Source organism: Brevibacterium sp. S22 (assembly GCF_004745485.1).
In the GTDB taxonomy this organism is placed as follows: Bacteria; Actinomycetota; Actinomycetes; order Actinomycetales; family Brevibacteriaceae; genus Brevibacterium.
The window spans coordinates 230,687-346,029 of sequence record NZ_RHFG01000002.1; the positions used below are offsets into that span (position 1 = coordinate 230,687).

At 66.1% G+C, this 115,343-nt stretch carries 99 protein-coding genes and 1 tRNA gene (2 of these 100 running past the window's edge); 46 read left to right on the top strand and 54 right to left on the bottom strand.

Features of this window, described 5'->3' with window-relative positions; genetic code table 11:
• Positions 1-326 carry the 3' portion of a family 1 encapsulin nanocompartment shell protein gene (locus EB835_RS03380; RefSeq protein WP_135808052.1) on the top strand. The gene continues 496 nt to the left of window position 1, outside the view, so the window shows 326 of its 822 coding nt (coding positions 497-822); its start codon lies off the left edge, out of view; the stop codon is at positions 324-326.
• Positions 327-526: 200 nt separating this feature from the next.
• Positions 527-1,462 carry a hypothetical protein gene (locus tag EB835_RS03385; RefSeq protein WP_240688525.1) on the top strand — a complete coding sequence of 312 codons (936 nt, stop codon included), beginning with the start codon at positions 527-529 and terminating at the stop codon, positions 1,460-1,462.
• A gap of 261 nt (positions 1,463-1,723) precedes the next feature.
• On the opposite strand, the gene EB835_RS03390 is transcribed toward EB835_RS03385, so the two are convergent.
• The 5 genes from EB835_RS03390 to EB835_RS03410 form a co-directional block, all read right to left on the bottom strand.
• The gene (locus tag EB835_RS03390) at positions 1,724-2,365 is read right to left on the bottom strand and encodes a TetR/AcrR family transcriptional regulator (protein WP_135808053.1); all 642 of its coding nucleotides are present in this window, start codon (positions 2,363-2,365) and stop codon (positions 1,724-1,726) included.
• Entirely contained in the window at positions 2,355-4,049 is a 1,695-nt protein-coding gene (locus tag EB835_RS03395) for an AMP-binding protein (RefSeq protein ID WP_135808054.1), read from the bottom strand. Before EB835_RS03395 ends, EB835_RS03390 begins: the two co-directional genes overlap by 11 nt.
• Positions 4,050-4,172: 123 nt before the next feature.
• Positions 4,173-4,937 carry an SDR family NAD(P)-dependent oxidoreductase gene (locus tag EB835_RS03400; protein WP_135808055.1) on the bottom strand — a complete coding sequence of 255 codons (765 nt, stop codon included), beginning with the start codon at positions 4,935-4,937 and terminating at the stop codon, positions 4,173-4,175.
• A 75-nt stretch (positions 4,938-5,012) separates the two neighbouring features.
• Positions 5,013-6,158: an acyl-CoA dehydrogenase family protein gene (locus EB835_RS03405; RefSeq protein ID WP_135808056.1), complete on the bottom strand. Its 1,146-nt coding sequence runs from the start codon at positions 6,156-6,158 to the stop codon at positions 5,013-5,015.
• A 27-nt stretch (positions 6,159-6,185) separates the two neighbouring features.
• On the bottom strand, positions 6,186-7,019 hold the full coding sequence (locus EB835_RS03410) for an enoyl-CoA hydratase-related protein (RefSeq protein WP_205749857.1): 834 nt from the start codon (positions 7,017-7,019) through the stop codon (positions 6,186-6,188).
• Positions 7,020-7,234: 215 nt separating this feature from the next.
• Here EB835_RS03410 and EB835_RS03415 point away from each other — a divergent pair, with 215 nt between their 5' ends.
• Positions 7,235-7,966: a hypothetical protein gene (locus EB835_RS03415; protein ID WP_240688526.1), complete on the top strand. Its 732-nt coding sequence runs from the start codon at positions 7,235-7,237 to the stop codon at positions 7,964-7,966.
• Positions 7,967-8,174: 208 nt separating this feature from the next.
• On the opposite strand, the gene EB835_RS03420 is transcribed toward EB835_RS03415, so the two are convergent.
• The gene (locus tag EB835_RS03420; protein WP_240688527.1) at positions 8,175-11,522 is read right to left on the bottom strand and encodes a S41 family peptidase; all 3,348 of its coding nucleotides are present in this window, start codon (positions 11,520-11,522) and stop codon (positions 8,175-8,177) included.
• Between the two features lie 87 nt (positions 11,523-11,609).
• Here EB835_RS03420 and argS point away from each other — a divergent pair, with 87 nt between their 5' ends.
• Both argS and EB835_RS03430 read left to right on the top strand, forming a co-directional pair.
• On the top strand, positions 11,610-13,349 hold the full coding sequence (gene argS, locus EB835_RS03425; protein WP_135808059.1) for an arginine--tRNA ligase: 1,740 nt from the start codon (positions 11,610-11,612) through the stop codon (positions 13,347-13,349).
• A gap of 29 nt (positions 13,350-13,378) precedes the next feature.
• Complete coding sequence (locus tag EB835_RS03430; RefSeq protein ID WP_135808060.1) at positions 13,379-14,629, top strand: MFS transporter; 1,251 nt, start codon at positions 13,379-13,381, stop codon at positions 14,627-14,629.
• 107 nt (positions 14,630-14,736) lie between these two features.
• Here the strand turns inward: EB835_RS03430 and EB835_RS03435 are convergent, their stop codons facing one another.
• Positions 14,737-15,477: a hypothetical protein gene (locus EB835_RS03435; protein ID WP_240688528.1), complete on the bottom strand. Its 741-nt coding sequence runs from the start codon at positions 15,475-15,477 to the stop codon at positions 14,737-14,739.
• Between the two features lie 176 nt (positions 15,478-15,653).
• Here EB835_RS03435 and EB835_RS03440 point away from each other — a divergent pair, with 176 nt between their 5' ends.
• Positions 15,654-16,196, top strand: a complete 543-nt coding sequence (locus EB835_RS03440; RefSeq protein ID WP_135808061.1) for a peptidylprolyl isomerase — start codon at positions 15,654-15,656, stop codon at positions 16,194-16,196.
• Between the two features lie 38 nt (positions 16,197-16,234).
• The gene (locus tag EB835_RS03445) at positions 16,235-16,936 is read left to right on the top strand and encodes a rhomboid family intramembrane serine protease (protein ID WP_135808062.1); all 702 of its coding nucleotides are present in this window, start codon (positions 16,235-16,237) and stop codon (positions 16,934-16,936) included.
• Positions 16,937-17,448: 512 nt separating this feature from the next.
• Here the strand turns inward: EB835_RS03445 and EB835_RS03450 are convergent.
• On the bottom strand, positions 17,449-18,153 hold the full coding sequence (locus tag EB835_RS03450) for a cell division protein CrgA (RefSeq protein WP_135808063.1): 705 nt from the start codon (positions 18,151-18,153) through the stop codon (positions 17,449-17,451).
• 306 nt (positions 18,154-18,459) lie between these two features.
• Here EB835_RS03450 and EB835_RS03455 point away from each other — a divergent pair, with 306 nt between their 5' ends.
• The 4 genes from EB835_RS03455 to EB835_RS03465 all read left to right on the top strand — a co-directional run bounded on the left by EB835_RS03455 (position 18,460) and on the right by EB835_RS03465 (position 20,948).
• Entirely contained in the window at positions 18,460-19,464 is a 1,005-nt protein-coding gene (locus EB835_RS03455; RefSeq protein WP_135808064.1) for a class E sortase, read from the top strand.
• Between the two features lies 1 nt (position 19,465).
• Entirely contained in the window at positions 19,466-19,636 is a 171-nt protein-coding gene (locus tag EB835_RS20240) for a hypothetical protein (protein ID WP_168216622.1), read from the top strand.
• Positions 19,633-20,277 (top strand): anthranilate synthase component II, encoded by a 645-nt coding sequence (locus EB835_RS03460; protein ID WP_135808065.1) that lies wholly within the window; start codon positions 19,633-19,635, stop codon positions 20,275-20,277. Before EB835_RS20240 ends, EB835_RS03460 begins: the two co-directional genes overlap by 4 nt.
• A 158-nt stretch (positions 20,278-20,435) precedes the next feature.
• Entirely contained in the window at positions 20,436-20,948 is a 513-nt protein-coding gene (locus EB835_RS03465; protein ID WP_135808066.1) for a GyrI-like domain-containing protein, read from the top strand.
• Between the two features lie 71 nt (positions 20,949-21,019).
• Here EB835_RS03465 and pknB read toward each other — a convergent pair whose 3' ends face one another.
• From pknB to EB835_RS03500, 7 genes are all read right to left on the bottom strand, one after another.
• Complete coding sequence (gene pknB / locus EB835_RS03470) at positions 21,020-22,900, bottom strand: Stk1 family PASTA domain-containing Ser/Thr kinase (protein WP_135808067.1); 1,881 nt, start codon at positions 22,898-22,900, stop codon at positions 21,020-21,022.
• A 162-nt stretch (positions 22,901-23,062) separates the two neighbouring features.
• Positions 23,063-24,859, bottom strand: coding sequence for a protein kinase domain-containing protein (locus tag EB835_RS03475; RefSeq protein WP_135808068.1), 1,797 nt, complete (start codon positions 24,857-24,859; stop codon positions 23,063-23,065).
• Positions 24,856-26,325 (bottom strand): peptidoglycan D,D-transpeptidase FtsI family protein, encoded by a 1,470-nt coding sequence (locus tag EB835_RS03480; protein WP_135808069.1) that lies wholly within the window; start codon positions 26,323-26,325, stop codon positions 24,856-24,858. The genes EB835_RS03475 and EB835_RS03480 overlap by 4 nt, the downstream gene beginning before the upstream one ends.
• A complete protein-coding gene (locus tag EB835_RS03485; protein ID WP_135808070.1) occupies positions 26,322-27,959 on the bottom strand; it encodes an FtsW/RodA/SpoVE family cell cycle protein in 1,638 nt (545 codons plus the stop codon). Before EB835_RS03485 ends, EB835_RS03480 begins: the two co-directional genes overlap by 4 nt.
• Positions 27,959-29,383 carry a PP2C family protein-serine/threonine phosphatase gene (locus EB835_RS03490; RefSeq protein ID WP_135808071.1) on the bottom strand — a complete coding sequence of 475 codons (1,425 nt, stop codon included), beginning with the start codon at positions 29,381-29,383 and terminating at the stop codon, positions 27,959-27,961. Before EB835_RS03490 ends, EB835_RS03485 begins: the two co-directional genes overlap by 1 nt.
• Entirely contained in the window at positions 29,380-29,889 is a 510-nt protein-coding gene (locus EB835_RS03495) for an FHA domain-containing protein FhaB/FipA (protein WP_135808072.1), read from the bottom strand. The genes EB835_RS03490 and EB835_RS03495 overlap by 4 nt, the downstream gene beginning before the upstream one ends.
• Positions 29,886-30,752, bottom strand: a complete 867-nt coding sequence (locus EB835_RS03500; RefSeq protein ID WP_135808073.1) for a DUF3662 and FHA domain-containing protein — start codon at positions 30,750-30,752, stop codon at positions 29,886-29,888. The genes EB835_RS03495 and EB835_RS03500 overlap by 4 nt, the downstream gene beginning before the upstream one ends.
• 454 nt (positions 30,753-31,206) lie before the next feature.
• Between EB835_RS03500 and EB835_RS03505 the strand changes: the two genes are divergently transcribed.
• Positions 31,207-31,290, top strand: a tRNA-Leu gene (locus EB835_RS03505).
• Between the two features lie 198 nt (positions 31,291-31,488).
• On the opposite strand, the gene EB835_RS03510 is transcribed toward EB835_RS03505, so the two are convergent.
• The 12 genes from EB835_RS03510 to EB835_RS03565 form a co-directional block, all read right to left on the bottom strand.
• A complete protein-coding gene (locus EB835_RS03510) occupies positions 31,489-32,739 on the bottom strand; it encodes a hydroxymethylglutaryl-CoA synthase family protein (RefSeq protein WP_135808074.1) in 1,251 nt (416 codons plus the stop codon).
• A complete protein-coding gene (locus tag EB835_RS03515; protein WP_135808075.1) occupies positions 32,736-33,839 on the bottom strand; it encodes a hydroxymethylglutaryl-CoA reductase in 1,104 nt (367 codons plus the stop codon). Before EB835_RS03515 ends, EB835_RS03510 begins: the two co-directional genes overlap by 4 nt.
• Complete coding sequence (gene fni, locus EB835_RS03520) at positions 33,836-34,978, bottom strand: type 2 isopentenyl-diphosphate Delta-isomerase (RefSeq protein WP_135808076.1); 1,143 nt, start codon at positions 34,976-34,978, stop codon at positions 33,836-33,838. Before fni ends, EB835_RS03515 begins: the two co-directional genes overlap by 4 nt.
• Positions 34,968-36,059, bottom strand: coding sequence for a phosphomevalonate kinase (locus tag EB835_RS03525; protein WP_135808077.1), 1,092 nt, complete (start codon positions 36,057-36,059; stop codon positions 34,968-34,970). Before EB835_RS03525 ends, fni begins: the two co-directional genes overlap by 11 nt.
• On the bottom strand, positions 36,056-37,090 hold the full coding sequence (gene mvaD, locus EB835_RS03530) for a diphosphomevalonate decarboxylase (RefSeq protein WP_135808078.1): 1,035 nt from the start codon (positions 37,088-37,090) through the stop codon (positions 36,056-36,058). The genes EB835_RS03525 and mvaD overlap by 4 nt, the downstream gene beginning before the upstream one ends.
• On the bottom strand, positions 37,087-38,058 hold the full coding sequence (gene mvk / locus EB835_RS03535) for a mevalonate kinase (protein ID WP_168216623.1): 972 nt from the start codon (positions 38,056-38,058) through the stop codon (positions 37,087-37,089). Before mvk ends, mvaD begins: the two co-directional genes overlap by 4 nt.
• A gap of 104 nt (positions 38,059-38,162) precedes the next feature.
• Positions 38,163-40,007, bottom strand: coding sequence for an ABC transporter ATP-binding protein (locus EB835_RS03540; protein WP_135808080.1), 1,845 nt, complete (start codon positions 40,005-40,007; stop codon positions 38,163-38,165).
• Positions 40,004-42,679 (bottom strand): ABC transporter ATP-binding protein/permease, encoded by a 2,676-nt coding sequence (locus EB835_RS03545; protein ID WP_168216624.1) that lies wholly within the window; start codon positions 42,677-42,679, stop codon positions 40,004-40,006. The genes EB835_RS03540 and EB835_RS03545 overlap by 4 nt, the downstream gene beginning before the upstream one ends.
• Positions 42,679-43,452, bottom strand: a complete 774-nt coding sequence (locus EB835_RS03550) for a TetR/AcrR family transcriptional regulator (RefSeq protein WP_205749858.1) — start codon at positions 43,450-43,452, stop codon at positions 42,679-42,681. Before EB835_RS03550 ends, EB835_RS03545 begins: the two co-directional genes overlap by 1 nt.
• A 108-nt stretch (positions 43,453-43,560) precedes the next feature.
• The gene (locus EB835_RS03555) at positions 43,561-44,796 is read right to left on the bottom strand and encodes an RNA polymerase sigma factor (protein ID WP_135808081.1); all 1,236 of its coding nucleotides are present in this window, start codon (positions 44,794-44,796) and stop codon (positions 43,561-43,563) included.
• A gap of 64 nt (positions 44,797-44,860) precedes the next feature.
• A complete protein-coding gene (locus tag EB835_RS03560; RefSeq protein ID WP_135808082.1) occupies positions 44,861-45,241 on the bottom strand; it encodes a YciI family protein in 381 nt (126 codons plus the stop codon).
• A gap of 122 nt (positions 45,242-45,363) precedes the next feature.
• A complete protein-coding gene (locus EB835_RS03565; protein WP_135808083.1) occupies positions 45,364-45,954 on the bottom strand; it encodes a TetR/AcrR family transcriptional regulator in 591 nt (196 codons plus the stop codon).
• Positions 45,955-46,127: 173 nt separating this feature from the next.
• Between EB835_RS03565 and EB835_RS03570 the strand changes: the two genes are divergently transcribed.
• Complete coding sequence (locus EB835_RS03570; protein ID WP_135808084.1) at positions 46,128-47,459, top strand: MFS transporter; 1,332 nt, start codon at positions 46,128-46,130, stop codon at positions 47,457-47,459.
• Here EB835_RS03570 and EB835_RS03575 read toward each other — a convergent pair.
• Positions 47,441-48,814, bottom strand: coding sequence for an FAD-binding oxidoreductase (locus tag EB835_RS03575; RefSeq protein ID WP_135808085.1), 1,374 nt, complete (start codon positions 48,812-48,814; stop codon positions 47,441-47,443). The genes EB835_RS03570 and EB835_RS03575 overlap by 19 nt on opposite strands.
• Before the next feature lie 179 nt (positions 48,815-48,993).
• Between EB835_RS03575 and EB835_RS03580 the strand changes: the two genes are divergently transcribed.
• Both EB835_RS03580 and EB835_RS03585 read left to right on the top strand, forming a co-directional pair.
• The gene (locus tag EB835_RS03580) at positions 48,994-50,772 is read left to right on the top strand and encodes a bifunctional 3'-5' exonuclease/DNA polymerase (protein WP_135808086.1); all 1,779 of its coding nucleotides are present in this window, start codon (positions 48,994-48,996) and stop codon (positions 50,770-50,772) included.
• A 99-nt stretch (positions 50,773-50,871) separates the two neighbouring features.
• Complete coding sequence (locus EB835_RS03585) at positions 50,872-51,948, top strand: NAD(P)-dependent alcohol dehydrogenase (RefSeq protein ID WP_135808087.1); 1,077 nt, start codon at positions 50,872-50,874, stop codon at positions 51,946-51,948.
• 40 nt (positions 51,949-51,988) lie between these two features.
• Here the strand turns inward: EB835_RS03585 and EB835_RS03590 are convergent, their stop codons facing one another.
• Entirely contained in the window at positions 51,989-52,441 is a 453-nt protein-coding gene (locus tag EB835_RS03590; protein WP_135808088.1) for an anthrone oxygenase family protein, read from the bottom strand.
• 119 nt (positions 52,442-52,560) lie between these two features.
• Here EB835_RS03590 and EB835_RS03595 point away from each other — a divergent pair, with 119 nt between their 5' ends.
• The 3 genes from EB835_RS03595 (at position 52,561) to EB835_RS03605 (ending at position 54,241) form a co-directional block, all read left to right on the top strand.
• The gene (locus EB835_RS03595) at positions 52,561-53,118 is read left to right on the top strand and encodes a TetR/AcrR family transcriptional regulator (protein ID WP_135808089.1); all 558 of its coding nucleotides are present in this window, start codon (positions 52,561-52,563) and stop codon (positions 53,116-53,118) included.
• A 79-nt stretch (positions 53,119-53,197) separates the two neighbouring features.
• Positions 53,198-53,665, top strand: coding sequence for a VanZ family protein (locus EB835_RS03600; RefSeq protein ID WP_240688529.1), 468 nt, complete (start codon positions 53,198-53,200; stop codon positions 53,663-53,665).
• Between the two features lie 102 nt (positions 53,666-53,767).
• Positions 53,768-54,241 carry a VanZ family protein gene (locus tag EB835_RS03605; protein ID WP_135808090.1) on the top strand — a complete coding sequence of 158 codons (474 nt, stop codon included), beginning with the start codon at positions 53,768-53,770 and terminating at the stop codon, positions 54,239-54,241.
• Between the two features lie 24 nt (positions 54,242-54,265).
• Here the strand turns inward: EB835_RS03605 and EB835_RS03610 are convergent, their stop codons facing one another.
• The 4 genes from EB835_RS03610 to EB835_RS03625 form a co-directional block, all read right to left on the bottom strand.
• Positions 54,266-54,697, bottom strand: coding sequence for a YdeI/OmpD-associated family protein (locus tag EB835_RS03610; protein WP_135808091.1), 432 nt, complete (start codon positions 54,695-54,697; stop codon positions 54,266-54,268).
• Between the two features lie 45 nt (positions 54,698-54,742).
• Positions 54,743-55,741, bottom strand: coding sequence for a methyltransferase family protein (locus EB835_RS03615; RefSeq protein ID WP_135808092.1), 999 nt, complete (start codon positions 55,739-55,741; stop codon positions 54,743-54,745).
• Positions 55,738-56,442 carry a PhzF family phenazine biosynthesis protein gene (locus tag EB835_RS03620; protein WP_135808093.1) on the bottom strand — a complete coding sequence of 235 codons (705 nt, stop codon included), beginning with the start codon at positions 56,440-56,442 and terminating at the stop codon, positions 55,738-55,740. The genes EB835_RS03615 and EB835_RS03620 overlap by 4 nt, the downstream gene beginning before the upstream one ends.
• Before the next feature lie 116 nt (positions 56,443-56,558).
• Complete coding sequence (locus EB835_RS03625; RefSeq protein ID WP_135808094.1) at positions 56,559-57,746, bottom strand: ROK family transcriptional regulator; 1,188 nt, start codon at positions 57,744-57,746, stop codon at positions 56,559-56,561.
• Positions 57,747-57,841: 95 nt separating this feature from the next.
• Between EB835_RS03625 and EB835_RS03630 the strand changes: the two genes are divergently transcribed.
• From EB835_RS03630 to EB835_RS03675, 10 genes are all read left to right on the top strand, one after another.
• Positions 57,842-58,942 carry a Gfo/Idh/MocA family protein gene (locus tag EB835_RS03630; RefSeq protein WP_135808095.1) on the top strand — a complete coding sequence of 367 codons (1,101 nt, stop codon included), beginning with the start codon at positions 57,842-57,844 and terminating at the stop codon, positions 58,940-58,942.
• Positions 58,943-58,961: 19 nt separating this feature from the next.
• Positions 58,962-60,476, top strand: a complete 1,515-nt coding sequence (locus EB835_RS03635; RefSeq protein WP_135808096.1) for a sugar ABC transporter ATP-binding protein — start codon at positions 58,962-58,964, stop codon at positions 60,474-60,476.
• Positions 60,477-60,481: 5 nt separating this feature from the next.
• A complete protein-coding gene (locus tag EB835_RS03640; RefSeq protein ID WP_135808097.1) occupies positions 60,482-61,546 on the top strand; it encodes an ABC transporter permease in 1,065 nt (354 codons plus the stop codon).
• Between the two features lie 86 nt (positions 61,547-61,632).
• Positions 61,633-62,712: an ABC transporter permease gene (locus EB835_RS03645; protein ID WP_135808206.1), complete on the top strand. Its 1,080-nt coding sequence runs from the start codon at positions 61,633-61,635 to the stop codon at positions 62,710-62,712.
• A 16-nt stretch (positions 62,713-62,728) separates the two neighbouring features.
• Positions 62,729-63,946: a substrate-binding domain-containing protein gene (locus tag EB835_RS03650; RefSeq protein WP_135808098.1), complete on the top strand. Its 1,218-nt coding sequence runs from the start codon at positions 62,729-62,731 to the stop codon at positions 63,944-63,946.
• A 106-nt stretch (positions 63,947-64,052) separates the two neighbouring features.
• Entirely contained in the window at positions 64,053-64,958 is a 906-nt protein-coding gene (locus EB835_RS03655; protein ID WP_135808207.1) for a sugar phosphate isomerase/epimerase family protein, read from the top strand.
• Positions 64,955-65,968: a sugar phosphate isomerase/epimerase family protein gene (locus EB835_RS03660; RefSeq protein ID WP_135808099.1), complete on the top strand. Its 1,014-nt coding sequence runs from the start codon at positions 64,955-64,957 to the stop codon at positions 65,966-65,968. The genes EB835_RS03655 and EB835_RS03660 overlap by 4 nt, the downstream gene beginning before the upstream one ends.
• A gap of 243 nt (positions 65,969-66,211) precedes the next feature.
• A complete protein-coding gene (locus EB835_RS03665) occupies positions 66,212-66,961 on the top strand; it encodes a M50 family metallopeptidase (protein WP_135808100.1) in 750 nt (249 codons plus the stop codon).
• A gap of 221 nt (positions 66,962-67,182) precedes the next feature.
• Positions 67,183-67,860, top strand: coding sequence for an HAD family hydrolase (locus EB835_RS03670; protein WP_135808101.1), 678 nt, complete (start codon positions 67,183-67,185; stop codon positions 67,858-67,860).
• A 258-nt stretch (positions 67,861-68,118) separates the two neighbouring features.
• Positions 68,119-70,614, top strand: coding sequence for an HNH endonuclease signature motif containing protein (locus tag EB835_RS03675; RefSeq protein WP_135808102.1), 2,496 nt, complete (start codon positions 68,119-68,121; stop codon positions 70,612-70,614).
• Positions 70,615-70,685: 71 nt separating this feature from the next.
• On the opposite strand, the gene EB835_RS03680 is transcribed toward EB835_RS03675, so the two are convergent.
• The gene (locus tag EB835_RS03680; RefSeq protein ID WP_135808103.1) at positions 70,686-72,296 is read right to left on the bottom strand and encodes a nucleobase:cation symporter-2 family protein; all 1,611 of its coding nucleotides are present in this window, start codon (positions 72,294-72,296) and stop codon (positions 70,686-70,688) included.
• Positions 72,297-72,748: 452 nt separating this feature from the next.
• On the opposite strand from EB835_RS03680, the gene EB835_RS03685 reads away from it, so the two are divergent.
• Entirely contained in the window at positions 72,749-74,266 is a 1,518-nt protein-coding gene (locus EB835_RS03685; protein WP_135808104.1) for an 8-oxoguanine deaminase, read from the top strand.
• A gap of 179 nt (positions 74,267-74,445) precedes the next feature.
• Here EB835_RS03685 and EB835_RS03690 read toward each other — a convergent pair whose 3' ends face one another.
• Positions 74,446-74,931, bottom strand: coding sequence for a hypothetical protein (locus EB835_RS03690; RefSeq protein WP_135808105.1), 486 nt, complete (start codon positions 74,929-74,931; stop codon positions 74,446-74,448).
• 145 nt (positions 74,932-75,076) lie between these two features.
• Between EB835_RS03690 and EB835_RS03695 the strand changes: the two genes are divergently transcribed.
• Complete coding sequence (locus EB835_RS03695; protein WP_135808106.1) at positions 75,077-75,523, top strand: DUF2871 domain-containing protein; 447 nt, start codon at positions 75,077-75,079, stop codon at positions 75,521-75,523.
• 127 nt (positions 75,524-75,650) lie between these two features.
• Here EB835_RS03695 and EB835_RS03700 read toward each other — a convergent pair whose 3' ends face one another.
• Positions 75,651-76,490 (bottom strand): MerR family transcriptional regulator, encoded by an 840-nt coding sequence (locus tag EB835_RS03700; RefSeq protein WP_135808107.1) that lies wholly within the window; start codon positions 76,488-76,490, stop codon positions 75,651-75,653.
• 101 nt (positions 76,491-76,591) lie between these two features.
• Here EB835_RS03700 and EB835_RS03705 point away from each other — a divergent pair, with 101 nt between their 5' ends.
• Positions 76,592-77,320: a type 1 glutamine amidotransferase gene (locus tag EB835_RS03705; RefSeq protein ID WP_135808108.1), complete on the top strand. Its 729-nt coding sequence runs from the start codon at positions 76,592-76,594 to the stop codon at positions 77,318-77,320.
• A gap of 163 nt (positions 77,321-77,483) precedes the next feature.
• Here the strand turns inward: EB835_RS03705 and EB835_RS03710 are convergent, their stop codons facing one another.
• The 4 genes from EB835_RS03710 to EB835_RS03725 form a co-directional block, all read right to left on the bottom strand.
• Positions 77,484-78,344: a hypothetical protein gene (locus tag EB835_RS03710; RefSeq protein ID WP_135808109.1), complete on the bottom strand. Its 861-nt coding sequence runs from the start codon at positions 78,342-78,344 to the stop codon at positions 77,484-77,486.
• Positions 78,341-78,955: a DUF6114 domain-containing protein gene (locus tag EB835_RS20400; protein WP_205749859.1), complete on the bottom strand. Its 615-nt coding sequence runs from the start codon at positions 78,953-78,955 to the stop codon at positions 78,341-78,343. Before EB835_RS20400 ends, EB835_RS03710 begins: the two co-directional genes overlap by 4 nt.
• Positions 78,955-79,569, bottom strand: a complete 615-nt coding sequence (locus tag EB835_RS03720; protein WP_135808110.1) for a DUF6230 family protein — start codon at positions 79,567-79,569, stop codon at positions 78,955-78,957. The genes EB835_RS20400 and EB835_RS03720 overlap by 1 nt, the downstream gene beginning before the upstream one ends.
• Before the next feature lie 339 nt (positions 79,570-79,908).
• On the bottom strand, positions 79,909-80,826 hold the full coding sequence (locus EB835_RS03725; protein ID WP_135808111.1) for a LysR family transcriptional regulator: 918 nt from the start codon (positions 80,824-80,826) through the stop codon (positions 79,909-79,911).
• 121 nt (positions 80,827-80,947) lie between these two features.
• On the opposite strand from EB835_RS03725, the gene EB835_RS03730 reads away from it, so the two are divergent.
• Positions 80,948-82,225 (top strand): M20 family metallo-hydrolase, encoded by a 1,278-nt coding sequence (locus tag EB835_RS03730; protein ID WP_135808112.1) that lies wholly within the window; start codon positions 80,948-80,950, stop codon positions 82,223-82,225.
• Positions 82,226-82,266: 41 nt separating this feature from the next.
• On the opposite strand, the gene EB835_RS03735 is transcribed toward EB835_RS03730, so the two are convergent.
• From EB835_RS03735 to EB835_RS03755, 5 genes are all read right to left on the bottom strand, one after another.
• A complete protein-coding gene (locus tag EB835_RS03735) occupies positions 82,267-83,811 on the bottom strand; it encodes an AbgT family transporter (protein WP_135808113.1) in 1,545 nt (514 codons plus the stop codon).
• A gap of 221 nt (positions 83,812-84,032) precedes the next feature.
• On the bottom strand, positions 84,033-84,845 hold the full coding sequence (locus tag EB835_RS03740) for a creatininase family protein (protein WP_135808114.1): 813 nt from the start codon (positions 84,843-84,845) through the stop codon (positions 84,033-84,035).
• A complete protein-coding gene (locus tag EB835_RS03745) occupies positions 84,842-85,537 on the bottom strand; it encodes a FadR/GntR family transcriptional regulator (protein ID WP_135808115.1) in 696 nt (231 codons plus the stop codon). Before EB835_RS03745 ends, EB835_RS03740 begins: the two co-directional genes overlap by 4 nt.
• A gap of 97 nt (positions 85,538-85,634) precedes the next feature.
• On the bottom strand, positions 85,635-86,747 hold the full coding sequence (locus EB835_RS03750) for a PHB depolymerase family esterase (RefSeq protein ID WP_135808116.1): 1,113 nt from the start codon (positions 86,745-86,747) through the stop codon (positions 85,635-85,637).
• 178 nt (positions 86,748-86,925) lie between these two features.
• Positions 86,926-87,585: a GntR family transcriptional regulator gene (locus EB835_RS03755; RefSeq protein ID WP_135808117.1), complete on the bottom strand. Its 660-nt coding sequence runs from the start codon at positions 87,583-87,585 to the stop codon at positions 86,926-86,928.
• A 280-nt stretch (positions 87,586-87,865) separates the two neighbouring features.
• Here EB835_RS03755 and EB835_RS03760 point away from each other — a divergent pair, with 280 nt between their 5' ends.
• Positions 87,866-88,882, top strand: a complete 1,017-nt coding sequence (locus tag EB835_RS03760; protein ID WP_135808118.1) for a 1-aminocyclopropane-1-carboxylate deaminase — start codon at positions 87,866-87,868, stop codon at positions 88,880-88,882.
• 310 nt (positions 88,883-89,192) lie between these two features.
• Positions 89,193-90,587: an NAD-dependent succinate-semialdehyde dehydrogenase gene (locus tag EB835_RS03765; RefSeq protein ID WP_135808119.1), complete on the top strand. Its 1,395-nt coding sequence runs from the start codon at positions 89,193-89,195 to the stop codon at positions 90,585-90,587.
• Positions 90,588-90,730: 143 nt separating this feature from the next.
• Here EB835_RS03765 and EB835_RS03770 read toward each other — a convergent pair whose 3' ends face one another.
• From EB835_RS03770 to EB835_RS03785, 4 genes are read right to left on the bottom strand one after another with little or no spacing between them, the layout of a single operon-like run.
• Positions 90,731-91,402 carry a ribonuclease FAU-1 family protein gene (locus EB835_RS03770; protein ID WP_135808120.1) on the bottom strand — a complete coding sequence of 224 codons (672 nt, stop codon included), beginning with the start codon at positions 91,400-91,402 and terminating at the stop codon, positions 90,731-90,733.
• 4 nt (positions 91,403-91,406) lie between these two features.
• On the bottom strand, positions 91,407-91,856 hold the full coding sequence (locus EB835_RS03775; RefSeq protein ID WP_135808121.1) for a helix-turn-helix domain-containing protein: 450 nt from the start codon (positions 91,854-91,856) through the stop codon (positions 91,407-91,409).
• The gene (locus EB835_RS03780; RefSeq protein ID WP_135808122.1) at positions 91,853-92,194 is read right to left on the bottom strand and encodes a DUF6204 family protein; all 342 of its coding nucleotides are present in this window, start codon (positions 92,192-92,194) and stop codon (positions 91,853-91,855) included. Before EB835_RS03780 ends, EB835_RS03775 begins: the two co-directional genes overlap by 4 nt.
• A complete protein-coding gene (locus tag EB835_RS03785) occupies positions 92,191-92,799 on the bottom strand; it encodes a TetR/AcrR family transcriptional regulator (RefSeq protein WP_168216625.1) in 609 nt (202 codons plus the stop codon). The genes EB835_RS03780 and EB835_RS03785 overlap by 4 nt, the downstream gene beginning before the upstream one ends.
• 145 nt (positions 92,800-92,944) lie before the next feature.
• Here EB835_RS03785 and EB835_RS03790 point away from each other — a divergent pair, with 145 nt between their 5' ends.
• From EB835_RS03790 to EB835_RS03805, 4 genes are all read left to right on the top strand, one after another.
• The gene (locus tag EB835_RS03790; protein WP_135808124.1) at positions 92,945-94,525 is read left to right on the top strand and encodes a class I adenylate-forming enzyme family protein; all 1,581 of its coding nucleotides are present in this window, start codon (positions 92,945-92,947) and stop codon (positions 94,523-94,525) included.
• Positions 94,522-95,808, top strand: a complete 1,287-nt coding sequence (locus EB835_RS03795) for a beta-ketoacyl-[acyl-carrier-protein] synthase family protein (protein ID WP_135808125.1) — start codon at positions 94,522-94,524, stop codon at positions 95,806-95,808. Before EB835_RS03790 ends, EB835_RS03795 begins: the two co-directional genes overlap by 4 nt.
• A 141-nt stretch (positions 95,809-95,949) precedes the next feature.
• Positions 95,950-97,155, top strand: a complete 1,206-nt coding sequence (locus EB835_RS03800) for an acyl-CoA dehydrogenase family protein (protein ID WP_135808126.1) — start codon at positions 95,950-95,952, stop codon at positions 97,153-97,155.
• A 325-nt stretch (positions 97,156-97,480) separates the two neighbouring features.
• Complete coding sequence (locus EB835_RS03805) at positions 97,481-99,331, top strand: ABC-F family ATP-binding cassette domain-containing protein (RefSeq protein WP_135808127.1); 1,851 nt, start codon at positions 97,481-97,483, stop codon at positions 99,329-99,331.
• Between the two features lie 133 nt (positions 99,332-99,464).
• On the opposite strand, the gene EB835_RS03810 is transcribed toward EB835_RS03805, so the two are convergent.
• From EB835_RS03810 to EB835_RS03825, 4 genes are all read right to left on the bottom strand, one after another.
• Positions 99,465-100,934, bottom strand: a complete 1,470-nt coding sequence (locus tag EB835_RS03810; protein ID WP_135808128.1) for a dihydrolipoamide acetyltransferase family protein — start codon at positions 100,932-100,934, stop codon at positions 99,465-99,467.
• Complete coding sequence (locus tag EB835_RS03815) at positions 100,934-101,896, bottom strand: alpha-ketoacid dehydrogenase subunit beta (RefSeq protein WP_240688535.1); 963 nt, start codon at positions 101,894-101,896, stop codon at positions 100,934-100,936. Before EB835_RS03815 ends, EB835_RS03810 begins: the two co-directional genes overlap by 1 nt.
• A gap of 125 nt (positions 101,897-102,021) precedes the next feature.
• Positions 102,022-103,128 carry a pyruvate dehydrogenase (acetyl-transferring) E1 component subunit alpha gene (pdhA, locus tag EB835_RS03820; protein ID WP_135808130.1) on the bottom strand — a complete coding sequence of 369 codons (1,107 nt, stop codon included), beginning with the start codon at positions 103,126-103,128 and terminating at the stop codon, positions 102,022-102,024.
• Positions 103,129-103,304: 176 nt separating this feature from the next.
• A complete protein-coding gene (locus tag EB835_RS03825) occupies positions 103,305-103,820 on the bottom strand; it encodes a YqeB family protein (RefSeq protein ID WP_135808131.1) in 516 nt (171 codons plus the stop codon).
• Positions 103,821-103,931: 111 nt separating this feature from the next.
• Between EB835_RS03825 and EB835_RS03830 the strand changes: the two genes are divergently transcribed.
• From EB835_RS03830 to EB835_RS03845, 4 genes are all read left to right on the top strand, one after another.
• Positions 103,932-104,627: a TetR/AcrR family transcriptional regulator gene (locus EB835_RS03830; protein WP_240688530.1), complete on the top strand. Its 696-nt coding sequence runs from the start codon at positions 103,932-103,934 to the stop codon at positions 104,625-104,627.
• Positions 104,628-104,677: 50 nt separating this feature from the next.
• Positions 104,678-106,627, top strand: a complete 1,950-nt coding sequence (locus EB835_RS03835; protein WP_135808132.1) for a hypothetical protein — start codon at positions 104,678-104,680, stop codon at positions 106,625-106,627.
• 168 nt (positions 106,628-106,795) lie between these two features.
• The gene (locus EB835_RS03840; RefSeq protein WP_135808133.1) at positions 106,796-108,787 is read left to right on the top strand and encodes a siderophore-interacting protein; all 1,992 of its coding nucleotides are present in this window, start codon (positions 106,796-106,798) and stop codon (positions 108,785-108,787) included.
• Between the two features lie 97 nt (positions 108,788-108,884).
• Positions 108,885-109,901, top strand: coding sequence for an ABC transporter substrate-binding protein (locus tag EB835_RS03845; protein ID WP_168216626.1), 1,017 nt, complete (start codon positions 108,885-108,887; stop codon positions 109,899-109,901).
• Between the two features lie 13 nt (positions 109,902-109,914).
• Here EB835_RS03845 and EB835_RS03850 read toward each other — a convergent pair whose 3' ends face one another.
• Positions 109,915-110,370 carry an Lrp/AsnC family transcriptional regulator gene (locus EB835_RS03850; RefSeq protein WP_135808135.1) on the bottom strand — a complete coding sequence of 152 codons (456 nt, stop codon included), beginning with the start codon at positions 110,368-110,370 and terminating at the stop codon, positions 109,915-109,917.
• 375 nt (positions 110,371-110,745) lie between these two features.
• Here EB835_RS03850 and EB835_RS03855 point away from each other — a divergent pair, with 375 nt between their 5' ends.
• The 4 genes from EB835_RS03855 to EB835_RS03870 all read left to right on the top strand — a co-directional run.
• Entirely contained in the window at positions 110,746-111,522 is a 777-nt protein-coding gene (locus tag EB835_RS03855; protein ID WP_135808136.1) for an electron transfer flavoprotein subunit beta/FixA family protein, read from the top strand.
• An 11-nt stretch (positions 111,523-111,533) separates the two neighbouring features.
• Positions 111,534-112,511 (top strand): electron transfer flavoprotein subunit alpha/FixB family protein, encoded by a 978-nt coding sequence (locus EB835_RS03860; protein ID WP_135808137.1) that lies wholly within the window; start codon positions 111,534-111,536, stop codon positions 112,509-112,511.
• A 1-nt stretch (position 112,512) separates the two neighbouring features.
• A complete protein-coding gene (locus tag EB835_RS03865; RefSeq protein ID WP_135808138.1) occupies positions 112,513-115,002 on the top strand; it encodes a cytochrome b/b6 domain-containing protein in 2,490 nt (829 codons plus the stop codon).
• A gap of 333 nt (positions 115,003-115,335) precedes the next feature.
• Positions 115,336-115,343, top strand: partial view of an MFS transporter gene (locus EB835_RS03870; protein ID WP_205749860.1) — the 5' portion only. It continues 1,342 nt past the right edge of the window; 8 of the gene's 1,350 nt are visible here — the first part of the coding sequence; the start codon lies at positions 115,336-115,338; its stop codon lies off the right edge, out of view.

The window sequence follows — 115,343 nt, forward strand, 5'->3', positions numbered from 1 at the left end:
ACGGGCCCTACAGCCTGCTGCTGTCCGAGGCCGAGTACACGAAGGTCTCGGAGTCGACCGACCACGGTTTCCCGATCCGCGATCACCTCTCCCGTCAGCTCGGCGCCGGAGAGATCATCTGGGCTCCGGCCCTTGAGGGTGCTCTGCTCGTGTCGACCCGCGGTGGGGACTATGAGCTCCACCTCGGCCAGGATCTCTCGATCGGTTACCTCGGACACGACCGTGAGACCGTCGACCTCTACCTGCAGGAGACCTTCGGTTTCCTCGCGCTCACCGATGAGTCCAGTGTGCCGCTGCATTCGGGAGCACAGCTCTGGTCGAACTGAGATTCGCAGTGAGCCGCCCCTGGACCCTTGGGTGGGCGAAATGGTCACGTCCGCCGCGGGATTTCGTGACCATTTCGCCCACTTAGGAGAGTGCTTTCCGGCAATGACTCGAGCGTCGATTCCTGTGGATGGAGAATGTCTGTCCACAGGCTGATTCGCGGCTCTCCCCGTCTCCTGCAGGATGCGCCAGCATTGCAGGTATGTACAACAGCCGGATGTGGCAGAGACGTGACTTTCCGCGCCTGTTTCGCGTAGGGCAGGCCGAGAAGATCGGTATCTCTCGGCGTCGCATGCTGGATGAGGAGCGGTGCCCGATCGTGCTGCCCGGTGTCCGCATGGAAAACGGCAATACAGAATCGCTTCGCGCGCCGGAATGGGCTGATGACAGGTGGATATGGGATTCGCTGAGGCTGCGCGCAGCTGTCCTGAAGTTTCCGCACGTCGTGGCCGATGGCGCCACTGCAGCTCGAATCTACGGATGGCCGTTGCCGTCGAGGTTGATGAATGATCGTCTGTACCTGTGTGCTGCGGACAGAAATCTGCGGATTCGGGTGGCGAAGGTGTCGCTGCGCCGCACACAGTATCTGACCCCCACTCACTGGCTCGATTTGCCCGTCCTCGCTCCGGCGGAGGTCTTCATCCGACTCGGTGCTCATCTCAATGTGACCGAGCTTGTGAAAGTCGGCGACGCAGCGATCGGCAATTGGCATGGGCCGCCTCAGACGACGATCGACGACCTCGCTGCCGCTCTTGAGTCTCATTCCCGGCTGAGCGGACGGCAGAAGCTGGTGAAGGCGGTGAGTTTGATTCGTCCAGGCGTTGATTCTCCTCAGGAGACCGGACTTCGACTGTGGGCTGTCAGGGTGGGATTGCCCGAGCCGACGGTTCACCCCCAGATCGAAAGCGACCTCGCGAGAGGGATCATCGAGCCGGACCTGGGATATGAGGATGCGCGGCTCGCTCTCGAATACGACAGTGAGCTCCATCGGGAGTCGGCTAAGCAGTGGACACGCGATATCGAACGCGACGAAGCGCTTGTCGATGCCGGATGGACTGTCCTGAAAGTGACTCGGAAGACCGACTACAGGCAACTGGAGGCGAAGATCCGAAAGAAGTTGGGACTGCAGCTGAAGTAGATGCAGCCCCTGTAGCCGCAGCAGCTGCAACCGCAGAAACTGTAGCTGCAGCAGCTGGACGGGGATGAACGCAGCTGCCGGCTTCCGAGCACGTGTCCGGACGATACGGTCACGTTAGGTGGGCAAAATGGTCACGTCAGCCGCGGGAAATCGTGACCATTTCGACCACCGAGCGGAAATAGCTCAGCACCGCCGCACTCCCGCCGCTCCCTAACTCTCTCCGCACCCGCCACTCCCGCCACTCCCTCTGCTTCGAATGAGCTACCTCGGCCGAGTTGCCTCGGGGCTGAGGTTGCTCAGCACGAGGGTGCGGACCTGCCGGTCGATATAGGTGTCGAGGTCGAGCCCGATCCTCTGGAAGTACCAGTGCTTGAGCGCCCACATGTGTGCTGTGGCCATGAGGTCATGCCCCAGGGTCTGCGCATCGACATCACGCAGATTCCCAGCCTCGACGGCGGCGGCGACGACGTCGACGAGCGGCTGGAGGGTTTCGAGCTCCTGGTCTTGAATCGACTTCAGCCCGTCCTTCGACAGTGCCCGCGAGACCTGATAGGTGAGCACGACGGCGTGCCGTTGTTCAGCGACGACGCGGCAGAACTCGGAGAACCCGGCGATCACCTTGTCCACGGGGTCATGCGCCTCGGCGATGGCGGTCGGGACCCGCAGTCGGAACTCCTCGAGGACGCGAGTGATCGCGGCGAGCACGATCTGCTCCTTGTCCGAGAAGTACTTGTACAGCAGTCCGACACTGACCCCACCGGACTTCGCGATCGCCTGCATAGACACCGAATGGGTGCCCTTCTCCTGCATCAGACGCACTGCCGCATCGACGATCTGCCGTTCCCGGAACTCCGCACGGGCGCCGCGGACGATCGCGTTGAGGTCTTCGGATTCAGCTGACATGCTCGGCGGTGACTTCCTCTCTGAGCTTGAACTTCTGAATCTTACCGCTTGGCGTCCGCGGGAACTCGTCAAGGCACTGCAGCGCCTCGGGCCAGTACTGCTTGGCCACTCCCTTGGTGTCGAAGAATTCGCGCACATCGTCCATCGACAGACTGTGACCTTCGTTCAGGGTCACGACCGCACACGCGATCTCCTGCAGCCGGGGATGCGGCACCGCGACGACCGCGACCTGAGAGACCGCAGGATGTTCATAGAGGACGTTCTCGATATAGGCCACTGGAATGTTCTCTCCGCCGCGGATGATGATGTCCTTCGACCGCCCGGCGATCCGGATGAAACCCTCGTCGTCCATTTCGGCGAGGTCTCCCGTGTCGAGCCAAACGCCCGCGAACGCCTCCGCGCTCTGCTCAGGTTCATCAAGGTAGCCGACGAACAGGAATGGCCCTGTGACCTGGATCTTTCCTTCCACACCTGCGGCAACGGGCTCGCCGAGAGGATCGACGACGCGGACCTTCATCGAGCCCAGGGCGCGTCCGTCTGTGCTGGTGACCTTGTCTTCCGAGTCGCCTGGGGCCGTCATCGTCACCAGCCCGCATTCCGTCTGTCCCCAACCGCCGAAGACGTTGAGGTCCGGCAGCAGCGTGCGCGCCTCATTGACCATGACACGTGGAATCGGGGCGCCCATGCAGCAGAAGTGTTTGAGGGAGGACAGATCGTGCTCCGTCGTCTTCGCCACCTCGAGCAGATCGTGGAGGAACGGAGTCGCCCCAGAGGTGTGCTGGATTCCGTGTTCGGCGACGAGGCGGACGAAATCCTCACCGTTCCACACATCCTGGAACACGCCCGAGCCGCCGATGAGCAGGGGCAGGCACACCCCGTACATGAAGCCGGTGAGGTGGCCGAAGGTCGAGGCCATGTGGATGACCGAGTCCTCGTCCAGACCGAGGTGATCGGGCCAGGGCAGCGCGGCCGCGAGGACGTTGTTGTGCGTGTGCATCACGCCTTTGGGATTGCCCGTCGTTCCAGAGGTGAAGAGGATGAGTCCGACATCGTTGGGATCAGGGCGGCGGTCGTCCCAATCGATGGATTCGATCGCCGAGGCGGCTGACCGTGAATCGTCCGACGCTGAGTTCTGCTGCCCGCGGTTGAGGAAATCGGCCCACTTCTCGAATCCGTCCCGCCCGGTGAAGCGGGTCTCCCCAGGAGTGTCGAGGACGATCGTGTGCTGCAGCTTCGGCAGATTCGGCCGCAGCCGATCGACCATGTCCGCATAGTCGAACTTCCGGAACCGGTTCGGGACGAAGAGCACTGACACCTCGGCCTTCTCGGCCATGTACCCGATCTCGCGGTCCCGATAGATCGGGATGAGCCCGTTGGTCACAGCGCCGGCTCTGATCGCGCCGAGGTGGATGACCAGCCATTCGTACCAGTTCGGCAGCTGGACCCCCACCACGTCGCCGGGTTCGACGCCGAGGTCGACGAGTGCCCTGGCACAGGTGTCGGCATCTGAGCTGAGCTCGGCAAAGGTGTGCGCACCATAGGGATCGCGTGTGACGATCGCGTCCGGTCGTTGTGCACTCCAGTGTTCGAGGTAGTCGAGCAGGGTCAGATTCTTCCAATCCCCGGAGGACGTGAACCTCTCGATGAGAGCGTCGGTCAGAGTGGTCTCGAATCGGGTGGGCATTGCAGGGCTCCTTTGCTCTGGTGTCGTACCTGTGACTCGGTCGGTGCTGGTGTCTTCGGTTCGGCGAGGTGGTGCTTGGGCGGTGTAGAACAGCGGCAGTCAGCTGCCGTGTAGTCCTGCCGATCAGGCCATGGTCAGTCCGCCGGAGACGGACAGGGTCTGGCCCGTGACATAGGCGGAATCGGGGCGGGCGAAGAAGGCCACGGCGTTCGCGAGATCTTCGGGCTCGGCGAGGCGGCGCATCGGGATCGACTTCTCCAACGCGGTGCGCAGCTTCGGATTGTCCGCGGAGATCTCGGCGAACAGCGGGGTGTCGGCCGGTCCCGGGCACACGCAGTTCGCGGTGATTCCGTGCCGGGCGACCTCGCGGGCGAAGGTCTTCGTGAACGAGATGATCCCGCCCTTCGCCGCCGAATACACCGCCTCGCCGCTCGATCCGACCCGACCGGCATCCGAACCGATGCTGATGACGGAACCGGATCCGGCTGCGATCATGTGCTCGGCCGCCGACTGCGTGCAGTTGAGGGTGCCGAGGAGGTTGATCGCGATGACCCGCTGCCAGGTCTCAGGCGTCGAATCCATGAACGGTTCGACCTTGTCCCAGCCGGCGTTGTTGACGAGGACATCGATGCGACCGAAACGCTCGACCACCTCGGCGACCATGGCATCGACGGCCGCCCGGTCGGTGACATCGGCGGCGAGCCCGATCGAATCATTGCCCAGCGCCGAGGCGGCGTCCGCGGCCTTCTGCGCGTCGAGGTCGACGACGACGACGGTGGCGCCGTCATCGGCAAGCCGATTCGCGATCCCCTTGCCGATGCCGGACGCGGCTCCGGTGACGATGATGACGCGATCGGTCAGGGGTGCGGTCTGAGTAGGTGCGGGCATGGTGGTGTCCTTCCTGGTGCGAGTCTGTTGCTGAGATGGGGAATGTTGGTCCCGGCCAGTCGGTGTTCTCCCCGGTCAGGGGGCGGATTCGCGGCCGACGGAGCTGCGGGCGATGATGAGTTTCATAATCTGTGCGGTCCCGTCGCCGATCTGCATGCCGAGCACGTCACGCAGTCTCTTCTCGACGTCACGGTCCTGTTTGTAGCCGTTCTGACCGTGCAGAAGCAGGCACTGGTGCACAGCGTGATAGGCCTCGAGCGGAGCCCACCATTTGCACATGGCTGCCTGTGAGGTGTGCGGCAGGCCCTCGTCGCCGAGGCGCAGGGTGTCCAAGCACAGCAGACGTGCCGCCGCCATCTTCGTCTCCGCTTCTGCCAGAGGGAACGAGACCCCTTGGAACTTCGACAGCGGCTGGTCGAAGGCCTGCCTCTTCGTGACGTATTCCCAGGTGTCCTCGATCGCGCGCGCCGCGGTCCCCGTGCACTGCAGTCCGATGAGTGCGCGGGAGAAGTCGAATCCCTGCATGACCTGGGTGAACGCTCCGCCGACCTCGCCGAGGAGGTGGTCGGCAGGCACGCGGACATCGGTGAAGTCCACGCTGCCGCGGGCGACCGCGGCCTGGCCCATGTCGATGATGGGGTGTCGGGTCACTCCGGGAGAGTCGAGGTCGACGAGGAAGGCCGAGATGCCCTTTCCGCGCCCGGCGCCGGGATCGGTGCGGGCGAAGATCACCGTGGCGGTCGAGGTCATGGCCAGCGACATCGACTTCGTGCCGTTGATGATCCAGTCCTCTCCGTCCCGCCGGGCCGTGGTCGAAGGGTTGCCGGCATCTGAGCCGGCCTCGGGTTCGGACAGACCGATGGCCACGGTCGCGTCTCCGGTTGTGATCTGGCGGCAGTAGTGGGCGGCCACCTCGGTGCTGGCATTGCGGGCGATGACCTGCCCGATGAGGGATCCGACGACCTGGATATAGGCGACGGTGAGGTCGCCGCGGGCGATGGCTTCGGTGATCAGCCCGGCCGTGACCTTGGTCAGGCCGGCACCGCCGAGGTGGGTGGGCAGTTCGGGAGCGATGAGACCGGCACGGCCCATCTCCCGGGTGACATCGGCACCGATGCGACCGGCGGCCTCGCGGTCGCGGGCCTCGCTGATGAGCCGCTCCTCGAATCCGGCCGCCGCGTCGAGGAGGGTCTGTGTGTCGGGCGTGAGAGTCGTGTCCACGGGAATCCTCTGTGCTGGTCAGTTGGATCAGTGGGCGCCGTCGAAGCGGCTGAAGTCCGGGTCGCGCTTTTCGGCGAAGGCGGCCGCACCCTCGTGCGACTCGGGCGAGTGGGCGTAGAGGTCGAGGGCGCTCATGGCGAGGTTCGTGAAGCCGGTCTGCATCTCGGAATCGGCGTTGAAGGACTGTTTGAGGAAGCGCAGCGCGGTGGGGGCCTTGAGTCCGAGGGCCCGAGCGCGTTCTTTGGCGCGGGGCATGAGCTCATCGGCTTCGACGACCTCGTTGGCCAGGCCCCAGGATTCTGCCTTCTTCGCGTCGATGAGTTCGCAGAAGTACCACATCTCGCGGGCACGCTTCTCGCCGATGACGCGGGCGAGGAAGGCCGAGCCGTAGCCCGCGTCGAAGGACCCGACCTTGGGGCCGGCCTGACCGAAGCGAGCGTGGGACGCCGCGATCGTGATGTCGCAGAGGGTGGTGAGCACATTGCCGCCGCCGATCGCGATGCCGTTGACCGCGGAGATCACCGGTTTCGGCACCGACCGGATGACCTTGTGGAGTTCGGAGATGCGGAACATGCCGTAGCGGCTGGGACCGTAGTCCCCTGTCTGTGCCTTCTGCTTGACGTCGCCGCCGGCACAGAAGGACTTCTGGCCGGAGCCGGTGAGGATGATCGAACGGACGCGGTTGTCGCCCCAGGCGAGGGTGAAGGCTTCGATGAGTTCGTCGACCGTCTGCGAACGGAAGGAATTGAAGGACTCGGGTCGATTGATCGTGATGACGGCGAAGGTCTCTTCGACGTCATAGAGGATGTCGGCGAATTCCGTAGTCGCGGCCTGTTGAGTCTGGCTGGTGGATGTGGGCATCATTGCCTCCTTGAAAGAAGAATGAATATCAGTTCACACCTAGTGAATATCAGTTCATCAATAAGGTCAAGAGCCGCAGGTCGGAAAGAATGATGTGAATTCGCCGAATTTCATCGGCGGGGCCGTTGTGCGGGTGCAAGAATGTTCTCGGCACAGTTGCCTGCAGGAGGCAGTTCCCCGACGCCTGGGGCACAGATCCCTGTGGCTGACGGAGTATGGATCCCGACCGTCGGCAGGGTCTGCCTCCCGACGACGATGAGAAACGGACGAAGATGACCGCTGAAGTACCCGGACCGACGACACCGCAACCGTCGTCCGGCCGCCCACCGAGCTCTCAGGCGGCTGCCGGTGCGGAGATCGGAGCGCTCATCGGAGCCGGTTTCGGGCTGCTGTTCCTCATCATCAACAGCTCTCAGTTCTCCACCCTGGGTCGTACTCTCGTCATCGCCCTCGGAGTGCTCGCCTTCGCCGGCATTGCGGTCTTCGCAATACGTGGACTCGTCCGGTCACGTGGTTCGGCAGTCGCTGCGGACCGCCTCGGTGCGGACTCGCTTGAAGGGCCCGCCGACGCCGTCCGAACCGATCCCGCAGACACAGCGAAGCGCGCTCGCCGTGGGCCAGCGTTCGGTCGCGCCTATTGGACTATCGTTCTCATCGAAGCGGTCCTGCTGTTCGCCGGGGCCCGCCTGCTGTCGAGCCTCGGTCATCCGGAGCTCGGTGTGGCGTGGGTGGCGGTGGTCGTCGGCACCCACTTCTACGCGCTCGGTTGGGTCTTCGGGCTTGATCGCTTCCACGTTCTCGCCACCGCCGTCACGCTCTGCGGCATCGGCGGATTCATTGCCTTCTTCGCCGCTGCACCGGCGTTCATCCCCGTCATCAGTGGCGTGATCTCGGGCTTCGTGCTGCTGACCTTCGCCATGTGGGCCCTGGTGCCGCTGGGCAGGTGAGGCACGGCCGGCGCCGGGCCAGCATCCGACCGGTACCGGGCCGACATCCGACCAGCATCGGGCCAGCACCAGGTTTCGTACGGCTTGGACTGCATTTCGTACAGGCTCGACCACATTTCGTACGCTCAGCGCCACATCGCGAACCAGCCATCAGGACGCGAACAGATGGCTGGTACGCAAAGTGGTCTTCATGCCGCAGCCTCGAGTATCAGGCCTCGTCGGGCCCAGCGGAGGGCGCGCCGGCCCCGTCCTTCGTCGGCGGCTGCACCCGCGGGGGTGGGAACTCCGGCGGCTGGGCGGCGGGACGTTTCTCCAGTCCAGCGAACACCTCGGCGATGGCACGATCGAGCTGCGGATCGTCGGCGGCGAAGAGCTGACCGGGATCGTGCTCGACCTCGATATCGGGTTCGACGCCGAAGTTCTCCACGCCCCAGCCCTTGCCCTCGATCCAGAAGGCGTAGCGCGGCTGGGTCACCCCGGTGCCGTCGACGAGATCGTAGCGGCCGTCGATGCCGACGACTCCGCCCCACGTGCGCACACCGACGACCGGTCCGATGCCTCTGGCCTGCACACGTGCGTTGATGATGTCGCCGTCGGAGCCGGAGAACTCATTGGCCACGAAGACCACGGGCCCGCGCGGAGCATCCTCCGGGTCACGGTCGATGACGTCGTAGCTGCGTGCCGCGTTCCAGGCGACGACCTGGTCGGCGAATCGTTCGGCCACGAGCGCGCTCGTGTGCCCGCCGCGGTTGAACCGCACATCGGCGATGACACCTTCGCGTCCCATGGCCTGCCGCAGATCCCGGTGCAGCTGAGCCCAGCCGTATGAGGTCATATCGGGAACATGCACATAGCCGATGCGACCCCGCGACTTCTCGGCCACATACTCTCGACGGGAACGCACCCAGTCCTGATAGCGCAGCTTCTCCTCAGTGGCCAGCGGAATCACCGCGACGGTGCGGTCCTTGCGGCCGCGACGCAGAGTGAGTTCGACGATCGTGTCCGCTGCTCCCTGCAGATGAGCGGCCGGACCGGCCGCCTCGTCGACGGGCTGACCATTCACGGCGGTGATGACATCACCGGCCTGCGCCCCGACACCTGCCTGCCGCAGCGGTGACCTCGCCTCCGGCTCACTGCTCTCACCGGGGAGGATGCGTTCAATCGTCCAGCCATCCGGAGTCTTGACCAGATCCGCGCCGAGGAAGCCGAGCTTCTTCGATGCGGCATCCGCTGCCGCCGGCGGGCTGACATAGGCATGCGAAGTGTTGAGCTCGCCCACGGTCTCCCACAGGACGTCGACGAGGTCATCATGAGTCAGCGCCTTCGCGGCCACGGCACGCCAGCGCAGGGTCACCGACTCCCAGTCCACTCCGTTCATGTCCTCGCGCCAATAGTGGTCGCGCATGATCCGCGAGTTCTCCTCGAACATCTGCAGCCATTCGGCCCGACGGTCGAGTTCGAACCGCAGGCGTGATACGTCGACGGAGATGTTCTCGTCGTCGTCGGACTCGACCTTCCGGTTCGCCGGAACCACGCTGATCGCATCATCGCTGCGCACGACGAGCAGCTTGCCGTTTCCGGAGATCGCATACTCGTCTGCCTTGTCGACGACGGTTGTGACCTTGCGCTTGGCGAAGTCGAAGAACTGGATCACCTCTGAGGGCTTGTCGCCGGCATCGCCGGCCCGCTGAGTGCCGAGTTCACCGGCTTCGACATCGCCGGTGCGCAGCCACACCAGACCGCCCTCGGCGGATCGGAGGTCCCGGAAGACACCCGAGGAGACGGGGAACGGCAGGACGCGTTCCTCCGCTCCCTCGAGTTCGACCTCGGCGGTGACGACGGACTTGTCCCCGCGACCACGTTCGGACTTCGACTCCTCGGTGACCTCACCGATCGCCCACCCGCCGGCACTCGGACCGAACGGAGCGGGCTCATCGGCGGCCAACGGCAGCAGCCACGGCCGGGTCACACTGTTGAACGACAGATCGAAGGAATGCCGATTGTACGAGGGATCGAAGGTGCGATCGGAGAGGAACGCGACGAATTTCCCGTCGCGAGTGAAAGTCGGAGAGAAGTCGTTGAACTTGCCGCTGGTCAGCGGCTGCGCTTCCCGATCCGACTTCACATCGACGATCATCAGCTGCGCCAACAGCTCCTCGCCCTGCGTCGGCTGCGACCAGACGAGGTACCTCCCGTCGGGTGAGAACCGCGGATCGCGCGCTTCGCCATGGCCCGAATGCCCGACCAGCCTCGTCCGCCCGTTGCTCACCTCGACGGTCCGAATCGACCCGTCGTGAGAGATCGTGGCGAGCATCTTCCCCGCCGGGTCCGCCTGCAGGTGGAGGACCCGCCCGAGGGCTCCGGCCCCGATTCGCCGAGGCGGCTTGTCCCCGGTCACGGACGCGACCTCGATCGCGTCCTCCCCCTCGACATCCGTGACGTATGCGGCCAGACCGGTATCCCCGAGGATGAGGGGTTCGCGGGTGCGGATCGACGAGTCCGCGCACAGTGCCCGGGCAGGGCCCTCGCGGTGGGCGAGCCAGAAGGTCTTTCCGCGCCATTCGACCACCGAGGCATTGCCTTCCCTGTCAGGGCTGAAGTGATTGAGCCCTGTCTTCGGGTCGAGGCTGAGAGGCTGCACCTGCGTGCCCGGAAGGGTGACTGCCAGTGTGCGGACCTGCGAATCGAGGCTGTCGAGGATCTTGATCTGACCGCGACTGTGCCACACGATGCGGGTGCCGTCGGTCGTGGCGTCACGAACATAGCCTTCGGCCTCGGTCTGGTGCGTGAGTCGGCGTGGTTCGACGGCGGCGTCGACGTCCCCGGTGCCCGATCTCGCCGAGGCGGCTGTGGCCAGACCGTCGATGATCCACAGATTCGCCTGCTCATCGGCGTGGTGAGGGAAGGTCGCCGCCCGGTCCGAGGTGAAGACGAGCGAATCACCGACCCACAGCGGGTCGGTCAGCGAAGCCTCCTCCTTGCGCAGCAGACGCTGCCACCGGGCCGCGGATCCATCGCCGATCCCGGCGGCATTCGTGTTGCCGACCCGATCGAGCCACAGCCTCGGTGCGGTGCCTCCCCGGTAGCGCTTCCAGTGCGCAGGCGGACGGGAGAACGGCGTCGACAGAGCGGTCACTCCCGAATGGTGCCGGGCCAGGCCCGAAGCCCGACCGAACGACAGCCGATCGACCTCACCGTCGAGGCTCACGGACTTCACCACATGGTTGCGGACCTCGAACTCCCCGGCGTTCGCACCGACGAGGACATGGGTCGAATCCGACCACCCGAGCATCGTCATCGCCGTCGACCCCAACCAGGTGAGCCGGCGCAGGGACCCGGTGGCCACCTCGGCGACCATGAGCTCGGGCTGTGTCGTCCGGAAGGAGACGAACGCGACGCGTGCCCCGTCGGGCGAGATCCGCGGTGACCGTACGGGCGCATGGTCAGAGGTCAGCCGCCAGGCGCGGCCGCCTGCGGACGGAACGAGCCAGACATCGTCGTCGGCGGTGAAAGTGATGAGATCGGACTGGATATGGGGGTAGCGAAGATAAGTCACGTGACCCACATTACAAGCTCAGCGCAGCCGCGACCGCTGGCCGGAACCGATGCCCAGGCAACTTGCACCCGGCAATAGAATGGGCACATGCCATCTCTGACTTCTGTGCTCACGGACCGTTTCGCCGCCGCCCTCACGCGGGCCTTCGGTGAGGACTTCGCCGGGCGCGACCCCGTCATCCGCAGCAGCCAGTTCGCGGACTTCCAGGCCAATGTCGCCTTGCCGCTGGCCAAGGAGCTGAAGTCGAAGCCGCGCGATATCGCGGCACAGATCGTAGACAATCTCGACCTCGACGGCATCTGTGAGGCCCCTGAGATCTCCGGGCCCGGGTTCATCAACCTCACGTTCACCCCCGAATTCCTCGCCGGCACCCTCGAAGCAGGCGAGGCCGCCACCGCCGAGCGGAACACGGATCCGCAGAACGTGGTCATCGACTACTCGGCCCCGAACGTGGCCAAGGAGATGCACGTCGGCCACCTGCGCACCACCGTCGTCGGCGACGCCCTGGCCCGGACTCACGAGTTCCTCGGCAACACCGTCATCCGCCAGAACCACATCGGCGACTGGGGCACACCGTTCGGCATGCTCATCGAGCACCTCCTCGACGTGGGAGTCGATTCGGACGAGGCCTCGGAAGTGTCGGAGAACCCGAACGCCTTCTACCAGGCGGCCCGGGCGAAGTTCGACTCCGACGAGGCCTTCGCCACCCGCTCCCGGGGACGGGTCGTCAAACTCCAGGGCGGCGACGAAGAGACCCTGGAACTGTGGACGACGCTCGTCGGCTACTCCCGCGAGTACTTCAACCGCATCTACTCCCTCCTCGATGTCACTCTCACCGATGATGACCTGGCCGGCGAGTCCACTTACAACGACGTGCTCGCCGAAGTCTGCGACGAACTCGAGGCCAAAGGCCTGGCTACGATCTCCGACGGTGCGCTGTGCGTGTTCCCCGCCGGTTTCACCGGCCGTGAGGGCGAACCCCTGCCGCTGATCATCCGCAAGTCCGACGGCGGCTACGGCTACGCCACGACCGACCTCGCTGCCGTCCGCAATCGGGCGATCAACCTCGGCGCCGACCGGGCCCTCTACGTCGTCGGCACCCCGCAGGCCATGCACTTCGAAATGGTCTTCACCGTCGCCCGTGAGGCGGGCTGGCTGCCGGAGACCTTCAGCCCCGAACACGTGAAGATCGGCAATGTGCTCGGCTCCGACGGCAAGATCCTGCGCACCCGCTCCGGTGCCCCGCTGCGCCTGGCCGAACTCCTCGAAGAGGCCGTGACCCGGGCGAAGACGACTCTGGCCGATTCGAACGTCGACTTCGGCGCCGAGGAGGCCGACGAGGTCGCCCGCATCGTCGGCATCGGCGCGGTCAAGTACGCCGACCTGTCCGTCGCCCACGACACCTCGTACACCTTCGACCTCGACCGGATGCTCGCCCCCATCGGCAACACGGCCCCGTACCTGCAGTACGCCGGTGCCCGGATCCGCTCCATCGGGCGTAAGGCCGAGGCTGAAGGCATCGACTCCGCTCGGGTCGCGCAGGCTGGGATCAGCCTCGCCGAGGCGGCCGAACGTGAGCTCGCACTGTCCATCCTCGGCTTCGCCGATGTGCTCACCGAGGCGGCCGCCGGCTCCCAGCCTCACCGCCTGTGCACCTACCTGTTCGATCTCGCCCAGGCTTTCACCTCGTTCTACGAGCAGTGCCCGGTGCTCATCGCCGACACACCTGAGCTGCGTGACTCCCGTCTGCGGCTCTCCGCGATCGTGCTCGAGGTCCTCCAGGCAGGTCTCGGGGTCCTCGGCATCCGCGTTCCCGAGCGGATGTGAGTTCGCCTCAGCGGCCCTCTGCTGCGAGGATGCTGCCCTGGATCGTTCTGGGCATCGTCATCCTCGCCCTCAACCTGCGCACCCCGATCATCGCGCCGACCGCGATCCTGCCTGCTATTGAAGAGGGCACGGGGTTCAGCGCCGCCGGCCTCGGTCTGCTCACGGGCCTGCCGGTTCTGCTGTTTGCGCTGGCCACGCCGTTGGCGGGGAAGTTCATCACCCGCCTCGGCGCCGAAGTCACGGTTCTCACATGCCTGACCGGCGTCCTGTTGGGCACGGTCCTGCGTTCGGTCGGTCCGCCCTGGCTCGTGCTCGTGGGCACCGCCATCATCGGTCTGGCGATCACCTTGGGCAATATCGTCGTGCCCGTCATCATCCGCCGCGAGGTCCCGTGGGAACAGGTGTCGATGGTCACCGGCCTGTACTCGGCGATGATGAACATCGGTTCGATGGCCACCCTCATCGGCACCGGCCCGCTGGCCGCGGCCTTCGGCTGGCGTTGGGCCCTGGCCGCCTGGGGAGTGCTGGCACTCATCGGACTCGCCTTCTGGATGCTGCTCATCCGCACCCGAGTGCGCCGTGAGGGTGCGGCCAGGCAGGCCGCCGCGGCTGCCGAGGAATCGACCGTCGCCGAGGCGGCCGCCCCCGCAGCCAAGGTGCCGTGGAGTCAGGCACCCGCCGCCTTCCGCGGCATCACCGCCCTGCTCATCATCACGTTCTCCGGCCAGTCGATCGCCTACTACACGACGACGACCTGGCTGCCGAGCTACCTGGCCGACACGATCGGACTCGCCCCGGCCGCAGCCGGCAGCACGGCCTCCCTGTTCCAGATCGCGGCGATCCTCGGAGCCTTCGGCGTCCCTCTGCTGGCCGTGAAGTCGAAGCCGTGGGCGCCCGTGGCGATCGTCGCCGTCCTCTGGCTGTCCCTGCCGGTCGGTCTGCTGCTCGCGCCCGGCGCCTACGGCCTGTGGGCGATCACCGGCGGCATCGCCCAGGGCGGCGGCTTCACCGCGATCTTCTCGATCATCGCCCGCACGGCCGGAAGCGACGCCCAGACCGCGTCCGCCTCGGCGCGGGTGCAGGGCGGCGGCTACCTCGCCGCCACCCTGGCCCCGCCGTTCGCCGGGTGGCTCAACACCGTCACCGGTGGATGGACGGCGCCGCTGATGCTCATCCTCGCCGCCACGCTGGCGTTCACGATCACAGGGCTCTTGGCCGCCCGCAGGGCCGGGCGCTTCCCCCGCGGCGGACCCAGCGGACGTGAGGTTCTCGACGACTAGATCCGAACGCAGAAACACCGAGGCGGCCCACCATATCGGTGGGCCGCCTCGGTGACGGTCAGTTGAATCCCCGGATTCGCCTGCGTGGCTTGAGCCTCAGGAGCGAATCAGTGCTTGGAGTCTGAATCCTCGGCGGGTTTGACGGCTGGCTTGGGTGCGGGGACCTCGTCCGCGGCCTCTTCCTTGGTCGACGGCACCGCGGTCTGCGAGACCTCGGTGGCTGCGGCCTGGCGCGAAGCCGGGGTCGAGCCGACCGGGCGGGCATCGGCGGGACGGTTGTTCGGCAGCGGAGTCGACCAGGGATCCTCGACCGGCTGAGCCTTCTTCCACACGTAGTACCCGATTCCGGCGGCCGAACCGATGACGAGGGTCCACACGAGTGCGGCCTTTCCGCCACCGGACTTGCGGGCGGTGTCCTTCTCGATGCGCTTTCCGGCGTTCGCGAGAGCCTTGCGGGCCTTCTTCATGGCCTTCTTGTCACCGGTGAGGCGGACGGCCAGGTCATCGATGAGCTTCGGGGTCTCGACTGCGGACAGCGAAGTCGCGGCGTTCGAGGCGAACTTTCCGGCGCGTTCGGTGGCTTCGGGGCGGTAGGCCTCGAGCTTGTCGGCCCAGGAGTGGACCTGATCATTGGCCTTGTCGGCCAGGGCTTCGACCTGCGGACGTGCCTTCTCAGCGAACTCTTCGGCCTTGCCGGCCAGCGCCTCGACCTGAGGGCGAGCCTTGTCGGCGGCATCGCGCAGCTTCGGGGCTGCGTTCTCGCTGGCATCTGCCAGGACTCGGAGTGACGTCTGCTTCGCGGAATCGAGCTTCGAAGTGAGCTGATCTGAAGTGGGCTTCTTCGACATAAACAGTTCCCAATCCTTAGATGTCGGTGGTCAAGGTGTTCACTGGCCAGTCTACGTCCTAGGGGCAAACCTGTGGACAGCGGATGCCATCGAATTGTCTGCGGATCGCCTGACAGGTTGGGCAATGGACCTGGTGCGAGACTGCATTCGCCGCCTCGGCGTGGAAGAATGAAGTCATGACTACACCCTCAACGCATACCGCAGTCCTGCACACCAACCACGGTGACATCACCATCAACCTCTTCGGCAACCATGCTCCGAAGACCGTGGCCAACTTCGTCGAGCTGGCTCAGGGGGAGCAGGAGTTCACCGATCCCTCGACCGGTGAGCCGACCAAGCGTCCTTTCTACGACGGCCTCGGCTTCCACCGCGTCATCTCGAACTTCATGATCCAGGGCGGCTGCCCGCTGGGCACCGGCACCGGCGGGCCCGGCTACACCTTCGACGATGAGATCCATCCCGAGCTGCAGTTCGACCGCAAATACCTGCTGGCCATGGCCAACGCCGGCAAGCAGATGGGACGCGGCACCAACGGCTCGCAGTTCTTCATCTCCACCGCCGAGACCCCGTGGCTCAACGGCAAGCACACCATCTTCGGTGAGGTCGCCGACGAAGCCTCACAGCGGGTCGTCGACGAGATCGAAGGTGTGCGCACCGCTGCGATGGACAAACCGGTCGAGCCGGTCGTCATCGAGAAGGTCGACATCACCGCGAAGTGAGTCACCGTCCCTGAGGGACTACTGAGTACCATGGTGTGATGGACACACCTGAGGAGGGCTCGGCACGGGAAACCGGCCGGGCCCTCTCTGCATCCCCGCCGCTGGTCACCCGCACGCTCCTCATCGTCACCGTGGTGGCGTTCCTGGCGGAGCTGATTCCCGGTCTCGACCTGCTGCGACGGTTGAGCTTCGTTCCGGCACTCACTCTCGAACAGCCGTGGCGGGTGCTCACGGTCGCCCTCGTCCACGAGGAGCCCTCCCCGTTTCACCTGCTGGCGAACATGATCGGACTGTTCTTCTTCGGGTCCTTCGTCGAACGGGCTCTGGGGCATGCGAAGTTCCTCGCCGTCTACATCGTCGGCACCGCCGGCGGTTCGGCGATGGTGCTCCTGTTGGCCGGCCCCTTCAGCACAGATTGGGTGACGAACCACATCGGAGCCTCGGGTGCGGTGTTCGCGATCGTCGGCGTTCTCTTGGCTCCCACCCGTCGCCTCGACCGGAACATCGCCGGAGTGCTGGTGTTCGTTGCGCTCAACTTCGGTTACGGGTTCCTCGTCGCGGGGGTGTCCTGGGAGTCCCACCTCGGCGGTCTGATCACCGGGTTCGTGCTCGGCTGCGCGGGGCTGCTGGGACCTCAGCGGTCGCGGACACTGGTGTTCGCTGCGACGGCGATCGGCCTGGTGGTGCTCATGCTGGCCGGCGGAGCCTGGAAGATGGCCGGACTCGGGGCCGGGCTCTGAGCTCCTGCCAGGCTGTTGATCTCTGCCGAGCCCCTGAGCCCAGCCCCGGAGGTCGACCCCGGAATCCAGCCCCTGAATCCAACTACTGAAGCCAGTTCCAGTGCCCGACTCCTGGGCCCAATCTCTGAAGCTGGCCCTGAGCCCGACCCCGGAATCCAACCTCTGAACCCAGCCATGAACGCCGCGGTCATCGGCTGTCACGGACAGGGGTCTCGTGCCTGTCAGGCGTTTACCAGACAAAGGCCGATCTGTGTGAATTCTGCGGTGGAGAATTCTTTGTCCACAAGCTCTATCCACAACGTGGATAACTTACACACGTGTGTTTAGGCTGGTCAGAGGCACAAAATAAGTTATCCACAAGCGACGCACCCGGCTTGGGTATAACTTGCGGCTTGTGGATTGGTGAAACTTGGGGGCGAAGAAAGCCCGGTGAATGCCGATTGTCTGGTCATTCCGCGGCGTTTCAGACGCCACAAGCGCCGCGGAATGACCAGACAATAGAGGTGAGTGTGCTATCGCCAGCGTGTGGACATGATCAGACCCGCCACGAAGAAGGCGAAGCCGATGAGGATGTTCCAGTTGCCCCACGCTTCGACGGGAAAAGCGCCCTGGGTGATGTAGAAGGTGACGAGCCAGATCAGGCCGACGAGCAGCAGGCCGATGAGGACCGGCAGGAACCAGCTCGGGTTCGGCTTGACCGTCTGCTGACCCGAGGTCGACGTGTAGCTCGCGGTCTTACGCCCCTGGGGGCGTTTGGCCGGATTGCCCGAACGCGACGTGCGCTTGGCCGTCGACCCCTTCGAGCCGGCGGCCTTGGAAGCCGACGTCTTCGACGACTTCGCATCCTTGGACGACTTCCCGTCCTTGACTGACTTCTCGTCCTCGGCCGACTCTGACTTCTTGTCCTTCGACGTCGTGGCCTTCTTCCCGGCGGCTGCAGTCTCGGAGGTCTTAGCAGAAGTCTTGTCTGAGGCCTTCTCGTCCGACTCCTCGTCCGCGGCTTCGTCCGTCATATCGTCGGCAGCAGCGTCGGAGGCGTCCGAATCGGTGTCTGCAACATCAGCGACATCAGCATCGGCGACATCGGTGTGAAGCGATTCGGTCTCGAGTTCCTCGACCTCGGTCGTCTCGACCTCTGCGGCGGAATCGGCCTGCTTCGCCTTGGCCGCCGACGAAGTGCGAGAAGTGCGCTGGGGGCGTCCTTTGGACTTGGCCACAAGTACTCCTTTGTCGGCCGACCGCCGGTGGGGTCGCCGAATGAATGGTTGGGGACGATCGCAGACCAGTCTACTCGCGGCGGGGGTCACAGTGAAAAACTCCGACTACCCTGAAAGCGTTCCGAGCGCGCCACGAACGATGATTCTCATAGGATAAAGTGCATAGGGGTGTCCCGCCTGTCTCACGGACGGCCCCGACAATGCAGTGACAGTCACGGAGCAGAAGTGGTGAATAGTTCCTCCTCGGGTAACGAGCCGGGCGTGAATCCGCCCTCGCGACCCACTATCCGTCCTGCTCAGAGACGGATGCCCCCCTCCCATTCCGCTGATCAGCATGTCGGGCACTCCGGCGGCCAGTCCGCAGACGGCTTCGATGCCGCAGATGAACAGGCTCTGCCGAGCCGCCGCGAGCTGCGGCGCAGGGAAGCCGAAGCCGCCGCGGCCCAGGGTGAGCCGACGGCCGTCTACTCCGATGCCCCACCCGTCTATCAGGCGCCCCCGCACAACCACCTCGGCGAGGACGGATCTCAGGGTCGCACTGGAGGTCAGCGACGTCGCCAGCCCGCGCAGCGGGAACCGCTCGGTCCGATCCGCGGCACCGTGCGGACCTTCGGCGAACTGTGCATCACAGCCGGTCTCATCCTCATCCTCTTCGTCGTCTGGCAGCTGTGGTGGACGGACATCCAGGCCAATCGCGACAACGAAGTGCTCGCCGACGAACTCACCCAGGACTGGGCCAACCAGGACCCGAACGAACTGCCCGACGATCCGGACGAACCCGTCGTCGCCGACCCGGTGGACAAGAACAGTGCCTTCGGGATCTTCTACATCCCGCGCTTCGGCGACGACTACTACCGCACCGTCGCCGAGGGTGTCGACCTCGAACCCGTGCTCAACCGGATGGGCGTCGGCCGCTACCCGAACTCGGCGATGCCGGGCGAGGTCGGGAACTTCTCCATCGCCGGTCACCGCGTGACCTACGGCAAGCCGCTCAACCAGATCGCGAACCTGCGCCCGGGCGATGAGATCATCGTCCAGACGAAGGACGGCTTCTACACCTACACCTTCCGCAACTTCGACATCATCCTCCCCGATGCCGTCGAAGTGCTCTCACCGGTGCCGGACGAACCTGACTTCAAGGGCAAGGATCGGATCCTGACGATGACGGCATGCAACCCGATGTTCTCGGCCCGGGAACGCTACGTCGCCTACGCCGAACTCACCGACTGGACGCCCGCGAGCGACGGCGCCCCGGACAATATCAAGGACTCGAAGGCTTACGACAAGGTCAGCAAGGACGGTGGTGCCTGACATGTACGCATTCATCTGGCGACTGCTTCCCGGCAACTGGTTCGTCAAGCTCATCTTCGCCCTCATCCTCATCGCGGCGGTCGTCCTCCTGCTCATGCAGTACGTCTTCCCCGTGATCGCCCCCTACATGCCCTTCAACAACGCAACCGTCACAGATGGTGGTGGACAATGACCAAGATCCTCGTCATCGACAACTACGACAGCTTCGTCTACACGCTCGTGGCCTATCTGCGTGAGCTCGGCGCGGACGTCGACGTCGTCCGCAACGACGACATCCCCGCCGAGGCGGTCCCCGACAAGGTCGGCGCCTATGACGGCGTCCTCCTGTCCCCGGGCCCCGGTGTGCCCGCCGAATCCGGTGTCTGCCCGACCCTGCTGTCCTGGGCGGAGGCAACTGGTATGCCCGTGTTCGGCGTGTGCTTGGGCCATCAGGCCCTCGGTGAGGTGTTCGGCGCCGAGGTGACCCATTCTCCCGTGCTCATGCATGGCAAGACCTCGGTCATCACCCACGACGGCGAAGGCATCTTCTTCGGCTGCCCGAGTCCGCTGACCGTCACTCGCTACCATTCCCTGGCGATCGTCGACGAGACCCTCGACCTCGAGAAGTTCACCGTCACCGCCCGCACCGAGGACGGTATCGTCATGGCCATCGAACATCGTGAGAAGCCGCTGTTCGGCGTCCAGTTCCACCCCGAATCCGTGCTCACCGAATGCGGTTACCTCATGCTCGGCAACTGGCTCGAGGTGTGCGGGCTGACCGGTGCTGCCGAAGCAGCGGCCGGCATGTCCCCGCTGGCGACCGCGATCGCCTGAGAATTCCCGCCGATCCCTGTTCTCAGGGTTCTCGCCGAGGTGGCCGATCGTTATGATCGTGAGCACAGTGATCCCTGTGCGCAGACGATTCGAATATGCGCTGGGGTCCGTGCACGTACACAGAGTCGCGCACGACTGACGAACAGGAGACAGCGACGATGTCAGAACCGACCTATCTGCGCGAAGAACCGTTCACCGAACTCACCGTGATCGAAGTCCCAGCCATACCGGCAGCGGTCGTCGAGGCCCGCGAAATGCACATGGCCGAACTGCCCGCCCTGTTCGACGAAACGTTCTCCGGACTCTTCCCCGTCCTCTCCGATGCCGGACTCGAACCCGCGGGCCCGGCGTTCGCCCTCTACACCCGGCAGCCGAGCGAAACGGTGGATCTGCAGGTGGGGATCCCCACCTCGGCGGGGCTGACGAACGCCGCCCCGATCGCGGGCGGACACATCGTCATCCCCGCGGAGCTGCCCGGCGGATCCATGGCCGTGCGCAGCCACCTCGGCGGGTATGACGGACTCGGGGAATCCTGGGCGCAGCTGCTCAAAGATGCGGTGGCGGCCGGGCACCGTCCGGGGCTGCCGTTCATCGAGCTCTATGTCACCGACCCCACCCCCGAGGCGGATCCCGCGGATATGCGCACCGACCTGTTCCTCACCTTGGACTGAGTCTCGGAGGAGACGCACAGAGGCCGGGCCAGTCGATGACTGACCCGGCCTCTGTCCGTCCGCTGTGCAGATCAGTTGCCGATGATGCCTTCGGACCAATCGTCGAAGAGCCCTCCGCCCATCGAATCCTTGTCCTTGTCCTTGTCCTTGTCGTCTTCGTCCCCGTCGTCATCGTCGCCGGGAGCGGTCGGGATGCCACCGGGGATCGAGGGCACCGACGGGGAAGGCTCCGGCGGCTTCTTGGCCACCTTCACTGTGATCTCCGTGCCCTGCTTGACCTCGCTGCCGCCGGTCGCTGACTGTTCGAAGACCTTCTTCTCGTCGTGCTCGTCGGTCTCGACCTCTTCGGTCTTGCACTTCAGCTGGTACTCATCGCCCTCGAGGGTCTTGCAGGCCTCCTCGGCGGACTGACCGGTGACATCCGGGACCTCGACCATGCCCGAGGAAACGACGAGATCGACATTCGAATCGACATCGACTTCCTGACCGTCACCGGGCTTGGTCTCGATGACCACGCCCTTCTCCACATCCGGAGAGTTCTGCGAGATGTGGGTGCCGGCCTGCAGCTTCGCATCGTTGATGATCTTCCGTGCATCCTCCTCGGTCTTGCCGGAGACGTCGGGAACCTTCACGGATTCGGGGCCGGAGGAGACGATGAGTTTGACGATGCTGTCCTTGTCGATCCTCTGACCGCCGGGAGGATCGGTCTCGATCGCCTTGCCTTCGTCGACCTCGGCGCTGTATTTCTCGTCCGTGTCGACCCTCAGCCCCTGTTGGATGAGTGCGGCCTCGGCTTCGTCGGCGTCCATGCCCGCCACATTCGTGACCTCGACCTGGGCGATCGGTTCGGGCTTGTTGATCTCATACACCCACAGAGCCACGGCGGCCAAGGCGAGGAGGACGAAGATGCTGCCGATCCAGATCCAGGCGCGGGATCGCTTCTGCGGCGGTCTCTCCTCCTGGTTGGTCATGATCGTCGACATCGGCCCGGTCTCGGGAGTCGCCTCGGCGTCGGCGGCATGAGCCATCGGAGCGGTCATGGGCGGGGCCATCATCGGATACGCCTGCGTGGCCTCGACGTCGTCCTCGAAGCTCATGGGACGGCCGTCGCGGGCGGCGAGCACGTCCTCACGGAACGTGTAGGCATCCTGGTAGCGGGAGTCGCGGTCCTTGAGCAGCGCATGCAGGACGAGGCGATCGACGGCCGGCGGGATGTTCGAATTGTAGAAGCTCGGCGGCTGCGGGGTCTCCCCGACGTGCTGGTAGGCCACGGCCAGCTGGGAGTCGCCTACGAACGGGGGTCGACCGGCGAGCAGCTCGTAGAGCAGGCAGGCGGTCGAATACAGGTCGGAGCGGGCGTCGACGACCTCGCCGCGGGCCTGTTCGGGGGACAGATACTGGGCGGTGCCGACCACCGACTGGGTCTGCGTCAGCCCCGAATTGTCCTTCAGCGCTCGAGCGATGCCGAAGTCCATGACCTTGATATCGCCCTCGGGGGTGAGCATGACGTTCGCGGGTTTGATGTCGCGGTGGACGATGCCGTTGCGGTGGGAGTACTCGAGCGGAGCGAGGACTCCGGCGATGACGTTGAGCGCCTCGTCGACGGTGAGAGTGCCGTGCTCATTGAGCACTTCGCGCAGGGTCTGACCCTCGACGTATTCCATGACGATGAAGGGCACGGACACCGACGAACCGCCGGATTCGACGAACTCCTCTTCGCCCGAATCGTAGACGGAGACGATTCCGGGATGGTTGAGGCCGGCTGCGGACTGGGCCTCACGCTTGAGCCGAGTATGGAACGAAGGATCGCGGGCGAGATCGGAGCGCAGAAGCTTGATGGCCACGCGACGTCCGAGGCGGTTGTCGACGCCCTCATGCACTTCTGCCATGCCCCCACGGCCGAGGAGCGCACGAACTTCGTAACGCCCCGACAGCACCTTGGGTTCACTCATGTATGTCCTCCGCTTGTCTCACCCGGTGTTCAGGCTTCATTCTCACCCGAACCGAGTCGAGTTCTCAGTATCTCAAACTCTTCGTTTCTCTTGATCGCTGCTCGATGTCATTCAATGTCTGGTCATTGCCGTTGTTCTCGCTGTTCCCGTCGTCGGACGAACTCAGTTGCCACTGTCCCCGGTCTCGCCTTCGTCCGAACCTGTACTGGTCGATGAACCGGAGCCGTCCTGACCGCCGTCCTGACCGTCTTGGCCGTCCTGACCACCGTTCTGGTCGGCATCCTGTTCGCCGTTCTCCCCGCCGTTCGGCGAACCGGACTGATTGTCGTCGCCGTTGTCGCCCCCGGACTGATCCGAGCCGGACGAGGAGTCCTGGTCAGAGCCTGTTCCGTTCTCGTCGGCATTCGAGTCGCTGCTGCTCGAGGAATTCGATGAACTCGAGGAACCGGAGTCCGAGTTCGTCTCGGAATCGTTGCCCAGCCCCGGGTCGGACCCGGAGTCCGAGGCCGGCTCTTCCGGCTCGTCGGCGGGTCCGGCGGAGACGTAGAGGGTCACAGTGTCGCCTTCTTCGAAGGTGTATCCGTTGTCGCCCTCGCCGACGTCGGCGACGGTTCCGGCGGCACGATCCGAGTTGATATCGGTGGTCTCGACTTCCAGTCCCTTGTTCTCGAGGTTCTGCGTCGCCGAGGATTCGCTGAGTCCGATGTAATCGTTCTTGTCGATCTCGATCGTCTTTGCCGCCTCCGAGGTGGGTGCCGATGTGGACGGCTCCGGTTCGGGTTCGGCATTGCCGCCGCCGAGGAAGAACCACAGCAGGGAACCGACGGCCAGGAGCGCGACGATCGCGAGGATCCAGATGAGGACACGGCCCTTGTTCGACTGCTTGTCCTTCTCCGGGTCCTGATTCTGCGGATCGTCGGGGTCGAACTGATCCGTGTTCGCCGCGGCATCCGCCGCACCTGCGCCGACGAGTCCGGCGCCGGCACCATTGGGGTAGACCTGGGTGGCGTCATTCGAGGAGGTGACGGGGATGGCCTTCGTCGTGGCCACCGGCTCCGGGTTGTTGAAGACCTGGGTCAGCGCTTCGGACGCGGCGGCACCGTGGCGCATCTGCGGCACGAGCTCCTCGGCTCCGGCGATGTCCCCGGCTGAGAGCGCCTCGGCGGCCTTGGCGACCTTGAAGGCCTCGGAGGGTCGGCGTTCGGGCTTCTTCTCCAATAGGCAGTCGACGAAGCGGCGCAGCGGCTCGGACACCGTGTCCGGCAGCGGCGGATGCTGCTGGTTGACCTGGGCGATGGCGATGGCCACCTGCGAGTCGCCGGTGAAGGGACGCTGACCAGCCAGGGCCTCATAGGCGATGATGCCCAGGGCGTAGAGGTCGGAACCGGGTCCCGAGCCCTTGCCGGTTGCCTGTTCGGGGGCGAGGTACTGGGCGGTGCCCATGACCTGCCCGGTCTTCGTCAGCGGAGCCTGGTCGGTGACGCGGGCGATGCCGAAGTCGGTGATCTTGACCCGGAAGTCGGGGGTCATGAGGATATTGCCGGGCTTGATGTCACGGTGGATGACACCCACCTTGTGCGCGGCACCGAGTGCGGCAGCGGCCTGGGTGACGATCGAGAGCGTATCGGTCTCAGACAGGGGAGCGCTGCGTTCGATGATCGCAGACAGGGCCTCGCCGGGAACGTATTCCATCACGAGGTAGGGCGAACCCTGTTCATCACCGTAGTCGTAGACGCCGGCGATTCCCGGGTCGGAGACGCGGCCCATATTCTGCGCCTCGGCACGGAACCGGGCGAGGAATGTGGATTCGGAGAGGAACTCGTCCTTGAGGATCTTCGCCGCGACCTCACGGCCGAGCACGGAGTCCACACCCTTCCAGACCTCGCCCATGCCGCCGACGGCGATGCGGGAGGTGAGCTTGTACCGGTTGCCCAACAGGGTGCCTTCGACGGGTCTCATTTCTCGACCACCGCTTCCATCATGTTCTTCGCGATCGGTCCTGCGACCGTCGCGCCATAAGCTTCATTGCCTGCGTTGCCGCCGTTCTCGACCACGACCGCGACCGCGACCTGCGGGTCGTCGGCCGGGGCGAAGGAGATGAACCATGCATGGGGCGCCGCACCCGTGGCGTGCTGGGCGGTGCCGGTCTTCGCCGCGACCTTCGTGTCGCCCATCTTCGCCACCGAGGCGGTGCCGTTCTCGACCACACCCGTCATCATGTCGGTGAGCTTGTCCGCCGTATCCCCGGAGACGGGCCGCGAGAGCTGCTTCGGGCGGGTCTCGGTGATCGGTTCGAGGGTGTTCGCATTGAGCACCCTGTCGACGAGCTGGGGTTTCATCATCTTTCCGCCGTTGGCGATTCCCGCGGTCATCATCGCCATCTGCAGCGGAGTCGAGCGGACCTCGTACTGGCCGAGCGAGGACTGAGCCAGCTGCGGCGGGTTGAGGTCGGAGGGGAACGAGGACGGGGTGACATTGAGTGGGATCTCGAGGTCGTCACCGAAGCCGAACTTCTCCGCCTGCTTCGCAACCGCGTCTTCCCCGAGGTCCATGCCCAGGGAGGCGAATGAGGTGTTGCAGGATTCGGCGAGGGAATCCGCCAGCGTCGGCTTGCCCCCATTGCGGCAGGCACCGGGATGCGAGTTGCCGATCGTCGACGTCGTCTGCGGCAGATCGAGGCTCGCGGGTCCGTTGAGCGTCGAATCCGGTTCGTAGTCCCCGGACTCCAGGGCGGCCGCTGCGACGAGGACCTTGAACGTCGATCCGGGCGGGTAGAGGTTGCCGCCGATCGCGCGGTTGTAGGCCGGTTTGCCGTCGGCGGCTTCGAGGTTCTTGAAGGCCTGGCTGGCTTCGGTGGTGTCGTGGCTGGCCAGGGCGTTCGGGTTCCAGCCCGGGGTCGAGGCCATGGCCAGGATCTTTCCGGTCTTCGGGTCGAGAGCCACGGCTGCACCGTTCTGATTGCCCAGTCCGTCCCAGGCCGCCTGCTGCGCCTTCGGGTCGATCGTCATCTCCACCGCGGCGCCGCGGGGCTGCTCACCGGTGAAGAAGCTGCCGACCTTGTCGTAGAACAAGGCGTCGGAATCGCCGGAGAGGTAGTCGCCGGCGGCGCGTTCCATGCCCGAGGCGCCGGAGACGACCGAGTAGTACCCGGTCAGGGAGGCATAGGCGCGCGGATCGAGGTTGTCCGAGCCGTACTTGCGCTGGTACTTGTACTTATCGTCGACGGGTTCCGAATAGGCGATCGGGGTGCCGTCGACGAGGATCGGACCGCGATCACGGGCCAGCTGATCGAGGATCCGACGGTTGTTCAGCGGGTTGTTATTCAGCGAATCCGCGGTCATGTACTGGACCCAGCTCGTCGATCCGAACAGGAGCGCGAACATGACGAATCCGACGACGGCGATATGCGTCAGTGGCTTCTTCATCGTTCACCTCCGGTGGATCGTTGGTCGGTGTGGTTCGGGTCGGCAGAGTCAGGTCCGGTCGCGGTGGGGCGGCCGTCCGCGGCTGCGTCGTCCGATGCCCGGTCATCGTCCGCGGGTGCGAGGTTCGTCGTCGGCGCCTCGCTGTCGGCGCGGCTGAGGTTGGTCGTGGGGGCGTCCTCGTCGACATGGCTCGCCGAGGCGGCCGATCCGACCGTGGCCCCGGATCCGACCGCGGCGGACGCGGGCTTCTTCTCGGGCGCCGGATCCTCGGTGATCGTGAGGACGCCGGTGTGGAACTCCTCGACGGGACGGCGGGCGTTGTCCGAGATCCGCAGCAGGAGGGCGATGATCATCCAGTTCGCGATCAGCGAGGATCCGCCCTGAGCGAGGAACGGCGTGGTCAGACCGGTGAGCGGGATGAGGCGGGTGACACCGCCGACGACGACGAAGACCTGCAGGGCGATTGTGAACGACAGGCCCGTGGCCAGCAGAGTGCCGAAGCCGTCGCGCAGCTGCTGGGCGGTGCGGATGCCGCGCTGGAAGATGAAGAGGTAGCACAGCAGGATGACGAAGAGTCCGGCGAGGCCGATCTCCTCACCGAAGCTGGCATAGATGAAGTCTGATTCGGCGTAGGGAACCATATTCGGTCGTCCCTCACCGAAGCCGGTGCCGATGAGTCCGCCGTTGGACATGCCGAACAGACCCTGCACGAGCTGGTAGGAACCACCGGGAGTCTTGTTGTACTCCTCAGCGGTCAGCGCATTGAGCCAACCGGACACACGCTGGCCCACATGGGAGAAGAGGAACGTCGCCGCGACCGCGCCGGCGGCGAAGAAGCCGAGGCCGAGGATGATCCACGAGACCTTGGACGTGGCCACGTAGAGCATGGCGACGAAGAGGCCGAAGAAGAGCAGCGAGGTGCCGAGGTCCTTCTCGAAGACGAGGATGCCGACGCTGGCGACCCAGGCGACGACGATGGGTCCGAAGTCACGCAGCCGGGGAAAGCGGATGCCGAGGATCTTCGGTCCAGCGGCGACGAGCTGATCCTTGTAGGTGACGAGGTAGCCGGCGAAGAAGATCGCGAGCAGGATCTTCGCGATCTCGCCCGGCTGGAAGGACATCGATCCGACGCCGATCCAGATGCGCGCACCGTTGATCGTCTTTCCGAGGCCGGGGATGAGAGGCAGCAGCAGGAAGAGGAGGGCGGCGAAGCCGGACACGTAGGTGTAGCGGCGCAGCCAGCGGTGGTCGCGGACGACGAAGATCACGGCGATGGCCAGTCCCACCCCGAGCGTCATCCAGATGAGCTGGGTCATGCCCGAACCGACGTACTCGTCGCGGCCGAGGTCGACGCGGTAGATCATGGCCAGACCGAGTCCGTTGAGCAGGACCGCGATGGGTACGAGAACGGGGTCGGCGTATTTGGCCTTGATCCAGACGACGATGTGGATGGCGAGTCCGAGTGCGGCCAGCCATGCGGCGTAGCCGTAGACGTTGACCGGGATCGTGCCTTCGACACCGAGTCCCACGAGCGCGTAGGCGGCGGTGGCGACGGCGATGGCCAGGATGAGCAGACCGAGCTCGGCCAGACGATAGGGTCTGGGGCGCGCGGTCTGCGAGGGAGCCTGGTTCATCACTGCGACTCCCGGGTGATGGCGTCACTGGGGTTCGCGGACTTCGAATCCGGAGGTGAGGGGGCCGGGTCGGTCGGGCTCGTCGAGTCCTCGACGTCGCCGGACATGCCGGAGGAGCGGTCGGATTCCTTGCGCAGATTGTCGATGATGCGATCGGCCTCATCGCGTGAACCGGCGGGAATCGATCCGCGGAGACGGTCCTGGGAGTAGCTGTTGAGGCTGCCGACCTCGATGTCGGTGGTGTCGACGAGGCGGCTGAGTTCGATGGGCCCGAGCGTCGTGTCGAGGCCGCGGTAGAGGGAGACCTTGCCGTCGTCGTTGGCGACATAGTACTGGTGGCTGACGTAGTTGTAGGCGAAGAATCCGCCGATCGCCAGCGCAACGATCACGATGGCGGTGATGATCCACCCGAGATAGGACCTTTTCTCGACCTCGTCATCGAGGTCGGCCTCCTCGTCCGCGGCGGCATCGGTCCGCAGCTGCTGAGTGGTGCCGTCCCGCGCTTCGACGTCCTCCCCGTCCACAGTGTGGATCGGTGCGGTGTCGGTGGAGACGTCCCCATCGGCGAAGGTCTCATGTGCTTCGGTGTCCACGGACGCTTCGGTGTCGGGGTTCGCACCGATGGCCGCGTAGCGGGGGTTGAGGTGGACGGATCCGACGGGCACACCCTCGGTGGTCTCGACGTCGCCTTCGAGCACGTCGCCGACGACGACGGTGACGTTGTCGGCTCCGCCGCCGGCCAGAGCCAGGTCGATGAGCTGGCGACAGGCCTCATCGGGGTCGGCCACCTCTTTGAGCACTCGGGTGATGTCGTCGATGTCGGCGAAGCCGGTCAGACCGTCCGAGCACAGCATCCACCGGTCGCCGACCTGGGCCTCGCGCAGGGACAGGTCGAGGTCAGGGGAGGCCCCGACGTCGCCGAGGACCTTCATGACAACCGAGCGCTGCGGGTGGGTCTCGGCCTCCTCGGCGGTGATCCGGCCCTCGTCGACGAGCATCTGCACGAATGTGTGGTCGTGGGTGATCGGCTGGAGCTTGTCGTCGCGGAGCACGTAGCCGCGGGAATCGCCGATATGGGCGAGAGCGAGACGGTTGCCCGGGGCGCGCAGGACGGCGGTGACGGTGGTGCCCATTCCGGCGAGTTCGGGCTGTTCGCCGACACCGCGGCAGATGCGGTCATTCGCGTCGAGGATCGAGGTGCGCAGGATTTCGAGGGCGTCCTCGCCTCCGGGCTCGTGGTCGAGTTCGGCTAGGCGAGACACAGTGATCGCCGAGGCGACATCTCCACCGGCGTGACCGCCCATTCCATCGGCGATGAGCAGGAAATTGGGACCCGCATAGCCGGAGTCCTGGTTGTTCTTACGCACCAGCCCGGTGTGAGACCGGGCTGCCGAACGGAGTGTGATGGTACCGTCGGTCGTCACGATTGGGTCTCCAGGGTCGTATGTCCGATGGTGATCCGGGTGCCGATGGCCAGCTGAATGGGTCCGGTCATGCGTGAGCCGTCGACGATGGTGCCGTTCGTCGATCCGAGGTCTTCGAGCATCCAGGCGCCGTTCTTCGCGGAGATCCGGGCGTGATGGCTGGAGGCGAAGTCGTCATTGATGATGATCGTGTTGTCGGGAGCTCGGCCGAAGGTCACAGGTGCCCCCGAGAGCATCAGAGTCTGCCCGGCCAGGGGGCCGTCGGTGACGCGGATGGTGCCCGGATGAGCATGGGCGACCGGCGCGGCAGCCGGGCGTGGTGCGGGAGTCGGACGGGCCGGTGGCGGCGAGGAGGATTTGGAGCCGCCTCGGCGAGATTTCTTTCCGGCGCGGGCGCGGCGGGGTCCGAAGATGTCACGGCGGAGGACTCCGGCGACTCCTAAGACGAAGAGCCAGAGGATGATGAAGAATGCCAACCGGAAGACGGTGACGGTGAATTCGCTCACTGGGCGTCCCGCTCGTTGTAATGGACCTCGGCCTCTCCGGCGAGGAGGACATCGCCGTCGGACAGGGTCGCCGATGTCAGTTTGCGTCCGTGCAGCAGTGTGCCGTTCGTCGAACCGAGGTCATTGGCCACGGCGCGGTCGCCCTCGACGACGATCTCGAAGTGACGGCGTGAGACGCCGGGATCGTCGATGACGAGGTCCGAGCTCGACGAGGAACGGCCGAAGGTGTTCGTGCCCTGGCGCAGCATCTGCGTGCGACCGTCGATGGTCACACTGGCTTCGATGGTGCGAGCGGGAGCAGGTGCCGGCGCGGGGCGGGCGGCAGGGTTCTGGCGCGGGGCGGCAGCCGGGGCCGAGCGGGCAGGTTCGGGGGTGCTGCGCGGGGTCACGGGCCGGGAACCGGAGTTCGGGGACTCGCCGACGATCGGATTCGCGCGGGAGATCGGGTCGTAGCCGCCGCGGTTGGCCGGCTGAGCGGCGGGGGATCCGTCGGGGCGTTGGGTCGAGGACACGACGCGGTACATTCCCGTGTCGAGGTCATCGGCGAGAGCGAATTCGACGGAGACGGGACCGACGAAGCTGTAAGCCTGTTCGACGGCGTGGTCACCGATGACCTGGCGCAGATCGGAGCGCAGCTCTGACTCGAGACCGGAGAGCCGGTCGTGGTCGGTCTGGGAGAGCTCGATGACGTAGTGGTTGGCCGTCAGGGTGCGACCGCGTGAGACCACGGCGGCCTTGTTGTCGGCCTCACGGCGCAGGGCTCCGGCGAGTTCGACGGGTTCGACCTGGGATCGGAAAGCCTTGGCGAAGGCGCCGTTGACGACGTTCTCCAGCCCCTTCTCGAAGCGATCGAGTAACCCCATGGCACCTCCTCATCAGGTGTTGCCGTTGCCGGACGAACTCTTCGCCAAGCGTATTTGAGTGCTCTGACCAGGTGGTCCTGATCGAGTGCACTTTAGGCACATCAACACCCAATCCTAACGCGGTGAGGCTCTCAACTCACGTCACGCATCTGCGCGGGGCGAAGCTGTGCCTGGATTCTCTGCGCGCGTCCAGGGAAGAGTGAAGGTCGAGGGGGCCGGGCGGGGGAGCGAGTCTCGGCAGGAGTCCGGGAGGGTGCTGGGCCTTGGCCTGGGCGGAGAAGGCATCCTCGTTGCGGTGTGCGTGAGGCTTCGACGAGGGGCGAATCGTCCCTCGGCGAGGGATGAATCCCCGTGGTCGTGAACGGGGAGAATGTGAAGGTGAACACGTTTGGCCTGTTTCGCGTCGTCGAGTTTTATGTTTCGGCTGGTGCGATGCTAGAGTTTTACCTTGTTCGCGCGAGTGGCGGAATTGGTAGACGCGCTGGCTTCAGGTGCCAGTGGCCGCAAGGTCGTGGGGGTTCAAGTCCCCCCTCGCGCACAGCGAACGAGAAGCCCCTCACCGGGATCCGACAGGGTCGAGGTGAGGGGCTTCTTCGTATCCGTGCAGGTAGTGGTCGCGCCGGCAGTCCAGTGTGAGTTGAAGAGTGCTCGTTCAAGGCGAAGCGCGAATATCGACCGGTGGACGGCTCGACATTCGCGCTGACGCTTGATCGGCGGAAAAAGTGAGGCGGGCGCCTCAGCTGCGTTCGTAGATGCGGGCGCGGCCCTTGACCCCGGCGAAGCGGAACGGGCCCGCGGTCACCTTCGGAGTCGAGACGTCCTCGGCGCTGGGCAGCTCGGTGGCGTGCAGCGCACGATAGGCGTCCATGGACAGCGGCACCCGAGCATCGAGAGCGGCGGTCACGGCCTGTCGGCTCGAATGCTGCTCGTAGCCGGGCACGACGCGGGCGGTGAAGAATTCGCCGACGCTTCCCGATCCGTAGCTGAACAGCCCGATGCGCCTGCCCGCGAGGTCCTCATCGTGGTCGAGCAGAGAACACAGTCCCGCATAGAGCGAGGCTGTGTACGAGTTGCCGAGACGGCGGTTGTACAGGGTGCTCGTGGCCAGTCCGGTATCGCGAGGTCCGGTGGAGCCCGAATCCGAGGCGGAGCTCACAACCCCGGCGGGCCCGGTCTCGGCAGAGCCGGAGGGTACCGGTCCGGCGACGATGTCCGTATCGAGATCCTCACCGGTGAGCCCGGCGAGGTGGACCTGCGCCTTCTTCGCCATCTTCGTGAACGGCTGGTGGTAGAGCACGCGGTCGATCTCGGCCATCGCCGGACCGCCCTGCGCGGACAGATCGGTCCATGCCCCGGTGAGGGCATCGAGGTACGCCGTCACCGACAGGGCGCCATCGACGATCGCGGTCGACGAATCGTTCGGGCGCCAGAAGTCATCGACATCGGCCGAGTTCAGGCCCGAGACCGGTTCGATCTCCAGCAGCTCCGGATCCGCAGAGACCAGCATCGCCACGGCACCGGCGCCCTGAGTGGGCTCACCCGGGGTGTCGAGCTCATAGCGGGCGACATCCGAGGCGATGACGAGCACCCGCTGACCGGGAGAGCGCGTGACGATGCCGACGGCGGCCTGCAGAGCAGCGGTCGCCGAATAGCAGGCCTCCTTGACCTCCACGATCCGCATCTGCGACGGCAGATCGAGCAGAGAGTGCACCGCCATGCCTGCGGCCTTCGACTGGTCGATGCCCGATTCGGTGGCGAACAGCATCGTCCGGATGCCTTCGGCTCCGCTGCGTTCGATGATCGGTGCGGCGGCGGCAGCGGCCATGGTGACGACATCCTCGTCGGGGGCCGGGAAGCTGAACTCGTCCTGACCGAGGCCGAGGCGGAACTTCGCCGGATCGGTGCCGTTCGCCGCGGCGAAGTCATCGAGTCGGACGACGTGATGGCTCGTGGCCAGTTCGATGTCGTCGATGCCGATCGGTGTCATGCGGCCTCACCGTCCTCTGACTGAGCTTCGGAACCGAGCTCTGCCTCGGCCCTGCGTTCCATCTGACGGTGGGTGTCCATGAGCTCCCCCGGATTGGTCTGGGCGGCGAGCAGGGAGAGCTCACCGCAGAGCACCGTCGCGGCCATGAGCGCGGCCAGACGACGCGAATTCGCGCCCGGCTCACGCTCCTCACGGCACCCGAGACGCTCCAGGGCCTCGTCGACATGCGGCAGATCCTTGCCGTTGCCCACAGTGCCGACGATGAGGTGCGGCAGGGTCGTCGAGAAGTACAGTCCTTCGGGCCGGTTCTCCGCGTAGGTGATGCCCTGCGAACCTTCGACGATGTTCGCTGCATCCTGACCGGTGGCCAGGTAGAAGGCGAGCAGCATATTCGCATAGTGGGCGTTCGCCGAGCGCAGCGCCCCGGCGATCGTCGATCCGACGAGGTTCTTGCGCACGACGAGTTCGACCATCTTCTCCGCGCTCGTGCGCAGGCGACGCTGAACGACCTCGTGGGGCAGGACGATCTCGGCGACGACATTGCGCCCGCGCCCGAGGATCCCATTGACTGCGGTGGCCTTCTTGTCCGAGCAGTAGTTGCCGGACACCGAGCCGTAGTCGAGCCCGAGCCCCCACGTGAGGATGCGCTCCATGAGCGTGTCCGATGCCTGGGTGACCATATTGTGGCCGGAGGCGTCGTTGGTGCGGAAGGCGAAGCGCACGAAGAGGAGGTTGCCGACGATCTCCGGATGGATCTCGATGAGCCGACAATGGTTGGACCCGGCCGACACAACGTCCTCGAGTTCGGGAGTGCGGTGACGGATGGCCTGCGCGGCCGCCTCGGCGCCGATCGCGGATTCGGCCACGAACAGCACCGACCGGGTCATCCGCTCATCGACGATGACGGTGCGGATCCCACCGTCGATCTCACGCGAGATCGACGCCCCGCGCCCGACGGAGGGCCACAGCGGGGTCTCGTACGTTGCCAGGGGCACGGCCACCTCGGTGTGGGTGCCATCCGGAGCCAGCGCTTCGCCGCTGACCCGCAGGGGACCGACCCACGTGGTGGGGATCCCGGTGATCGTGGTCTGCTGATTCACAGCTGATTCCTCCTCGAAAGAACATCGGTGCGGTGCGAGAGCGCGGTGACGTCGATACCGCGCAGACGGGCGAACTCGCCGAGGCGGCCCCGCGTGAGCAGGTCCGTGCGGTCAAGATCCGTGGATCGTTCGGCCCCGAGCAGTGCGAACAGAGCCGAGGTCTGAGTCTGCCAGGTGCGCACGAGGTCGACGAGTCCGTCCGGACCGTGGTCGAGCACGGTCTGCAGGAACGTGCCGGCGACGCCGACGGCGCGAGCACCGCAGGCCAGCGCTTTCACGACATCATAGGGGTTGCGCACTCCGCCGGAGGCCAGCAGCACACGGTTCGAGACGCCGTCGTCCATCGTCGTCGCGGTGGTCCACTCGGGTGGGGCGTCGAGCAGGCAGGCCAGGGCCGACTGACCGAAACCGGTGAGCATGGAGAAGTCATCGGCGCCTGCACGGTCGTTTTCGATGCGGAGGAAATCGGTGCCGCCGGCACCGGAGACATCGGCGAACTGCACGCCGACGCCGGTGAGCTGGGTCAGGGTGCGGCGGCTGAGGCCGAATCCGACCTCTTTGACGACGACGGGCACGGGGCAGGCGGCGACGATCTCCTCGAGACCCGTCAGCCAGGTGGAGAAGTCGCGGGTGCCTTCGGGCATCGCGGTCTCCTGCACGGGATTGATGTGCAGCTGCAGGGCATCGGCTCCCAGCAGCTCGACGGCGCGGCGAGCATCATCGGCGCTGCGACCGGCGCCGAGGTTGCCCATGACGAAGCCGTCCGGGTTCTCCTCACGGATGACGGTGAAGCCCTTCGCCGCCTCGGCGTCGTCGAGGGCCACGCTCATCGACCCGCAGGCCATCGGCAGGCCGGTCTCGGCGGCGGCGATGGCGAGATCCCGATTGATCTTCGCCGTGGTCTCCGTGCCGCCGGTCATGCCGTTGACATAGAAGGGCGTCGGCCACGTCCAGCTGCCGAGTTCGACGGTGAGGTCGACGCGGTCGGGGCTCGTTCCTGACAGGGCATGGTGGACGAATTCGAGGTCGTCGAAGTCGGTCCGGCGGTGGCCTTCGGTCTGCTGCGCCGAGGCGAGGCGGACGTGGTCGTCCTTGCGGGAGGCCCGTGAGGCCTTGGCTGTGGAGGACTCAGAACTCATCGATCTCGCCTTCCTCTCGGTGGACGTCGAGGTCCAGTGGTCGGATGCCGGCGGCTTCCCAGCCGCTGCGGATGGTGTCTGCTTCAGTGTGGGAGTGGGCGAGGGCGATTCCGCAGTCGCCGCCGCCGGCACCGGAAGGCTTCGCTGCGGCACCCTGGGCTTCGGCGATCTCGCACAGATCGTACAGGGCTTCGGTCTCGATGAGGCTGCCCGTGGAGTCGCTCAGCCGCTGCAGCAGGGCGCGCACGGAGCGGATCGTGGTCAGGCTGGACTCGGCATCATCGGCGTCGAAGGCCGCCACGAGATCGTCGACGAGGGTGTGCGACTCGGCGGCGAAGGACACCAGTGGGCGAGGCTTCTGCGGTGCCGGGGTATGGACGCGTCTGACGAGGTGTTCGGTCGACGCCGGAGATCCGGTCCAGCCGACGAGGAGGTCGAGCGAATTCGGTGGGGTGATCCGCCTGGCCGAGGAGCCGGCCCATTCGCTGCAGCTCATCGCGGAGACGACGCCGTGGGCCTCGCGGTGAGCGTGCAGGGCTGCACGGTCGGGGGAGGAGTAGCGGATCCAGCCGCCGAAGGTGCTGGCGGCGAGATCCCCGCCGGAGGCCTTCGTGGAGATCGCGATGGTCGCCAGGACGGCGAGTTTGAAGCGTTCGGTCAGGGTGAGGCCGAGGCGATAGAACTCATCGAGAGCGGCGATCGTCGCCACGGTCACCGCCGCCGAGGAGCCGAGGCCGAACTTCCGACCGTCGGCGTCATTGAGTTCGCTGGAGATCTCGAGGTCGAAGTAGCGGGGGCTGGCACCGCGTCCGGAGCGCAGCTCCTCGACGGTGGAGATCGCCGAGAGCACATAGTCGAAGGGTCGCTCATCGACGATGATGTGCTCACCATCGTCTTCGCGCCGCCAGACGACGGGGGCCTGACCGTATTCGCTCGAATGGATGCGGCCGGCGCCTTCGCTCTCGGTCAGTCGCACGGTGATGCACCGGTCGACGGCGATGAGCACGGCGGGCTGTCCGGGTTCGACGACGGCGTATTCGCCGGCGATGAACAGTTTGCCGGGCGCCCGGGTCTCGATCATGCCCGGCTGCCTTCACCCGCAGCCGGGTTCGCCGCATCGGCGGCTGGTACTGAGTCGGCGGGCGGGACTGCGTCGGCGGTGGTGAGCAGGTGGGCTCCGGGTCCGGGTCCGACGACGCGGACGTCGCCGAATCCGGAGAGTTTCTCGGCCAGCGCCTCGGCCTCATGGGGGCGGACGATGACGGCGACGTTCGGGCCGGCATCGGCGGTCGAATAGGCTTCGATCCCGTTCTCTCGGGCTTCGGCCACGGCGTCGAAGATCGCGTGGCTGGTCGGGTTGAGGAACCGGATCGGCGGCACGGTGGACTGGATGAGCCCGTGCATGCGCAGGGCGTGGGATTCGGTGATCTCACCGATGCGTGTGAAGTCCCCGGCGGCACAGGCCGCGACCATCTGCTCCAGGTAGTCCTCGGTCGAGGACACCCAGCCGGAGTAGAAGGGGGAGGTGGAGGCGGTCAGGCGCATCGCCTCGCGGGAGGACACAGCCTTCCTGGCGCGGTCGACGGTGACGATGATCATCCGCATATCCGGGGCGGGCACGGTCTCGGCGAAGGACGACGAATCGTCGCCGGAATGCCAGACGGCGATGCCGTCGGGAATCGAGCGGCAGGCCGAACCCGAACCGCGGCGGGCCAGACGACTGAGATCAATCGGTCCGAGGTCGAGGTCGAAGGCCGCGGCGGCCGCTGTGGCCAGGGCTGCGAACCCAGACGCCGAGGAGGCCAGACCCGCCCCTGTGGGCACGGAGTTGCGGGACCGGACGAGGACACGGTCGTCCCGCCCGGCCAGATCACGGACGTGATCGAGGAAGACGGAGATGCGGGAGGTCTGACCGGCGTCGGCGAGTGCGCCGTCGAGTTCGAGGACATCGGAGGCGGCGTCCGGGGCGGGCACCACGGTGGTCGTGGTCTCGAAGTGGTCGAGGGTCAGCGACAGACTGCCCGCTGCAGGCAGGATGAGCTCCTCATCGGCCTTGCCCCAGTACTTGACCAGGGCGATGTTCGGGTAGGCCCGCGCCGTCGTCGTTCTCATGTCGGTCTGACCTCCGTCGTCCAGGTGCGGGGCGCCCCCGCCGCGCGCAGGGCCTCGGCGAGTCCCTCGGCCTCGTCGTCCCCATCGGCCAACGCCAGCACGCAGCCGCCGAGGCCGCCGCCGGTGAGTTTGGCGCCCCGGGCTCCGGCCGCAGTGGCGGCGTCCACGAGGGAATCCAGGGTCGGAGTCGACACACCGAGGCCGCCGAGCAGTCCGTGGGCCTCGTTCATCAGCTCGCCGATCGTCTCACGGTCACCGGAGCGGATGTCGTCGACGGCGGCATCGGTGATCGCGGCCAAACGGTCGATGGTGGCCCCGACTCCCGTCGGATCGGCGTCGCGGCGGGCACGGACCCCTCCGACCGCCTCGGCGGTGGACCCGTGATGGCCTGAGTCCGCGAGCACGAAGACGAGGCGCTGACCGACGTCGATGGTCTGAGCGCACCCGGTCTGGAAGCGGATGGGGGCGGGTTTGGCCACCGCCCAGGCGTCGATTCCGCTGGGCCGGCCGTGGGCGACGGTCTCGGCCGCCTGCACGATCTCGTGGAGGGTGTTCTCGTCGAAGACCGTCGAATGCAGGTTCGCGACCGCGCGGGCCACGGAGGTGGCCACGGCTGCACTCGAACCCAATCCCCGGCTGTGGGGGATCGCCGAACGGATGAGCAGCTCCACCTCGGCGGCGGGATCACCGACGGCGTCGAGAGCGGCCGTGAGACCGGCGACGACGGGCCCCATCGGCTCCGGAGCGGTCTGCGCGGTGCCGGAGAAGAGCTGGCTCTCGATCCGGGTCTCCTGGTTCGGGGACCGTCGGATGTCGGCCTGCACGCCGAGCCCGTGCAGCGGCACAGCGACGGCGGGAGAGCCGTAGACGACCGCGTGTTCGCCGAACAGGATCGCCTTGGCATGGGCGAAGCCCTGGGAGGAGCCCGCCGAGGCCGGTGTCGGTTCGGTCAGAGAGGAATTGTGCATGCAGGAGGATTTCGGGATGTGTGGATTGATGCCACCATCATATGCCGTAGCCCGTCTCATCCCGAATGCGAGGTGACGTCCGTCTCACCACGTCTGCTGTGGTCTTATGCGCTCGGGTGGGCGCGCAGCTTCCATCCGGAGGCGGCGTCCTGCTCGCGCCAGAAGTGCGCGAAGCGGCCGTCGGCGGCCCGCAGCTCATCGATCGTGCCGTCTTCGATGACCCGGCCCTCGGCGAGGAAGATCACACGATCCGCGGTGCGGATGCTGCCCAGTCGATGCGCGACGAGGATGCGGGTGCGTGGTGTCGGATCATCGGTCAGTGCCGTGACGATCGCGGTCTCATTCTCCGTGTCCAACGCGCTCGTGGCCTCGTCGACGAGGAGGATCGGCGCGGGTTTGAGCAGTGCCCGGGCGATCGAGACACGTTGGCGCTCGCCGCCGGACAGTGCGGTGCCGCCCTCGCCGACTTCGGCGTCCCAGCCGCCGGGGATCCGGGCGAGGAGCTCGTCGAGGCGGGCAAGCCTCGCCACGTCGTCGATGCGCTGCTCGGTCGCTTCCGGATGTCCGGCGAGCACATTGGCCCGCAGCGACCCGTCGAAGAGGTACGGGTGCTGGAAGACGACCCCGGTCAGCGTGTGGCGTGCGGTCGCGTCGAGGACGGCGAGATCGACGCCGTCGACGAGCACGCGTCCGGCACTTGGTTCCTGCAGGCCTGCGATGAGGGAGAGGATCGTCGACTTCCCCGACCCCGAGGGGCCGACGATCGCCGTCGTCGTTCCCGGTGCGAACTCGAGGTCGAGCCCGGCCACGACGTCGGGGGAGTCGGGATCGTAACGGAAGGCCACCTCGGTGAGGGTGATTGCCGGCGCCGAGGCGGCCGACCCCTGCGCACGGGACTGACCTTGAGTGCGGGGCAGATCCTGAGCATGGAGCTGGGCTTGGGGATGCGGCTGAATCTGGGCAGGGGCGCGGTCGGTTGAGTCCGTGGGGGCCGCGGTCCCGACGGTCGGGGCGTCGAGGACGGTGCGGATGTTGCGCAGCACCCCGGTCGTCGACTCGATCGCGGCGGACAGGCCAGCGAGCGAGGTGAACGGCTCGAGGCAGCGGATGATGACGACGATGAGCGCGATCGCCTCGGGCACGGAGATCGTCCCGGTCACCGTGAGGTAGGCGGTGGTGCCGGCGAGGACGAGGAGCGCGAGCTGGGAGGCGATGCCGAAGAGGACCTGGCCGGGGACCTGGAGGAGGAGCACGCGGATGGCCGCACCGTGCTGGCGGCTCAGGGCGGTGCCGACGAGACTGCGTTCGGTCTCCGTGCGACGGGAGGCGCGCAGGGCCTGCTGGGTGCGGGCGAACTCGACGACGCGTTCGGTCAGGGCAGAATTCGTCTCCGCCGCGACACGGTCGGCGTGCCGGCCGATCCGTGCCCCGCCGAAGAACGCGGCGAGGAGGATCGGGACCCCGATGAGCGCGGCGAGTGCGAGCGGGCCGGAGATCGGGATGAGTGCGATCGCGATCGTGATGGGCAGGAGGATGCCCGAGAGCAGCGGGGTGAGCAGGTAGACGACGATGCCGACGAGGTCCGGCCCGGTCGCCGCGATCGCCTGCCTGGCTGTCGCCGTGTTCGCGGGCGTGAACCAGCTCAGGCGGATCCGGGAGAGCCGGTCGGTGACGCCGTGCTGGGCGGAGTCGAGGAGGGCGAAGCCGAGATCCATGCCGATGCGCGAGATCACGGCGTCGATCGCCCACCCGGCGGCCGTGGCCAGGGCGAGGAGTCCGAGCCAGGGCCAGGCTTCGGCCGGTTCCGGGCCGAAGAGTGCGGCGACGAGGGGGACGAGGACGACCGTGCCGAGCGCACGGAGGATGACGCTTACGACAGTGAGCGCGAGGTGCAGCCCCATGGCGCCGCGCCGGTCGGCGGGCATGAGGGCGAGGAATGTGCGGATCATCGGGTGGCTCCCTGGGTGCGCGGGGCGGTCGCCGAGGTGATTTCGCGCGCGTCCCAGAGCCTGCGGTAGCGCCCACCTGCGGCGATGAGGTCGTCGTGGGTGCCGGACTCGGCGACCCTGCCGTGGTCGAGGACGACGATGCGATCGACGTCGGTGATCGTGTGCAGCCGGTGGGCGATGACGAGGACCGTGCGCCCGGTCGCGAGCCTGCCGAGCGCCTGCTGGACGAGGTGTTCGGACTCGGGATCGGCGAATGCCGTGGCCTCGTCGAGGACGAGGATCGGGGTGTCGGCGAGGATGGCCCGAGCGATCGCGAGCCGTTGGCGCTCGCCGCCGGACAGGGCCGCCTCGGTGCCGATGACGGTGTCATAGCCGTCGGGCAGACGCAGGATCCGATCGTGGATCTGCGCCTGACGGGCCGCATCGATGACCGCGTCCTCGCTGGCGTCGGGCACGGCGAGGGCGATGTTCTCGGCCACCGTGCCCTGGACGAGCTGGATGTCCTGGAAGACGAAGCCGACCTGCGTGTAGAGCTCGTCGCCGGGCAGCGTGCGGATGTCGCGGCCGCCGATGCGCACGGCTCCCTCGGTGACGTCGTGGAATCGGGCGAGCAGCGCGGCGAGCGTGGATTTGCCCGAACCGGAGGGCCCGACCAGCGCGGTCACCGTCCCGGGTTCGAGGCGCAGGGAGACGCCGTCGATGACGGGCACACCCGGGCGGTAGGCGAAGCCGACATCGTCGAATTCGACGAGGCCGGGGGCAGGGTGAGAATCCCGGGAGGCATCCCGCGCCGAGGCGGCTGTGTCCTTCTCGTCCACCTGCGCCCTGTGTCGCTCCACCACCTCCAGCCGCTCCTCGTCGAGGGTGTTCTGGATCCGGCGGGCGGCGAGCAGCCCCGTGCTCAGCCCGGACAGTCCGTAGCCGATGCCGAGCAGCCGCGCGCCGAAGGTGGTGCCGAGGAACAGGAACGGCAGCAGGTCGATCGGGTCGATCGATCCGGACACGGTCAGCCAGGTGCCGAGGGCTGTGATGATGAGCAGGTAGGTCGCCGGACGGTTGACGAGGTCCATGACGGTCTTGGACGTGGTGAAGGGCCGTTGCCAGTCGGTGAGGAAGCGGACGTACTCGTCGATCCGGGAGCGGAAACGTGAGGCCGAAGCACCACCGAAGACGCGGATGACGGGCTGACCGGCGAGGTAGCTTCCTGCCTCGACGTTCATCTGTTCGGCCCAGGTCAGTGCCTGCTTCGGCTTCGTCCCGGACTGGATGATCATGATGTACATCGTCACGATGTAGACGAGCACGGGAACGAGGAGCGCGAGCGCGATCCGCCAATCGACGACGAAGAGGTAGATGAGGACCGCGACCGGGGCGACCACGGCCTGCACGGCATCGGATACCGCATGCGTGACGAGGTAGTGCAGGGCCAGGGTGTCGTCCTGGACGAGCTGCTTGATCCGGCCGGACCCGCGATCGACGAACCAGCCGAGCGGCAGCCTGGCCATCGTCGTGAGCAGACGCCGGCGCAGGTCGCGTTCGAACCGAGCGTCGACGAAGTGGAGCCAGAACAGGAGCGCCGCCGAGAGCACGACCCCGGAGCCCATGAGCACGACCGCCCAGATCCCCGTCGCCCACAGCGTCGCCGAGTCGGCGCCGGTGAGCAGCTGCCGGGAGAGTTCGACGAGGAGGACATAGGGGGCGAGCTCGACGAGGGTGACGATCGCCTGGAGGATCCCCGCGATCCACAGGGTGGCCTTGAGCGGGGCGATGAGCCGCCCGCCCGCGTTCGCCCGCCACGACCCCTTGGGTGCCGCGGGGGTTTCTGCATTCGGCGAGGTGGGGCTCGCGTTCGCCGAGGCGGGGCTGGGCTCCGCACCCGATGTCGACTCAGCGGCCGCCTCGGCGGGGGTGTCGTCCTTCTTCTCTCCGCGCATCTTTCCGAAGGCGCGGCCTTCGTACCAGTACGCGCGAGCGGTGATCTCGGACTTCGGGAAGCCGAAGTCGTCCTTGAGGCGGGCTCGGATGGCCTTGAGCGATCCGGATTCGAGGGCGGTCCAGACCCGCCAATCCGACCAGTCGCGGGACTCGATGGCCGCAGCCAGGGAGGAATCGCCTCGGCGGGGGACCCAGTGGAGGTTCATCCGGGGATGCCGGGAGAGGGGAATGAGGCGGTCGGAGGGTTCGTGCTCTTCGAGGTAGACCTCGACGGGGAGGTCGGCGGGGGTCGCCTCGAGGATGGAGTTGATCGCCGGGATCGACGCGGAGTCGCCGATGAGGAGGTACCCGGCGGGCAGCTCATCGGGCAGGGTGAATACGGTCGAGCCCATGGAGGCGACCTCGACCCGGGTGCCGGGCGTCACCGACTCCGCCCACGCCGAGGCGGGACCCGCGGGCTCGTGGAGGACGAAGTCGACGGCGAAGGTGCCGGCTTCCGGGTCCGCCTCGGTGATCGTGTAGCCGCGCTGGTGTTCGAAGTCGGGGTCGTCGGGGTCGGGGAACCAGAAGCGCAGCCACGCGGTGGGTCCGACCTCGGCGTCGGTGAAGACCGTCGGGGAGGTCATGCGCACACGGACGAAGTTCGGCGCCAGGTGTTCGACGTCGATGACCTCCGCCTCGTGGTCGCGCAGACCGAAGGCGGACATGATCGCGCCGTTGAAACCGCGTTTGGCCATCAGTGGTCCTGTGTTGTGTGGGCTGGGGGTGCCGGGTGGGGAGCGGTCGCGGCTTGGGTGGGCGCGGTCGCGGCTTGGACGGCCGAGTCGAGCTCGGTGACCACCTCGGCGACGTCCCTGCCGGGCGGGAGGATGTCGACGATGCTGCGGACGGTGACGGCGAGCATGAGGCGGGAGTAGTGGGACGTCTCGAGCTGCGGGAGACGGTGGTGGGCCTCCCACAGGCGCCCGTCGGCGCGCATGCCGTCGATCGCCTCCTCGCGCTGGGCATCCCAGCCGGCCGACCGGGCGCGTTGGGCGTCCTCGGCGGCGGCGTGGCCGATCGCCTGAGTGGCGACGGCGCTGGCGAGCACGATCGCGGAGTCGGTCGAATAGCCGCGTCTCTCCAGAGCGGCGGTCTCTGCCGACAGGAGTGCGCGCCCGCCTTCTCCGCGGGGGAACAGGGTCTGGACGTAGGTGACGAGTCCGGGGTGGCCGACGACGAAGTCGTAGAGGGCGACGCCGAAGGCCAGCAGCTGGGTGGGGACGTCGTGATCGGGGTCATCGGGGAGGTCGAGTTCGGCGAGCAGACTCTCACCGACGGCGCGCTCGAGCCCCCACCGGTTCTCGACATGGCGGTACAGGGCCGTGGAGCTCACGCCGAGGCGGGACGCGACGGCACCGAGGCTGAGATCGCGCAGGCCGATGTCGCGTCCGGCGGCGATGATGTCGGTCAGTTCGATCTGCCGCGGTCTGCCGCCGATGCGCATGGGTCCTCCTGCCAGTGTGAGCATCAAAGTTGATGCCAGTAACTAAGGGTAGGCTAAGCGCAGCGATTCGGCAATGGCAGTCGCGGGACGGCTCCCGGGCAGGCGCTCGCCTCAGTGGAGTCTGGGCTCGAGTCAGTGGGGCCTCTGCTCGAGGAACCGGCGTTCGGCAGGGTCGGTCGTCAGTTCGATCGCACGCCGGTACGCCTCGGCGGCGTCTCCAGTCCGCCCGAGTCGGTCGAGCAGATGCGCCCGGAGCACCCAGGCGGGCTGGAAGGCGCTGACGCGCTTGGCGTCCCCGCTGTCGGTGCCCGGGCTCAGCGCATCAAGGGAGGCAAGTCCGGCCTCGGGGCCCTCGACCTCGGCGAGGACGGCCGCCCGGGAGACCGAGCCGCCGAGGCTCGGGGCGAGAGACTCGAGATCGTCGTGGAGGCGCAGCAGCATCGGCCAGTCCGTCGTCCCGGTCCTGACCCCGGCCAAATGGAGGAGCTGAATCGCAGCTTCGAGACCGAAGCGTCCGACGTGTCCGCAGCGGTAGACCTCCTGCAGGTGATGTTCGCCGGATTCGGTCAGCGTCGGGTCCCACAGCGCGGGATCCTGGTCGGTCAGGGGCACGAATTCTCCGGCTGCGCCTCGGCGAGCGGGGAAGCGTGCGGCCGAGAGGTGGATGAGGGCAGCCAGGCCGTGCGATTCGCCGTCACCGGGGCACAGGCATGCGAGCAGTCCGGCGAGGTAGACGGCCTCGCCGACCATCCCGGCGCGTGGGGTGGGAGCCGCATGCGCCCATTCGATCGCAAAGGCCCCGTAGATGGCTTCCTGCACATCCGGCAGGCGGGACTCGAGGTCGAGTCGATCGGGATGGCCGAAGCCCACGCCGAGCGCAGCCACCCGCTTCTTCGCCCTGGTCAGACGCGCAGAGACGGTGGCGGCCGGCAGGGCCATCGCGGCGGCGATCTGCTTCCCGGTCATCCCCATCACCGCCGAGAGCATGAGCAGCGCCCGTGCGGGCGGATCGATGTCGGGATGTGCGCACACGGCAAGGAGCTCGAGGCGACGGTCGGGCAGGGCATCGGGGACGTGGTCGGCGGGATCGGAGCCGAGGTGGTCGAGAACGTCGTCGAGCGCGGTTGTCGTCCGTGCCGCCGCGGACTTCCACACGTCTCGGCGGGCATTGAGCGCAACCCGGTAGAGCCAGCCCTCCGGATTGTCGGGCGGACCCTCAGCCCGCCACGCGGTGACGGCGCGTTCGAGCGCGGTGGACAGCGCATCCTCGGCGCCGGAGATGTCACCGTCGGCGGCCGCGATGAGGGCGATGATCCGGCCCCAGCCGTCCCGGGACAGGATCATCGCCCGATCGGCAGGGTCGGTCATTCGCGCCCAGTGATCAGAAGGAATGGTCCCGCCGGGATGATCGCTTCGTTCGGGGCTCTGACTGTCACGGGCGGGTCCAAGCGCCGTCGACGAAGGAGGTCGCCGCGGGCCGGACCTCGATCGTGCCGTAGCTCGTGCCGGGGAACTTCTCGGCCCAGGCAATGGCCGCCTCGGTGTCGGGAACGTCGATGACGACGACCCCGGCCAGGGCCTCCTTGGCGGCGGCGAAGGGTCCGTCCTCGATGACGACCTGCCCGGTCTTCCGGGTCACGGTCGTCGCGGTCTGGGAGGGGGTGAGCATCTCCCAGGCGACGAACACTCCGGCCGAGGTCAGGGCCTGACCGAAGTCGTCCATGAGGCGCATCATCTCCTGAATCTCCTCATCGGTCGGGGTCGGGCCGTCGGCACCGGGTTCAGGGGCGTGGAAGAGCAGTGAGCAGCGCATGGTTCGCTCCGTTCTGTGTGCGGCGACCGGATTTCGGTCGCTCACAGGGAAGACGATCGAATCCTCGTCGATTCGACACCGTGGCACAGATTATTCCCGAAGTCGTTCCCGGAGGTTGTCGGTCAGCCCCGATGATCGCTGCGTGGGGTGGAATTCTCTGTGTCGATGTGGGTGAGCGCCGTGACGGCCGTGCGGACGAGTTCGCGCTCGGGCGGATGGCCGTCGAGGTGGCAGTGGATGGTCCAGCCCTCGATGAGCGCGTCGACGGCGCGGGCGGCATCGAGCGAGAAGTGCTCGGTGAGAGTGTCCTCGCTGATGCCCATCCACGAGGCGGCCAGCTTCGCCGAGTCCGGTGAGTTCCGGCCGTAGGAGTAGAGCTCGAAGATCCCGGCCATCTCCCGCGGGGAGGCGAAGGTGTCCCCGCAGATGATCTCGACGACGGCCTCGCGCGCCTCAGCAAGGGTGGTCGCAGCCGCCAGCCCCTCCCGATACCGCGCGGAGAGTCGGCCGACGAGCAGGGTGAACGCCTCGGTGACGACCTCGTCGATGCCGCCGAAGTGATAGGTCATCGAGCCCAGGGGCACGCCGGCGCGGGCGGCGATCGCCCGATGGGAGACCTTCGCCGTGCCGTCGTCGAGGATGAGCTCGAGGGCGGCGGAGATGATCCGTTGGCGACGGTCGGGATCGTTGGGGATCCCGCTGCGTGCGCTCATCGGAGTCTCCTTTCCTCGTGGTCATGTGTTCGTGGGTGAGTTCTCGTCGCCGACTGTTCGTGGCCGATCTCTCGCGTCTGTGCTCTGGCCTCTCGACACCACAGAGTGTACATTTGTACACGGCCTCGCAGTGTGTACGAACGTACTAATCCGCCCGTGAAGGAGATGATTCGATGCGCAGGTCAGAAGACCTTGAAGATGCCGCGTCGACGTCGCTCGGCGCGCGCCGCCTCGCGCTCCTCGCTCTCTTCTTCCTCCCCGGCATCACGATCTCCTCGTGGGTGACCAGGACGCCGTCGATCCGCGATGCCCTCGGAGCCTCGACTGCCGAGATGGGCCTCGTCCTCTTCGGCCTGTCCATCGGGTCGATGATCGGCATCCTCGGGTCCGGTCCGCTCGTCAGCCGGTGGGGAGCGCGGCCGGTCATTCTCTCCGGCACGGTCGGGATCATCGCGAGCATGCCGATCGTCGGCCTCGGCGCCGCCGTGGCCCAGCCATTCGTCGTGGCCGCGGGCCTCGTCGTCTTCGGACTCGGGATGGGCACGGGTGAGGTCGCGATGAACGTCGAGGGCGCCGAACTCGAGAAGCACCTCAGCCGACCGTTCCTGCCGCTCCTCCACGGCTTCTTCAGCCTCGGCACGGTCATCGGCGCGGTGCTCGGGATCCTCGCCACCGCCGCCGACTTCTCCGTGCTCGTCCATCTGCTGGCGGTCGGCCTCCTCGGCGTGATCGTGTTCGTCCCCGCCATGCGCCACGTCCCCGCGGGAACGGGCCGAGTTCCGCGGTCGCGAGAGACCATCCCCGCCGAGGCGGCCCCACAGTTCACGTCGGAATCGATCGAGTCAGAGTCGTCCTTGTCGGAGTCGCCCGCCTCGGACTCGACTGTCGCCGACTCACCCCGCATCCCGGTGTGGCGCGACCCCCGTCTGATCGCCATCGGTGTCATCGTCCTCGGAATGGCACTGGCCGAAGGCACGGCGAACGACTGGCTGCCGCTGGTCATGGTCGACGGACACGGCTTCGAAGCCGCGCTCGGCTCGAGCGTCTACGCGATCTTCGCAGCCGCGATGACGCTCGGTCGCTTCGTCGGCGGTCCGATCGTCGCCCGATTCGGCCGACCGTCCGTGCTCGCTGTCAGCGCGGCGTTCGGGCTGCTCGGCATCGGCCTCGTCTCGCTTGTCGACTCGCAGATCGTCGCGGCGATCGCCGTGCTGCTGTGGGGACTCGGGACGTCGCTGGGCTTCCCCGTGGCGCTGTCCGAGGCCGGAGATTCGGGTCCGAATCCGGCGGTCCGGGTGGCCACTGTCTCGACGATCGGCTACCTCGCCTTCCTCGTCGGCCCACCCTCCCTCGGACTCGTCGGCGAGCATTGGGGCCTGCGTACCGTCCTGCTCATCCCGATGGCCGTGATCATTCCCGTCCTCATCATCGCCCCGCTGCTGCGCAGGGGCGGACGGGGCCGCCGCAGTGATCGTCCGGGCGAACCTCACACGAGTCCGGTGTAGACCGATCCCGGGTTGAAGATGTTGTCCGGGTCGAGCGCCTGTTTGATCCGGTGGTTGAGCTCCATGACGTCATCGCCGAGATAGGGGGCCAGCCACGGTGCCTTGAGTCGGCCGACCCCGTGCTCTCCGGTGATCGTCCCGCCGAGACCGGTCGCCAGATCCATGACCTCGCCGTAGGCGATCTGTGCGCGCTTCTGCTGCTCCTCATCCTTCGGGTCGAGGACGAGCAGCGGGTGGGTGTTGCCGTCGCCGGCGTGGGCGATGACGGCGATCGTCACGTCGCGCTCAGCTGCGATCTTCTCGATGCCGAGCACCAGATCGCCGAGCTTCGGCAGCGGTACCCCGACGTCCTCGAGGAGCAGGGCGCCCTTCTTCTCCACGGCGGGGATCGCGATCCGTCGGGCCGTGACGAAGGCTTCACCCTCCTCGGGGTCGGTGGTCAGATAGCACTCGGAGGCTGCGTTGGCATTGCAGATCTCCTCGATGATCGCCGCCTGCGCCGCGCAGTGTTCCCCGGGTTCGTCGGACTGGATGACGAGCATGCCCTCGGCCTCCCGGTCGAGGCCCATCTTCAGCTCGTCCTCGACGGCGTTGATCGAGGGTTTGTCCATGAACTCGAGCATCGAGGGGCGCATGGCCTTCGCGATGTCGAGCACGGCCTGCGTGGCGTCGGCGAGCTTGCCGAACATCGCGACGACGGTCGTCGGGGGCAGCTGCGCGGGGATGAGTCGCAGCGTCACCTCGGTGATCACTCCCAGCGTCCCCTCCGAGCCGACGAACAGCTTCGTCAGGGGCAGGCCGGCGACGTCCTTGAGCCTCGGTCCGCCGAGTTTCACGGCCCGGCCGTCGGCGAGCACGACGGTCATGCCGAGAACGTAGTCCGTGGTCACACCGTATTTCACGCAGCACAGGCCGCCGGCGTTGGTGGCGATGTTGCCGCCGATGGAGCAGAACTCGAAGGACGAAGGGTCCGGCGGGTACCACAGACCGTGTTCGGCTGCGGCGGCCTTGACCTCGGCGTTGAAGGCGCCCGGCTGGACGACGGCCATGCGGGTGACGGGGTCGATGGTGATCTCGCGCATCCGGTCGAGTGAGAGCACGATTCCGCCGTCGATCGCCGAGCTGCCTCCGGACAGCCCGGAACCGGCCCCACGGGGGACGATCGGGACCTTCGCCTCGGCGGCGATGCGGACCACTGTCTGCACCTCCTCGGTGGAGGTGGCTCGGACGACTGCGGCCGGCACCCCGGCGTCGGGGTCGTTCGCGCGGTCCCAGCGGTAGGCGTCCATCGAGTCGGGATCGGTGATGACCGCCGCACCCGGCAGAGCGGAGGTGAGTGAGGAGACAACGTCCATGTTGCGTATCTGGCCTTTCGAGCTGGAACCGGCGCCTGCGTTCGGCTCCGACGTTACCAGGATCACACTCGAGGAAGAGACTCCGGTCCAGGGGTGGAGCGGGCATCACCTCAAGCGGCGAGCGGACGCCGGCGCTGGTGCCGAGAATCCGGGTCAGTGCCGCCCAGTACAGTGGGGATATGACCGATGTGCCGCCCGCCGCCTACGTGCTCGGGACCGTTCCCGGTCCGCGCGGCGACGGCGGGCAGGTGGGCGTGGTCGCGCTCGATCGCTCGGGTGTGCAGATCGATCGGATCGACCTCGCCGAGGTGGCCCTGCCCGATTTCGTCCGCGACCGGGAGGGCGGCAGCAGTGGGCCCCGTACGCAGGCAGCACCCCCGCCGAGGTGGATCTTCAGCGACACCCCGAAGTGGTATCCGCAGCTTCTGGCCGCGGGAGTGAGCTTAGAGCGCTGCCACGACCTGCGCCTGACCCATGCGATCCTCGCGCGCTCCGAACTCGTCACCGACCCGGGCCAACTCCGTTCCGCCGCGGACTGGGACGCGGGCCCGTCGGATGCCGCCGCACCCGAGCAGGCAGCCGCCCTCTTCGAGGTCGACTCCGGGCGCGGTCACATCCCGCAGGTCCCTCACGACCTCGAGGCTGCCCTGGCCGAAAATGTGCGGCAGACTGCGGCCACTGAGACTGCGAGCGATCCGGGACGGCTGCGGCTGCTGCTGGCAGCGGAATCGGCGGGAGGTCTCGTCGCCGCGGAGATGCGTGCGGCCGGTGTGCCCTGGGACGAAGCCGAACACGATCGGATACTGACCGAACTGCTTGGGCCCCGCCCGATCCGTGACGGGAAGCCTGAGAGGATGCTGTCCAAGGCCGAAGAGGTGCGCGAGGCCCTCGAGGATCCGCGGGCGAACCTCGACTCCCCGAACCGGCTGCTGTCCTCCCTGCGCAATGCAGGGATCAATGTCGCCTCGACCTCGAAGTGGGAGCTGGGCGGCAGCGACCATTCGGCGATCGCACCGCTGCTCGAGTACAAGAAGATGGCCCGGCTGCTGAGCGCCAACGGCTGGCATTGGCTCGATGAGTGGGTCGACGACGGCAGATACCGCCCCGTGTACGTGCCCGGCGGGGTCGTCACCGGCAGGTGGGCGGCCAGCGGGGGAGGGGCCCTGCAGATCCCGCGGCAGCTGCGTCCGGCGCTGCGTGCCGATGAGGGCTGGCGGCTCGTCTCCGCCGACGTCGCCCAGCTCGAACCCCGGGCGCTCGCCGCCATGTCCGGGGACCGAGCGATGGCCGCGGCCGGTCTGGGCCGGGACCTCTACTCCGGACTCGTCGACGCCGGTGTCGTCGCCACCCGGCAGGAGGCGAAGATCGCCGTGCTCGGCGCCATGTACGGCTCGACGACCGGTGAGGCCGGTGCCCTGGTGCCGCGTCTGCGCCAGAACTTCCCCGCCGCGATGAATCTCGTCGATTCCGCCGCCGAGGAAGGTCGACAGGGAGGGGTCGTCTCCACCTGGTTGGGTCGGACGTCCCCGCCCCCGGGTGAGGGTTGGCAGAGACTGCAGAAGGCGGCGAATCGCTTCGATGCCACAGGTGCCGATGAGCAGCGGGCCAGGCGGGCGGCCGGTGATCAGGGACGCTTCACCCGCAACTTCGTCGTCCAGGGCACCGCGGCCGAATGGGCACTGGCGTGGCTGGCCGATCTGCGGCTGCGCCTGGCCCGGTTGCCCGCGATCGACGATGATCAATCGGCGGCCGCCTCGGGGCCGGTGTTCTCGCGCCGTGCTCACCTCGTGTTCTTCCTCCATGACGAGGTCATCGTCCATGCCCCGGCGCAGCAGGCCGAGGATGCGGCGGAGGCGATCAGGGCGGCGGCCGCCTCGGCGGGGCGACTGCTCTTCGGGGATGCTCCCGTCGATTTCCCGCTCGACCTGAGCATCGGTCAGCGGGCGATCAAGGGCTGAACGGTCTCTGAAGGATAAGCGCAGACGCATGGAATAGACTGCCAGCCGCAAGCGCTGGACGATGTGGCCCAGCTCGGAATCGGAATCCAAGGAGATCACATGAGCATCAGCGTCAAGGCACTGCAGAAGACGGGACCGGACCAGCCGTTCCGTGTGGCCACGATCGAACGTCGGGATCCGCGACCCGATGACGTCGTCATCGACATCAAGGCGGCAGGCATCTGCCACAGCGACATCCACACCATCCGCAACGAATGGGGCGAGGCCCAATTCCCGCTCACCGTCGGCCACGAGATCGCCGGCATCGTCGAGGCCGTCGGTGACAACGTCACCGATTGGAAGATCGGCGACCGCGTGGGAGTCGGCTGCATGGTCAACTCGTGCGGCGAATGCGAGGAATGCGCCGCCGGGCAGGAGCAGAACTGCCTGAACGGACAGGTCGGCACCTACAACGTCGAAGACGTCGACGGCACCATCACCCAGGGCGGCTACTCCCAGAAGGTCGTCGTCAACGAACGCTTCGTGTGCCGCATCCCCGATGCCCTCGATTTCGACGTCGCCGCCCCGCTGCTTTGCGCGGGCATCACCACCTACGCACCGCTCAACCGCTGGGGTGCGGGCGAGAAGAAGAATGGGGCTCCGAAGAAGGTCGCCGTGCTCGGCCTCGGCGGACTCGGCCATATGGGCGTGCAGATCGCCGCGGCCATGGGCTCGCAAGTGACCGTGCTCTCGCGCACGCTGAAGAAGGAGAAATCGGCACTCGGGCTCGGCGCGACGCGGATGCTCGCAACCACGGAAGAGGACTTCTTCTCCGATCACCGCGGCGAGTTCGACCTCATCCTCAACACGATCAGCGCCGACATCCCCGTCGACCGCTACCTGCGTCTGTTGAAGCCGCGCGGAGTCATGGCCGTCGTCGGCCTGCCGCCTGAGAAGCAGCAGTTCTCCTTCGGCTCGGTCATCGGCGGAGCCAAGGCGATCGCCGGATCGAACATCGGCGGCATCGCCGAAACCCAGGAGATGCTCGACTTCTGCGCCGAGCACGGCATCGCCGCACAGATCGAAACGATTCCCGTCACCGAGGCGGACGCCGCCTATGACCGAGTCGTGGCCGGAGACGTGCAGTTCCGTGTCGTCATCGACACCGCGAGCTTCGACCAGGTCGAAGCCGTCTGAGCTGAGACGAGGAGGCGTTCCTCGCTGCTGTGATCGTGCCTCAGAGCAGCGAGGACGCCAGTGCGGCGAAGATGAACGCCGCAACGATGACCGCCAGGCGGACGATGTGCAGTGAGTTCCAGCGGTTCAGCTGCTCACGCCAGTCCGCCGGGTGCTCCTCGCGTGTCCACTCGGCCGAGCGATTGTTGATGGGCACCAGCAGGGTGACCGACATGATCACGCTGAGTGCGAGCAGCGCACCCGCGGTGAGTGACAAACCCGCTGAAACGCTCCCCCAGGAGGCTGCTGCAAGTCCCGAGGTGAGGATGAGTGAGGCGAAATACCAGAGGGGCATCATGCGCCCCATCAGCCGCGCGCTGTCCGCCTGCATGTCGAGGAGCTCTCCGATCGGCAGGCGTCGGTGGATGCGTGGGACGACGACGGCCACGCAGAACTCGATCCCGACCATCACCCCGGTGATCGTCAGGGCGGCTGCAGACAGGGCGCTGAGCATGACGGAGAGTCCTTTCGACGGGGATCCCGATGGCGAACACATCACCAAGACTAGCGTTGCTAGAAAAGCTAGTAATGCTAGATTAGAGGTCATCTCCGGTGTTGGCAAGAGAGGAACGAATGACCGAGAAGCGCGAATCGGAAAAAGCTCGTCGCCAGGAACAGCGCCGGCGTGACATCCTCGATGCCGCCAGAAGTCGAGCTGAAACGGACGGCTGGTCCGCGGTGACGACGCGCCATCTGGCCGATGCGATCGGGTATTCTCAGCCGGTGCTCTACGGGCACTTCCCTGGAGGGAAGTCCGAGATCATGCTCGCCTGTGCTCTCGAAGGATTCGTCGAACTCGGACGCCTGTGCAGGGCCGCATTCGAAGGCAGGGGGCGCAGAGAGGCGGTCGAGGCCGTTGCGCATGCCTATCTCGATTTCGCCGATGAGAACCCTGCAGTCTATGAGGTGATGTTCCGTGAGCCTATCGACGCTCGCTTCGCAGAAGAGGACAATGAAGCCGAGCTGCGGGACTCATTCTCCGCACTCACCGAGACCATCGGCGATCCGGTGGGAGCGGAGGTCTTCTGGGGTGCGCTGCACGGCATCGGAATGCTCGAAGCAGCCGGGCGGATGAAAGTCGACGAGCGTCGTCTGAGGGTTTCCGAACTGGGCGCACGGTTCGGAACATGAAAGCGGCAGCCACCGGCGCGAGAGCTGTTGAGCGGCGAGCCGATCCGGGTTCTGGGGTCGAGACGAGGGAGCGCGAGCGATGACGGGCGTGAGTCGACGGCTGCGGACGGTGCCCTTGGCGCTGCTCATCCTCTACACGATCTTCATCGGCCTCGTCACGCTCACGCCCAACCAGCTCGACACGGGGCAGGGCTCGTTCATCGCGGGGCTGCTCGAATTCCTCGCCTCCCACACGGTGACCGCCTGGATCGACTACGACATCCTCGAGAAGCTCGCGAACGTGGGGATGTTCATCCCCTTCGGTCTGCTCATGGCACTGCAGTGCGGGCCCAGCCGCTGGTGGATCGGCTGGGTCACCGGCATCGCCTTCACCTGCCTCATCGAGGGCACGCAGGCGACTCTGCTCTCGCCCACTCGCTTCGCCACGATCAGCGACCTCGTGACGAACAGCCTCGGTGCCGGCATCGGAGCGGTGGTCGGACTCGTCGTGATGACCATCTGGCCGCCGAGGATGGACGGGGTTCCCGTCGATCATGAGGTCCGATGAATGACTGAGAGCCGGGCGCTGGTGATCGTGACGACGGTTCGTGATCGGATTCGCACCCCTGATTGAGGATGTGCCAAGGAAGCGCCCGTATGTTGGACCGTGATGGCAGATCATGATCAGCGCACTGTCGGTGCGCCGCTGGCCCTTCTCGTTCTCTACACCCTCTTCATCGCCGCCGTCACGCTGACCCCGCAGCAGCTGGGAACCGGCCCCGACACCCTCATCGGGCACGCACTCGACCTCTTCGCCGCGCACCGGGAGACGGCCTGGCTGACGTATGAGTGGGTCGAGAAGCTCGGCAATGTGGCGATGTTCATTCCCTTCGGCTTCCTCGCGGCCCTCCATTTCGGGCGCAGGCGTTGGTGGCTCGGGTTCGCAATCGGTACGAGCTTCAGCGCCGCCATCGAGATCTTCCAAGGCACCGTGCTCACACAGACCCGCTTCGCCACGCTCAGCGACCTCGTCACGAACACGCTCGGCGCCGGCATCGGCGCACTCCTCGGCCTGTGCTGCATGGCGGTGTGGCCGCGTCGGCGGACGAAGCGAGGCACCGGCGGGCAGCTCATCGCGGCATAAGTGCACTCTCCGACCGATGGCCGCTCAGCTGAGCGAGTCGACGATCTTCTTGATCCGGCGATCACGGGTCTCCTCGGCCTTCGCCGAAGTCACCTGCCGCACATGCTCCTTGCGCTTCGACGGAGCGAGCGCATCGAAGGCCGCGCGGACACCGGCGGTGTTGAGCGCCTCGGCGAGGGAATCGGGAACCGGGGTCTCCCGGTTCGAGGTGTCGTGAGTCAGAGTCACCTCGTGGGTCTCCCCTCCGGCGACGCCGATCTTCTCGCGGTGCTCCTTGGCCAGTGGGAGCAGGTACTTCCCGCCCATCACCGCCGTCGTCGACGGATAGGAATAGCCCTCGATCGTGACGATGACCGGCACCCGCTTGCCCACGCCGAAGCCGAGCACGATGTCCTCGGGGACCTCGATGCCGACATTGTTGCCCAGGGCGAGAAGTTCAGTGGTGAACGTGACCATGGGGCCTCCTCGATGAGTGGTCGGTATCGCTTGAGCGTAGGCCGATCACTCCTCGTCGGCAAGGCCTTTCTCGGCAGGAGCATCATCGGCAAGCGCCGACTCGGAGGTCCCGGAGAAACTCGGCCACCAGCAGCGCACCCGCTTCGCGTAGTCGCGGTATTCGTCACCGAAGCGCTCGTACAGATCGGTCTCTTCGTGGGGGCGGATGAGCCAATTCCACAGCAGTGAGCCGATGAGGGCGTAGACCACGACGAGCCAGGAACCGATGAGCAGACCCATCGCCACACCCTGAGCGATGCCGGCGATGGCCATCGGGTTGCGGACGAAGGCATAGGGTCCGCGGGCGACGAGGTGGTGGGCCATCTGGGACGGCAGCGGGGTGCCCGAGCCGAAGTTCGCGATCGCCCGAGCCGACCACACGCCGATGACGCTGGAGAACGCGAGCAGTGCGAAGCCCGCGACAGCCAGCAGGATCGGGAACTTGTAAGCCAGCTCCCAGCGGTCCTCGAAGGCATTGATGATGACCGGGATGATGACGAGGAAGACACCCCAGAAGACGACGATCTGGACCGTGGTCCGCACCAGCAGGTGAGACCGGATGCGGTTGTGCGAACTGTGGAACGCAAATGGTCCGACCAGGAGCTTCTCGGACGGGATCCGGCCGAAGATCATGAGCACACCGGCGAGCAGACTGCCGAGCGCGGCGAGGATCATGAGTACGGCGCCCAGACCCGCCTCGGTGGTGGCGGTGGCGTAGATGACCATGCCCAGGGCCACGAGCACGGTCCAACCCGTGGCGATCCACACGGCCCAGCGGAAGTTCAGCGCGGCCAGGGCCGAGCCGATGACGAAGAGCGGGATGTCGACGATCGCGACGAGCAGCGGATCGATTCCGCCGAGCGTCGCGTCCGCCACCTCGGGAATCGTCGCGGTGCCCAGCCACCACGCCGCTCCGGCAAGCGCCTGGAGGGCGAAGTACATACGGCCGTGGAAGATGCGCAGACGCTTCTTCGGTTTGTTCGCTTCGGTCAGATGTCGATTCATGTGTGCACCGTCCCGCGGATGCAGATGGACGTGGCTCCGCCGACCCAGATCTCGTCGTCCTCGGCCGCGATGGACACGATTCCGGAGCGGCCGAGTGCGGTTCCCTGAGTCGCGGTGTAGCTGTTCGGAGCATGGCCCTCGCCGATGAGCCATTGGGCGACGGAGGCGTTGAGGCTGCCGGTCACCGGATCCTCGGCGACGCCGACTCCGGGCACGAAGGCGCGGATCTCGTATTCGTGGTCCGCGCCCTCGGGGTGGGCGCCGAGGACGCCGATCTTCGCATCGGGAATCGCCGAGAAGTCCGGATTCAGTGCGAGCACCTGTTCGGCGCCGGCCAGCCGCACGGCCGCCCATCCCGGACCGTTGTCGGCCCACTGATGACCGAGGATATCGTCACGGTCGACGCCGAGGGCGGTCGCGATCTCAGCGACATAGGACTCGTCGAGTGCTCCCGTGCGCAGGCGGTCGGGGGCGGCGAAGGGCAGCTCCTGGTGCGGGGTGAAGATGCGCAGACGATAGTCGGCGGCGGGATCCTCGGGCGGGAGGACGAAGGTCGTCTCGGACAGGTTCGTCCAGTTCGCGATGCGAGCCATCTGCGTCTCATCGAGGCCATCGGCATCGAGGATGACGGCGACGGGGTTGCCTCGGAAGGGCACGGCAGAGAAGACGTCGACCTGGGCGAATCGGCGGTGTTGTGACAATGACACTCCTTCGCAAGAAACGGCACACGCTGCGAGCGGGGGATTGCGCGGCCGCTTTCAACAGTGTATAGGCCCAGGCCGGAGCGTTCGCGGATCGCCTCGCACAGGCGTGGGGATCAGCTGCGCAGCGCTGCGGAGATCCGTGAGGGTGACAGTGCCGCATCGATGGCCAGGTGAGCCGCGCCGAGGATCGCGGCATCTCCGGCTGCACGTGACGGAGCGATCATGAGGTGCTCGGTCGACAAGGGGATCGACCTCGCATACACGACCTCCCTGACCCCTGCGACCAGATGTTCTGCGGCCTGTGCCATGGTCCCGCCGATGAGGATGAGCGCCGGATTCATCAGACTCACGCAGGTGGTGAGCACCTCGCCGAGGTCGCGCCCGGCTTGGCGGACGGCCTGAATGGCCTGGAGGTCTCCGTCTTTGGCGAGACGGACGACATCGCCGGGCGTGGCGGCCGGTATCCCGGCATTCGTGAGGCCCTTGGCGATCGCTCGTCCGGAGGCGACCGCTTCCAGGCATCCGCGATTGCCGCACGCACAGGGGATATCCGCAGCACGCGAGAGCGCCACATGGCCGATATCGCCTGCGGCCCCGTGTGAACCTCGGCGCAGGGAGCCGCCGGAGATGATTCCCGCCCCGATGCCCGTAGCGACCTTGACGAAGATCAGGTCGGAAGCGTCGGGCCAGGCTGCAGTCTGTTCGCCCAATGCCATGATGTTGACATCATTGTCGACGAGAACCGGAGCCGAGAAGGTCTTCTTCAATGCCCCGGGCAGGTCGAAACGGTCCCAGCCGGGCATGATCGGGGGGTTGATCGGTCGACCCGTGGAGAATTCGACCGGGCCGGGCAGTCCGATTCCGATGCCGACGACCTCGTCGACGCTGCGTCCTGTCTCGTCGAGCAATTGGAGGGCCGTTGCGGTCATCCATTCGACAGCATCATCGGGACCTTCGGAGATCGCGCGCTTCGCACGCTGATCGGCGAGCAGCTCGCCGGCCAGGTTCGTGACCGCGATCCGTGCATGTGAGGCCCCGAAATCAGCGGCGATGACCACCCGCGCCCGCGGGTTGAAAGCGAACTGCGAGCTCGGCCGACCGCCGGTGGAGACCGCATCGTCGACGGGAGCGATGAGCCCCAGTCCCAGCAGCTGTTCGATCCGGTGCGCCACGGTCGGGCGGGACAAACCCGTCGAGCGAACCAGTTCCGCGCGAGTTCGCGGTCGGCTGTCGCGCAGCAGCTGAAACAGCCCGCCGGCATGGGACAGGTCGAAAGTGTGCGGGTCGGTCGACGATGTCATTCATTCAGTAAACCACATTGCAACTTAGAGACGATCCGATAAATACTTTTGAAAAGCCATTGACAAAAGCAGTGACTCGGACAGCATAATGATGCATGGTCAATGTTGCTCATGCGGCCCCGCAGCCGCCTCGTATCGGCATCCTCGGCGGCGGTTTTATGGCCCGTGTCCACAGCCGAGCCGCACGTTCGGCCAGCGCGGCGCTCGACAGCGTTGCCGCTTCCAACCCCTCGAGAAGTGCCGAAGTCGCCGCCGAACTGGGTTTCGCCCAGCCGGCGGCCGGCGCTGAGCTCTTCGCCCGGTCGCTCGACGTCATCCACATCTGCACCCCCAATGACGTCCACGCGGCGCAGTCCCTGCAGGCCCTGGACACCGGGTCGAACATCATCTGCGAGAAGCCGTTGGCCACGAACTCGGTCGAGGCGCGTGCCGTGCTCGCCCGCGCCGAAGCGGCAGGGCTGCGGGGAACGGTGCCCTTCGTCTACCGTTACCACCCGATGGTGCGCGAGGCCCGCGCTCGGTTCCGCGAGGGGCAGGCCGGGACGCTGCTGACCGTCGACGCAGGCTATCTGCAGGACTGGCTGCTCGGCTCCGGCGATGAGAACTGGCGTGTCGAATCCGAACGCGGCGGACCCTCGCGGGCATTCGCCGATATCGGCTCCCACCTCGTCGACCTCATCGAATTCATCGTCGGCGACCGGATATCGTCTCTGGTGGCGACGACGAGAACCGTCCACCCTCGCCGAGGCGGGGCCCCCGTGACGACGGAGGACACCGTGGCCGTGACCGTCGAGTTCGCCGGTGGTGCCATCGGCTCGCTGTTGGTGTCCCAACTGGCTCCTGGACGGAAGAACGGACTGACCGTGGAGATCGCCGGCACCGAGGCGAGCATGCGCTTCGAGCAGGAACAGCCGGAGAACCTGTGGTTCGGCAGACGCGCCGACAGCCGCCTCCTCGTGCGTGATCCCGACACGCTCTCCGCCGATGCCGCGCGCCTGTGCGAGGTTCCGGCCGGTCACCCGCAGGGATACCAAGACGCGTTCAATGCTTTCGTCGCCGACTCCTATGCGCTCTTTGCCGGAGAACCTCGCGACGGTGTTCCGCTGCTGGCCGACGGCCTGCGAGCCGTTCTCATCACCGAAGCCGTGTTGAAGTCAGTCGAACAGCGCTCGTGGGTCGAGGTCGAATCGCTGTGAACACCGCAGGAGTGAAGACATGAGCGCAACAGGGTCGGTCCAGCCGGTGCTCTCAGCGGCTGGGATCACGAAGGGCTTCTTCGGAGTCGAAGTGCTCCATGGGGTTTCGATCGACGTCCATGCCGGGACCGTACACGGATTCGTCGGCGAGAACGGGGCAGGGAAGTCCACGCTGATGAAGATCATCGCCGGGGTCCATCAGCGGGACTCCGGAGATCTGCGCATCAACGGAGAACAGGTCGACTTCAACCATCCGGTCGAGGCCGAACGTGCTGGCGTCGCCACTGTCTTCCAGGAGTTCAATCTGCTGCCGGAGCGCACGGTCGCCCAGAACGTCTTCCTCGGACGCGAACCGCATCGGTGGGGAATCGTCGACGTCGCCGCCATGAAGCGGCGGACCCAGAAGCTCCTCGACGAGCTCGACGTCACCGGAATCACTCCTGAGGCGAAGGTCGGCTGGCTGACGGTGGCAGAGCAGCAGATCGTCGAGATCATCAAAGCACTCTCCGTCGATGCCAAGGTCATCTCGATGGACGAACCCACAGCCGCGCTGTCGGACAACGAAGTGGCCGTCCTCTACCGAGTCATCGGCACGCTCAAGGCCAAGGGCGTAGCAATCATCTACGTGTCACACCGACTGCAGGAGATCTTCGACCTCTGCGACGAGATCACCGTGATGAAGGACGGTTCACTCGTGGCCAGCAGGCCGAGCGGCGAATTCGATCACGCCGGCCTCGTGCGGGCCATGGTCGGCCGACCCATCAGCGCCTTCTTCCCGGAAGCCGAGCCCGGGACGGCGATCGGAGAACCGCTGCTGGAGGTCAGCAGCGGAGGAAACGAGCAGCTCGACAGCATCGAGCTCGAACTCCGGGCCGGGGAGATCCTCGGCGTCTCCGGACTCCAAGGCTCGGGGCGGACCGAGCTGCTCGAAGCTGTGTTCGGAACACAGCCCTTCACACGGGGCACGGTGTACCTGTCGGGACAGACGGTGAGCATCGGCTCTGCTCGACAGGGTGTGCAGCACGGACTGGCCCTGGTGACCGAAGATCGCAAGGGCACAGGTCTGGCCCTGTCCCAATCGATCGTGGACAATGCGCTGCTGGCCATCCGGGCGGTCTTTCCTGCCAGAACTGCCCGAGTCCGGACAGAAGTTCCCGCGATCCTCGAGTCTCTCGAAGTCATCAGCCGCGGTCTCGATCAGGAAGTGCGGGCACTGTCCGGAGGGAACCAGCAGAAGGTCGTTCTCGCGAAATGGCTGGCGACCTCTCCCCGGATCGTGCTGCTCGACGAACCGACTCGGGGGATCGATGTCGGGGCCAAGGTCGCCGTCTATCGGCTGATCCGAAGCCTTGCTCGCCGAGGCGTCGGCATCATCTTCGTCTCGAGCGAACTGCCCGAGGTGCTGGGCATGGCCGACAGAATACTTGTCATGGCCGATGGTCGGATCGCTGGAGAGCTGCCGCCCGGTTCCAGCGAAGAGGAGGTTCTGTCGATGGCGACGGGAACCGAAGCTCAGGTGGTGACCGAGCAGTGAGAACGATGTTGCGCAGACTCGACACCACAGCGCTCGTCTACATCGCCCTGATCATCGTGCTCATCATCGGCGCGATCCTCGTCTCCACGACCGGTCGAAATCTCTTCAGCCCGGGAAACATCCGCGACATTCTCACGGGAATGAGTGTGCTCGGCTTCGTCGCCATCGGGCAGACACTCGTCATCCTCGGGGCCTCCCTCGATCTGTCGGTGCCCTACGTCATGAGCCTGGCCAGCCTCACCGCGGCACAGACCATGGACGGAAGAGACGGGATGGTGATCCCCGCAGTCCTGCTCACGGTGGCGATCACTGCGCTCATCGGCCTGGCCAACGGACTGTTCGTCACGGTGCTGGGGGTGCATGGCTTCGTCGCCACCCTCGGCGTAGGTCTGATGCTCAAGGGATACCTGGATACGAACTATCAGGGCACCGAAGGCGAAGTGCCCTGGTCATTCCAACTCTTCGGGGCCTCCGGCATCGGTCCGATCCCGATCTCGACGATCGTCATGCTGGGACTGGCCGCCGTTGTCGCTTTCATCCTCGTCCGCACCACTTTCGGGCACCACCTGTTCGCCGCTGGAGGCAATGCAGAGGTCGCTCGGCTGTCGGGAGTCCGCGAACGGCTGCCGATCATCGGAGCCCATATCGGCAGTTCGGTCTGTGCCGGCTTCGCGGGGCTGCTGTTGGCCAGTCGGCTGGGTGTGGGCAGTCCGACTGTGGGCTCGCAGGGCACCTATGATCTGCTGTCCATCGCTGCCGTCGTCCTCGGAGGCACTGTCCTCATGGGAGGGCGAGGCTCGATCTGGGGAACCATCGGCGGCGTTGCGATCTTCGCGGTCCTCGACAACCTCATGAGCGTCATGCAGTTCAATCCGTTCCTCAAAGACGTCGTCCGCGGACTCGTGATCATCGTCGCCGTCGCCCTCTACGCGCGACGCAGGATCATCGCACGCCGAATCAGGTTCGCCCAGGCACCGCAGGGGCCGAACATCGTGGCCGTGGCCAGGCCCGATGCTGACGGGAAGCCCGGCCAGGACTCGACCGTCACAGAGGAAGGCAGCCGCGCATGACCTCCGCAACCGGGCACCCACAGTCTGTGCGGGCGCAGTCCGCGCCTTCACGGTCAGGACAGAGCCGCCTCGGCGTCGGGGATCGGATGACGGAGTGGGGGAGGCGGGCACTCGACCCGAAGGGGATCGTCGTGGTCCTCCTCATCGTCATCCTCCTGGCGATCATCGTGCTCAATCCGAGTTTCGCTGAACCCGGTTCGCTCATGCGGTTCATCCAACGGGTCGCGCCCATCGCCATAGTGGCGATCGGTCAGTATTTCGTCATCGTCAGCGGTGAGTTCGACCTGTCGATGGGGGCCGTCGTCACTGCTCAGGTGATGACCGTCGGCCATCTTGTCGGCGTCGACGAGTCGAAGACCGTTCCGGTCCTCTTCGTCCTCGTCGGGATCGGCATCCTCGTCGGTCTGATCAACGGATTGGCCACGACTCTGCTGCGCGTGCCCTCTTTCATCGTCACCCTGGGCACTATGCTCGTCATCCACGGTGCCATCATGTGGTGGACCGGAGGAGTCGCGACGAGCAACCCCGCTGAGAACTTCCGACAGATCGGACGCGGCGGGTTCGAGAACATACCGCTCATCGATTCCATTCCATACGCTGTGCTCGTTCTGGCGGCGGTCATCCTCCTGGCCGTGTGGCTCTCGAGGCGGCCGTTCGGCCGCACGCTGACGGCGATCGGCGACAATTCCGCGGCAGCGACATTCGCGGGCTCCCGGGTGTGGTGGACGAAGACCTCGGCTTTCGTACTCTCGTCGCTGTCGGCCACCGTGGCCGGCGTGCTGCTCGTCGGTTTCGCCGGGGTGCATCCCTCGGTGGGGCAGGGCTACGAGTTCACGGCCATCACCGCCGTCGTTCTGGGCGGAGTGGTGCTCGGCGGAGGTCGAGGCACTGTCCTCGGTGCTCTCACCGGTGCATTCACTCTTGAGGCGCTCTTCACTCTGCTGAACTTCACCGCTGTTCCGGCAACGATGCGTGATGCGATCCAAGGAGCGATCATCATCGCCGCTGTCGCCTATTCGGGAGTGGTCTTCGCTCGACGGCGGAAACGGAGCCGGACTTCGACCTCGACGAATTCAGCGACCACCTCGGCGGATCCGACGACCACCTCGGCGGAGAGCGCTCCGTCGACCCCATCGACCGGCGGCGATGGAGCCGTACGGCAATGACAGAGGAGAAACCATCATGAGAACAGGACTGAAACCAGTGCTGAGGACAGCGGTCGCGGTGGTCGGTGCTTCCGCACTCATCGCTTTGGCCGGATGTACGACCGACCCTACGGTGGAACCCGGCGGAGGTGAGGGCGGCGGCGAAGACTCCTCCGAGGAGTGGTTCGACCAGGAGCTCTATGATCGCCAGTTCGAAGAGCGTGACGTCGTCCCCGACGGGCCCGAGGACAAGCCGTACCTGCAGATGATCAGCCCAGAGATGGGCGACACCTCGGAGTTCGAGTCCGACGGCGGGAAGAAGATGTGCTTCGCCAATGCCTCGATCTCGAACCCCTGGCGGCAGACCGGCTGGATCACCATGAACGAACAGCTGAAGGATCTCAAGAAGAACGGCGTCATCACCGAGATGGAGACCCGCGACGCACAGGACAACGACGACACTCAGATCGCGGACATCGACTACTTCATCTCGGAAGGCGACTGCGACGGATTCATCATCTCGCCGAACTCGACCTCGGCGATCACTCCGGCCGTTGAGCGTGCCTGCAAGACCGACAAACCCGTCATCGTCTTCGACAGGGGTGTGGAGACCGACTGCGCTGTGACCTTCATCCATCCGATCGGCGGCTTCGCGTGGGGCATCGACACCTCACAGTTCCTCATCGACAATCTGGACGCGGGAGACAAGGTCGTTGCGCTGCGGATTCTGCCCGGCGTCGATGTGCTCGAACAGCGCTGGGCCGCCGCTGACAAGCTCTTCGGCGAGGCCGATATCGACGTCGTCGACTACTTCACCGAGGGCGACCCGGCCGAGATCAAGAAGGTTGTCTCCGATGAACTCGCCAAGGGCGATGTGCAGGGTGTGTGGATGGACGCCGGCGACGGAGCCGTGTCTGCAGTCGAAGCGTTCGAAGATGCCGGAAAGGACTATCCGGTGATGACCGGAGAGGACGAGCTCAGCTTCCTGCGCAAGTGGAAGGAGACGGAGATGACGGCGCTGGCCCCGGTGTATACGAACTTCCAGTGGCGGACTCCTCTGCTGGCTGCCGAGATGATCTTCAATGGCGAAGAGGTGCCGACCGAATGGGTGCTGCCGCAGAGCCCGATCACTGCCGAGGACCTCGATGAGTACCTCGACCGGAACGAGGGAATGCCTGATGGGCACTATGCGAAGTTCGGCGGAGAGGATCTGTCCGGGTTCCCCGAGGTCTGGCAGGACAGAGTCATTCCCTGATGCGTTCATTCCTTGAAGGGGTGGGAGTCGAGCAGGGGCAGTTCGGGTTCGAAGTGATCAGGCGTGGGTACAGGAGGCGAGGATGGACGGGCGAGACCCTGAGGCGATGACGCGTGAGATCGGGGTGAACACGTGGGTGTGGGTATCACCGTTGACCACCGACCGCCTCGGTGAGTTCGCCGCCCGTGCCCACGGCTTCGGATTCGATCTGCTCGAACTTCCGGTGGAGGTGCCGGGGGACTGGGGCCCCGGTTCTGCCGCGGAAGTGTTGGCCGACCTGGGTATGGGTGTGCGGATCGTCGGAGCGATGGGCCCCGGCCGGGACCTCATCGACCCGCGGCTCCGACCGGATACCCAGGACTACCTGCGTCACTGCGTCGAGGTGGCTGTCCAGGTCGGTTCGCCCACTGTGGCCGGACCGTTCACGGCATCGACCGGCCGGGTCTGGCGGATGGATTCCGATGAACGGTCCGCAGTGATCGGGACGCTTCGAGAAGCTCTGCGTCCCGTGGCGCAGTATGCGGCCGAGAGAGGCGTGACTCTCGCCGTGGAGCCGCTCAACCGCTACGAAACGAGCATCATCAACACCGTCGAACAGGGGCTCGAAGCATTGGAGCCCCTGCTGGGCGAAGGGGTGGGTCTGGCGCTGGACAGCTACCACCTCAATATCGAGGAACGCTGCCCCGCCTCGGCGATCCGAACCGCCGGGGAGCACTGCCGAGTCGTGCAGGTCTGCGGCAACGACCGTGGGCCGGTCGGAGGCGATCACACGGATTGGAACGCATTCTTCGACGCACTCGACGAGATCGGATACTCAGGCCCGCTCACGGTGGAGAGCTTCACCGGCGACAACGACACGATTGCCGTGGCCGCTTCGATCTGGCGACCGCTGGCCGAGAGTCAGGACGCACTGGCGCGCTCGAGCGCTGAGTTCCTCTCCGCGCTGCAGCGAGCGCGAGCAGGTGCACACGACCACGATCAGCGACCGATTTCTGCAGAGGAGCAGCAATGACCGACAGCTCTCATCCCGTCACACTCTTCACCGGGCAATGGGCCGATCTGCCCTTCGAGGAGGTGGCCCGTCTGGCCGCCTCTTGGGGCTATGACGGCCTCGAGATCGCCTGTTCCGGTGACCATCTCGACTTGGTGCGAGCCGATGAGGACCCCGGCTATCTGCAGTCGAGGCTCGACATCCTCGACCGGCACGGACTCCAGGTATGGGCGATCTCGAACCATCTTGCCGGCCAAGCCGTCTGTGATGATCCGATCGACTTCCGACACCAGGCGATCGTCAGGGACTACGTGTGGGGAGACGGCGAGGCGGAGGGGGTGCGGCAGAGAGCGGCTGAGGACATGAAGCGCGCGGCCCGGGTTGCGCGCAGGCTCGGAGTCGACACCGTCGTCGGCTTCACCGGCTCGAAGATCTGGCCGTACATCGCCATGTTTCCTCCCGTTCCCGCCTCCGTCATCGACGCCGGCTACGACGACTTCGCGACCCGCTGGAATCCGATCCTCGACGTCTTCGACGGTGAAGGGGTCAGGTTCGCTCACGAGGTCCATCCCTCCGAGATCGCCTACGACTATTGGACGACCGTCCGGGCCCTGGAGGCGATCGACCACCGCGAAGCGTTCGGTCTCAACTGGGATCCGAGCCATCTTCTGTGGCAGGGGCTCGACACCATCGGCTTCATCACGGACTTCGCCGATCGCATCTATCACGTTGATTGCAAGGACACGCGTCTGCGACCGCCGACCGGCAGGAGCGGAATCCTCGGTTCGCATCTGTCGTGGGGCGATCCTCGGCGAGGGTGGGATTTCGTTTCGACCGGGCACGGCGATATGCACTGGGAAGACGCATTCCGGGCGCTCGCCTCGATCGGGTACAGCGGACCGATCTCCATTGAGTGGGAGGACGCCGGGATGGACCGACTCCACGGTGCCGCCGAGGCGGTCGGCCGAATCCGCGAACTGCTGTGGAAACGACCCGAAGTCTCCTTCGACGCGGCGTTTTCGAATCAGTGATCGTGCCTGAAAGCCGTCTGTGATGGTGCCGTCCTCCGTCTGTGTTCCTCGCGCTTCCTCCTGTCAGCAGTGTCGCCCGACCTCCTGTCAGCGGTGTCGCGCGTCCTCCTGCCAGCGAATCCGCCTCCTCCTCCCGTCAGCGATTCCGGCTCGTCCTCCCATCGGTGATTCCGGCCCGTCCTCCCGAATCGCTGAGGGACACCTGAGGATCCCGCTCAGGGGCGGTTCGTACACTGGGCCGCTATGGACTTCAAGCAGGCAACGGCGACGTGGTGGGATGCCATCACCTCGGGATTCGGGCGACACGACGGACTCGAACTCGACGTCCTCGGACTCATCCTCGTCATCGGGGTGCCCCTGGTCGTGACCCTGACTCCGGGAATCTGGCGGTTCTTCGGACTGTTCGTGACCTTCGTCCACGAGCTCGGCCACGCTTTCGCCGCCCTCATGACCGGGCGCGTGGTCAAGGGGATCTCTCTGAACTTCGACCATTCGGGGCAGATGAACTCCTTCGGCCGGGTCGGTTTCTCCGCCACCTGGGCGGGGTTCTGGGGATATCCGGCACCGGGCGTGCTCGGACTCGTCCTGGCCACCTCGGCTGTCTTCGGCTGGGCCCCCTTGGCACTGTCGGTCGGGGCGCTGATCCTGTTGGTCGCGCTCATCTTCATCCGGAACGTCGCGGGCGCCGTCATCGCCGTGATCACCGCGATCGCGGCCCAGCTCGTCGTCGTGTTCCTGCCGCTGGAATGGATCTCGATCTTCGTCGCCGCGCTCGGCACTGCGCTGACCATCGGTTCCCTCAAGGACCTCGTCAAGGTCATCCGCGTCCACACGCGGAGGCGCCGCGTGCAGCAGTCCGATGCGTATATCCTCGCTCAGGGTTCGTCGCTGCCCGCCGGAGCCTGGCTGACGCTGTTTGCGTTGGTCATCATCGTCTGCGCGCTCGTCACCGCACGAGTGCTGTATACGGCGTTGTCGGTCGGGGTGGTCTGACTCCGGTTCGCTCGCCCGCTCCGGTTCGCTCAGGCTCGTGAGTTGGCGTGGAAGTCGTTCGGCGGGCCGTGCGCCGGTGGTGCGGGGCATGCGCCGGTGGGCAAGACGGGCCGTGCGCCGGTGGTGCGGGGCATGCGCCGGTGGGCAAGTCGGGTCGTGAGTCGGCGTAGGTCGTCAGCGGGCCGTGATTGTGCGTCAGTGGCGGATGGCAGAATCAGAGTATGGTCGCACTTCCGAAATTCTCCGCTGTCCTCTTCGATTGTGATGGGGTCCTCGTCGACTCCGAAAGCATCACCAACGGTGTCCTCCACCAGATGCTGCAAGAGCTCGGCTGGCAGCTGAGCGCCGAAGAGTGTGTTGCGCGATTCGTCGGCAAGATGCTCCGCGATGAGGCCGATGTCATCGAGGAGCACACCGGGTTCCGCATCGACGCGGAGTGGATGACTGAGTTCCGTCGCCGCCGCAATGCCCAGCTCGGGGCCTCTCTCCAGGCGATTCCAGGAGTCGTGGCCGCGGTTCATCGCATCGCGGAGACCTACCCCGGCAGGATCGCCTGCGCATCGGGCGCGGATCGGCCGAAGATCGAACTGCAGCTGCGCAAGATCGGTCTCTTCGATGCCTTCGCGGGCCGGATCTTCTCCGGCATGGAGCTGCCGAATTCGAAGCCCGCCCCCGACGTCTATCTCGCGGCGGCGGATTCCCTGGGCATCGATCCCGTCGAGGCGGCCGTGATCGAAGATTCCCCCACCGGAGTGATCGCCGGGGCTGCGGCCGGATCCCATGTGATCGGGTTCTGTCCGGATTCGCCGGTGCATCAGAGCGCGGAAACGCTGTTGGCCGCCGGTGCTGACACGACTTTCACCGAGATGGCGCAGCTGCCCGGTCTGCTCACGGACTAGGTGCCGATTCGCGCGGGAGCCGGAGTAGGGCACGCTTAGGAAACCTGCCGATCGAATCGGGAACCCAGCGGGCCGAATCAGGTACCTGGAGGGCCGAGTCGCCGAAGTTCACGGTGAAACTGCGATCATCAAACCACAGTAAACATCATCCAAAACTTGCCGCGTACTGTTTGTAATCGAATTGTGACATTCATTGATTCTCTTCTGCAGTAGAATAGGACCAAGGCATTCACATCGATGTGAAAGGCGGCGAGTCCGATGAAGGATCCTCAGGATCCGAGCAGCAGTGGTCTCGAGCCTGCCTCGAATGAAGCAGTCTCCAATTCCTCCGCGCTTTCGGCCGATTCTGCGTCTTCACCTGAGGCGCCGCTCGTCGGCCCCGACTCACCCCGTCGTCTCGACGTCGACCCCGACTCGCCGATGGCCGTGGTCGTCAGCCTTGCGCGCTTGAGCACAGGCGTTCGACTCGCAGAATTCCAGGCCGTCGCCGGTCTGTTTCTGTCCGATGCCATTGAGAAGCTCCGTTACGCCGAGGGCGGCGAGATCTACTACCACGCGACATTCACCGAAACGGCCGGTCGCTTCATCACGGCGCGTGACGGTCTGCTGCCCGAAGAGGACGACTTCGTGGACCCCTGGACATCCACCGGCTTCGTCCTCGACGGTCCCGCTCTCGACGCGTCCGACGAGGATGCTGGCCGCGCGGATAGTGCCGACAAGGATGCGGGCCTCGCGGATAATGCCGACGAGGATGCTGGCCGCGCAGATAGTGCCGAGGATGCCGTGGATGACGCCGAGTCAGAGGACACTTCCACGTCCGATGAGGATGCTGATTCAGATGAAGTGGTCCTTTCTGAAGACGCTTCTACCGAAGACGACGGCAAATCGGAAGACGTTATTGATTCGGAAGACGCCATCGATGCAGTCTCCGGTGCCAGTGATCCCCAGCAGCCGCCGGCGAAGCCGCTTCCGAATTTCCCCAAGTTCGGACTGCACAAATCTTTCAACAGCTGGGTTCACGACCTCGCCACGCGTGAAGAGATCGCCGAGTTGACCACGGTCCTCGGCTCGACCAGCGACGGCGCCTACAACGAGATCACCAGCGCGGTCACTTTGGCATTCGGACTGCCGAAGTTCTTGCAGCGGTGCCTCGCCGGTGAGTTCACGATCGAGCATGTGCTCGCAGCTACCCGGGTCATCAAGGACGTCGCTTTCGAGTATCTGCCCCGACTCGATGCCTACCTGGGTGACCGCCGCGCCGACATCACCTTGGAGACTTTCAAGAAGTCACTCAATCTGAAGATTGCGGCGCTCGTGCCCGTCGATGATCGGGTCGAACTGGCGGAGAGACGTCGCAGAGTCGACATCATGACCTATCCTGACGGCACCGCCTCGGTGACTTTGTCGGGACCTGCCGTGGAACTCAACGCCTTCTACCTGCGGATCGAGGCGTTCGCTCGGGCGATTCGCAGCGGCAACATCTCGGCACTCACCGAGGGAAGCTCCGCAGGACTCGAAGTCGCCGATCAGGACAGCATCGCCGCCCTCATGTTCGACATCGCCACACGTGCAACCCCGCAGATGGCTATCGCCGTGACGACGCACGACACCACGACTGGAGAGACCTCCACCAACGAGATCGCTCTCGAGGCTGCCGACCAGACCGACCCGACGGCTCCCATCACCGCAGCAGCGGTCGACCGCACCGTGCAGGCAGCTCAGCGCGAAGCGGAATCGGTCGCCAGCACAGACGTCGATGTGAAGACCACCATCAAGCTCGTCATGCCCACCCACGGACAGTGGGTGCGGGAGCAGGCGAAGATGATGGTGACGGTTCCGTATCTCACCGCGGTGGGCAGATCGGAGCTGCCCGGAACGTTCTCGGACGGTACCCCGGTGCCGCCAGCAGCGGCACGGGCTCTCGCAGGTGAGAGTCCCACTTGGCATCGGATCCTCACCGATCCCGCTTCCGGGACGCCGATTGATGCCCGCTCACGCAGCTACTACATTCCTGCTGATGTTCGGGCCCCTCTGAGTGGTAAGTGGCAGTCCTGCTCTGCTCCAGGCTGCACCCGCCGGGCGGAGACCTCGGAAGTCGACCACATCATCCCCTTCGACCATGCCGATCCCGCCCGGGGCGGTCAGACGACGTTCGAGAACCTCCACCCAATCTGCAAACCTGATCACCAGGCGAAGACCGACCGCAGGTTCTCGATCCGAATGACCGAGGATGGGGCGGTGGAGTATGCCTTCACCAGGGGTGTTGTCGCAAAGATGTACCCGCCGGACAACCCGATCAATGCCGAACATTCTCGACAGGTGGAGAACTATGCCCAACTGCCGAATCTGCTTGACGAGCGGGTCCCCGGCGACACGGAACAGCTTCGCGACAACGGATCCTTGAGCCCAGCGGGGCGAATCGAGACCACGGATCCATCCCGCGTTTCCGAACGAGGGGACGAGTGTGTCCCGACTACTGGGAGCAAGGACGTGTTGAACTCCGCGGCGGGCGACACGGTAATCGATGGGACGATCGACGCGACGCCCAGTGACACAGCGCCCGATGGTTCAGCACCCTGTGGTTCAGCGCCCGGCGCCGCACCGCCCGATGGCTCAGCACTGTGTTCGACCTCGGAAGCCGATCTCACCCCGGCCGAAGGGAAGGAGAACTCTCGCCGGTCGCAGCGATCGAGGGCCGCCCAGGAACCGAGCTGGGATGTCTATTGGGAGCCGGAGGATCCGCCCCCGTTCTGACAGCAGCTCAGTTCTGCACGATGCCCTGGCCGATCGTCCCTCCAGACGGCGGCCGTGGCCGAGAGGTCTCTCTAGTCTTCGTCCGCGGCGATGAGGCGGCGGACGTCGTCTTGGGTCCTGACCTCACCCTTCTGAGTGGCGTCGATGACCTTCTCGTGCTGCTTTTCGGTGACGACGGGAATCTCTTCTCCGTTGCAGTCGACGATCTTCCCGTTCTTGACGGTGTCGCCTTCGGTGAGGATGGCCTCGTTGTCGATGAGTCGCTGCAGCTCTTCTTTGCGGATGACTCGTCCGGTGCCGGCCACGAAGACTGAACGGTCCGAACGGTCCTTCGTCCGCGCACCGATGTGGTTGAAGACGAGGTTGAGCAGCACTGCCATGAGTGTGGCCGAGGAGATGCCCGAGTGGAGGATGATGCCGACCCACTCCGGGAAGGCGTTGTAGAAGTCGGGCTCGACGACCGGGATGATGCCGAAGGCCAGCGAGACCGCGACGATGATCATGTTGAGGTTGCCCTCGTACTCGACCTTCGACAGCGTGCGGATTCCCGAAGCGGCGACCGTACCGAACAGGACGATGCCCGCGCCGCCGAGAACCGGTGTCGGCACCGCAGCGACGACACCGCCCATCACCGGCAGCAGTCCGAGAATCACAAGGATCACACCGCCGGCTGTGACGACGAAGCGCGACTTCACGCCGGTGATCGCCACGAGGCCGACGTTCTGTGCGAAAGCCGACTGAGTGAACGAGTTGAAGATCGGCGAGACTGCTGACGACAGCATGTCAGCCCGCAGGCCCGAAGCGATGCGTTTGGAATCGACCTTCGAATCGACGATCTCGCCGACGGCGATGATGTCCGCAGTGGTCTCGGCGAAGGTGACGATGATGACGATGAACATCGAGATGATCGCCGCAGCCGAGATGGTTGGCATACCAAAGGCGAATGGCTCGGGGAATGCAAAGATGCCGCGGTCGAGCACATGGGAGAAATCGGCCCAGCCGAAGATGAGGCAGCCGATGGTGCCTATGACGATGGCCAACAGGATCGACAGGCGAGAGATCACGGCGACGGGAATCCGGCTGAGGATGAGCACGATGGCCAAGGTGACCACGGCGATGAGGATATTGCGGGCGCTGCCGTAATCTGCCGCCTCGGCGTCCCCTCCCATGGCCCAGCCTGCGGCCACGGGCATGAGTGAGAGGCCGATCGTCGTGATGACCGTGCCGGTGACCACCGGCGGGAAGAACTTCACAATGAGTGCGAATGCCGGGGCGACGATCAGGCCGATCACCGAGGCGACCAGAACCGATCCGAAGACGGCAGGCAGGCCTCCGCCCCCGGCCAGAATGGACGTCATCGTCGCGACGCCGGCGAACGAAACGCCCTGGACCAGAGGCAGCTGCGAGCCGAAGAACGGCACACCGACCGACTGCAGGATCGTCGCCAGACCGCCCATGAAGAGACAGCAGGCGATGAGGAGGCTGATGCCGTTGCCATCGAGGCCGGCGGCATTGCCGATGATCAGGGGAACCGCGATGATCCCGCCGTACATAGTGAGCACATGCTGCAGCCCGTAGGCGAATGAGCTGCCGACCGGAAGCCGTTCGTCCTCCGGCCGGGCCGGCTTGCTTCCGGCCGCCGAGCTGCGGTCGCTGCTGGGTGATTGATGGGATACCGACATCTATCTCTCCATTGAGTACGTCCTCGGGGCGAAGACCTCACTGTGACTTGCCGACCTCAGCGGCCGGTTCGGCGTGCGAGCGGGTACCAGTACGACCGAGGAATCGGTTGCATGTTTTCGTTATGCGAAAGGATATTTCCTTATCGCAAAACTCTAAAGGAATACCATTTCGCCCGCAAGTCATTTTTGTGACTCGCGGCACATGCTAGAGTCCACAAGTGTCGTGTACTCATGCCTCGGCAATCTACTGATCGTTCGCTCAGTTCGATGGTTCTCGATCATCGTACCGTTCCACCGGCCAGTGGGTACAGTCGGGGATGACCGATGAGATACCGAACGGCGGAGCAGCAGACGCCGGAAAACCTGAGCTGGTGGCGTCGGCCCCAGTTCTGTCGCCATTGATCAATAGTGCGCGTTCGACGCGTACGGTTCAAGACCTGAAAGGCGACACGATGATCGACATCAACGAAACCGGCATACCATCAGCAGGGAACTCCTCGGCAGCAGGAAGCTCACTGACTGGGAGAGACCGCCCATCGGGCAACTGCCACTTGCCGGGGAACTCTCCGACAGACCGAATCTGGCTGCGCGATCCGCTGGCCGTCCACCTCGGTGCCGGTGCCGATTCGAACCAGGCGGCGCGCGGAATCGTCATCGACCGGGACACAGGGACCATCGTCGAGCTCGTCCCTGCAGGTGGCGAGCCCACATGCGGCGGGACCAGCGGGACCGCCGAGGCCCTCGAAATCGTCGACGCCTCCGCACACGTGATCACTCCCGGGCTGATCAATACCCATCATCACTTCTACCAAACGCTCACCCGGGCATGGGCACCCGTCGCGGATCTGCCGCTGTTCGGGTGGTTGCAGAACCTCTATCCGGTGTGGGCGAGACTGACCCCGCGCGCCCTCGAACTCGCCACGACCGTGGCGATGGCCGAGCTGCTCGAATCCGGCTGCACGACCGCCGCCGACCACCACTACCTGTTCCCGACCGGCATGGACGAAGCCATCGATATCCAGGTCGACGTCGTCCGGAGACTCGGCATGCGCGCCATGCTCACCCGCGGGTCGATGTCCTTGGGCCAGGAGGACGGAGGGCTGCCGCCGCAGCAGACCGTCCAGGATTCAGATGTCATCCTCGACGACTCCCGCCGCCTCGTCGAGGCCTATCACCAACGAGGAGCGGGTGCTCAGATCCAGATCGGCTTCGCCCCGTGCTCGCCGTTCTCCGTGACCACCGAACTCATGCGCGACAGCGCCGGCCTGGCCGCAGAACTCGATGTCCGCCTCCACACTCACTTGGCCGAGACCATCGACGAAGAGGACTTCTGTCGCGAAACCTTCGGAATGCGCACTGTGGACTACCTCGAATCCGTCGGATGGCTGGGGGAGCGGACCTGGCTGGCGCACGGTGTGCACTTCGACGCCTCCGAGATCGGCCGTCTCGGTGCCGCGGGGGTGTCCGTCGCGCACTGCCCGACCTCGAACATGCGGCTGGCCTCGGGCATCGCCCGTGCCGTCGAACTCGAAGACGCCGGCGTCAATGTCGGACTCGGCGTCGACGGATCCGCGTCGAACGATGCCTCGAACCTCATCCGCGAGGTTCGTCAGGCTCTCTACATCCAACGTCTGCGCTACGGCGCCGAGGCGGTCACCTGCGGCCGCGTCCTCGACTGGGCGACGAAGGGATCGGCGGCCGCACTCGGCCGCGACGACATCGGCACCATCGACGTCGGCAAGCAGGCCGACCTCGCGATGTTCCGCCTCGACGGCCTCGCCTTCTCCGGATCGCACGACCCTATCCCCGCGCTCGTCCTCTGCGGAGCCGAGAAAGCCGACCGGGTCATGGTCGGCGGACGGTGGCGGGTCATCGACGGCAGCGCCATCGGCGCGGACGGAGTCGAACTCGACAAGGACGCCCTCATTGCGACCCATCAGGAGGAGGCGCGCCGCCTCGTCGCCGGGTGAGCCGCCTCCTTGCCGGGTGAACGGCCTCCTCGCCGGGTAAGGGGAGGGCGGCGGTCGCCTCGGCGATCCTCATCAGGGGCCGAGGGGACAGTAGGCCGAGGAGCCGGCAAGGGGGACAGTAGGCCGAGGAGCCGGCAAGGGGGACAGTAGGCCGAGGAGCCAGCAAAGGGGGCAGCTGCTCAGTCCTCGGGCTTTCTGAATACCTCGCGCAGGTGGTCGCCGGTGAGGAAATCGCCGACGCCGATCATGACGAGGCTGAACACGATCTGCTCGGTGATCATCCACACCGGGTAGAGGCCTGGGATCGCGGCCATGACGAGGGTGATGACGGGGAAGATCTGCGTGAACAGGCGCAGACGCTGGTAGCCCCAGTAGAAGCCCTTGGTTGCGCGCCAGAAGAAGTAGAAGAGAGTCACGGTCATGCCGAAGACGACGACCGTGCGCATCCACACGGCAAAGGGAACCGGCTCACCGGCGCGGGCGATGATGATCGCGTAGACGACGGCCCCGAAGCCGAGGACGAGTTCGAACACGAGCAGCCAGGTGATCCAGGCGAAGGCACGTTCCGTCTTCGGCAGTTCCAGACCTCTCGGCGGAACGAGGATGCCGGCCTTCTTGCCGCCGGCGATGCGGTCGATCTTCGCGAACAGGTTCTCCATGGACATGTCTTCAGGCTAACCCTACAGCCCTGTTCAACCGCGCGAAATCGGGGCTTCTGAGCGTGTGAGGCCGAACATCAATCGAAAGTTGGGTGTGGAGTTCAATCTTGCGGGTCAGGAATGGGGGCGCAGATCCTGATGAAGTGGAAGCATGAAGAAATCATTCTATGCAGCATTCACGTACATGATCATCGGAGTCCTCGCGGGACTGTTCTACCGCGAGTTCACCAAGGCCAACGACTTCCCCGAGGGCGAGTTCACGCAGCTCGCGGTGGTCCATACCCACCTGCTCACGCTCGGCTTCATCGTCATGCTCCTCGTCCTCGCGCTGGACAAGCTGTTCGGACTGTCCGGGTCGAAACTGTTCTCGTGGTTCTTCTGGCTCTACAACGTCGGAATCGCCCTCACGGTCGGCATGATGATCTGGCACGGCTCACTCACTGTCCTCGGCGAGGAGTCGAACGCCATGATCGCCGGCATCGCCGGACTCGGCCACATCGCTCTGTCGGTCAGCCTCGTCCTGTTCTTCCTCGCCCTGCGCAAGAAGGTCGTTGCCGCCGCTGGGCTGGGCGCTTCCACAGCCGTGGACGCTCGGTAATTCCAGGGCTGGCACCGGGGCCGCGATCGCGACGACTCCGACGTCGTTCAAGGCGAAGCGCATCTGTCGAACCGTGCTCCGGTCGATGGGTCCGCTTCGCCTTGAATGAGCGAGCAAAGCGCCTCCGCTATCGGATGACCGGCTGTTGAAGCTCGACGATCCAGTCGGGACCGGTTTCGAGGTAGACCTCGCGGCATGGTCCGACGAGCTCCCACCCCTGAGCGAGGGACCATTCGGCCAGATGCTGCCAGCTGGCGCCGATCCGGTTCATCGGACCTTCGTGGACGAGCGTCGCCGCGGTGCACGACGGCAGCTCGGTGGTCTCGAGCTCGGGTCCACTGCTGCTGTCCCTGTCGCCGTCGATGCCGCTGTCCCCGCCCGCGGAGGTGCTGTTTGCTGTTGGAGTGCTGGTGCGGAATCCGCAGGTGACCTCGGTCCCCGACTCCGTTTCGGAGTAGACGCCGACCGCCGTGGCAGGCTCTCCTCCCGTCTCGGTGATCGCGTCGGCCACAGAGTCGAACAGCGGACCGATCTCGGACGTATCGAACGGCGGTTCGCCGAGGAGGGCCGTGCGTCCGAGGATCCTCTCCGGGGGCAGGTCCTTGATGATGCAGTCTGGGTGGTCCATGGTCGTCCTTTCGATGAGGGCCAGCCGAAAATCGACTTCGGCCAGCGCAGCGACTGCCGCCGATTGTTCGGCCAGCAGCTGATGACGACGACGGTGGAGCATCTCGACCAGTGCATCCGAACTCAGCTCCGAGTCGAGCAGTCCGGCGATCGACCGGAGCGGAATGCCGAGGGCGTTGAGCGCCATGATGCGGTTGAGCCGCGTCAGCTGCCCCGCACCGTAGCGTCGATGCCCGGTGAACTCATCGACCGCCTCGGGAATGAGGAGTCCGAGCGACTCGTAATGGCGCAGCATCCGCACGGACACCTGCCCGAGCCGAGAGAAGTCACCGATCTTCAACGTCCCCACTCCTTCGTCGTCCACACCATCTACTCACCTGCCACAATGTCAGATGCAAGGGGTCGGAAAAGCGGTGCGCGCCGATGGGTGACAATGGCACCATGAGCACTGTGCGGATCCTCGTCATCGAACACGAACGCGGCACCGGTCCCCGACGGTTCGGCGGGTGGCTGGAAGAGGCCGGCGCCGAGGTGGTCGTGGCCCGGCCATACCTCGGCGAGGAGATCCCGACCGACCTCGGCCCGCAGAACGGCGGCGCGTTCGATGCGCTCATCGCCCTCGGCGGTTCTGCCGGCCCGAGCGACGACGCTGACAACCCTTGGTTCCCTCAGGTCAGGGAGCTGCTGGGTCGATCGATCGCGGGCGAGTTTCCGAGCCTGAACATCTGCCTCGGCGGGGAGATGCTCGCGCTCGCGGCTCGTGCTCCGATCTCCCGGCGCACGCACCCGCAGATCGGGATCTACGAACTGCAAGCCACCTCGGCGGGGGAAGCCGATCCGGTCTTCGGCTCACTTGCGAACCGATCCCTGCCCTCCGTGCTCTTCCACCAGGAGGAGATGGCGTTGCCCGATGGGGCCGACCTCCTGGTCACGGGCACGGACGCCCCGGTCCAAGCATTCCGCGTCGGCAGCTTCGCCTGGGGAACGCAGTTCCACCCCGAGACCGACGCGGCCCAGATCGCGAACTGGCTCGACGGAAACGACCTCGCGCTGCCGGCAGGCAAGACCGTCGACTCGATCGTCGCTGAGGTGAGAGCCGCAGATGGAGCGCTCGTCGACAGCGGTCGGAGCCTTGCGCGGGCCTTCGTCGAGTTCCTACGTGCAAGGTGAACTGGCGGCACAGGACACGTTGAACGGGCGACTCAGCACAAGGTGAGCGGTGCGCAGTCGATGACAGATCGAGGGAAGGCCGCGGACTGAACCGCGGCCTTCCCTCGTTCTGCCGGCCTCGTTCAAATCGACCGAAACCCGATGGTCGGCCGGAACTGCCGGCTCAGGCTTCCTTGAGCTTCTGATCGGTGTTCGTGTAGTAGATCCCATCGGCGGTTGAGCCGACGAGCCCCATCGTCACTCGCAGCAACCCCGGTTCGACGTCGTCCATGGGCGGCGGCGTCTCCGGACCCAGGGTCAGTGATTTCCCGTCCTTTGTCGTGGCGGTGATCGAACCGATGTACACGGTGACATCGCCTTTCAGCGTCATCGTGTCGGCCGTGGTCACCAGCCCCTGGTCCTCATCTGGCGGCTTCACTGTCAAGGAGAACCCGTCGATGGAGATCTCGTCGGCCTGGATCTTCAGCGTCACTATGCTTCCGCCGTCGGCGGTGGGCACGGAGACGAAGGAGATTCCCTTGAGTCCCTTGAACGACAGCGATTCCGAGCCCATCGCAGCCGGAGTCTTCGTGAAGATCGGTGCGTTGTCATCTCGCTGAGCGTCCGCGGGGAACTCCCCATTGCCCTCTTCTTCCGAATCCTCGTCCGAGTCTTCGTCCTCGTCCGAATCCTCGTCCTCGGTCGGGTCGTCGCTGGGCTCATCGAGTCCCAGGCCACCCGGATCCGTGGGTTCGTCCGAAGGCTCCTCCGTCGGCTCTTCGCCCGGTTCATCCTTGGGGCCCGGAGCAGGCACCGTGGGATCCGAGGTCGGCGGGTCACTCGGCTTCACCGGCATTCCCGGCGACAGACTTCCCGCGGGTGCGGGGTCCTTGGCCTTGTCGGAGTCCTCGTCATCGCAGGTGCCCACGAGTGAGCACAGCGGTGACGAATGGGCGGCTGTGACCGATCCCGCCCCGAGAGTCGTCGGGAGGACCAGGACAGCTGCCGCCAGGATTGTGGCCGTGCGGCGGCTGGGTGCCCTCATGCAGTCTCCCCCTCAGCGGCTTCGGGCTCCTTCGGTTCGCGCGGTCCCATCCAGGCGATGACGAGGATCGCACCGATGGTCGACAGCAGCATGCCGATGATGAACCCGCCGAGGTTCACTCCGATGAGTGAATAGACTGCGAGGACGAGACCGATGATCCCGTAGAAGACATGGTGCGTTGGCCGGAAGATCGACAGCAGGGCGAGGACGACGATGGCGATCGGAATGACCGTCGCCTGCAGCCCTTCGATGCCGAATTGGATCTGCATGTTGCCGAGGTCCAGCTGTCCGGAGAAGAAGAGTTCGATTCCTCCGAGGATTGCAAGCACACCTCCGATGAAGGGGCGTTGGCGGCGCCAATGCTTGAATCCTCGGCGCTTCGCGGCGCCTTCGCTCATCTCGGCTTCCTCGCTGCTGTCAGCATCCCCCGTCTCCGGCGTCGGGACGGCGAATTCTGCCGTCTCGACGCCGGATTCGAGGTGGTCACTCTGCTCATCGGCGCGTCGAGACCGCCGGGACAGCGCAAGCAGGCTCGTCTTCTGCACGGTGGCCTCCTGTTCGGCGACCTCCCGTTCATCGGTCGGCTGCCCGTTGGCTGCTGAGTCCTTCATCAGCCGCACGTCTCAGATCCGTCGGTGAGCTTCAGCTTCATATCTTTGAGCGTGAAGACCGAAGCCGTGGTCGACCATGAGTCCTGCTTGAGGTCCTTGATCGACACGGTGTCGGCGTCCTGCGAGAAGTCGCCCTTGCTTCCCTTTTCCTTCGTGTTGACATCGGAGGCGTCGACGCCGATGCGGATGTTCTTGAACTCCGCGTCGCCCTCAAGCCCGGTCATGCCGATCTGCAGGTCCTTCGCCGAGGCGGGGGTGCCGTTTCCGCCGGCCTTGATCAGGATGCCCACCTTGCCCAGCGGAGTCTCCTGGACTGCCGACTGGCAGAGGTTCTCCAGGGTCGCGTCCTTGATGTTCGCGGTGACGACGGCGTGCTCGCCGCCGTCGGCGTCCTTGGCGACTCCGCTGTACTGGGAGAAGCCGGTTCCCTCGAGCTGCGACGAGGTGATCTTGAACTGAGTGCCGGAGATGGCGAACGAGACCGGGACTGCGCCCTGAGCCACCCCGCCCATGAGCATGGCTGAGACGACGCCGGTGGGAATCGCGACCATCGCGATGCGGCCGGCGTGAGATGAACAGAGCCTGCGGACCAGGCTGGGATTGCGGAACTTCATTGATCCTCCTTGATCACCGACGGCATGGTCGGCATCAGCGTGTGACGTAAGTTACTGCGGGGTGTTACTAGACAGTATCGCGGGTGAAGTTTGAGCGTCAACAGCTTCTGCTGTCGTCGCCTTCGAGGGCGAGCGTTCGGGCGCCTGTACCGCCAGATCCAAAGTTGCCCTGTCGGATTCTGCAGTTCGTCATCCATCCAGGTCAGATGGTGTATTCGGGGCCTCTGGGAAGGTGGTCTGTCCCGCTTCCGGCGCCCCGGCCGCGCTGGCGATGATGGCGAAATCCCAGTGGGGTCCGCTCGTGAACAAAACTTTCAAAACTCAGCGACGGCCGCATGTTCAGAGCGCGGCGAACTCAGCGGCGAGAGCTGCACGCAGGGCGATGATCCGCGGAGTCCGGGCGCTGCCGCGGCGAATCGCCGTCGAGACGCGCCTGCTCGCAGGTTCGGGCAGTCTGCTCGTCGTGATCGCGACAGGATCGATGCCCGTGCTTGCCGCGGCGGCCCGCAGCGACATGCGCGGAACCAGCGCCGAAGCGAGGCCGAGAGAGACGAGGCGGACGAGCAGGACGATATCGGAGGACTCGGTGTGCACCACGGGTTCGAAGCCTGCTCGCCGGCATTCGGCGCGCGACCAGTGCCCGGCACGGGTGTCGGCTGGCTCCATGGCCCAGACGTGGTGGGCGCACGCGGCGAGGCCCGGTGACGCGGCATCGGCACCGCTGGTGTCGGCAGTGATGAGGCAGAGTTCGTCGTCGCCGAGCACCTCGGTCTCGACTCCCTCGCCACGGCGGGCGGGTCGCGACGGATAGTCCTCTTGGAGGACGAGGTCGAAATCTCGGGCGAGCAGCGCCGGGACGGCATCCTCGGTGCGGATATGCGTCGTGATGACCGTGAGGTCGGGATGATCCTCGGCCAGTCGGGCGAGAGCGCCGGGCACGATCGTGTGCAGGGCCGTCTGGAAGGCGGCGATGCGAACCGTGCCGCCCACTCGATGTCGAACCTCGGCGATCTCGGCCTCCGCGGCCTCGAGTTCGCGCAGGACCGCCTCGGTGCGGGTGACGAGGATCTGTGCTTCCTCGGTCAGGCGGACTCCGCGCCCCACGCGCTCGAGCAGGACCGCGCCGGCCTCGGATTCGAGGAGCTTGAGCTGGTGGGAGACCGAGGACGGGTCCTGGCCCAGAGCGGAAGCGGCGGCGGCCAGGCTGCCGCGCGCTGCGACCTCCCGCAGCAGACGGAGCCGTCTGAGACTGAACATCGTGCCTCCAGCGCGCTGTGAATCATGAGAAAAGTTCATGAGTGATGATGAGAGTAATTCTATCGATCTCATGAGTGTGTGTTCGTAGGCTCGTCAGCAGAGACTCGAGAAAGGACGCTCAATGACCCTTACCACTGCGAACACGGGCCCAGACCTCCAGATCGACGGAGACCGACTGTGGGCCGACCTCATTGACCTCGCCGCGATCGGTGCCTTCGACGACGAGGCGACCGGCCTGGTCGGAGTCGACCGGCAGTCGCTGACCGATGCGGACCGGTCAGGCCGCGAACTGCTCATCTCCTGGATGGAGGAGCTGGGGCTTGAGATCACGATCGACGAGATGGGGACGATCTTCGGACGCCGTGAAGGTCAGGACCCCGAACTCGCGCCGGTGCTCATCGGCTCGCACATCGACACCGTGGCCACCGCCGGAGCCTTCGACGGATGCCTCGGAGTGCTCGGAGGACTGGCCGTCCTCCGTTCCCTCGCCGAGGCGGGGCTGCGTCCGCGCCGTCCCATCGTCGTCGCCGCGTGGACCGAAGAGGAGGGGGTGCGCTTCGGCACCGATATGCTCGGATCCGCCGTCGCGGCGGGGCGGTTGAGCCTCGACTATGCCTATGGACTCACTGACGCCGCGGGCGCCAGGCTCGGAGACGAACTGATGCGCATCGGATTCAGAGGAGACCGCCCGGTCCGCCTCGAACCGCCGCACGCCTATCTCGAATGCCATATCGAGCAGGGCCCCGTGCTGGCTCAGGAGGACCGCCCCATCGGCATCGTCACCGGAGTGCAGTCGATCTCCTGGCAGAAGGTCACCCTCCACGGACGTGCCGCCCATGCGGGAACCACTCCGACCGAACTGCGCATCGACGCCGGTCTGGCCGCGGCGCAGATCATCATCGAGGTCCGTCGCATGGTCGACTCCGGCAGGTACGGGCGGCTGCGGGCGACGGTCGGGCACATCGAAGCCTCACCCGGGCTGCCGAGCGTCGTGCCCGATCGGGCCGAGATCACCGTCGATCTGCGCAACCCCGATGATGCGGACATGGCCCGCGCCGAGGCGGATCTCGCCGCCTTCCTCGGCACCCTTTCCGACAGTCAGCCCGGTCTGCGGGTCGAGACCGCACAGATGGCTCGGACGAAAGCGGTTCCCTTCGCCGAGGAGGTCCAGGACGCTCTCGAGACCGCTGCGAAGGAACGCGGATACGATTCGATGCGACTGATGTCCGGGGCCGGTCACGATGCGCAGGAGATGGCGGCGATCGCTCCGGCGGCCATGGTCTTCGTCCGCGGTCAGCATCAGGGGATCAGCCACAACCCCCGCGAATACTCGACTCCCGAGGACTGCCGCGCGGGAGTCGAAGTCCTCGCCTCAGCAGTGAGAGAGCTGAGCGCCTGAAATACCCCGGTGCTGCTTGACGCCGAAGGTGACGGGCATGGTCAGCGGACCGGAGCGTCCGGCCCGAGCGGAATGCCCAGACCCCACCACAGGAAGAACAGCAGGCTCCAGCTGATCGTCATGCATATGGCCAACGGCAGGGTGTGCGAGGCGAGCGTGCCGATGCCGGCGTTCTTCTGATACTTCTGCATGAAGCCGAGCGCGAGGATGAAGTACGGACTCATCGGAGTGATCGACGTCGAACCGGAATCGGCGATGCGGAAGATCGCCTGCGAGGTCTCCGGCGGCACCTCGAGGAGCATGAGCAGCGGCACGATGACCGGAGCCATGATCGCCCACATCGCCGAACCGGAGGTGATGAGCACGTTGACGACGGAGAGCAGGAGCAGGACGAGGATGAACACCACCCAGGTCGGCAGACCGAGACCGGTGAAGAGTTCGGACACGGACACCGAGACGAGCATGCCGATGTTCGTCCATTCGAAGTATTCGAGGAACTGGGCGATGGCGAAGAAGAGGACGAGGACCCCGGAGATGGACGCGAGCCCCTGACCCATGAGCTTCGGGACGTCTGACCAGGTCTCGATCTCGCCGACGCGGAAGCCGTAGACGATGCCGCCGATGCCGAAGAGCATGGCGATGAGGAAGGCGATTCCGGTGAGGAAGGGGGATTCGCCGAAGGGGCCGTCGCCGCGCAGCGGTGCGCCCTCGGGAACGACGAGGACGACGATGGCGATGACCGCGGCGATGACGGCGAACATGGCCAGGCGCAGGGCCTTCCGCTCCTTGTCGGAGATGACGAGGTCTTCGTATTCGGCATCCGGGTCAGGTTCGAGGTTGTCGCGTTTCATGAGCACGAGCTCGGTGACGATGGTGATGACGACGGCCAGCAGAATGGAGCTGGCGATGTTGAAGTACCAGTTGCCGATCGGGGTGACGATGTAGTCGGGGTCGATGATGTTCGCCGCGGCGGTCGTGATGCCCGCGAAGATCGCGTCATTGGGAGTCGGGATCGGGCTGGCATCGTAGCCGGAGGCGATCGAGGTGTAGGCGACGATGACGCCGAGGACGGGGGAGCGGCCCACGGCCTTGAACACCATGCCGCCGAGTGGGACGAGGATGACATAGGCCGCCGCCGAGGCGACGTGCGAGACGGTGCCCATGAACGCGACCGTGAACACGATGAGTCCGGCCGGGACGCGGGCGATCGAAACCTTCATCGCCGTCGACAGCAGGCCTGTGCGCTCGGCCAGAGCCACACCCATGATGACGACCATGATCGTGATCAGCGGCGGGAACGACTCATAGGCGTCGAGAGCGGTGCTCACGGCCATCGCGACGCCCTCGCCGCTGAGCAGATTGTTCACCGGGGTCCAGTCCCCGGTGCCGGGATCCTCGACTCCTGCACCGGCGAAGGAGAGGACGAGGCTGCATACGGCGAGGATCGCCGCGAGGATCCAGAACAGCCAGAAGGGGTTCGGCAGCTTGTTGCCGACGACTTCGATGACGTTGAGGGCGCGGATGACCAGCGGCAGCTTCTCCTGCTCCGGCGTCTGCGCGGTGTCGGTGGTCTGGGTCGGTTTCATGTGAGCTCCTGAGAGTCCAGGCGGATGGATCCGGATGGAATCCGATCGGAGGAGGACGGTCGATCGGAGGTTTCGTGCGGACGTTTCGTGCGGGGGTTTCAACTAGGGCTCGGGCCGGATTTTCGGGCAGAGTCCACCGCGGCCCGGTGATTCCGGCGCTGGAATCGGGTGATGGTGCGGTGGGGTGTTCGGCCCGGCGGCCGGTCAGTGGGAAACGGCTGTCACAGTCTCTGCAGCTCCTGACAGTAGGAGACGAGTTCGGAGACGACCTCGCCGAGGATGTCCTCCCCGGCCGCGGCCGTGGCGGTCCGTGGATCGCCGAGCACGCCGTTGGCGGCGTAGCGGTCGAACGTCACCGCTGTTGACGGTGATTTCGTTCGCGAGAGCCGGGCGCGGGGCTCGAGATCATCGAGTCGGGTGGCGCCGGGTCTGAGACGTTTGGTGTCGACGAGGTCGGCGTCGATCGCGAGCATCTGGGACGTCTCTGACTCTCCGCAGTGGCCGCTGACTTCGGTGCGCGGCAGCTCGGCGGTCGACTTCGCGGCCAGCGCCGAGATCGGGGCGTAGGCGAAGACGAACTCGGGGTGGGTGGCGAGCAGAGACTGCTGGACCACACCGAGCGCGGCGAGGTTGCCTCCGTGGCCGGTGATGACGAGGAGTCTGTCGAATCCGGCATCGGCGAGCTGTGTCGCGATCGAGGTGACGAGATCGATGAACAGCTGCGGGCCGACGTTGATCGTGCCGGGCAGGAACCGGTGATGCGGCGAGACGCCGTAGTCGATGCTCGGCAGGACGAAGGCGTTGCCGGCCTGTCCCTGATCGCCATCGGTGAGTTCGTCGACGACAGCGCGGGCGACGTGGTCGGCGCGGATGTTGTCGGTGCCCAGAGGCAGTCCGTCGCCGTGCTGTTCGCAGGCGCCGACGGGCAGGATGAGCAGGCTGCCGCGCTCCTTCGCGAGCTCGACCTCGAGTGAGGTGAGTTCGGCGTAGTCGCGGATATGCGGACGGATCTCGGTGATCGTCGGACGGGTCATCGTCGTGATCCTTCCGTGGGGTCGGTGTCGTCGGCCCAGTCGGCGAGGACGGCGGTCTTGATCGCCTCCAGATGCTTGCGGGTGCGGTGAGAGGCTTCGAAGCCGTCGCCGCGGCGGATGGCATCGAGGATGTCGGCGTGTTCGTCGTGATCGCGCAGTCGGTCGTAGCTCGTGCGTGCGGCCTGCTGGGTCCGGGAGTGGATGGCCAGCAGGGACACGAGCATCTCGTGCAGGGCCCGATTGCCCGAAGCTCTGGCGAGTTCGACGTGGAAGTGTCCTGCCGGGACCGCGGTCTTGACTTGGAGGGCATTGTCGAGCGCGGATTCCATCGAGTTCACGGCATCGGCGTCCTGGACGTTCGCTGCGAGTTCGGCGATGCCGGGTTCGATGGCGATGCGGGCGTCGAGGAGCTCGATGGCCGCGGCGAGGTCGACGGGCACATAGTGCGGATTGTCGAGGATGCGGCGGTTGATCGCCTCGCGGACGTAGGTGCCCGAACCGTGCTTGAGTTCGACCGAGCCGGTGGCCTCGAGGCGACGCAGCGCCTCGCGGACGGTGGGGACGGTGACCTCGAAGCGGGAGGCGAGGACCTTGGCCGAGGGCAGGCTCTGCCCGGGTTGGAGGTTCTCGGTGCGGATGGTCTCGACGATTTCGCGGGTGAGGCGTTCGACGAGTCCGATGGAAGCTGGCATGGCACTCTCCTTCAAGTGTTTAAGTCATCTAATCACTTCAGTGGCGGATGTGTCAATGGTCACTTTTGGGTCAGTTTCTGGGCGACGCCTCGGGCGCTCATTTCTGTGCCGGCCCCTCGGTCGCGCCCGGATGGCTGCGGAAGAAGTCCCAGACTGTGTCGGTGGCCGAGAAGTGCTCTGTGACGTATCCGCCGCCGCTGTAGACGACCTCACCGGGCCAGACATGCCCGCCGTCGGCGACGGAATAGAGCTCGACGTCGGCCGACTTTCCTGAGTTCTCTGAGCTCTCTGATTTCCCGGCCTGCCCGTCGCACTTCTTCCAGCGGGTGCGGGTGACGTCTTCGCCCTTCTTGCCGACATTGCGTTCGGTCATCACTCGGCAGCCGGCTGCCTCGGCCCAGGGCTGGATCCATTCGCGCACGCCGGGATAGGTCTCGCCCTGGCGCTCGCCTCCGTCGTAGTGCATCGTCTCGTCTCCGGTGCCGTGGATGGCGAGGACGGGAGTCGGCGTCTTGTCGTCGCAGTCCTCGGTCGCCTGCGGGTAGTAGGCGCCGGCGACGGGGGCGAAGGCGGAAAAGCGATCGCGCAGGTGGCAGGCGAGCACGGAGACCATTCCGCCGCCGTTCGACTTGCCGGTGGCGAAGACGCGATTGAGGTCGATGCAGTGTTCGGACTCGATCGAATCGAGCAGATCGGCAACGAAGGCGACGTCATCGGCGCCGCTGGCGTATGGAGCGCCCTGCCAGGATCGCTTGCCGTCTTCGAGGTCGCCGTCGGGGAAGACGGTGATCGCCGGCAGGGTCGGCAGGCCCGTATAGTTCTGGAACTCGGCGCCGTCTGAGCCGTTGCCGTGGAACCCGAGGACGAGCGGCAGCGGAGTCGAGGCGTCGTAGTCGCGGGGGATGTTGATCCGATAGCTGCGTTCTTCGCCGTCCGAGGTGATCGTCCGTTCGTCGTTGCCCGGGGTCTGCTCGGTGCCGCAGCCGGCCGATGGTGCGGCGGTCATCGTCGTGCCCGCCGGCGTCGTCCCGCCTGATGTCTGAGCGGCCCCCGACGACTGGGTGGCACTGTTCGTGGGAGCGGCTTCGATGCGGGAGGTCTGCCCTGCGTCCGAGACTCCCGTCGCAGGCCCGGCGGTTCCCGTCAGCAATGTGAGGCTTGCGGTGGCTGCGAGAAGGGCAGTTGTGATGCGTTTCGTCGTCGATGACATCCTCAGTCCTCTGATCGTCGGTGATCGTGATGGGGACTCTAACACAAGTCATCAGATGACCTTAAGAGTTGAGTATTGTGGGCGGACCTGGAAACCGTCTATGGGGTGATTCGGTCGAGTGCTCGCGCGTGCTCATACGCTGTGGGTCTGTGGCTGAGCTTTTCAGTGTTTCCGCAGCTCAGGCGCTGTGCGGTGAGTTCTCTGCGATCGTCGACCAGTTCGCCTGCGTCAGTCCGACCGCACGGGCGTGGTCTCCGGCACGGGCGGCGGCGATGATCTCGAGGTGCTGTTCGGGCGAGGCCGAACCCTTCATCGACTCGAAGTGGAGGAACTCGGCCCGGCGCAGATTGGCCGTGACGACCTCGAGGTGGTCGGGGATGAGACGATTTCCGCTGCGGAGAAGCGCCACTTCGTGGAAGTCGTCATCGGCGGCGATTGCTGAGTCGATGTCGTTCGATGTCAGTGCACTGCGCAGCCGTTCGTTCGCCTGCTCCATCTCCACGAGGTCGTCTTCTGTGAAGTGGGGGAAGGCGAGGCTCATTGCGAGGGCGTGCAGCTGGGCCGCGATCTGACGGGCGTGGACGATGGCGTCGGGATTCTCCGGTGCGACCCGGGTCATTCGTCCAGGCTGCGCGATGACGAGGCCTGCCTGCGCCAAACGCTGCAGAGCCTCCCTCACCGGAGTCCGCGAAACCTGCAGCCACGCCCCGAGCTCCTGATCGCGCAGCTGTTCACCGGGCGCGAGTTGGCCGCGGACGATGGCATCGCGGATCGAGACGTAGACGTCGTCGCGGAGCAGGGTGCGGTGCGCTACCGGTGAATCCGTGGGGATCGGCATGCTCGGCCCTTTCGTTCGTAGGCGACGTTCTCTTGGTCTCAGACCTCTTGTTCTCGGACGACGCTGTCGTCGGGGTTTTCTTTCGAGTGGTCTTCGCCCATTGTAGGCGCGACCGGAATGCAATATATTGCATATTGCGACATGTGGTCCGTGCCGCCGCGCGATCGGTGGACTCCGCATCGCCGAGACCGCGCCCGCGCCACAGCAGAACTGCGCGCACAGCAACACCGTGAGTACCGCACTACCGCAAGCCCCGCACCCCGAGAGAACAGAGGACACGATGGCCATCACCGATTTCGAGCGCTACCCGCTGACCTTCGGGCCGAGTCCCGTGCACACGCTCGACCGACTGAGCGACCACCTCGGCGGGGCCAGGATCTGGGCCAAGCGGGAGGACGTCAACTCCGGGCTCGCCTTCGGCGGCAACAAGACCCGCAAGCTCGAGTACATCGTCCCCGACATCCTCGCCTCGGGCGCGGACACCCTCGTCTCGATCGGCGGCTACCAGTCCAACCACACCCGCCAGGTCGCCGCCGTCGCCGCTCACCTCGGGCTGAACGCCCGGCTCGTCCAGGAGCGCTGGGTCGACTGGGAAGATCCGGGCAATGCCTTGGTCGGCAACATCGAGCTCTCCCGCATCATGGGCGCCGACGTCCGCCTCGACTCGGCCGGCTTCGATATCGGCATCCGCTCGAGCTGGGAGAACGCCCTGGCCGAGGTCGAGGAGGCCGGAGGCAAGCCCTACCCGATCCCTGCCGGTGCCTCCGAGCACAGATTCGGCGGACTCGGGTTCGCGAACTGGGCCTATGAGGTCGCCGAACAGGAGGAGGAGCTCGGCGTCTTCTTCGACACCATCGTCGTGTGCACCGTGACCGGCTCGACGCATGCGGGCATGATCGCCGGATTCGCCGCCCTCGAAGCCGCCGGCGGACGTCCCCGACAGATCATCGGCATCGACGCCTCCGCCACGATCGAGAAGACGCGCGCCCAGGTCAAGCGGATCGCGAACACCACCGCCGAACTCATCGGACTCGGCCGCGAGATCACCGATGATGAGGTCGATATCCGCACCGGCTGGGAAGGGCCCGCCTACGGCATCCCCGACGACTCGACCGTAGGGGCAATCCGCACCACCGCCCAGCTCGAAGGAGTCATCCTCGATCCCGTCTACGAGGGGAAGTCGATGGCAGGACTGATCGACCTCGTCGGCGACGGCACCATCGGCAAGGGCTCGACGGTGCTCTACGCCCACCTCGGCGGGCAGCTCGCACTCAACGCCTACTCCTCGATCTTCTGAGGTCGACGCCCAGATTCTCCGACTGCGGCTGCCGGCCGAGAACTGCGGCTGCCGGCCGAGAACTTCGGCTTCGGGGCGTCAACCGATCCGTGCGGATTCAGTGGTTGTATGTACTGAATCCGCACCACCTCGGCGGTGGTGTCGCCACCGATCCCGGACTGATGATTCCCCCAGGTTCCGGCACTTGTTGCGCAGGTCACGGATTGATAGCGTGTGAGTCAGGCATACGCAATCCGTCGATTCCGGCGGTCAACAGGTATGCGATTGCTTAATCGGCGCCAACAGGCGCCCGAAGTCGAAGGAGTCTGGAATGAGCAACGTAGGCAGTGCCGCAGGCGGCTACCGTGTCGAGAACCCGGCCACCGGTGAAGTCGTCGAGAAGTTCGACCACGCGACCGATGAGCAGATCCAGCAGGTCCTCAGCTCCGCGCACGAGGGGTACCTGAGCTGGCGCGAGAAGACCATCGAGGAGCGCGCGGCCATCGTCAACAAGGTCGCAGCCCTGTTCGGTGAGCGCAAGGACGAGCTCGCGAAGATCATCGCCGAGGAGATGGGCAAGCCCACCGCCGAAGGTGAGGAGGAGGCCGAGTTCTGCGAGGCCATCTTCAACTACTACGCTGACAACGGGCCGAAGTTCGCTGCCGACGAGCCCATCGAGTCGATGTCGGGAGGCAAGGCCTTCATCCAGCGCCGTCCCGTTGGTCCGCTGCTGGGCATCATGCCCTGGAACTTCCCCTACTACCAGGTCGCCCGCTTCGCCGCTCCGAACCTCGTGCTCGGCAACACGATCATCCTCAAGCATGCGGAGATCTGCCCCCGCTCCTCGGCGAAGATCGCCGAACTCATGAAGGAAGCCGGTATCCCAGAGGGCGTCTACAGCAACATCTACGCCACTCATGAGCAGATCGAGACGATCATCGCTGACGACCGCGTCGAGGGCGTGTCCCTGACCGGTTCCGAGCGCGCCGGATCGGCCGTGGCCGCGACCGCGGGCAAGAACCTGAAGAAGGCCGTGCTCGAGCTCGGCGGTTCCGATCCCTACATCGTCCTCGACACCGATGACATGAACGAGGCCGTCGACACCGCATGGGGCACCCGCCTGTACAACACCGGCCAGGTCTGCAATGCGAACAAGCGGATGATCGTCATGGACGACATCTACGACGACTTCGTGTCCGGCCTGACCGAACGGGCCCAGTCCTGGGAGAAGGGCACCCCCGCCGAGGCGGGCGACGGCAAGTACTCGCCCCTGTCCTCGCGTTCGGCTGCCGAGAACCTCCGCAAACAGCTCGATCGCGCCGTCGAACAGGGTGCGACGCTGGTCGGCGGTGAACTCGCCACCGACGGTTCGGCCTACGTCTCGCCGGCCGTGCTCACGGGAGTCACCTCGGACATGGACGCCTACCGCGAGGAGCTCTTCGGTCCCGTGGCCACCGTCTACAAGGTGACCAGCGACGATGAGGCTCTGGCTCTGGCCAATGACTCGCGATTCGGCCTCGGCGGCGCCGTGTTCGCCAAGGACGAGGAGCGGGCCGCGAAGCTCGCTCAGCGCCTCGACGTCGGCATGTCCAACGTCAACACCCCTGCCGGTGAAGGCGCGGAGATCCCGTTCGGCGGTACGAAGCGTTCGGGCTTCGGCCGCGAGCTGGGCCCCTACGGCATGGACGAGTTCGTCAACAAGCGGATGTACTACGTGGCCGACTGAGGCTGCGGCGGAGGGCTGGTGAAGCTGGCCCTCGCCGAGACAACTGTAGAGCGTGGAGACGACGGTGTGTGCACCGTGGTCTCGACGCTCCAGTGTTGTTTCGGCACTTATCGACTCGGTGCCGGCGGCGGGAGGAACCGCGATCAGCTCTCGAAGTCCCAGGTGGCAGCGGCGGGGAGTTCGGGCATCGGCCAGGCGGGGTCCGGCCGGAAGTCCGGATAGTCCGAGTCGAACGGGAATGTCCAGGCGCGGATGTCCTCGATGGCTGAGTCTGCGGCCGAGCGGATGCGTGCGGCCTTCTCGTCGGAGAACATCCCGGCAGCACGGGCGAACTCGAGTTCGTCCTCGTCCTTGAGCTGGTACCGTCCCTGCGCATCGACGACGATGTCAAGGACGTGGTCGGAGGTGAGGATCCCGCGGTCGAAGCGGGTGAAGGGCTCTTCGAGGTTGATGTAGAAGGAGTCGCGGCGGCCTGAGGGTGTGGCAAAGTACCACACCGAATAGTCGGCCCCCGGCTGGAACACGGCGACGATGCCCGGTCCCTGCCACCGTTTGAGGCCCTGCGCCCGCGGGGCTCCGAAGCGGGCGGGTCCGTCTGCGGTGCGGATGCCGGAGCCGTCGGCGAGCACCTGGTGGAGCATCCTCGTCCCCGACTCCAACCACACGGCCAGGTGCTTCTCATCATCGGCGATGACCGTGACGGGGCGTTGGTCGTACAGGCCCGGGTGGGTCGGATTCGTGTAGGTCCACAGCATCTGGTCGCCGCGTTGCCAGCGCCGCTGGCTCGTTCCGTCCCGACTGCCCGTTCCGCTCATGCTCTCATTGTCCCGGACCGGTATGGGTGTGAGCCGAGCGGTCCGATCCCACGCTCGCGACCACCCCTGTCGGACTGAGCCCGGAGTTCGTGAACCAGCGCTCGGCCGCTTTCTCGGCGATGCCTTCGGCCTGATCGACGAGGTGGCGTCCACTGTCGGTGAGCACGAACTCGCCGGACTCCTGGCGGAAGAGCCAGCCGAGCTTGACGAGCGGGCCGCTGGAGCGGATGGTCTCCGACCGGGTCTCACCCATCGCCTCGGCGAGATCCTCCCTGGTCAGGCCCTGCGACTGCGCACCGATGATTCGCAGCCGACGGAAGTCCGCGAAGCTGAGCCCCACACGCGAGAGCGCGGTGCCGATCGCGGTGTCCAGGGAACTCGTCGCCGCGGCCAGAGCCAGTGCGGCCTCGAGGCTCGGCTCGACCGCGGAGCCGGCGATCGTCTCCTCGCTCATGACCGAGTCCTCGGGCGCACCTTGATGTCTTCGACGCAGACGGCAGAGACACTCATGGTTCTGCCGCCCAACCCGCGTGCGGCGAGGTCGGCGACGGAGAGCTCCTCGGCACGGATGTTCGCCAGCGTTTCGGCGTCATCGCGGTCCGCCTCATCGCTGGTGACCAAGAAGCGGTGCTGATAGTTCACGAGCTCGGGCGTATAGAGGAACGTCCCCTCACGGGAGAAGCTCGCGGAGAGCATGTCGTGATCGTCCTGTGCCGCACGGAGGGTGCGGCGCTGTTCCTCGTCGAGTCCGGCGAAGCGGCCGCGGACGGTGATGCGGAAATTCCAGGTCATTGTGGGGCCTCCTCGGCTCGGGTGGCGCGGTCGAACAGGGCGATGATCTCGCCCGCCTCGATGCTGTGGTGGGCGGGCACCGCCGCGTCGAGGACGGAGCGCAACGACAGAGCCATCGTGATCGTGTCGAAATCGCGCATCTCACCGCGACGCTGTCCGTCCTCGAAGAGAGCTGTGAGATCGGCGACGGAATCGGCGGAGCGCTCGCCATAGGATGGCGACGCGGCGGCGGACCTGCTGAGGTAACCGACGGCTGCGATGATGGCCGCGGCCCGAGTGGGTTCGCGGCGACAGTAGTCGATGTGGGTCGAGATATAGGCCGCGAGCCGGTCGTTGGCGCTCCCCTGCGAGTGGAGTGCTCGGGTGAGTTCGGGGCCGAGGTCCTCGACGACGAACTGCACGACCGCGGCGGCGAGTTCGTCCTTGTCGGAGAAGTTCCCATGGACCGCGCCGCGGCTGAATCCGGCGTTCTCCGCGACCGCGATGAGGGAGGTGGCGCGCACCCCGTGGTCGGCGAAGAGCGTCGCCGCCGATTCGATGAGGCGCCGTCGGGTGAGTTCCTGGCTCTCTCTGCGCGTGAGTCGAGGCGTGGGTGAGTCGGTCATGAAATCAGAATACATCTCAGTATTCGAATACTGCAAAGTATCCCAATCAGGCCTCCGCGCTGGGGCGGCGTCGGCCACGTTGTACGGTGGGAATGGTCGGCACGGTATGCCGCCGATGGAATGCTGGGAACCTGGGAGGTCCGATTTGCCGATCACTTCGACGATCCTCGATGTGGCCCTCGAACGCCCCGATCAGCCCGCGATCGTCGGGACCGAGGCTCGGCTCACCTACGCGCAGCTCGCCGAGGATTCGCGCACGATGTCCACGGCCGTCGATGCCCTGCACGCCGAACAGGCCGATCCGCCGACGCCGGCCGCCGAAACCCAGGGCATCCCGATCACGGCAGTGAGCCTCACCTCGGCGTTCGAAACCTCCCGCACCATCGCGGGCCTGGCCGGCTTCCGTGCGGTCTCGGCAACGATCGACCCTCGCTGGCCGCTCGACCACCAGGTCGGAGTCATCACCACGACCGGCATCGGCGTCGTCATCAGCGATTCGACCGAACTCGCCGAGGCGCTCGCCGCCGCCGGCTGGACCGGAACCGTCATCACCGCGGCCGACTTCCACGCGTGCGAGGCCGCGATCGACCTCGCCGAGACCGCACCCCCGACCGTCCGTGACGATGCCGAACCGTTCCTCATGCTCTTCTCATCGGGCACGACGAGCAATCCGAAGGCGTTCATCAAGACCCGCCGGCAGTACCGCGACAACGTCGCCGTCTCCTCGGCCCATCTCGAACCCTTCCCCGGCGTCGCAACGCTCGCGCCCGGGCCCGTGTCCTACAGCCTCACCCTCTACGCCGTCATCGAGAGCCTCGCCACCGGCGGCAGCGTCCACGTCGCCGACGACTTCGACCCCTTCACCATGGGCTCGCGCATCGCCGACGAGGCCATCACTCGCATCGTCGCCGTGCCCGCCGTGGTCAAGGCCCTCGCCGAGGCGGCCCGCCGTACCCCCGAACGGTTCCGAGGTCTCGACCTCGTCGTCACAGGGGGAGCGAACCTGCCGGCGAGCATCCGCAGCAGCCTCGGCGAAGTGCTCCCCGATACCCGGCTGATCAGCTATTACGGTGCCGCCGAGATCGGGTTCATCGGCGACAGCCGCGACGGTGACGGCACCTGGATCACCGTCTACGACACGATCGGAGCCGAGGTGCGCGGCGACGATGGCGTGCCGCTGCCCGACGGCGAGATCGGCACCCTGTGGATCAAGGCCGCCGCCTGCTCCGACGACTATGTCACCGGCACCACCGGGGAAGTGCTGCGCGGTCCCGACGGTTGGGCCAGCGTCGGCGACCAGGGCAGGATCGAGAACGGACTGCTCCAGCTGGCCGGCCGCGCCGGGGACATCGCCATCACGGGAGGACACAAGGTGTCCCTGCCCGAGGTGGAACGGGCGTTCGAGACGTTCTCGCGGGTCGGGACCGCTGGCGATGGTGAGGTGGCAGGCGACGGTGGGTCTGCAGGCAAGGGCCAGCCCGACCTCGGCGAGGTGTGCGCGATTGCGCTGCCCGATGACAGCCTCGGCAGCATTGTTGCGCTCGTCGTCGAGGGTGGAGGTACGGACAAGGCCGCGCTGCTCGCCCACGCCCGCGCGCAGCTTGCCCCGCAGTTCGTGCCCAGGCGGTTCTATGCGATCGACCGGCTGCCCCGGACGGTCGGCGGGAAGATTCGGCGCAGCGAAACCGTTGAACTCATCATGAGCGGAAAGGCCCGACGACTGTGAACGCCGAGCGCGACGTCGTCATCACTGGACTCGGCGCCATCACGCCCAGCGGGCAGACCCCGGAAGATCTGTGGACCTCCGTGCGCCACGGCAGCAGCGCGATCGACGTCCTCGCAGGTGAGCAGTTCGACAACCTCGCTGTGCGGATCGGCGGGCAGATCACGGACTTCGACGCCGAGGCGATCCTGCCCCGAGCGCTCGCCCGCCGGCTGAGCCCCGTCCAACACTGGGCCATCGCCGCCGCCGAACAGGCGCTCGCGCAGGCGGGAATCCCGGCACCCGCCGACGACCTGCCGTGGGATCGCGAACGCAGCGCCGTCATCGCCGCCACCGGGTCCGGCCCCGTCGACGCCATGCAGGAGGCCACCCGTGCCCTCGATGCGGACGGCCCCCGCAGGGTCCCGCTCACCCTCGCCATCCATGGGGCGCCGGACTCGGCGGCCGCGCTCATCAGCCAGCGCTTCGACCTCCGCGGTCCCGGACAGGGAGTCTCGGCGACCTGCGCGTCCGGGGCGATCGGCCTCGGCGAGGCGATGCGGCGCATCCGCCACGGCTACGCCGATGCCGTGCTCGTCGTCGGCATGGACGACTGCCTCGGCCCGGTCAACCTCGCATCGAACGCGAATATGCGTGCCCTCGCCGCCGGCTTCGAGGAGGATCCGACCGCCGCCAGCCGCCCCTTCGACCGCGACCGCAACGGCTTCGTCATGAGCCAGGGCGCGGCCGCGATCCTCCTCGAATCCGCAGCCTCGGCGGCCTCACGTGGGGCGATGCCGGTGGCCGAACTGGACGGATTCGGCGCCGCCAGCGACGCCCACCACCCGACGAATCCGCATCCGGACGGACGCGGGGCCGCCTCGGCGGTGGTCCAGGCATTGCACGATGCAGGACTGGAACCCGGCGATATCGACCACATCAACGCCCACGCGACGGGCACACCGGCCGGCGACCGTGCCGAACTCGCCGCTTTCGACTCAGTCCTGGGGGAGGTCGGGCGCACGATCCCGATTTCGGCGACGAAATCGACGACGGGGCACCTGCTCGGCGCATCAGGAGTCGTCGAGGCGATCATCGCCGCCATGACGATGCGGGATCAGACGCTGCCTCCGACGCTCAACCTCGGCGACAATGAGTTCCCCGAATGGGATATCATCGCAGGCCACGCCCGTGAAATGGGCGGGGGAGCGGATCTGGCCGAGGCGGCCGTGGAGACCGTGCTGTCAACGTCGTTCGGGTTCGGTGGGCACAACGGCGCGATCATTCTGCGGCGCCCGAGGCGCTGATGGACGGCCTCTCCCGCGACCTTGCCGTATCAATCTCGGACACTTGCGAATGCAACTCGCACCAGTGCGAACTCAGCCCCGCACTCTTGTAAACCCAGCCCCACACTCTTGTGAAGCCAACCCCGAACTGAAGGAGAGACGATGACCGACCGTGAGACGCGCGTGAGCGAACTCGCCGCGCAGTATCTGCCCGATGACCTGCTCGAACGCTTCCGAGAACGAGCCGATGTCTACGACAGGGAGAACCGCTTCTTCGATGAGGATCTCGCCGAACTCAATGAGCTCGGCTACCTCACTCTCTTCGTTCCGGCTTCCCACGGAGGCCCCGGCCTGAGCCTGTTCGAGGTCTCGCGGCTGCAGCAGCGGCTGGCCTCGGCGGCCCCGGCGACTGCGCTCGCGATCAATATGCACCTCATGACCACCGGAGTGGTCAAGGCGCTGGCCGACCGGGGCGACGACTCGCTGAATTGGGTGTTCGACGAGGTCATGGCCGGTGAGATCTTCGCCTTCGGTATCTCCGAGCCTTCGAACGATTGGGTCCTGCAGGGATCGAACACCGAGGCGGTGCCGACGGCCGATGGCGGGTACGAACTGACCGGGGTGAAGATCTTCACCTCGCTCTCACCCGTGTGGACACGACTCATCGTCCACGGTGCCGTGGCCTCCGATGACGACGGGATCGCCGGTCCTGATGCGGACGAGCCGGCCGAGGGTCAGCTCGTCTACGGATTCGTCGAACGCTCAGCCCCCGGCATCACGGTCTCCGATGAGTGGGATGTCCTGGGCATGCGGGCCTCGCAGTCCCGGGCGACGATCCTCGAAAACGTGCCGATGAAGCCCGGGCGGGTCTCACGCGTCATCCCCGCGGGAAAGCACCCCGACCTGCTCACCTTCGCGATCACGAGCAACTTCCAGCTGCTCATCGCCGCTGTCTATGCCGGAGTCGCCGCGCGAGCGCTCGAACTGGGCGCCGCCGGACTGCACCGGCGGAAGTCGGCGAAGGCCGGAGTCACCTTCGCCGAGGTGCCCGAGACCCGGACGCGACTGGCCGATGCGCACCTCGACTTCATACCTGTGACCGCGATGATCGACGCCTACGCCCGGGACTTCGACGACCTGATCGACCATGGCGCAGGGTGGCCGCTGCGGCTCGTCGGGGCGCGGATCAAGTCCGCCGAGGCGGCCCGCAGCTGTGCGGAGACCGCCCTCATGTGCACCAGCGGCAGCGGATTCGGCAACAAGCACGAACTCTCGCGGCTCTTCCGAGATGCCACGGCCGGCCTCTTCCACCCGCCGAGCGCCGATGCCGCCCGCCCGATGTACGCGGCGGCCCTGCTCGACGGGTGAGTCCGGCCGTCGGGTCACGGGTGACGGGAGTCTGCGGCTGGCCTTGTCATCGCTCAGGTAACGCGAAACTCGAAAAACGCGCCGCCGGCGACGCCTTTTTCGACGTTCGCGTTACCTGAGAGCGTTCGCACCAGCAGATCTGTCGCCGCACCGCTCTTCGGCGTTTGTTAGAATTGATGCCATGAACTTCGGCATGCCCTCCAGAAGGCTCCGCAGCCGCCGCTGACGGCGGCGAGACCCTTCATTCCGATCTCGTGCGCCGTCCTGGCCCTCGCCGGACGGTGGCTTCATGCTGTCCGGCTCCACGACGAGCTGAAAGACCACGATGCCGAAGACCACATCTTCATTCCCCAACCACAACCTGCCCGCAGACGATCGAGTGACTGCAGGCGGCCCAGCTGACCATCTGCTCGGCGACGAACAGGTGCCTGCCGGCTCGGCCGCGCACATCCGGGCCGAGGACATCCACGTCGTGCTCGGCGATCGCGAGGTTCTCACCGGTCTCGACGTGACGATCTCCCCCGGCTCTCGGCTGGCTGTCGTCGGTGAGAACGGCAGCGGAAAGACGACTCTGCTGCATGTCCTCGCCGGGTGCCTGCCGCCCGACCAGGGCTCATTGCGGCGAGCCGGTACCGTCACCCTGCTCGAACAGGCACTCGATGCCGACGAGAACCGAACCGTCGGTGACCTCATCAACGCGTCTCTGCGCCAGGAACATGCCGCCCTGGCTGCGCTCGACGCCGCCGGTGAGGCGATGGCCCGGGAAGAACCCGGCGCCGATGAGTCGTACTCCGAGGCTCTCGGACTGGCGACCCGCCTCGACGCCTGGGACGGTGAGCGCCGCATCGAGACCGCATTGGCGGGACTCTCCGCCTGCACTGATCGGCAGCGGAGCCTGGCGAGCCTCTCGGTCGGGCAGCGCTATCGGGTGCGCTTGGCCGTCGTGCTCGGTTCGAGTACGGATATTCTGCTGCTCGATGAGCCGACGAACCACCTGGACGCATCCTCGCTGGCGTTCCTCACCGAACGTCTGCGGGAGCGCAAAGGCGGATTCGCCCTGGTCAGCCACGATCGGGCGCTGCTGCATGACGTCGCCGGCGACTTCCTCGACCTCGACCCGAGCCGCGATGGCCGTCCCCGGAAGTACTCCGGCGGATATTCCGGATGGGTCGAAGGGAAACGTCGAGATCGGGAGAGGTGGGAACAGGAATACCTCGCCGAGGTGGCCGAGCACTCCCGCTTGACCAAAGCCGCCGATGACGCCCGATCCCGGCTGAAGACGGGATGGCGTCCGCCAAAGGGAACGGGCAAACATCAGCGTGCGACGAGGACGGCGGGAGTCGTGCAGGCCTTCAACCGACGAGTCGAGGACCTCGAGCGCTACGCCGTTTCAGTGCCCGAACCGCCCTTGCGGCTGCAGTGGCCGGACGTCCCGAGCGCTGACGACGACAAGTTGGCTTCGAACGGCGACAAGCTGGCGTCGAACGACGACCAACCGGCTTCGGAGGATGGCCGACCCACGGCTGCAGCTCAGCCCTCTGCGTTCGGCGGCGGCCCGCTCCTGAGTGCGGATGCGGTCACCGTCGAAGGGCGGCTGAACGAGGCGGTGTCCCTGAGTATCGACCCCGGTCAACGTCTGCTCATCACCGGCGCGAACGGCACCGGCAAGTCGACGCTGCTCGACGTGCTCACCGGCCGGCTCGAACCCAGCGGCGGACAGGTGCGGCATCGCCCGCAGGCACGAGTCGAACTGCTCAGCCAGGAGGTCCCGGAATGGAAAGCCGATGACACGGCCGAACGTGTCTTCGAAGACCACTGTCTGCGAGCGGAACTCGACAGCGGACGGAAGTCTGTGCAGGCCGACGGTGACACACGAACGACGGCCTTCTGCGGAGATGTCACTCTGCAGGCTCTCGGTCTGCTCGGTGCGGATGCCGCGGCGACCCCGGTCCACCGACTGTCGCAGGGGCAGCAGCGGAGACTCCAACTGGCGATGTGCCTGGCGGTCGAGCCTGATGTGCTCATCCTCGACGAGCCGACGAACCATCTGTCCGCCTCGTTGGTCGACGAGCTCACGGAGGCCTTCGGAACCGCCTCGGCGGCGCTCATCGTCGTCACTCACGACCGGCAGATGTTGGCGGACCTGGCGGACTGGCCGCGTCTCACCCTCCGATGAGCTGCCGGTCGGTGACCGAGCACACTGAACCGCGGTGCTCTCGTTCAAGGCGGAGCGCACTTGTCGAAGGGCGTACCTCACGACAAGTGCGCTGACGCTTGAACGACGCCAAGGCGGCTCGTCCCGGCAGGCCTCAGAGTTCCGGCAGGAGTGAGAGCGGGTTCTCGATGCAGTCGGCGACGAAGGTGAGGAACTGACTCGGCTCCTGACCGTCGCACGCTCGGTGGTCGAAGACGAAGGACAGATACATCACCTTGCGCACTGTCAGTTCGCCGTCGACGACCCACGGCCGGTCCTTGATCCGACCGAGACCGAGCATGGCCACCTCGGGGAGGTTGATGATCGGGGCAGACCCGTCGACGCCGAATACCCCGTAGTTGTTCAGGGTGAACGTGCCGCCGGACAGCTCGGACGGATCGAACTTCCCCGAGGCGGCTTTCCCGACGGTCTCGGACACGGAATCGCGCAGCTGCCGCAGGCTCATCTGATCGGCACCGTGGACGACGGGGACCATGAGCCCGCGCGGGGTCTGCGCAGCCAAGCCGAGGTTGATGTCCCCGTGGGTGACGATCTCGCCGGCGGCCGTGTCGATCGAGGAGTTGATGATCGGGTACTTCTTCAGTCCCGCGACGACGAAGCGAGCGACGAGCGAAAGAAGCGAATACTTCTCACCCGTGCGTGCCTCGAGCGCGCGCTTCGTGTTCAGCAGCTCGGTCGCATCGACGTCGAGCCAGATCGTGGCCTCGGGGATCTCCTGACGCGAACGGGTGAGGCGTTCGGACACGACCTTGCGCAGTCCCGTGATCGGGGTGCGGGTGTCGCGCTCGCCCTGTCGGGCGGAAGAAGGCACACTCGTCGAGGCGGCGGCTGAGTGCTCGTCGGCTCCGCCGGATTCGATTGCAGCAAGCACATCGGCCCTGGTGACGACTCCACCGGAACCGGTCCCGACGAGATGCTTGGCGCTGAGACCGTGGTCCTTCGCGAGTTTGCGCACGAGGGGGGTCGACACGGGGGAGACGGTCGAGCTCTCTGCGGTCCCTCCGGAAGCGGAGGCGGTATCGGCGGAGACAGTCGTGCCGGATCCGACCTCGGTGGATGTCGGTGCTGGTACGTCTGCAACCGGGGAAGGGGCCGCCGCTGACTGTGCGCTCGACGTTGCGGTCGCAGGAGCAGTGTCCACCGCGATTCCGGTCGACGGTGCGCCTGCGGATCCGGTCGTCGGCGCACTCGCGGGTCGCTTCGCCGAACCGAACGAGCGCTTCTTCGATGACCGGGTCTTCGGCTCCGAGGTGCCATAGCCGATGAGGTTCGCGCCGCTGGAATCTTCTCCCGCCTCGGCGACGGAGAGCAGGGCCTGACCTGCGGAGACGGTGTCACCAGCCGCCGCGTGAAGCGCAGTGATCTGCCCGGCGTACGGGCAGGGGAGCTCGACGACGGACTTCGCGGACTCGACCTCGACGACCATCTGATCGACCTGGACCTCATCTCCCACGGCGACCTTCCAGGAGATCAGCTCCGCCTCGGTGAGGCCTTCGCCGAGGTCAGGCAGGATGAACTCGCGCGTGCCCGTCCCGCGCGTACCCGTGTTCAGATCAGCACTCATCACAGCTCCCAATCCCAGGACTCGAGCGCATCGAGCACGCGTTCGACGGTGGGCAGAAAGAACTCCTCGAGCTTCGGCGACGGATAGGGCACATCGAACCCGGTGATCCGCAGGATCGGGGCCGACAGGTGGGTGAAGTTGTGTTCGGTGAGGCGGGCGGCCACCTCGGCGCCGTACCCGCCGAACTGCGCGGCCTCATGGATGATCGCGGCCCGCGAGGTCTTGCGCACCGAGGCGGACACGGTCTCATCGTCAAACGGGGAGAGCGTGCGCAGGTCGATGACCTCGATGGACAGTCCGTGTTCGGCTCCGGCCTCGGCGGAATCCAATGCCGTGCGCACGGTCGGACCATAAGCGAGCAGCGTGACATCGGTGCCCTCGCGGATGACCTGCGCCCGATTCATCGGCGCCGTCGTCACCGGCAGGGCCAGCGTCTCCTTCATCCAATACCGTGACTTCGGCTCCATGAACACGACCGGATCCTCGGAGGCGATCGACTCGCGCAGGAGCGAATACGCATCCGCCGGATTCGACGGAGTCACGACCGTGAGCCCCGGAGTCGAGGTCCAATACGCTTCGGAGGAATCCGAGTGGTGCTCGACACCGCCGATATCGCCGGCATAGGGAATCCGGATCGTGATCGGCAGGCTGACCTGGCCTTTCGTCCGGTTCCGCATCTTCGCCACGTGCGACACGATCTGCTCAAAGGCGGGGTAGGCGTAGGCGTCGAACTGCATCTCGACAACCGGACGCATCCCGTTCATCGCCATCCCGATCGCCGTTCCGATGATCCCGGACTCCGCCAGCGGCGAATCCCACACCCGGTTCGGCCCGAATTCGGCCCGCAGCCCTTCGGTGACGCGGAAGACCCCGCCGAGGCGGCCGACATCCTCCCCGAAGACGAGCACAGCATCGTCCTCGGCCAAGCAGTCGCGCAGCGCCTGGTTGAGCGCCTTCGTCATCGTCACCGACGACTGGGCAGCCGCGTCATTGTTCGCCGAGGCGGCTGCGCCCGTTTCAACGTCCACCGCGGTCGGATCGGTGGTTGGTTCGGCGGCAGCGGTGGTGCTCGTGCCGGTTTCGACGCTCATGCCGTTCCTGCCGCTGCGAGTTCGGCTTCGAGGATCTGCTGCTGTTCGCGAAGAGCCGTGCGTGGGTTCGCATAGACGTGGGCGAAGAGTTCGCGCGGGTCGATCTCAGCCTCTTGGTTCATGGCATCACGAACGGACGCGGCCAGGGCTTCGGCCGCCTCGGCGACCTCATCGACACCGGCATCGTCGAGGACTCCGGCCCGCCGCAGATGCTTCTCGAGACGGTCGATGGGGTCGAACTGCTTCCAGTGCTCGACCTCCTCGGTGTCGCGGTACTTCGTCGGATCGTCGGAGTTCGTATGCGATTCCATCCGGTAGGTCAGGGCCTCGATGAGCGTCGGGCCGTCGCCGCCCCGGCCGCGCTCAAGGGCGGCGGTGACCGCGGCGAACACGGCTGCGACATCGTTGCCGTCGACCCGCAGACCCGGCATTCCGTAGCCGGCGGCCCGGTCGGCGAGCATCGTCGCGTTCGTCTGCTCCCGCAGGGGAGTGGAGATCGCGTACTGGTTGTTCTGCAGGACGAAGACCGTCGGGGTCTGCCACACGGAGGCGAAGTTGAACGCCTCGTGGGTGTCGCCTTCGCTGCTGGCACCATCGCCGAGGAAGGTCAGAGTCGCGGCATCCTCGCCCTTGAGCTTCGCGGCCATCGCGAATCCCGTGGCGTGCAGCGTCTGTGTTGCCAGGGGCGTCGCCGCAGGTGAGGTGTGATATTCGTTCGGGTCGAATCCGCAGTGCCAGTCGCCGCGGAAGGCGGCGAGGATCTCGGCTACGGGCACTCCGCGGGTCAGCATCGCTGCCGAGTCGCGGTAGGTGGGGAAGAGCCAGTCGTTGGGGGCCAGCGCAGTGGTGGCCCCCACCTCGGCGGCCTCCTGACCTGCCGCGGAGGGATAGGTCGCCAGCCGACCCTGCCGGGTCAGGTGCGTGACCTGAGCTTCGAACCGACGGACGAGGACCATCTGCCGGTAGAGACCGGTCAGGGTGCGATCGCTGGGGATCCGCAGCCCTTCGGTCGGAGTGTCGGTGAGCCGGCCATCTGCGCCGATGAAGCTGATCGGCTGCAGTTGGGGCAGTGAGCGGCCTGTGGTGGGAACGTCAATGGTCATGGCCCCATGGTGGCGTGAGCCGAATCACGATTCCATGCCTACTGAGCAGGTGAGGACGGGCGGCCAAACGTGTCGCGAACTCGGGACGAAGGGGCCGGTTCCGGCAGGCCGAGTGGACGTTTGGCCGGACGGCCGGGAAGCAATGTCCGTCGTCCTCGCCCTCGGCGCCGAGGGCGTCAGATCTCGCCCCACCGGTATCCGCGGGAGGTGAAGGCCTCGGCGATGGCGTCCTTCTTGCCCTCGACATCGCCTTTGAAGGCCTGGTGGCCGCCGGAGGTGAGGATCGTCAGGTCGTCGCCGTCGAAATATGCGGTCGAGAAGGAGCCCTTGGAGATCCGCAGCGGGTGGTCGTCGTCTCTGCCGATGGTGATTCCGTGATCGTCGACGCGCAGGGGAGTCGTCGAGGCGGCGATGAAGAAGGCGGCGACGATCCCGAGAACCGCGCCGATGATCGGTCTGGCGGCGACGACCCAAGGCTGGTCGAACCTGCTGAGCTTCTCGATGACTTCGCCGAAGGGGATGGGGAATTTCGCGGCGAGCGATCCGAGCGCGGGCAGGAAGAATCCGAGTGCCACTCCGACGCCGATGCAGACGAGGCCGATGATGATGACGTCGGTGCGGCCGAGTGCGAACGTCGCAGCGGTGCGGGACTGCCGGGCGGTGGGGTCGTGCTTCTGCTGGGGCTGATCCATCACATGCTCAATCCTCGAGGGCGCTTTTGGTATTCAATGATACCAAAGTGGAACACAGATGTTCCACAAGTAGACTGTTCCCGGAGCATCCACAGAGCGAGGGAGGGGGCTGTGCCGGTGACAGGCATGCGTCGATTGGGCCGAGACGCCCTGGTCAGCGAGGCGCTGACCGTCCTTGCCGGGAACCCACAGGCGTCGATGATCGAGCTCTCCCAAACGATCGGCGTCGGCCGCACCACTCTCTATCGGCATTTCGGTGATCGGGAGGCACTCGTCGCCATGGCGGCCCGGCTCGGTGCCCGGCGATTCGGTGAGGCGGTCATGAGAGCCCGTCCCGGCGAGGGCGATGGGCTGGCCGCTCTCGAGCGGATCTGTGCGGAGCTGTTCACGCTGCCCGATGTGCTCACGCTGCTGTTCGCGGACAACCCGATCATCACCGATGAGTCCTTCGCCGAGGCGGCCGCGGAGTCCCGTGGGACCGCGGAGTCCCACACGGGCGATGGATCTGCGGGTGGCGACGCTGCGCCTGCCGATGACGAGGCCGAGGGCGCGGGCGACGATGCCGATCCGCTCGAAGCTGTCATCGCCAGGGGGCAGGCGGACGGCTCCATCGATGCGAGCGTGCCGATCGGATGGGCGGCGGCCTTCGTCTACCTCACCATCGGCTCCGGACATCTCTACAGCGTGAGCGTCGGCGTCGACGATCCGACTGCTCGTGCACGATCCCTCGAGCTGACGACTGCGGCGGTGCGGAAGACCTTGGGTTCCGGTGCCGGCAGTGGGGCATCCGCTGGGACCGAGCCGTGAGTGCTTGCTACGGTTGATGCTTCCGTCCACCCCTTCGGCAGGAGCCATTTGTGTCATCTTTCTTCGAAAGCCCGGAATTCCTCGAGCAGGCCGCTGCCGGCCGAGTGAGCCACAGTCCCGGCATGGCCGACGAGCTCATGCAGGAGATGGCGCCGTTCCTCAAGGCCGAAGGCATCGACATCGATGACCCGAATGCGGACTTCACCGAAGCCGAATTCCACGCAGCCATGGAAAAGGCGCAGGCGCAGTACAACCGCCGCCTGTTCACACCGGTCGGAGCCCATCGCGGGCTGGCGTTGGCCGAGCTGCGGGAGTTCGCTCTCGCCGTTGCCGCCGGAGATGTCGACGGTGCATCGGCGGTCGTGTCCTCACTGCCTTCGGACCCCGAGGACTTCGCCCCGAGCGTCGCGCAGGTGACCGGTGCGGCCATGGGGTTGGTTGACGAATGGTTCACCGACGAGACCTACGGGCCCAGGCTCGGCGGAGTCATGGCACCGAAGTGGCGGGCGAAGAAGTCCCGCGCCGTGGCCCGCGACATCCTGGCCCTGGCGCACAAGGGGCGCGTCGTCGACAGCCTCGACCGCCTCATCGCCGGCAACAGCGGGCTGCCCGTCCTCGAGGGATCCATGCTCGCCGTCGCCGCCGCAGTCACGCGGCTGAGCAGGGCGAACAAGGTGCCTGCAGAGGAGGTCGTTGACGAGCTCATGCCTCTGGCCGGCTATCCGGAACCGGTCGCGGGTTCGTGTGCGGGAACATCGGCACAAACCGACGGCGCTGTCCACGATGCTGAAACGATCCAGGCCGAACTGCCCGCTTGGCTCGGCGGGCAGACCGCGGAGGACCAGCTGCTTGCCGGCGGCGGGTCGGCTGCCGACGCTGAGACGGATATCGACACGCGGATGGACGAGGTCGAAGCGATCGTCCACGAGATGCCGCTCAATCAGCGCTTCCGCGACTGGCTGTCGGACGAACTCGACGACCCCGGCGAGGATTCCGAGATCTTCGCGTCCGCCCACCTCCTCTTCTGCATCGCCGTGTCCGCCGGCATCTCCATCGAGGAGCCCGAAGGAGTCCTCGACCTCCTCGACGTCCTCGAGGGCTTCGCCGCCGATGGCAGCAAGGGCGAAAGTGACAGGTCCACAGCCATCTTCGTCGACAGCCTCGAGGCGCTTGACGACTACCTCCACTTCCGCATGGACACCGACGAGGACCCGGCACGCTGGGACGAGGTCCACACACACGCCGAAGCGGCAGGCATGCGGACGGACCCGCTGCCGGCGATGCTCATGAACCAGATCGAATCCAGCGCACTCGACGAGGAGGAGGCCGCCGCTCCGCTGCCGTCCAACCTCCTCGTCGATGGGGTCACCGGCCTGCTCGAATGGATCGGCGAGGGCCGAGCGGTGACCGGCAAGGGACGCGTGAAGCGTGCCGATATCGCCGAGGTGGTCGCGAAGTTCGACATCAACGCCGTCGGAGTCGCAGCGAACGCCCGTGTCGAGGACGGCGTCAGGTACGTGCGCAGCATCGACGAGGTGCCCACATTCGACGAGATCTGGAATGTCCTGCAGTTGGCCGGCATCATCGAACTCACCGGCACAAAGGTCCGCCCGGGCAGTGCCGCCGAGCAGTGGCGTGCCGGTGACGTCCCCGCCGAGACGGCCCTGCCGCTCGTCGGGTCCTTCATCCATGAGCTGCTGGGCAATGCTGCGGACATGGTCGGCGACAGCAGTCCGGACACCAGCCGACTCCTGCTCGCTCAGCGCATCGCTGAGATCCTCGACGCCGAGGCGGCGCCCGAACGCCCCGAGTTGGAGCTGGACGAGGATCTCATTCAGGCGATGGATGAGATGGCGGGGAAGGTGATCGAGACCCTCATCGGATACGGGATCCTCGAGCGCGCTGCCGATGGTTCGCCGAACGTGCCACGACATTTCCATCGCATCGTCGCCGGTGCCGCGGTCGTGCTGCTCACGGGCTGGGGCCACGAGGAGAACTGAGATTTCCGGGAAATGGTTGCACCTCCTGTGATCTCAGGTTAGGCTCACCTATGAGATATAGGGAACATCGGTCTTGTCTAAGGCAGTTGACACACCTGCTTGAAGTGTTGAGTCCGACTACTCTGTGTCTCACTGTTTCATACGTCAAGAACCCTCGGAGCTGAATACATGCCGCGTACTTCCAGGCCTCTGCAGGTGCTGCCGATCATCCTGCGCGAGGTGGAAGTCACCGGCATCGCGGACATCACCCCCAATATGCGACGCCTGACAGTGGCCGGCGATCAATTGGCGGAGGCTGATGTCGACGGGATGGCACGGCCTGCATTCCGCTCCGAGGGCTTCGACGATCACGTGAAACTCGTCATCCCGCCGCCCGACGGCACCGACTTCGACATCGGCGAGCAGGAGGAGTTCCGCTTCAAGTGGAACCGTGAAGCCCTCAACCGCGCCCGTGACTACACCGTCCGCAGCGTCGATCCCGAGAACAACTCCTTCACCTTCGATGTCGTCCGACACGATTCCGGTCTCGCCTCGGACTGGGCCTTCGGCGCTGCGATCGGTCAGCGCATCAGCTTCGCAGGGCCGAAGACCTGCGCCGGCCTGGCCGACGGCATCGACTTCAACCTCCTCGTCGCCGACGAGACGGCGCTGCCCGCCGTCGGACGGTGGCTCGAAGAGGCTCCTGCAGGCACCCGCGGCCACATCATCGTCGAAGTCCCCACCGCCGACGACATCCAGGACATCCCCACCGAGGCGGACGTCGAGATCGACTGGCTCATCCGCGGCTCTACAGCTCCGGGCGAATCGACCCTGCTGTATGAAGCCGTGAAGAACCTGGACCTGCCCGCAGGTCGCACCTTCGCGTGGTGCGCGGGCGAGACGCTGACCATCGCACCCATCCGCCGCTATCTGCGCCGGGATGTCGGCCTACCCAAGGAAGACGTCGAGGTCGTCGGCTACTGGCGGAAGCTGCCGGCAGAGCGCCGCGCCGAGGTCGGCAGTCACACCGTCACTGACCAGAGCCCCGTCGCCGACCGCAGCACCATCGCCGAGGCGGCCGCCCCCACTTCTGGTGCGTCTCCCGCCGCCGGCGCCCCCACGTCCGGCACCGTTACTGCTATCGTCAGCTCCCCTGGCTCCATGGCCGGGACCTCCTCCACGGATGGGACCGGCTCCACGGACGGCGCAGCCGCCTCGGCGAGCCCCGAATCCTCTCTCGACGTTCTCGAACAGGTCCATGAGATGACCGAGATCCTGCCCCCGATCATCACCCGCGCGGCCGTGACTTTCGGCCTCAACGACCTCATCGCCGGAGGCATCACCACCGCTGAGGCGATCGCGGCCGAGACCGGCATCGACACTGACGGCATCCGCGTCGTCCTCACCGCGATGTGCTCACTCGGACTGCTCGAACGCGAGGGTGAGGGCTACCGGAACACCCCGACCGGTGCGGTGCTCACGAGCGAAGGCTCGGCCGACGGCCTCGACCTCGGGGATTCGGCGCTGCTCGATCTCTTCTCCATCGTCGATCTCATCGACGTCCTCCGCGGCGGGTTCGCGGCCAGGACCTCGCGAGCCTCGGCGACGCAGGCGCTGACCTGGCACGACCAGCGTGCCGCCGATGAGAACCTCGATGCAGCCCACCGCAGCCGCACCCTCGACCACCTCCGATACGTCCTCGACATCATCCTCGACCTCGAGCCCATCGCGACCGCGTCGAGCGTCGCCCTGACCGGCGATGCCGGCGCCGAGGTGGCCGCCGCCCTGACCCGGAAGGCACCCGAATCCGGGCGCACCATCCACACCCCCGCCGCCGCCGCGGCGCTGACCGGCGAACAGGCCTGGCCGAAGGTCGAGGCGACCCTCGTCCTCGCGGGCCTGACCGGTCGCTCGCGGGTCGAGGCCCGCGGTCTGCTTGCGCGCGTGATCGAGAACAGCGACAGCCTCGTCGTCGTCGAACCCTTCACAGACGAGGCCGAAGTCGACGACCACCAGGCCGAAGAGCTCGTGGCCACCTTCACCACCACCGGCCACGCCTCATGGACGAGCCGCGAGGTGCGAGAACTCCTCGTCGAGCTCGGAATCGCCTCCGTCGATGTCGTCGACATCGGTTGGGGCTTCGGACGATTCCACCGCGCCGTCATCGCCGGCAGACGCTGAGTCCTGGCCGACGCCGGCAGACAGATTTCCACCGTGGAACCGAACCATCGGAACTGATCGAGCCGATGGTTCGCCTGACAGAAAGACACAGGTTGGCATGAGAATCAATGGCATCAGAGGTGCCGTGGTCGCAGGTGCCGCAGGCTTGGCGCTGCTTGCCGGCTGCGGAGGCGGCGGCGACGCGGAGGCCTCTGGCGAGGCTTCGAACGAGACGCGCACGGTCACCGACTCGAGCGGGACCGAGGTCGAGGTGCCTGCCGACCCGCAGAGCATCGTCACGCTCCACTACGCGGCGACGGAGACGCTCATGGACCTCGACTTCCCGCCCGTGAGGCAGGGTGCGTTCGTGGAAACGGGCGTGCCGGAAGAATGGGTGGACCAGTTGGGCGAGATTCCGGTGGTTGCTCAGGAGGAGCCGGATCTCGAGAAGATCGCCGAGGCGGAACCCGACCTCATTCTGTCGCCGAATACGCAGGAACCCGAGATGATCGAGCAGCTGCAGGAGATCGCTCCCGTCTACCAATTCACTCTGCGCGGCGGCGATCGTGGGAAATGGAAGCAGCGCGTCGAGGAAGTCGCCGAGGCGATCAATCGATCCGACGAACTCGAAGCGCTCGACAGCGAGTTCGAAGCCGAGCAGAAGCGGATCGCCGATGAGTACGCCGATGTCACGAAGGGCACGACGATCGGCGCGGCCTCATCATTCGAAGACAACTCCGCCTTCCTGTGGGGCAGTGAGAACATGCTCGGCACCATCCTCAGCCCGCTCGGCTTCGACTGGTCGGCTGACGAGGACACGATGGTGGAGAAGTACGGCGAGGCCGCGCAGGGCGGCAATAAGTCAGGAAAGGTCGAGCCGGAGGCACAGATCTCCATGGAGGTCCTCGACAAGAGCCTGAGCGATGCCGACATCATCTTCGTCAACTCCGATCTGCGCGGTGACTACGACGAGCTGACCACGACGCTGACGGAATCGGCGGTGTTCAAGGAGCTGCCCGCGGCCGAGGCCGGCCATGTCTACCCGATCGGCAAGGCAACGATCGCCGGCTACTCCGATGCGGAATACGGACTGAAGATGGCGGAGGAGGCCCTCCAGGAGTACCAGAAGGACTGATCAGCTTCGTGACTCAGCCGGATCCGGGCCGGTGCCCTTCCGCCTCGTCGAGGATGAGCAGCGACCGGGAGGACACGACGCCGGCGACTTCGTGGATCCGGCGCAGGATGACCTGTGAGAGCGCCGTGTTGTCCGGAGCATTGACAGTGACCAGGGCGTCGATGTCACCGCTGACGGCCTGCACCTTCTCGACGAAGGGCAGGGCGGCCAGGTCATCGCGGACCTGCGGCCACGGACGCTCGCCGATCTTGACGACGACGACCGCGGTCACGGTCATGCCGAGGGCTCCGCGGTCCACCTCGGCGGTGAATTTCCTGATCGCACCCGATTCGATGAGGGTGGTGAAGCGCTTATGCGCGGCGGAACGGGAGATATGGACGCGTTCGGCCAGCTGGCGCACGCTCAGGCGCGAATCCTCGACGAGGGCGGCGATGATGCTGCGGTCGATGTCATCGAGGTCGAATGCCACGGGGCGCTCCTTCACCGTTGATGTTCGCGTCCTGCCCGCCCGAACCGAAGCGGTGTCGGTCGGGAGAGGTCGGTCTGACCGCATGCTCACGGCCTGACCCCATTCTAGGGCCCCGCCCCTGCACGGGAGGTGTCGCCGCCTCGGCGCGGGGCCGCTCCTTCTTCGGCGCGAAGCCTGCTTGGGGTATTGGACAAATTCTGTCGATCGTTCGTACAGTAACGAGCACGTCTGTGGTTCCCAGCACGTACCATGGATCGTGGACACATGATCGGTTCCGTCTGGACCCGGTCAACGGACGGAAATCAGCCACCTGTAGATTATGAGACGAAAGTCTCATTGCAGCTGGAGCTGCTTCACGAACCTAAGGAGTCATCCTTGAAGATCGCGGTGTTGGTCAAAGAGGTCCCGGATACCTACGGCGACCGCAAACTGAACTTGGAAACCGGGCTCGCCGATCGCGGTGCCTCGGAAGCCGTCCTCGATGAGATCGGTGAGCGCGCCCTCGAGGTCGCACTGACCCAGAAAGACAGTGACGGCGACACCGAGGTGACCGTCATCTCGATGGCACCGGACACCGCGACCGCGACGATCCGCAAGGGCCTGGCCATGGGTGCGGACAATGCTGTGCACGTGGCTGATGAAAGTCTGGCAGGAGCCGACCTCGGTCTCACAGCCGAGGTGCTCGCCGCCGCCCTGCGCCGCGGCGAATACGACCTCGTCGTCACCGGGAACGTCTCGACCGACGGCAACGGCGGAATGATCCCCGCGATGCTCGCCGAGCACCTCGACTACCCGCACGTGACCGGTCTGTCGACCGTGGAGCTGGCCGACGGCAAGGTCGCGGGCACTCGCGGCGTCGAAGGCGGCCAGCAGCAGGTCTCGGCCGAACTTCCGGCCGTCATCTCCATCACCGAGGCGCTGCCCGAAGCCCGTTTCCCGAACTTCAAGGGCATCATGGCCGCGAAGAAGAAGCCCTTCGAAGTCATCAGCCTGTCCGATCTCGACATCGACGCCGAGGACCAGTCCGTGGCCCGGTCGATCATGGTCACCGTCGCCGAGAAGCCGCCGCGTGAGGCCGGCGAGAAGGTCGTCGACGAAGGCAATGGCGGAGTCGAACTCGCCGAATACCTCACCAAGAACCGTCTGGCCTAAGGAGAATCGTCATGTCAGAATTCCCGCAGGATTCCATTCTCGTCGTCCTCACTGCCGATGCCGAGGGCCAATTGGAGAAGCCGGCCGCCGAACTGCTCGGCGGTGCCGCTGAGATCGGCTCGCCTGTCGCCCTCGTGCTCGCCGCCGGCAGCGCCGACGCCGCTGCCGAGAAGGCCGCCGAACTCGGTGCCACCGCGACACTGACCGCTGCAGTCACCGAGGGCAACCTCGGCACCGCGGCCGTCGACGCCGTGGCCGCAGCCGCCGAGCTCACCGCTCCCGACGCCGTTCTCGTGCCCAATACGCTCGACGGGCGTGACATCGCCGGCCGCTATGCCGTGCGCAGCGGATCGGCTGTATCCGTCGACGCCACCGGACTCGAGCGCGACTCCGAGGGCATCGTGGCAGGCCACTCCGTCTACGGCGGCGGCTACACCGCGTCGTCGGCTCCGACCTTCGGTGCCCCCATCGTCACCGTGCGTCTGGGCGCGATCGAAGCCCGCGCCGAAGCGCAGTCGGCGAACACGCAGGCCCTCGATGTCGCCGATTCGGGTAAGCGCTCTGCAGCGATCGATTCGTTCGAAGCCGTCGTCGAGACTTCCTCACGTCCCGAACTGCGCGGTGCGCAGAAGGTCGTCTCCGGTGGCCGCGGTGTCGGCTCGGAGGAGTCCTTCGAACTCGTCGGCGATTTCGCCGACACCCTCGGCGCTGCCGTCGGTGCTTCCCGTGCGGCCGTCGACGCCGGCTACATCGCGCAGTCGCACCAGGTCGGTCAGACCGGTGTGTCCGTGTCCCCGCAGCTCTATGTCGCGCTCGGCATCTCCGGTGCGATTCAGCACAAGGCCGGAATGCAGACCTCGAAGACCATCGTTGCGGTCAACAAGGACGGAGAAGCCCCGATCTTCGACATCGCCGACTTCGGCGTCGTCGGCGACCTGTTCAAGGTCGTTCCCCAGGCCATCGAATCACTGAACGAGAACAAGTCCTGATATGGCAACCTATTCCAGTTCGCTGCGCTCGGGTCTGCCCCGGGTCGAAGGCGGAGACCCCTGGCCCCCGGAGGGCACCATCGGCGAGCCCTTGGAAGAGGGTGCGTCGTGGCTGCCGGAGATATCCGACACGGAGGAACTGGATGAAGGTTCCCCCGCCGAGGCGGTCGAGTCCGATGTGACCGACATCGAGGAACCGACGGAGACCGCCGTCTCCGCTGACGCCGAAGACACTGCCGACGATTCGGATGACGCTCCGTCGTCTGGTGCCGGTGTCGCAGCGGGAGCCGGCGCGGCCGGTGTCGCCGCGGAGGCCGAGGTGCCGCTGCGCCGCGGTCTGCCGCGCGTAGAGGGTGGAGAGCCCTGGCCGCCGGAAGGCTTCGCTCCTGCCGGAGTGAAGGCCGCTGGTGCGGCTGCCGCACCGGCCGGAGGACCTGCGTCCGCCGAGGATGCGGGTGCCCCTGCCGAGGACATGACCGGCTCAGCCGAAGAGCCTTCTGCCGACGATTCGACTGAGGAGTCGAGTTCCGCTGTTCCGGCTGCCGCGGGTGCCGGGGCGGGAGCCGCTGTCGGTGCTGCCGCAGTCGCATCCGATTCGGATGACGAAGAGGCCGCCGACACCGAGTCCCGTGCCCCCGAATCCGCCGCAGCCGGTGCCGCCGAGGTGCCCCTGCGCCGCGGCCTTCCTCGCGTCGAGGGTGGAGAGCCCTGGCCGCCAGAAGGCTTCGCGCCCGCAGGCGTCAAGGCCGCAGGGGCATCCGCTGCTCCAGCAGCGACCGCGCCCGCTGACGAGGTTGCGGACGAATCCGCTGCGCAGGGTGATTCTGCCGAAGCAGCTTCGGCAGACACTTCCTCTGAATCCTCTCTCGCAGCTCCCGCAGCTGTCGCCGCAGGAGCCGGTGCTGCTGGTGCCGCAGGCGCCGGAGCGGTCGCGGCTGGCTCGAGCAGCTCGGGCTCCGGAGAGCTCTCCGATGTTCCGCTGCGCCGGGGACTTCCGCGCACCGCCGGCGGAGACCCCTGGCCACCGGAAGGCTTCGCACCTGCGGCGGCCGCCAAGCCTGCTGCCGGCGCGACCGCCTCTTCGGCTGACGCGCAGTCTGCTGAAGCCGCAGGCTCTGATGCTGACAAGCCTGCCGAAGACGCACAGTCCGAAGCAGCCGCGAAGCAGGAATCCAAGCCGACAGCTGCAGCCGCCGGAGACGACGCAGACAAAAAGCCTCAGGGCCGACGCACCGGAATCGGTGGAGTCGGTGCCGGTGCGGCAGCCGCAGGTGCGGGAGCTGCCGCCGGCGCAGGTGCCGCCGCAGCGGGAGCCGCCTCGGCGAGTTCGGAGAAGTCCTCCGACGCGGACGAGAAGAAACCCGCTCAGCGCCAACCCATGGGCAAACCCGCGGCGAAGACCGCGGACAAGCCTGCCCAGCGCAAGCCGATGGCCAAGCCCGCCGCGAAGTCGGCGGAGAAGCCTGCGGCCCGGACTGCGGAGACGCCTGCCGCGAAGTCCACGGCCTCCGCGAAACCGGCTGCGAAGTCGACGTCTTCTGGTTCGGGCAGCGCCGCCTCGGCGAAGCCTGCAGCGAAGAAGGAACCGGTCATGATCGGTTCGAAGTCGCTGGGACAGTGGTCCAAGCTCGTCGGGCTGGGACTCGGCGGTCTCATCGTTGTGGCCGGGATCCTCATCCTCGCCGCGCGCGGTGTCACGACGCTGCCGGGTGTGCCGGAGTTCCTCGAACGCTACCCGGGCGAGTACCACATCCCCGAGTTCGTCGATCCGGGCTTCCCGGGCTGGGTGCGGTGGACGCACTTCCTCAATATCTTCTTCATGGTGCTCATCATCCGTTCGGGTCTGCAGGTGCGACACCAGCAGAAGCCGCCGGCGTTCTACACCCCGAAGAAGGGCGGGAAGAAGGTCAGCATCAACCTCTGGCTGCACACGGGTCTCGACCTGCTGTGGCTGGCCAATGGTGTCGTCTTCGTCGTGCTGCTCTTCGTCTCCGGACACTGGGCGCGGATCGTGCCGACCAGTTGGGAAGTCTTCCCGAACGCACTGTCGGCGATGCTGCAGTACGCGACGATGGAATGGCCGATGGAAGATGCGTGGGTCAACTACAACGCGCTGCAGCAGCTGATGTACTTCATCGTCGTGTTCATCGCCGCACCGCTGGCTGCGATCACGGGTGTGCGGATGAGCGAATGGTGGCCGAAGGACGCTTCGAGGCTGAACAAGATCTACCCGGCGCCGTTGGCTCGGGCGATCCACTTCCCGACGATGCTGTTCTTCGTGTTCTTCATCCTCGTCCACGTGTTCCTCGTGTTCGCGACCGGGCTGCGGCAGAACCTCGGCTATATGTTCGCCGGCACCGACGTGGTCGGATGGGCCGGGCTCATCTGGTTCCTCGTGGCGATGGTCGTGGTCGTGGCCGGGTGGTTCGCGGCCAGGCCGCTGCTGCTGGCCCCGATCGCGAACCTGTTCGGGCGGGTCTCGAGCAGGTAGGCGATACTGCGCGGTCTACTCCGTGATGTGGTGAAGGCCCCGTGCGACGAATATGTCGCTCGGGGCCTTCTGCATGTGCAGGAGCCTTTCGTGTCCTGGCGCGCTTCGAGCCTGTGCATTTTCCGATTCGATGCACCTCCGATTCGATCCATGAGCGAAATCGTGTCTGCTGTGGTTCGACACCGGCGGTCAATCGTTCGGTGGGAATCCCTTGACCCGAGGCATGGAGCGCCATAGTCTGGGATGCAACGCAGTTGTAAAGAATGCAACATGCTTGGACGGCCACCAATATTGATTGGTGCGCCGGCACCGCTCACGATGATGGAGAAGACAATGAAGTC

What these genes read in the sequence shown, in the direction of transcription:
- EB835_RS03735 (WP_135808113.1), bottom strand. Translation starts at nt 83,811, where the DNA reads ATGAAACCGACCCAGACCACCGACACCGCGCAGACGCCGGAGCAGGAG.
- EB835_RS03400 (WP_135808055.1), bottom strand. Translation starts at nt 4,937, where the DNA reads ATGCCCGCACCTACTCAGACCGCACCCCTGACCGATCGCGTCATCATC.
- EB835_RS03710 (WP_135808109.1), bottom strand. Translation starts at nt 78,344, where the DNA reads ATGAGGGCACCCAGCCGCCGCACGGCCACAATCCTGGCGGCAGCTGTC.
- EB835_RS03825 (WP_135808131.1), bottom strand. Translation starts at nt 103,820, where the DNA reads ATGGATCAGCCCCAGCAGAAGCACGACCCCACCGCCCGGCAGTCCCGC.
- EB835_RS03845 (WP_168216626.1), top strand. Translation starts at nt 108,885, where the DNA reads ATGAGAATCAATGGCATCAGAGGTGCCGTGGTCGCAGGTGCCGCAGGC.
- pdhA (WP_135808130.1), bottom strand. Translation starts at nt 103,128, where the DNA reads ATGACCATTGACGTTCCCACCACAGGCCGCTCACTGCCCCAACTGCAG.
- EB835_RS03410 (WP_205749857.1), bottom strand. Translation starts at nt 7,019, where the DNA reads ATGCCCACATCCACCAGCCAGACTCAACAGGCCGCGACTACGGAATTC.
- EB835_RS03670 (WP_135808101.1), top strand. Translation starts at nt 67,183, where the DNA reads ATGGTCGCACTTCCGAAATTCTCCGCTGTCCTCTTCGATTGTGATGGG.
- fni (WP_135808076.1), bottom strand. Translation starts at nt 34,978, where the DNA reads ATGAGTTCTGAGTCCTCCACAGCCAAGGCCTCACGGGCCTCCCGCAAG.
- EB835_RS03595 (WP_135808089.1), top strand. Translation starts at nt 52,561, where the DNA reads ATGACCGAGAAGCGCGAATCGGAAAAAGCTCGTCGCCAGGAACAGCGC.
- EB835_RS03465 (WP_135808066.1), top strand. Translation starts at nt 20,436, where the DNA reads ATGTCAGAACCGACCTATCTGCGCGAAGAACCGTTCACCGAACTCACC.
- EB835_RS03385 (WP_240688525.1), top strand. Translation starts at nt 527, where the DNA reads ATGTACAACAGCCGGATGTGGCAGAGACGTGACTTTCCGCGCCTGTTT.
- EB835_RS03765 (WP_135808119.1), top strand. Translation starts at nt 89,193, where the DNA reads ATGAGCAACGTAGGCAGTGCCGCAGGCGGCTACCGTGTCGAGAACCCG.
- EB835_RS03625 (WP_135808094.1), bottom strand. Translation starts at nt 57,746, where the DNA reads ATGACATCGTCGACCGACCCGCACACTTTCGACCTGTCCCATGCCGGC.
- EB835_RS03540 (WP_135808080.1), bottom strand. Translation starts at nt 40,007, where the DNA reads ATGATCCGCACATTCCTCGCCCTCATGCCCGCCGACCGGCGCGGCGCC.
- EB835_RS03770 (WP_135808120.1), bottom strand. Translation starts at nt 91,402, where the DNA reads ATGAGCGGAACGGGCAGTCGGGACGGAACGAGCCAGCGGCGCTGGCAA.
- EB835_RS03510 (WP_135808074.1), bottom strand. Translation starts at nt 32,739, where the DNA reads ATGACACCGATCGGCATCGACGACATCGAACTGGCCACGAGCCATCAC.
- EB835_RS03485 (WP_135808070.1), bottom strand. Translation starts at nt 27,959, where the DNA reads ATGAACCAGGCTCCCTCGCAGACCGCGCGCCCCAGACCCTATCGTCTG.
- EB835_RS03600 (WP_240688529.1), top strand. Translation starts at nt 53,198, where the DNA reads ATGACGGGCGTGAGTCGACGGCTGCGGACGGTGCCCTTGGCGCTGCTC.
- EB835_RS03755 (WP_135808117.1), bottom strand. Translation starts at nt 87,585, where the DNA reads ATGCCGATCCCCACGGATTCACCGGTAGCGCACCGCACCCTGCTCCGC.
- EB835_RS03705 (WP_135808108.1), top strand. Translation starts at nt 76,592, where the DNA reads ATGAGCACTGTGCGGATCCTCGTCATCGAACACGAACGCGGCACCGGT.
- EB835_RS03720 (WP_135808110.1), bottom strand. Translation starts at nt 79,569, where the DNA reads ATGAAGTTCCGCAATCCCAGCCTGGTCCGCAGGCTCTGTTCATCTCAC.
- EB835_RS03725 (WP_135808111.1), bottom strand. Translation starts at nt 80,826, where the DNA reads ATGTTCAGTCTCAGACGGCTCCGTCTGCTGCGGGAGGTCGCAGCGCGC.
- EB835_RS03580 (WP_135808086.1), top strand. Translation starts at nt 48,994, where the DNA reads ATGACCGATGTGCCGCCCGCCGCCTACGTGCTCGGGACCGTTCCCGGT.
- EB835_RS03555 (WP_135808081.1), bottom strand. Translation starts at nt 44,796, where the DNA reads ATGACCGACCCTGCCGATCGGGCGATGATCCTGTCCCGGGACGGCTGG.
- EB835_RS03760 (WP_135808118.1), top strand. Translation starts at nt 87,866, where the DNA reads ATGGCCATCACCGATTTCGAGCGCTACCCGCTGACCTTCGGGCCGAGT.
- EB835_RS03565 (WP_135808083.1), bottom strand. Translation starts at nt 45,954, where the DNA reads ATGAGCGCACGCAGCGGGATCCCCAACGATCCCGACCGTCGCCAACGG.
- EB835_RS03605 (WP_135808090.1), top strand. Translation starts at nt 53,768, where the DNA reads ATGGCAGATCATGATCAGCGCACTGTCGGTGCGCCGCTGGCCCTTCTC.
- EB835_RS03640 (WP_135808097.1), top strand. Translation starts at nt 60,482, where the DNA reads ATGTTGCGCAGACTCGACACCACAGCGCTCGTCTACATCGCCCTGATC.
- EB835_RS03785 (WP_168216625.1), bottom strand. Translation starts at nt 92,799, where the DNA reads ATGACCGACTCACCCACGCCTCGACTCACGCGCAGAGAGAGCCAGGAA.
- EB835_RS03655 (WP_135808207.1), top strand. Translation starts at nt 64,053, where the DNA reads ATGACGCGTGAGATCGGGGTGAACACGTGGGTGTGGGTATCACCGTTG.
- EB835_RS03440 (WP_135808061.1), top strand. Translation starts at nt 15,654, where the DNA reads ATGACTACACCCTCAACGCATACCGCAGTCCTGCACACCAACCACGGT.
- EB835_RS03805 (WP_135808127.1), top strand. Translation starts at nt 97,481, where the DNA reads ATGCCGAAGACCACATCTTCATTCCCCAACCACAACCTGCCCGCAGAC.
- EB835_RS03460 (WP_135808065.1), top strand. Translation starts at nt 19,633, where the DNA reads ATGACCAAGATCCTCGTCATCGACAACTACGACAGCTTCGTCTACACG.
- EB835_RS03545 (WP_168216624.1), bottom strand. Translation starts at nt 42,679, where the DNA reads ATGGCCAAACGCGGTTTCAACGGCGCGATCATGTCCGCCTTCGGTCTG.
- EB835_RS20400 (WP_205749859.1), bottom strand. Translation starts at nt 78,955, where the DNA reads ATGAAGGACTCAGCAGCCAACGGGCAGCCGACCGATGAACGGGAGGTC.
- EB835_RS03575 (WP_135808085.1), bottom strand. Translation starts at nt 48,814, where the DNA reads ATGGACGTTGTCTCCTCACTCACCTCCGCTCTGCCGGGTGCGGCGGTC.
- EB835_RS03800 (WP_135808126.1), top strand. Translation starts at nt 95,950, where the DNA reads ATGACCGACCGTGAGACGCGCGTGAGCGAACTCGCCGCGCAGTATCTG.
- EB835_RS03665 (WP_135808100.1), top strand. Translation starts at nt 66,212, where the DNA reads ATGGACTTCAAGCAGGCAACGGCGACGTGGTGGGATGCCATCACCTCG.
- EB835_RS03480 (WP_135808069.1), bottom strand. Translation starts at nt 26,325, where the DNA reads ATGAAGAAGCCACTGACGCATATCGCCGTCGTCGGATTCGTCATGTTC.
- EB835_RS03740 (WP_135808114.1), bottom strand. Translation starts at nt 84,845, where the DNA reads ATGACCCGTCCGACGATCACCGAGATCCGTCCGCATATCCGCGACTAC.
- EB835_RS03690 (WP_135808105.1), bottom strand. Translation starts at nt 74,931, where the DNA reads ATGTCCATGGAGAACCTGTTCGCGAAGATCGACCGCATCGCCGGCGGC.
- EB835_RS03615 (WP_135808092.1), bottom strand. Translation starts at nt 55,741, where the DNA reads ATGAATCGACATCTGACCGAAGCGAACAAACCGAAGAAGCGTCTGCGC.
- argS (WP_135808059.1), top strand. Translation starts at nt 11,610, where the DNA reads ATGCCATCTCTGACTTCTGTGCTCACGGACCGTTTCGCCGCCGCCCTC.
- EB835_RS03680 (WP_135808103.1), bottom strand. Translation starts at nt 72,296, where the DNA reads ATGTCGGTATCCCATCAATCACCCAGCAGCGACCGCAGCTCGGCGGCC.
- EB835_RS03500 (WP_135808073.1), bottom strand. Translation starts at nt 30,752, where the DNA reads ATGGGGTTACTCGATCGCTTCGAGAAGGGGCTGGAGAACGTCGTCAAC.
- EB835_RS03660 (WP_135808099.1), top strand. Translation starts at nt 64,955, where the DNA reads ATGACCGACAGCTCTCATCCCGTCACACTCTTCACCGGGCAATGGGCC.
- EB835_RS03695 (WP_135808106.1), top strand. Translation starts at nt 75,077, where the DNA reads ATGAAGAAATCATTCTATGCAGCATTCACGTACATGATCATCGGAGTC.
- EB835_RS03685 (WP_135808104.1), top strand. Translation starts at nt 72,749, where the DNA reads ATGATCGACATCAACGAAACCGGCATACCATCAGCAGGGAACTCCTCG.
- EB835_RS03730 (WP_135808112.1), top strand. Translation starts at nt 80,948, where the DNA reads ATGACCCTTACCACTGCGAACACGGGCCCAGACCTCCAGATCGACGGA.
- EB835_RS03590 (WP_135808088.1), bottom strand. Translation starts at nt 52,441, where the DNA reads ATGCTCAGCGCCCTGTCTGCAGCCGCCCTGACGATCACCGGGGTGATG.
- EB835_RS03750 (WP_135808116.1), bottom strand. Translation starts at nt 86,747, where the DNA reads ATGTCATCGACGACGAAACGCATCACAACTGCCCTTCTCGCAGCCACC.
- EB835_RS03445 (WP_135808062.1), top strand. Translation starts at nt 16,235, where the DNA reads ATGGACACACCTGAGGAGGGCTCGGCACGGGAAACCGGCCGGGCCCTC.
- EB835_RS03650 (WP_135808098.1), top strand. Translation starts at nt 62,729, where the DNA reads ATGAGAACAGGACTGAAACCAGTGCTGAGGACAGCGGTCGCGGTGGTC.
- EB835_RS03815 (WP_240688535.1), bottom strand. Translation starts at nt 101,896, where the DNA reads ATGACGAAGGCGCTCAACCAGGCGCTGCGCGACTGCTTGGCCGAGGAC.
- pknB (WP_135808067.1), bottom strand. Translation starts at nt 22,900, where the DNA reads ATGAGTGAACCCAAGGTGCTGTCGGGGCGTTACGAAGTTCGTGCGCTC.
- EB835_RS03570 (WP_135808084.1), top strand. Translation starts at nt 46,128, where the DNA reads ATGCGCAGGTCAGAAGACCTTGAAGATGCCGCGTCGACGTCGCTCGGC.
- EB835_RS03430 (WP_135808060.1), top strand. Translation starts at nt 13,379, where the DNA reads ATGCTGCCCTGGATCGTTCTGGGCATCGTCATCCTCGCCCTCAACCTG.
- EB835_RS20240 (WP_168216622.1), top strand. Translation starts at nt 19,466, where the DNA reads ATGTACGCATTCATCTGGCGACTGCTTCCCGGCAACTGGTTCGTCAAG.
- EB835_RS03390 (WP_135808053.1), bottom strand. Translation starts at nt 2,365, where the DNA reads ATGTCAGCTGAATCCGAAGACCTCAACGCGATCGTCCGCGGCGCCCGT.
- EB835_RS03645 (WP_135808206.1), top strand. Translation starts at nt 61,633, where the DNA reads ATGACGGAGTGGGGGAGGCGGGCACTCGACCCGAAGGGGATCGTCGTG.
- EB835_RS03455 (WP_135808064.1), top strand. Translation starts at nt 18,460, where the DNA reads ATGCCCCCCTCCCATTCCGCTGATCAGCATGTCGGGCACTCCGGCGGC.
- EB835_RS03775 (WP_135808121.1), bottom strand. Translation starts at nt 91,856, where the DNA reads ATGAGCGAGGAGACGATCGCCGGCTCCGCGGTCGAGCCGAGCCTCGAG.
- EB835_RS03415 (WP_240688526.1), top strand. Translation starts at nt 7,235, where the DNA reads ATGGATCCCGACCGTCGGCAGGGTCTGCCTCCCGACGACGATGAGAAA.
- EB835_RS03560 (WP_135808082.1), bottom strand. Translation starts at nt 45,241, where the DNA reads ATGCGCTGCTCACTGCTCTTCCACGCCCCTGAACCCGGTGCCGACGGC.
- EB835_RS03810 (WP_135808128.1), bottom strand. Translation starts at nt 100,934, where the DNA reads ATGAGTGCTGATCTGAACACGGGTACGCGCGGGACGGGCACGCGCGAG.
- EB835_RS03610 (WP_135808091.1), bottom strand. Translation starts at nt 54,697, where the DNA reads ATGGTCACGTTCACCACTGAACTTCTCGCCCTGGGCAACAATGTCGGC.
- EB835_RS03860 (WP_135808137.1), top strand. Translation starts at nt 111,534, where the DNA reads ATGTCAGAATTCCCGCAGGATTCCATTCTCGTCGTCCTCACTGCCGAT.
- EB835_RS03675 (WP_135808102.1), top strand. Translation starts at nt 68,119, where the DNA reads ATGAAGGATCCTCAGGATCCGAGCAGCAGTGGTCTCGAGCCTGCCTCG.
- EB835_RS03745 (WP_135808115.1), bottom strand. Translation starts at nt 85,537, where the DNA reads ATGCCAGCTTCCATCGGACTCGTCGAACGCCTCACCCGCGAAATCGTC.
- EB835_RS03865 (WP_135808138.1), top strand. Translation starts at nt 112,513, where the DNA reads ATGGCAACCTATTCCAGTTCGCTGCGCTCGGGTCTGCCCCGGGTCGAA.
- EB835_RS03630 (WP_135808095.1), top strand. Translation starts at nt 57,842, where the DNA reads ATGGTCAATGTTGCTCATGCGGCCCCGCAGCCGCCTCGTATCGGCATC.
- EB835_RS03840 (WP_135808133.1), top strand. Translation starts at nt 106,796, where the DNA reads ATGCCGCGTACTTCCAGGCCTCTGCAGGTGCTGCCGATCATCCTGCGC.
- EB835_RS03525 (WP_135808077.1), bottom strand. Translation starts at nt 36,059, where the DNA reads ATGATCGAGACCCGGGCGCCCGGCAAACTGTTCATCGCCGGCGAATAC.
- mvaD (WP_135808078.1), bottom strand. Translation starts at nt 37,090, where the DNA reads ATGAGAACGACGACGGCGCGGGCCTACCCGAACATCGCCCTGGTCAAG.
- EB835_RS03780 (WP_135808122.1), bottom strand. Translation starts at nt 92,194, where the DNA reads ATGACCTGGAATTTCCGCATCACCGTCCGCGGCCGCTTCGCCGGACTC.
- EB835_RS03395 (WP_135808054.1), bottom strand. Translation starts at nt 4,049, where the DNA reads ATGCCCACCCGATTCGAGACCACTCTGACCGACGCTCTCATCGAGAGG.
- EB835_RS03585 (WP_135808087.1), top strand. Translation starts at nt 50,872, where the DNA reads ATGAGCATCAGCGTCAAGGCACTGCAGAAGACGGGACCGGACCAGCCG.
- EB835_RS03435 (WP_240688528.1), bottom strand. Translation starts at nt 15,477, where the DNA reads ATGTCGAAGAAGCCCACTTCAGATCAGCTCACTTCGAAGCTCGATTCC.
- EB835_RS03550 (WP_205749858.1), bottom strand. Translation starts at nt 43,452, where the DNA reads ATGCTCACACTGGCAGGAGGACCCATGCGCATCGGCGGCAGACCGCGG.
- mvk (WP_168216623.1), bottom strand. Translation starts at nt 38,058, where the DNA reads ATGCACAATTCCTCTCTGACCGAACCGACACCGGCCTCGGCGGGCTCC.
- EB835_RS03475 (WP_135808068.1), bottom strand. Translation starts at nt 24,859, where the DNA reads ATGAGACCCGTCGAAGGCACCCTGTTGGGCAACCGGTACAAGCTCACC.
- EB835_RS03635 (WP_135808096.1), top strand. Translation starts at nt 58,962, where the DNA reads ATGAGCGCAACAGGGTCGGTCCAGCCGGTGCTCTCAGCGGCTGGGATC.